The sequence below is a fragment of the Streptomyces sp. f51 genome (genome assembly GCF_037940415.1).
Classification (GTDB): domain Bacteria; phylum Actinomycetota; class Actinomycetes; order Streptomycetales; family Streptomycetaceae; genus Streptomyces.
This window is the reverse complement of the sequence record NZ_CP149798.1, coordinates 1,027,307-1,142,057: the sequence shown is the minus strand read 5'-3', so window position 1 is coordinate 1,142,057 and position 114,751 is coordinate 1,027,307. Positions and strand designations below refer to the sequence as shown.

General features: G+C 71.6%; 103 protein-coding genes, 7 tRNA genes and 2 pseudogenes (2 of these 112 cut by a window edge). 81 read left to right on the top strand and 31 right to left on the bottom strand.

The genetic code is table 11. From position 1 onward, the window contains the following. The 3 genes in view from argB to WJM95_RS05115 are tightly spaced (at most 23 nt apart) and all read left to right on the top strand, a layout consistent with a single transcriptional unit that may run on beyond the window. A protein-coding gene (argB, locus tag WJM95_RS05125; protein WP_339128253.1) for an acetylglutamate kinase crosses the window boundary here: on the top strand, positions 1–755 show its 3' portion. Its footprint begins 160 nt before the window's first position; 755 of the gene's 915 nt are visible here — the last part of the coding sequence; its start codon lies beyond the left edge, outside the window; it ends in the stop codon at positions 753–755. Further along, positions 752–1,948: an acetylornithine transaminase gene (locus WJM95_RS05120; RefSeq protein WP_339128252.1), complete on the top strand. Its 1,197-nt coding sequence runs from the start codon at positions 752–754 to the stop codon at positions 1,946–1,948. Before argB ends, WJM95_RS05120 begins: the two co-directional genes overlap by 4 nt. Before the next feature lie 23 nt (positions 1,949–1,971). Then, a complete protein-coding gene (locus tag WJM95_RS05115) occupies positions 1,972–2,508 on the top strand; it encodes an arginine repressor (protein ID WP_328454389.1) in 537 nt (178 codons plus the stop codon). A gap of 79 nt (positions 2,509–2,587) precedes the next feature. On the opposite strand, the gene WJM95_RS05110 is transcribed toward WJM95_RS05115, so the two are convergent. From WJM95_RS05110 to WJM95_RS05090, 5 genes are all read right to left on the bottom strand, one after another. After that, positions 2,588–3,325 (bottom strand): FAD:protein FMN transferase, encoded by a 738-nt coding sequence (locus WJM95_RS05110; protein WP_339135363.1) that lies wholly within the window; start codon positions 3,323–3,325, stop codon positions 2,588–2,590. Between the two features lie 46 nt (positions 3,326–3,371). Continuing rightward, positions 3,372–4,202 (bottom strand): FMN-binding protein, encoded by an 831-nt coding sequence (locus WJM95_RS05105; RefSeq protein ID WP_339128251.1) that lies wholly within the window; start codon positions 4,200–4,202, stop codon positions 3,372–3,374. Positions 4,203–4,221: 19 nt separating this feature from the next. Further along, on the bottom strand, positions 4,222–5,559 hold the full coding sequence (locus WJM95_RS05100; RefSeq protein WP_339135361.1) for a ferredoxin reductase family protein: 1,338 nt from the start codon (positions 5,557–5,559) through the stop codon (positions 4,222–4,224). A gap of 125 nt (positions 5,560–5,684) precedes the next feature. After that, a complete protein-coding gene (locus WJM95_RS05095) occupies positions 5,685–6,206 on the bottom strand; it encodes an FMN-binding protein (protein ID WP_339128250.1) in 522 nt (173 codons plus the stop codon). Positions 6,207–6,213: 7 nt separating this feature from the next. Next, the gene (locus tag WJM95_RS05090) at positions 6,214–7,572 is read right to left on the bottom strand and encodes a ferredoxin reductase family protein (RefSeq protein ID WP_339128249.1); all 1,359 of its coding nucleotides are present in this window, start codon (positions 7,570–7,572) and stop codon (positions 6,214–6,216) included. Positions 7,573–7,781: 209 nt separating this feature from the next. Between WJM95_RS05090 and WJM95_RS05085 the strand changes: the two genes are divergently transcribed. After that, positions 7,782–8,660 (top strand): response regulator transcription factor, encoded by an 879-nt coding sequence (locus tag WJM95_RS05085; protein WP_339128248.1) that lies wholly within the window; start codon positions 7,782–7,784, stop codon positions 8,658–8,660. A gap of 86 nt (positions 8,661–8,746) precedes the next feature. Further along, positions 8,747–10,174, top strand: a complete 1,428-nt coding sequence (locus tag WJM95_RS05080; protein WP_339135359.1) for a HAMP domain-containing sensor histidine kinase — start codon at positions 8,747–8,749, stop codon at positions 10,172–10,174. Between the two features lie 13 nt (positions 10,175–10,187). On the opposite strand, the gene WJM95_RS05075 is transcribed toward WJM95_RS05080, so the two are convergent. The 3 genes from WJM95_RS05075 to WJM95_RS05065 all read right to left on the bottom strand — a co-directional run bounded on the left by WJM95_RS05075 (position 10,188) and on the right by WJM95_RS05065 (position 12,453). Beyond that, complete coding sequence (locus WJM95_RS05075; RefSeq protein WP_339128247.1) at positions 10,188–10,886, bottom strand: L,D-transpeptidase family protein; 699 nt, start codon at positions 10,884–10,886, stop codon at positions 10,188–10,190. Between the two features lie 3 nt (positions 10,887–10,889). Beyond that, the gene (locus WJM95_RS05070) at positions 10,890–11,477 is read right to left on the bottom strand and encodes a pyridoxamine 5'-phosphate oxidase family protein (RefSeq protein WP_339128246.1); all 588 of its coding nucleotides are present in this window, start codon (positions 11,475–11,477) and stop codon (positions 10,890–10,892) included. Positions 11,478–11,610: 133 nt separating this feature from the next. Next, positions 11,611–12,453: a hypothetical protein gene (locus tag WJM95_RS05065; protein WP_339128245.1), complete on the bottom strand. Its 843-nt coding sequence runs from the start codon at positions 12,451–12,453 to the stop codon at positions 11,611–11,613. Between the two features lie 249 nt (positions 12,454–12,702). On the opposite strand from WJM95_RS05065, the gene WJM95_RS05060 reads away from it, so the two are divergent. The 5 genes from WJM95_RS05060 (at position 12,703) to WJM95_RS05040 (ending at position 18,835) form a co-directional block, all read left to right on the top strand. Further along, entirely contained in the window at positions 12,703–13,896 is a 1,194-nt protein-coding gene (locus WJM95_RS05060) for an argininosuccinate synthase (protein ID WP_339128244.1), read from the top strand. A 130-nt stretch (positions 13,897–14,026) separates the two neighbouring features. Beyond that, positions 14,027–15,460 carry an argininosuccinate lyase gene (argH, locus tag WJM95_RS05055; RefSeq protein ID WP_339128243.1) on the top strand — a complete coding sequence of 478 codons (1,434 nt, stop codon included), beginning with the start codon at positions 14,027–14,029 and terminating at the stop codon, positions 15,458–15,460. Positions 15,461–15,655: 195 nt separating this feature from the next. After that, positions 15,656–16,627, top strand: a complete 972-nt coding sequence (locus WJM95_RS05050; protein WP_339128242.1) for an aldo/keto reductase — start codon at positions 15,656–15,658, stop codon at positions 16,625–16,627. Between the two features lie 142 nt (positions 16,628–16,769). Continuing rightward, positions 16,770–17,321, top strand: coding sequence for a helix-turn-helix domain-containing protein (locus tag WJM95_RS05045; protein ID WP_339128241.1), 552 nt, complete (start codon positions 16,770–16,772; stop codon positions 17,319–17,321). Continuing rightward, the gene (locus tag WJM95_RS05040) at positions 17,318–18,835 is read left to right on the top strand and encodes an MFS transporter (protein WP_339128240.1); all 1,518 of its coding nucleotides are present in this window, start codon (positions 17,318–17,320) and stop codon (positions 18,833–18,835) included. Before WJM95_RS05045 ends, WJM95_RS05040 begins: the two co-directional genes overlap by 4 nt. Positions 18,836–19,082: 247 nt before the next feature. On the opposite strand, the gene WJM95_RS05035 is transcribed toward WJM95_RS05040, so the two are convergent. Then, a complete protein-coding gene (locus tag WJM95_RS05035) occupies positions 19,083–19,772 on the bottom strand; it encodes a lysophospholipid acyltransferase family protein (RefSeq protein WP_339128239.1) in 690 nt (229 codons plus the stop codon). A 390-nt stretch (positions 19,773–20,162) separates the two neighbouring features. On the opposite strand from WJM95_RS05035, the gene WJM95_RS05030 reads away from it, so the two are divergent. The 3 genes from WJM95_RS05030 to WJM95_RS05020 all read left to right on the top strand — a co-directional run bounded on the left by WJM95_RS05030 (position 20,163) and on the right by WJM95_RS05020 (position 22,529). Beyond that, a complete protein-coding gene (locus WJM95_RS05030; RefSeq protein WP_339128238.1) occupies positions 20,163–21,326 on the top strand; it encodes a glycerophosphodiester phosphodiesterase in 1,164 nt (387 codons plus the stop codon). 147 nt (positions 21,327–21,473) lie between these two features. Beyond that, entirely contained in the window at positions 21,474–21,968 is a 495-nt protein-coding gene (locus WJM95_RS05025; protein ID WP_339128237.1) for a sigma-70 family RNA polymerase sigma factor, read from the top strand. A 57-nt stretch (positions 21,969–22,025) separates the two neighbouring features. Beyond that, positions 22,026–22,529 carry a GNAT family N-acetyltransferase gene (locus tag WJM95_RS05020; RefSeq protein ID WP_339128236.1) on the top strand — a complete coding sequence of 168 codons (504 nt, stop codon included), beginning with the start codon at positions 22,026–22,028 and terminating at the stop codon, positions 22,527–22,529. Positions 22,530–22,553: 24 nt separating this feature from the next. On the opposite strand, the gene WJM95_RS05015 is transcribed toward WJM95_RS05020, so the two are convergent. Then, positions 22,554–23,033 carry a hypothetical protein gene (locus WJM95_RS05015; RefSeq protein WP_339128235.1) on the bottom strand — a complete coding sequence of 160 codons (480 nt, stop codon included), beginning with the start codon at positions 23,031–23,033 and terminating at the stop codon, positions 22,554–22,556. Between the two features lies 1 nt (position 23,034). Then, positions 23,035–23,394 carry a hypothetical protein gene (locus WJM95_RS05010; protein ID WP_339128234.1) on the bottom strand — a complete coding sequence of 120 codons (360 nt, stop codon included), beginning with the start codon at positions 23,392–23,394 and terminating at the stop codon, positions 23,035–23,037. Between the two features lie 91 nt (positions 23,395–23,485). Between WJM95_RS05010 and WJM95_RS05005 the strand changes: the two are divergent. The 9 genes and pseudogenes from WJM95_RS05005 to WJM95_RS04965 all read left to right on the top strand — a co-directional run. After that, a pseudogene (locus WJM95_RS05005) lies at positions 23,486–23,640 on the top strand (HAD family hydrolase); the annotation flags it as partial. A 384-nt stretch (positions 23,641–24,024) separates the two neighbouring features. Continuing rightward, positions 24,025–25,059 carry an ATP-binding cassette domain-containing protein gene (locus WJM95_RS05000; protein WP_339128233.1) on the top strand — a complete coding sequence of 345 codons (1,035 nt, stop codon included), beginning with the start codon at positions 24,025–24,027 and terminating at the stop codon, positions 25,057–25,059. Further along, positions 25,056–25,808 (top strand): methionine ABC transporter permease, encoded by a 753-nt coding sequence (locus WJM95_RS04995; RefSeq protein ID WP_339128232.1) that lies wholly within the window; start codon positions 25,056–25,058, stop codon positions 25,806–25,808. The genes WJM95_RS05000 and WJM95_RS04995 overlap by 4 nt, the downstream gene beginning before the upstream one ends. Before the next feature lie 51 nt (positions 25,809–25,859). Continuing rightward, positions 25,860–26,690 carry a MetQ/NlpA family ABC transporter substrate-binding protein gene (locus WJM95_RS04990; RefSeq protein ID WP_339128231.1) on the top strand — a complete coding sequence of 277 codons (831 nt, stop codon included), beginning with the start codon at positions 25,860–25,862 and terminating at the stop codon, positions 26,688–26,690. A 208-nt stretch (positions 26,691–26,898) separates the two neighbouring features. Then, positions 26,899–27,537, top strand: a complete 639-nt coding sequence (locus WJM95_RS04985; RefSeq protein WP_339128230.1) for a GNAT family N-acetyltransferase — start codon at positions 26,899–26,901, stop codon at positions 27,535–27,537. A gap of 312 nt (positions 27,538–27,849) precedes the next feature. Next, positions 27,850–29,061, top strand: coding sequence for a precorrin-6y C5,15-methyltransferase (decarboxylating) subunit CbiE (gene cbiE, locus WJM95_RS04980; RefSeq protein WP_339128229.1), 1,212 nt, complete (start codon positions 27,850–27,852; stop codon positions 29,059–29,061). Positions 29,062–29,406: 345 nt separating this feature from the next. Next, positions 29,407–33,135, top strand: coding sequence for a nicotinate-nucleotide--dimethylbenzimidazole phosphoribosyltransferase (gene cobT / locus WJM95_RS04975; RefSeq protein WP_339128228.1), 3,729 nt, complete (start codon positions 29,407–29,409; stop codon positions 33,133–33,135). A 156-nt stretch (positions 33,136–33,291) separates the two neighbouring features. Further along, entirely contained in the window at positions 33,292–34,524 is a 1,233-nt protein-coding gene (gene cobA, locus WJM95_RS04970) for a uroporphyrinogen-III C-methyltransferase (protein ID WP_339128227.1), read from the top strand. A 64-nt stretch (positions 34,525–34,588) separates the two neighbouring features. Next, entirely contained in the window at positions 34,589–35,407 is an 819-nt protein-coding gene (locus WJM95_RS04965; RefSeq protein ID WP_339128226.1) for an RNA methyltransferase, read from the top strand. A 67-nt stretch (positions 35,408–35,474) separates the two neighbouring features. On the opposite strand, the gene WJM95_RS04960 is transcribed toward WJM95_RS04965, so the two are convergent. Continuing rightward, positions 35,475–36,737, bottom strand: coding sequence for a serine/threonine-protein kinase (locus WJM95_RS04960; RefSeq protein WP_339128225.1), 1,263 nt, complete (start codon positions 36,735–36,737; stop codon positions 35,475–35,477). Positions 36,738–36,933: 196 nt separating this feature from the next. On the opposite strand from WJM95_RS04960, the gene WJM95_RS04955 reads away from it, so the two are divergent. The 4 genes and pseudogenes from WJM95_RS04955 (at position 36,934) to WJM95_RS04940 (ending at position 39,666) form a co-directional block, all read left to right on the top strand. Then, positions 36,934–37,167, top strand: a complete 234-nt coding sequence (locus WJM95_RS04955; RefSeq protein WP_326788867.1) for a hypothetical protein — start codon at positions 36,934–36,936, stop codon at positions 37,165–37,167. Between the two features lie 241 nt (positions 37,168–37,408). Continuing rightward, positions 37,409–37,615 carry a hypothetical protein gene (locus tag WJM95_RS04950; protein ID WP_339128224.1) on the top strand — a complete coding sequence of 69 codons (207 nt, stop codon included), beginning with the start codon at positions 37,409–37,411 and terminating at the stop codon, positions 37,613–37,615. An 825-nt stretch (positions 37,616–38,440) separates the two neighbouring features. Further along, positions 38,441–39,283, top strand: a pseudogene (locus WJM95_RS04945) (aminoglycoside phosphotransferase family protein); the annotation flags it as partial. A 74-nt stretch (positions 39,284–39,357) separates the two neighbouring features. Continuing rightward, positions 39,358–39,666 (top strand): zf-TFIIB domain-containing protein, encoded by a 309-nt coding sequence (locus WJM95_RS04940; RefSeq protein ID WP_339128223.1) that lies wholly within the window; start codon positions 39,358–39,360, stop codon positions 39,664–39,666. Between the two features lie 99 nt (positions 39,667–39,765). Here WJM95_RS04940 and WJM95_RS04935 read toward each other — a convergent pair. From WJM95_RS04935 to WJM95_RS04915, 5 genes are all read right to left on the bottom strand, one after another. Beyond that, a tRNA-Val gene (locus WJM95_RS04935) sits at positions 39,766–39,840 on the bottom strand. 41 nt (positions 39,841–39,881) lie between these two features. Beyond that, positions 39,882–39,953: transfer RNA gene (locus tag WJM95_RS04930), tRNA-Val, on the bottom strand. Positions 39,954–39,987: 34 nt separating this feature from the next. Next, positions 39,988–40,059 (bottom strand) — tRNA-Val (locus WJM95_RS04925). A 1-nt stretch (position 40,060) separates the two neighbouring features. Continuing rightward, positions 40,061–40,134: transfer RNA gene (locus tag WJM95_RS04920), tRNA-Cys, on the bottom strand. Between the two features lie 38 nt (positions 40,135–40,172). Beyond that, positions 40,173–40,245, bottom strand: a tRNA-Gly gene (locus WJM95_RS04915). A 156-nt stretch (positions 40,246–40,401) separates the two neighbouring features. Here WJM95_RS04915 and WJM95_RS04910 point away from each other — a divergent pair. From WJM95_RS04910 to WJM95_RS04900, 3 genes are all read left to right on the top strand, one after another. After that, the gene (locus tag WJM95_RS04910) at positions 40,402–41,448 is read left to right on the top strand and encodes a chorismate-binding protein (RefSeq protein ID WP_339128222.1); all 1,047 of its coding nucleotides are present in this window, start codon (positions 40,402–40,404) and stop codon (positions 41,446–41,448) included. Positions 41,449–41,539: 91 nt separating this feature from the next. Next, positions 41,540–42,361 (top strand): aminodeoxychorismate lyase, encoded by an 822-nt coding sequence (locus tag WJM95_RS04905; protein ID WP_339128221.1) that lies wholly within the window; start codon positions 41,540–41,542, stop codon positions 42,359–42,361. 187 nt (positions 42,362–42,548) lie between these two features. Next, entirely contained in the window at positions 42,549–43,373 is an 825-nt protein-coding gene (locus tag WJM95_RS04900) for a GNAT family N-acetyltransferase (RefSeq protein WP_339128220.1), read from the top strand. A 7-nt stretch (positions 43,374–43,380) separates the two neighbouring features. On the opposite strand, the gene WJM95_RS04895 is transcribed toward WJM95_RS04900, so the two are convergent. Continuing rightward, positions 43,381–43,911, bottom strand: a complete 531-nt coding sequence (locus WJM95_RS04895; RefSeq protein WP_339128219.1) for a DsbA family protein — start codon at positions 43,909–43,911, stop codon at positions 43,381–43,383. Positions 43,912–44,120: 209 nt separating this feature from the next. Here WJM95_RS04895 and WJM95_RS04890 point away from each other — a divergent pair, with 209 nt between their 5' ends. Together WJM95_RS04890 and WJM95_RS04885 are read left to right on the top strand one after the other, a co-directional pair. Continuing rightward, positions 44,121–44,567 carry a hypothetical protein gene (locus tag WJM95_RS04890; protein WP_339128218.1) on the top strand — a complete coding sequence of 149 codons (447 nt, stop codon included), beginning with the start codon at positions 44,121–44,123 and terminating at the stop codon, positions 44,565–44,567. A 177-nt stretch (positions 44,568–44,744) separates the two neighbouring features. Continuing rightward, complete coding sequence (locus tag WJM95_RS04885) at positions 44,745–44,897, top strand: hypothetical protein (RefSeq protein ID WP_167455603.1); 153 nt, start codon at positions 44,745–44,747, stop codon at positions 44,895–44,897. Positions 44,898–44,994: 97 nt separating this feature from the next. On the opposite strand, the gene WJM95_RS04880 is transcribed toward WJM95_RS04885, so the two are convergent. Continuing rightward, positions 44,995–45,552, bottom strand: coding sequence for a CGNR zinc finger domain-containing protein (locus tag WJM95_RS04880; RefSeq protein ID WP_339128217.1), 558 nt, complete (start codon positions 45,550–45,552; stop codon positions 44,995–44,997). A gap of 368 nt (positions 45,553–45,920) precedes the next feature. Beyond that, the gene (locus tag WJM95_RS04875; protein WP_003959770.1) at positions 45,921–46,334 is read right to left on the bottom strand and encodes an SsgA family sporulation/cell division regulator; all 414 of its coding nucleotides are present in this window, start codon (positions 46,332–46,334) and stop codon (positions 45,921–45,923) included. 191 nt (positions 46,335–46,525) lie between these two features. On the opposite strand from WJM95_RS04875, the gene WJM95_RS04870 reads away from it, so the two are divergent. Together WJM95_RS04870 and WJM95_RS04865 are read left to right on the top strand one after the other, a co-directional pair. Then, on the top strand, positions 46,526–46,960 hold the full coding sequence (locus WJM95_RS04870; RefSeq protein WP_339128216.1) for a TIGR02611 family protein: 435 nt from the start codon (positions 46,526–46,528) through the stop codon (positions 46,958–46,960). Between the two features lie 82 nt (positions 46,961–47,042). Further along, positions 47,043–47,114: transfer RNA gene (locus tag WJM95_RS04865), tRNA-Val, on the top strand. Positions 47,115–48,090: 976 nt separating this feature from the next. Here the strand turns inward: WJM95_RS04865 and WJM95_RS04860 are convergent. Beyond that, positions 48,091–50,526, bottom strand: a complete 2,436-nt coding sequence (locus tag WJM95_RS04860) for a hypothetical protein (RefSeq protein WP_339128215.1) — start codon at positions 50,524–50,526, stop codon at positions 48,091–48,093. Positions 50,527–50,613: 87 nt separating this feature from the next. Between WJM95_RS04860 and WJM95_RS04855 the strand changes: the two genes are divergently transcribed. Then, entirely contained in the window at positions 50,614–51,060 is a 447-nt protein-coding gene (locus WJM95_RS04855; protein WP_339135357.1) for an SRPBCC family protein, read from the top strand. Between the two features lie 39 nt (positions 51,061–51,099). Beyond that, positions 51,100–51,171 (top strand) — tRNA-Val (locus tag WJM95_RS04850). A gap of 66 nt (positions 51,172–51,237) precedes the next feature. Here the strand turns inward: WJM95_RS04850 and WJM95_RS04845 are convergent. Beyond that, positions 51,238–51,963 (bottom strand): 3'-5' exonuclease, encoded by a 726-nt coding sequence (locus WJM95_RS04845; RefSeq protein ID WP_339128214.1) that lies wholly within the window; start codon positions 51,961–51,963, stop codon positions 51,238–51,240. A 170-nt stretch (positions 51,964–52,133) separates the two neighbouring features. Here WJM95_RS04845 and WJM95_RS04840 point away from each other — a divergent pair, with 170 nt between their 5' ends. The 3 genes from WJM95_RS04840 to thrS all read left to right on the top strand — a co-directional run bounded on the left by WJM95_RS04840 (position 52,134) and on the right by thrS (position 56,069). Then, positions 52,134–52,700, top strand: a complete 567-nt coding sequence (locus tag WJM95_RS04840; protein ID WP_037621207.1) for a DUF4365 domain-containing protein — start codon at positions 52,134–52,136, stop codon at positions 52,698–52,700. Beyond that, entirely contained in the window at positions 52,697–53,914 is a 1,218-nt protein-coding gene (locus WJM95_RS04835) for a hypothetical protein (protein WP_339128213.1), read from the top strand. The genes WJM95_RS04840 and WJM95_RS04835 overlap by 4 nt, the downstream gene beginning before the upstream one ends. Before the next feature lie 178 nt (positions 53,915–54,092). Further along, positions 54,093–56,069 carry a threonine--tRNA ligase gene (gene thrS / locus WJM95_RS04830; protein ID WP_339128212.1) on the top strand — a complete coding sequence of 659 codons (1,977 nt, stop codon included), beginning with the start codon at positions 54,093–54,095 and terminating at the stop codon, positions 56,067–56,069. A 70-nt stretch (positions 56,070–56,139) separates the two neighbouring features. Here the strand turns inward: thrS and WJM95_RS04825 are convergent, their stop codons facing one another. Further along, a complete protein-coding gene (locus tag WJM95_RS04825; RefSeq protein ID WP_339128211.1) occupies positions 56,140–56,796 on the bottom strand; it encodes an ion channel in 657 nt (218 codons plus the stop codon). 67 nt (positions 56,797–56,863) lie between these two features. On the opposite strand from WJM95_RS04825, the gene WJM95_RS04820 reads away from it, so the two are divergent. Continuing rightward, complete coding sequence (locus tag WJM95_RS04820) at positions 56,864–57,424, top strand: HIT domain-containing protein (RefSeq protein WP_103547824.1); 561 nt, start codon at positions 56,864–56,866, stop codon at positions 57,422–57,424. Between the two features lie 51 nt (positions 57,425–57,475). Here WJM95_RS04820 and WJM95_RS04815 read toward each other — a convergent pair whose 3' ends face one another. Then, entirely contained in the window at positions 57,476–59,143 is a 1,668-nt protein-coding gene (locus WJM95_RS04815) for a hypothetical protein (RefSeq protein WP_339128210.1), read from the bottom strand. Positions 59,144–59,319: 176 nt separating this feature from the next. Then, positions 59,320–61,515 (bottom strand): elongation factor G-like protein EF-G2, encoded by a 2,196-nt coding sequence (locus WJM95_RS04810; RefSeq protein WP_339128209.1) that lies wholly within the window; start codon positions 61,513–61,515, stop codon positions 59,320–59,322. A gap of 218 nt (positions 61,516–61,733) precedes the next feature. Here WJM95_RS04810 and WJM95_RS04805 point away from each other — a divergent pair, with 218 nt between their 5' ends. From WJM95_RS04805 to WJM95_RS04735, 15 genes are all read left to right on the top strand, one after another. Then, positions 61,734–62,456 carry a CDP-alcohol phosphatidyltransferase family protein gene (locus tag WJM95_RS04805; protein ID WP_339135355.1) on the top strand — a complete coding sequence of 241 codons (723 nt, stop codon included), beginning with the start codon at positions 61,734–61,736 and terminating at the stop codon, positions 62,454–62,456. Further along, a complete protein-coding gene (locus WJM95_RS04800; protein WP_339128208.1) occupies positions 62,453–63,403 on the top strand; it encodes a phosphatidylinositol mannoside acyltransferase in 951 nt (316 codons plus the stop codon). Before WJM95_RS04805 ends, WJM95_RS04800 begins: the two co-directional genes overlap by 4 nt. Continuing rightward, on the top strand, positions 63,400–64,560 hold the full coding sequence (locus WJM95_RS04795) for a glycosyltransferase family 4 protein (RefSeq protein ID WP_339128207.1): 1,161 nt from the start codon (positions 63,400–63,402) through the stop codon (positions 64,558–64,560). The genes WJM95_RS04800 and WJM95_RS04795 overlap by 4 nt, the downstream gene beginning before the upstream one ends. A 676-nt stretch (positions 64,561–65,236) precedes the next feature. Beyond that, on the top strand, positions 65,237–65,782 hold the full coding sequence (locus tag WJM95_RS04790) for a hypothetical protein (RefSeq protein ID WP_339128206.1): 546 nt from the start codon (positions 65,237–65,239) through the stop codon (positions 65,780–65,782). A gap of 122 nt (positions 65,783–65,904) precedes the next feature. Beyond that, complete coding sequence (gene pdxS, locus WJM95_RS04785) at positions 65,905–66,819, top strand: pyridoxal 5'-phosphate synthase lyase subunit PdxS (RefSeq protein WP_339128205.1); 915 nt, start codon at positions 65,905–65,907, stop codon at positions 66,817–66,819. Between the two features lie 4 nt (positions 66,820–66,823). Next, positions 66,824–67,429 carry a pyridoxal 5'-phosphate synthase glutaminase subunit PdxT gene (gene pdxT / locus WJM95_RS04780; RefSeq protein WP_339128204.1) on the top strand — a complete coding sequence of 202 codons (606 nt, stop codon included), beginning with the start codon at positions 66,824–66,826 and terminating at the stop codon, positions 67,427–67,429. A 76-nt stretch (positions 67,430–67,505) separates the two neighbouring features. Beyond that, on the top strand, positions 67,506–68,258 hold the full coding sequence (locus WJM95_RS04775; protein ID WP_339128203.1) for a YebC/PmpR family DNA-binding transcriptional regulator: 753 nt from the start codon (positions 67,506–67,508) through the stop codon (positions 68,256–68,258). Positions 68,259–68,390: 132 nt separating this feature from the next. Beyond that, complete coding sequence (gene ruvC, locus WJM95_RS04770; protein ID WP_339128202.1) at positions 68,391–68,987, top strand: crossover junction endodeoxyribonuclease RuvC; 597 nt, start codon at positions 68,391–68,393, stop codon at positions 68,985–68,987. Further along, the gene (gene ruvA / locus WJM95_RS04765) at positions 68,984–69,595 is read left to right on the top strand and encodes a Holliday junction branch migration protein RuvA (protein ID WP_339128201.1); all 612 of its coding nucleotides are present in this window, start codon (positions 68,984–68,986) and stop codon (positions 69,593–69,595) included. Before ruvC ends, ruvA begins: the two co-directional genes overlap by 4 nt. A 97-nt stretch (positions 69,596–69,692) precedes the next feature. Further along, a complete protein-coding gene (gene ruvB, locus WJM95_RS04760) occupies positions 69,693–70,787 on the top strand; it encodes a Holliday junction branch migration DNA helicase RuvB (protein ID WP_339128200.1) in 1,095 nt (364 codons plus the stop codon). 167 nt (positions 70,788–70,954) lie between these two features. After that, positions 70,955–71,473, top strand: a complete 519-nt coding sequence (gene yajC, locus WJM95_RS04755; RefSeq protein ID WP_339128199.1) for a preprotein translocase subunit YajC — start codon at positions 70,955–70,957, stop codon at positions 71,471–71,473. Between the two features lie 138 nt (positions 71,474–71,611). After that, on the top strand, positions 71,612–73,369 hold the full coding sequence (secD, locus tag WJM95_RS04750; protein WP_339128198.1) for a protein translocase subunit SecD: 1,758 nt from the start codon (positions 71,612–71,614) through the stop codon (positions 73,367–73,369). Between the two features lies 1 nt (position 73,370). After that, complete coding sequence (gene secF, locus WJM95_RS04745; RefSeq protein WP_339128197.1) at positions 73,371–74,486, top strand: protein translocase subunit SecF; 1,116 nt, start codon at positions 73,371–73,373, stop codon at positions 74,484–74,486. After that, complete coding sequence (locus WJM95_RS04740) at positions 74,483–75,022, top strand: adenine phosphoribosyltransferase (RefSeq protein ID WP_339128196.1); 540 nt, start codon at positions 74,483–74,485, stop codon at positions 75,020–75,022. The genes secF and WJM95_RS04740 overlap by 4 nt, the downstream gene beginning before the upstream one ends. Positions 75,023–75,294: 272 nt before the next feature. Next, on the top strand, positions 75,295–77,817 hold the full coding sequence (locus WJM95_RS04735) for a RelA/SpoT family protein (RefSeq protein ID WP_339135353.1): 2,523 nt from the start codon (positions 75,295–75,297) through the stop codon (positions 77,815–77,817). Positions 77,818–77,885: 68 nt separating this feature from the next. Here the strand turns inward: WJM95_RS04735 and WJM95_RS04730 are convergent, their stop codons facing one another. Together WJM95_RS04730 and WJM95_RS04725 are read right to left on the bottom strand one after the other, a co-directional pair. Next, a complete protein-coding gene (locus WJM95_RS04730; protein WP_339128195.1) occupies positions 77,886–79,115 on the bottom strand; it encodes a DUF349 domain-containing protein in 1,230 nt (409 codons plus the stop codon). A gap of 135 nt (positions 79,116–79,250) precedes the next feature. Next, complete coding sequence (locus tag WJM95_RS04725; protein WP_339128194.1) at positions 79,251–80,084, bottom strand: peptidylprolyl isomerase; 834 nt, start codon at positions 80,082–80,084, stop codon at positions 79,251–79,253. Positions 80,085–80,263: 179 nt separating this feature from the next. Here WJM95_RS04725 and WJM95_RS04720 point away from each other — a divergent pair, with 179 nt between their 5' ends. Next, positions 80,264–80,977: an MBL fold metallo-hydrolase gene (locus WJM95_RS04720; RefSeq protein WP_339128193.1), complete on the top strand. Its 714-nt coding sequence runs from the start codon at positions 80,264–80,266 to the stop codon at positions 80,975–80,977. Between the two features lie 10 nt (positions 80,978–80,987). Next, positions 80,988–82,250, top strand: coding sequence for a histidine--tRNA ligase (gene hisS / locus WJM95_RS04715; RefSeq protein WP_339128192.1), 1,263 nt, complete (start codon positions 80,988–80,990; stop codon positions 82,248–82,250). A gap of 162 nt (positions 82,251–82,412) precedes the next feature. Here the strand turns inward: hisS and WJM95_RS04710 are convergent, their stop codons facing one another. Together WJM95_RS04710 and WJM95_RS04705 are read right to left on the bottom strand one after the other, a co-directional pair. Continuing rightward, a complete protein-coding gene (locus WJM95_RS04710; RefSeq protein WP_339128191.1) occupies positions 82,413–83,258 on the bottom strand; it encodes an ABC transporter permease in 846 nt (281 codons plus the stop codon). After that, positions 83,255–84,121, bottom strand: coding sequence for an ABC transporter ATP-binding protein (locus WJM95_RS04705; protein ID WP_339128190.1), 867 nt, complete (start codon positions 84,119–84,121; stop codon positions 83,255–83,257). The genes WJM95_RS04710 and WJM95_RS04705 overlap by 4 nt, the downstream gene beginning before the upstream one ends. A gap of 139 nt (positions 84,122–84,260) precedes the next feature. Here WJM95_RS04705 and WJM95_RS04700 point away from each other — a divergent pair, with 139 nt between their 5' ends. The 3 genes from WJM95_RS04700 to rpsD all read left to right on the top strand — a co-directional run bounded on the left by WJM95_RS04700 (position 84,261) and on the right by rpsD (position 87,295). Beyond that, the gene (locus WJM95_RS04700) at positions 84,261–84,899 is read left to right on the top strand and encodes a vitamin K epoxide reductase family protein (RefSeq protein ID WP_339128189.1); all 639 of its coding nucleotides are present in this window, start codon (positions 84,261–84,263) and stop codon (positions 84,897–84,899) included. A 104-nt stretch (positions 84,900–85,003) separates the two neighbouring features. Continuing rightward, positions 85,004–86,359: a replication-associated recombination protein A gene (locus WJM95_RS04695; RefSeq protein WP_339128188.1), complete on the top strand. Its 1,356-nt coding sequence runs from the start codon at positions 85,004–85,006 to the stop codon at positions 86,357–86,359. Between the two features lie 321 nt (positions 86,360–86,680). Further along, positions 86,681–87,295 (top strand): 30S ribosomal protein S4, encoded by a 615-nt coding sequence (gene rpsD, locus WJM95_RS04690; protein ID WP_037621164.1) that lies wholly within the window; start codon positions 86,681–86,683, stop codon positions 87,293–87,295. Positions 87,296–87,334: 39 nt separating this feature from the next. On the opposite strand, the gene WJM95_RS04685 is transcribed toward rpsD, so the two are convergent. Further along, entirely contained in the window at positions 87,335–89,503 is a 2,169-nt protein-coding gene (locus WJM95_RS04685; RefSeq protein ID WP_339128187.1) for an AAA family ATPase, read from the bottom strand. 161 nt (positions 89,504–89,664) lie between these two features. On the opposite strand from WJM95_RS04685, the gene WJM95_RS04680 reads away from it, so the two are divergent. The 13 genes from WJM95_RS04680 to nusB all read left to right on the top strand — a co-directional run bounded on the left by WJM95_RS04680 (position 89,665) and on the right by nusB (position 103,331). After that, positions 89,665–90,099 carry a DUF948 domain-containing protein gene (locus WJM95_RS04680; protein ID WP_037621162.1) on the top strand — a complete coding sequence of 145 codons (435 nt, stop codon included), beginning with the start codon at positions 89,665–89,667 and terminating at the stop codon, positions 90,097–90,099. Positions 90,100–90,106: 7 nt separating this feature from the next. Then, a complete protein-coding gene (locus WJM95_RS04675; protein WP_339128186.1) occupies positions 90,107–90,460 on the top strand; it encodes a DUF6167 family protein in 354 nt (117 codons plus the stop codon). Next, a complete protein-coding gene (gene alaS, locus WJM95_RS04670) occupies positions 90,460–93,129 on the top strand; it encodes an alanine--tRNA ligase (RefSeq protein WP_339128185.1) in 2,670 nt (889 codons plus the stop codon). The genes WJM95_RS04675 and alaS overlap by 1 nt, the downstream gene beginning before the upstream one ends. A gap of 15 nt (positions 93,130–93,144) precedes the next feature. Continuing rightward, positions 93,145–93,609 (top strand): Holliday junction resolvase RuvX, encoded by a 465-nt coding sequence (gene ruvX, locus WJM95_RS04665; protein WP_339128184.1) that lies wholly within the window; start codon positions 93,145–93,147, stop codon positions 93,607–93,609. Between the two features lie 122 nt (positions 93,610–93,731). Further along, on the top strand, positions 93,732–95,639 hold the full coding sequence (mltG, locus tag WJM95_RS04660) for an endolytic transglycosylase MltG (protein ID WP_339128183.1): 1,908 nt from the start codon (positions 93,732–93,734) through the stop codon (positions 95,637–95,639). Then, entirely contained in the window at positions 95,620–96,459 is an 840-nt protein-coding gene (locus WJM95_RS04655; protein WP_339128182.1) for a shikimate dehydrogenase, read from the top strand. Before mltG ends, WJM95_RS04655 begins: the two co-directional genes overlap by 20 nt. A 279-nt stretch (positions 96,460–96,738) precedes the next feature. Beyond that, a complete protein-coding gene (gene aroC, locus WJM95_RS04650) occupies positions 96,739–97,923 on the top strand; it encodes a chorismate synthase (protein ID WP_339128181.1) in 1,185 nt (394 codons plus the stop codon). Positions 97,924–97,952: 29 nt separating this feature from the next. Continuing rightward, positions 97,953–98,435 carry a shikimate kinase gene (locus tag WJM95_RS04645; RefSeq protein WP_339135351.1) on the top strand — a complete coding sequence of 161 codons (483 nt, stop codon included), beginning with the start codon at positions 97,953–97,955 and terminating at the stop codon, positions 98,433–98,435. Further along, complete coding sequence (aroB, locus tag WJM95_RS04640; RefSeq protein ID WP_339128180.1) at positions 98,432–99,523, top strand: 3-dehydroquinate synthase; 1,092 nt, start codon at positions 98,432–98,434, stop codon at positions 99,521–99,523. Before WJM95_RS04645 ends, aroB begins: the two co-directional genes overlap by 4 nt. A 191-nt stretch (positions 99,524–99,714) precedes the next feature. Beyond that, the gene (locus WJM95_RS04635; protein WP_339128179.1) at positions 99,715–100,671 is read left to right on the top strand and encodes an AAA family ATPase; all 957 of its coding nucleotides are present in this window, start codon (positions 99,715–99,717) and stop codon (positions 100,669–100,671) included. Positions 100,672–101,161: 490 nt separating this feature from the next. Next, on the top strand, positions 101,162–102,268 hold the full coding sequence (locus tag WJM95_RS04630) for an aminopeptidase P family protein (RefSeq protein WP_339128178.1): 1,107 nt from the start codon (positions 101,162–101,164) through the stop codon (positions 102,266–102,268). A gap of 59 nt (positions 102,269–102,327) precedes the next feature. After that, positions 102,328–102,894 carry an elongation factor P gene (efp, locus tag WJM95_RS04625; protein ID WP_339128177.1) on the top strand — a complete coding sequence of 189 codons (567 nt, stop codon included), beginning with the start codon at positions 102,328–102,330 and terminating at the stop codon, positions 102,892–102,894. A gap of 2 nt (positions 102,895–102,896) precedes the next feature. Continuing rightward, a complete protein-coding gene (gene nusB, locus WJM95_RS04620) occupies positions 102,897–103,331 on the top strand; it encodes a transcription antitermination factor NusB (protein WP_339128176.1) in 435 nt (144 codons plus the stop codon). Positions 103,332–103,525: 194 nt separating this feature from the next. Here the strand turns inward: nusB and bldD are convergent, their stop codons facing one another. Continuing rightward, the gene (bldD, locus tag WJM95_RS04615; protein WP_037621142.1) at positions 103,526–104,026 is read right to left on the bottom strand and encodes a transcriptional regulator BldD; all 501 of its coding nucleotides are present in this window, start codon (positions 104,024–104,026) and stop codon (positions 103,526–103,528) included. 244 nt (positions 104,027–104,270) lie between these two features. Between bldD and pyrR the strand changes: the two genes are divergently transcribed. From pyrR to WJM95_RS04570, 9 genes are all read left to right on the top strand, one after another. Next, the gene (gene pyrR, locus WJM95_RS04610) at positions 104,271–104,861 is read left to right on the top strand and encodes a bifunctional pyr operon transcriptional regulator/uracil phosphoribosyltransferase PyrR (protein ID WP_339128175.1); all 591 of its coding nucleotides are present in this window, start codon (positions 104,271–104,273) and stop codon (positions 104,859–104,861) included. Positions 104,862–104,941: 80 nt separating this feature from the next. After that, positions 104,942–105,919 (top strand): aspartate carbamoyltransferase catalytic subunit, encoded by a 978-nt coding sequence (locus WJM95_RS04605; RefSeq protein WP_339128174.1) that lies wholly within the window; start codon positions 104,942–104,944, stop codon positions 105,917–105,919. A 4-nt stretch (positions 105,920–105,923) separates the two neighbouring features. Further along, a complete protein-coding gene (locus WJM95_RS04600) occupies positions 105,924–107,210 on the top strand; it encodes a dihydroorotase (protein WP_339128173.1) in 1,287 nt (428 codons plus the stop codon). Next, positions 107,207–107,773 (top strand): hypothetical protein, encoded by a 567-nt coding sequence (locus WJM95_RS04595; RefSeq protein WP_339128172.1) that lies wholly within the window; start codon positions 107,207–107,209, stop codon positions 107,771–107,773. The genes WJM95_RS04600 and WJM95_RS04595 overlap by 4 nt, the downstream gene beginning before the upstream one ends. Next, positions 107,770–108,927, top strand: a complete 1,158-nt coding sequence (carA, locus tag WJM95_RS04590) for a glutamine-hydrolyzing carbamoyl-phosphate synthase small subunit (RefSeq protein WP_339128171.1) — start codon at positions 107,770–107,772, stop codon at positions 108,925–108,927. The genes WJM95_RS04595 and carA overlap by 4 nt, the downstream gene beginning before the upstream one ends. Beyond that, positions 108,920–112,228 (top strand): carbamoyl-phosphate synthase large subunit, encoded by a 3,309-nt coding sequence (gene carB / locus WJM95_RS04585; protein WP_339128170.1) that lies wholly within the window; start codon positions 108,920–108,922, stop codon positions 112,226–112,228. Before carA ends, carB begins: the two co-directional genes overlap by 8 nt. Before the next feature lie 99 nt (positions 112,229–112,327). Then, positions 112,328–113,434: a quinone-dependent dihydroorotate dehydrogenase gene (locus WJM95_RS04580; RefSeq protein ID WP_339128169.1), complete on the top strand. Its 1,107-nt coding sequence runs from the start codon at positions 112,328–112,330 to the stop codon at positions 113,432–113,434. Beyond that, entirely contained in the window at positions 113,431–114,273 is an 843-nt protein-coding gene (gene pyrF, locus WJM95_RS04575; RefSeq protein WP_339128168.1) for an orotidine-5'-phosphate decarboxylase, read from the top strand. The genes WJM95_RS04580 and pyrF overlap by 4 nt, the downstream gene beginning before the upstream one ends. 308 nt (positions 114,274–114,581) lie before the next feature. Further along, on the top strand, positions 114,582–114,751 hold the 5' portion of the coding sequence (locus WJM95_RS04570) for an integration host factor (protein ID WP_081223334.1). 154 nt of this gene lie beyond the right edge of the window; the window shows 170 of its 324 coding nt (coding positions 1–170); the start codon lies at positions 114,582–114,584; its stop codon lies beyond the right edge, outside the window.

The following is a 114,751-nucleotide window of genomic DNA, read 5'->3' as shown; positions in this document are numbered from 1 at the left end:
TCGTCTTCCTGCACCACGCGGGCCTCAGGCCGGTCGTCGTGCACGGCGGCGGACCGCAGATCAGCGCGGCCCTCGACCGGCACGGCATCGTCAGCGAGTTCAAGGCCGGTCTGCGCGTCACCACCGAGGACGCGATGGACGTGGTCCGCATGGTGCTGGCCGGACAGGTCCAGCGCGAGCTCGTCGGACTGCTCAACGAGCACGGCCCGCTCGCCGTCGGCATCACCGGCGAGGACGCGCACACCATCACCGCCACCAAGCACCAGCCACGGATCGACGGCGAGTTGGTCGACATCGGGCGGGTGGGCGAGATCACCGCGATCGACACGGGCGCGATCGAGGCACTGCTCGCCGACGGCCGCATCCCGGTCGTCTCCTCGATCGCCCGGAGCCAGGACGACGGACATGTCTACAACGTCAATGCTGATACGGCGGCTGCGGCACTCGCTGCCGCACTGGGTGCCGAGACCCTCATGGTCCTCACGGACGTCGAGGGACTGTACGAGGACTGGCCCGACAGCGACGAGGTGATCAGCCGCCTCACCGCGTCCGAGCTGGAGAAGCTGCTTCCCGAGCTCGCCAGCGGCATGGTGCCGAAGATGGAGGGGTGCCTGCACGCCGTACGCAACGGCGTCACCACCGCCCGTGTCATCGACGGCCGGGTCCAGCACTCGATCCTGCTGGAGATCTTCACCGACGAGGGCATCGGCACGATGGTCGTGCCGGACGACGAGGAAGCGGGGCACGCGGAATGACCGGCAGCCTGACGAACGCGGAGCTCACCCGGCGGTGGCAGGGCTCGCTCATGGACAACTACGGCACCCCGCGGCTGCCGCTCGTCCGCGGAGCCGGGAGCAGGCTGTGGGACGCCGACGGCAACGAGTACCTCGACTTCGTCGGCGGCATCGCGGTCAACGCCCTCGGACACGGGCACCCGGCGATCGTCGAGGCCGTGAGCCGGCAGATCGGCTCCCTCGGCCATGTCTCCAACCTCTTCATCGCCGAACCGCCCGTCGCCCTCGCCGAACGGCTGCTCCAGCTCTTCGGCCGCGAGGGCCGGGTGTACTTCTGCAACTCGGGCGCCGAGGCAAACGAGGGCGCGTTCAAGATCGGCCGGCTGACCGGGCGGACCCACATGGTCGCCACCACCGGCGGCTTCCACGGACGGACCATGGGCGCCCTCGCGCTCACCGGTCAGTCCGGCAAGCGCGAGCCCTTCCTGCCACTGCCCGGCGACGTCACGCACGTCCCGTACGGCGACGCGCAGGCCCTCGCCGAGGCGGTCACCGAGGACACCGCACTGGTGATCATCGAGCCGATCCAGGGCGAGAACGGCGTCGTCGTCCCGCCCCCGGGTTATCTGAAGGCGGCCCGCGCCATCACCGCGGCCCACGGTGCCCTGCTCGTCCTGGACGAGGTGCAGACCGGAATCGGCCGCACCGGCCACTGGTTCGAGTACCAGGCCCACGAAGGCGTCCTGCCCGACGTCGTCACGCTCGCCAAGGGCCTCGGCGGAGGACTGCCGCTCGGCGCCACCGTCGCCTTCGGCCGCGCCGCCGCACTGCTGGAGCCGGGGCACCACGGAACCACCTTCGGCGGCAACCCGGTCGTCTGCGCCGCCGGACTCGCCGTGCTCGACACGATCGACTCCGAGGGCCTCCTGGAGAACGTCAAGCGCGCCGGCGGGAAACTGCGGGACGGGATCGAGGGATCCGGCCATCCACTGATCGGCCATGTCCGGGGTGCGGGACTGCTCCTGGGTATCGTGCTCACCGAGCCGCTCGCGCCCCAGGTGCAGAAGGCGGCTCAGGACGCCGGTCTCCTGGTGAACGCGCCCGCACCCGATGTCGTACGGCTGATGCCGCCGCTGAACCTCGGCGACGACGAGGTGGACGCGTTCCTCCGGGCCCTTCCCGGCGTCCTCGACGCAGCCAACGGGGACGGGTGATCCAGGGAAATGGGACGACGACGATGAGTCAGGCGCAGGACCACGAGCACGCAGGGCCTGCCGTGCCGCAGACCCGCACCGCACGCCACCGCCGGATCGTGGACATCCTCAACCGGCAACCAGTGCGCTCGCAGAGCCAGTTGGCGAAGCTCCTCGCCGACGACGGGCTGAACGTCACCCAGGCGACGCTCTCCCGGGACCTCGACGAGCTCAACGCGGTGAAGATCCGCAACAACGACGGCGACCTCATCTACGCGGTGCCCAGCGAGGGCGGATTCCGCACCCCGCGCGCGCCCCTGGGGGAGTCGGCGAAGGAGGAGCGGATGCGCCGGCTCTCCTCGGAGCTGCTGATCTCCGCGGAGGCCTCGGCGAACCTCGTGGTCCTGCGCACCCCGCCGGGCGCGGCGCAGTTCCTCGCCTCGGCGATCGACCAGGCGGAGCTGCACGACGTCCTCGGCACGATCGCGGGGGACGACACCCTCATGCTGATCAGCCGCGATCCGACGGGCGGTCAGGCACTGGCCGATCATCTGCTGCGACTCGCCCAGAACGACCACTGACCCGTACGACAGGGAGGCGCGCCCCGCTCCGGGGCGCGCCTCCCTGCCGTGGGCCCCGGCTCGGTGCGGGGGCCGGCGGTCAGCCCAGACGCCGGGCGAGTCCTCCCGTGCACCGGACCTCGTTGCCGGCCGTGATGAGCAGCGCCTCCACGTCCGGGAGCGACTCCAGCCAGTCGAGGCCCGTCCGCGAGCCCATCGCGAAGGCCGCGGTCGCCCAGGCGTCCACCCAGGTCAGACGGGGGCCCACCACGGTCACGGCCAGCAGGTCGGTGACCGCCGACTTCCCCGTGCGCGGGTCGACGATATGGGCGCCGCGTTCGGCGGTGCCCGAGGTGGCGACGGCCAGCTCGTCGACGCCGGCCGCGGAGATCACGGCGGCCAGCGAGCCCGGACGCAGCGGGTCGGACACGCCCACCCGCCAGGGGCGGTGCGGTCCGGGGACACCGCGCAGCTGGACGTCACCGCCGCCGTTGACACTCACTCCGCTCACGCCGGCCGCGGCGAGGTGCCGGGCCGCGCGCTCCGCCGCCCAGCCCTTGACGATCCCGGTGGGATCGATCCGCCCCTCGTAACGGGTGCTGAACCAGCCGTCGCTGACACGCTCGGCCTCGGCGCCGAGGCCCAGGACCTCGGCGACCTCCGGATCGCACTCCTCGACGGTGAGTTCCCCGCGGGCCAGCCGGGAGATCTGGCTGTCCTCGCGGTAGGTGCTGAACACCGCGTCCACGCGGTGGAGTCCGGCGATCGCCTCGCCCAACGCCGTGCGCACGGCCTCGGGTTCGCCGCCGCGCACGTCGAAGGAGAAGACGGTGCCCATCACCTCCTCGGCGTGGCGCAGTTCCTGGGGCGCGTCCTGCGCGGGCTCAGACACCGGCCTTGTCCAGGGCCGACTGGAGGGACTCCTTGTAGCCCTCGCTGGTGTAGGTGGCGCCGGAGACGCTGTCGATGTGGGCGCTGCCGGCCGCGACGGCCTCCCCGTTGAGCTTGGGCACGGCGAGAGCGGTCTTCTGGTCGCTGAGCCCGCCCTTGGGGGCCTGGACCGCCTCGGCCTTGGTGATCTTCTTGCCGGAGAGGGTGAGCCGGACCTGTACGGGTCCGTACTGGGTGTCGGACACGGTCCCGGTGACGACGCGGGCCTGAGCGGCCGGGGCCGCGGGGGCCTTGCCCGAGGACCCGGCGGACCCGGCGGACCCGGAAGAGCCGGCCGACCCGGAGGAGGCCGGCGCCCCGCCCGCCTTCTTCGCCTTGTCCAGAGCGGACTGGAGGGACTTCTTGTAACCGCCGCTGGTGTAGGTCGCTCCCGAGACGGAGTCGATGTCGGCGCTCTGCGCCGTGACGGCCTCCTGGTTGAGCTTGGGCACCGAGAGCGCGGTCTTCTGGTCGCTGGTCCCGCCCTTGGGCGCCTGGACCGCGTCCGCCTTGGTGATCTTGCCGCCGCTCATCGTCAGCCGCACCTGGACCGGCCCGTACTCGGTCTGCACCACGTCACCGAGGACGGTGGCGGCACCCGCCTGCTCGGCGGTGCCGCGCTGGGGCGCGCCCTGAGCGGCACCGCTCTGCTGGGGCACCGCGCCGGCCTGCGCCGACGCGGCGGCCGGGTCGGAGGCCGGCTTGAGCGCCAGCAGCAGCACGATCCCGGACACGGTGGCGGCGCTGGCCAGCACGAAGCGCCGTATGGGGTGATTCTTCTTCATCGTTCCTGACTCCCGTCGCTCACATCTCGAACGACTCGTGATGGATGCGGCGGGCGGGGACCCCCGCGCCGCGCAGTGCCGCGTACACCTCCTGGGCGAAGCCCGGCGGCCCGCACATGAAGACGTCGTGGCGGTCTATGTCGGGCAGCTTGCGGCGCAGGGAGTCCGCGGAGATGTCCGGCCGTTCGCCCTCGGGGCTGTTGACCGCGTACATCAGACGCGCCCCGCGCTCCTTGGAGATGGCGGCCAGTTCGTCCCACAGGGCCAGGTCCTGGGTGGTGTTGGCCCGGTAGAGCAGGGTGAGGTCGCCGGAGGCGCCGGGGAGGGTCTCGAACAGCGCCCGCATCGGGGTGATGCCGACACCGCCCGCCACCAGGAGCACCTTGCCGCGGCTGCGCTTGCCGGCGGTCAGGGCGCCGTACGGGCCCTCGGCCCAGACCCGGGTGCCCGGCTCCAGGTCGCGCAGGGCGGCGCTGTGGTCGCCGATCGCCTTCACCGTGATGCGCAGCATGTTGGGGCGCGGGGCCGCCGACAGCGAGTACGGGTGGGAGCTGAAGCGCATGCCCGGCGCCAGGAAGCGCCACCGGAAGAACTGTCCGGCCTCGGCACCCATCCGGTGCAGCTTGCGTCCGCTGATCAGCACCGACACGATGCCGGGCGTCTCCTCGATGACGGCCTGGACCCGCATCCGGTGCTTCAGGTTCAGCCGGACCGGAGAAAGGATTCGGTACCAGATGACCAGCGCGGTCACCGAACCGTAGAGCCCGTACCAGACGGTCTTGGCGACGGGCTCCACCGCGAAGTCGTTGCCGGTGGACAGCTGGTGCCAGAACGTCAGGAACACCGCGGCGTACGTCAGCAGGTGGACGTGGTACCAGGTGTCGTACGGGATCAGCCGGCGCAGCCAGCCGACGGAGATGAAGCCGATGAGCACGAGCAGGCCCGTGCCGATCGCGGCCTTGCCCATGTCGGGCAGCTGGTTGACCGAGTCGACGGTCTGCTGCACGATCCCGCCGAGCCCCTTGCCGGACTGGAGGGCGTAGCCCCACATCGTCAGGAAGAGATGGGCGAGGACCATGCAGATGGTGTAGCGGCCGGTCATCGCGTGCCAGCGCGCCACCCGGTCGGATCCCACACGGCGTTCGAGGGCGGGGACGCGGGCCATCTGGAGCACCACGAGCGCCATCAGATACCCGGCGAGCAGCCCGGTGATGCGGCCGGCGTTGAGGATCCTGCCGTTGTTGTCCGCGATGGACGGGGTGTTGTTCCACCACAGCCACAGGACGGCGGCGGCACCGGCCCAGACGGCGATCAGCAGCGGGACGGCGGGCGAGCGGCGAGGGCGGATTCGGCGCATGGTCTGGCGCCGCGCGGCGCGACCACCGGCGATCGTGGACACGGTTCCTCCGTGTTCGTCCTGGAGAGACGGGGTGAGGGGAGTGGCCCCCTGGCCCAGAGATACGGTCCGCGACGCGCGTGCGTTCAGAGGCCGGCCGAGTCGAGTGCGGACTGGAGTGACTGCTTGTATCCGTCGCTCGTGTAGGTGGCTCCGGACACCGAGTCGATCTGCGCACTCTGCGCGGCCAGTGTCTCGCGCCTGAGCTGGGGAATCGCGTAACTGTTGATCTCCTGGTCCCGGGGATTTCCCGAAGGACGGGCGACCGCCGCGGACTCGGTGATCCGGCCGTCCTTCAGCGTGATCCGCACCTGGACCGGACCCCAACGGGTCTGCACCGCATCGCCGGTGACGGTCCGGGCGGCCCCCGTGCTCTTCGAACCGCCGGACGTTCCCGAGGAGTTCCCGGACGAGCCGCCGGGTGACGAGGACGAGGACGAGGGGGCGGAGGAGGACGAGGAGGGGGAGCGCCCCACGGACGACGGGGCGCCCGCCGCGGTGGGCGCCGTGTGCGGCTTCAGCGACAGCAGCAGGACGAATCCGGTGACCGTGGCGGCGGCGGCCAGCGTCACCCGGCGCAGCGGACGGTTCTTCTTCAGGGCGTGCACGGCGGCCTCACAGTTCGAACGACTCGTGGTGGATGCGGCGGTCGGGGACACCCGCCGCGCGCAGCGCCCCGTACAGGTCCCGCGCCATCGCGGGGGGCCCGCAGAGGTAGACGTCGTGCTCGGCGAGGTCCGGGACGGCCCCGCGCAGCGAGTCGGCGGTGAACCGCGGACGGCTGCCGTCGGCGCCGTTGAGCGCGTACAGGACGCGGGCCCCGCGCCACCGCGCGATGTCCTCCAGTTCGCCGCCGAGCACCAGGTCCTCGGCCGTGCGCGCCCGGTAGAGCAGCGTGACCTGGCCGGGCAGTGTCTCGAACAGGGCGCGCAGCGGTGTGATCCCGACACCGCCCGCGACGAGCAGGGCCTTCGACGTACTGCTGCGGTCCGCGGTCAGCGAGCCGTAGGGGCCCTCCGCCCACACCCGGGTGCCGGGCCGCAGCATCCCCACGGCCGCGCTGTGGTCGCCGAGCGCCTTCACCGTGATCCGCATCAGGTCCGGCCGGGGCGGCGCCGACAGGGAGTACGGCGTCGACGTCCACCGCATGCCGTCCGCGAGGAACCGCCAGCGGAAGAACTGGCCCGCCCGCGCGTTCAGTTCGTCCAGGCGCTCCCCGCGGATCACCACGGAGAAGACCCCGGGGGACTCCCGGTGCACGGAGTCCACGCGCAGCCGGTGGCGCCGGTTGAGCCGCACCGGGGCGAGCAGCCGGAACCACACCACGAGCGCGGCCGTGCCGAGGTACAGGGTGTACCAGGCCGCGCGCGCCGCCGGGTCGCCGACGAAGTCGGAGCCGAGGGCGAGCTGGTGGAAGAAGGCCAGGAAGACCGCCACGTACGTCAGCAGATGCACGTGGTACCAGAACTCGTGGCTGATCCGGCGGCGGGCCAGGCGGGCCGAGGTGATCCCGACGGCGAACAGGATGACCGTGCCGGTCGTCGCCTTGAGCATGTCCGGGTAGTCGAGCACCACGCTCAGCGTCTCGTGCACGACGCCCGTGCCGTCCTGGGCGGCGTAGCCGAAGAGGATCAGCGTGACGTGCGCGACCAGCAGGCAGACCGTGTAGCGGCCGGCCATCGCGTGCCAGCGGGCCACCCGGTCGCTTCCGACCCGCCGCTCCAGGAGCGGCACCCGGGCCATGAGCGCCACCAGGACGGCGCAGCTGTAGCCGCACAGCAGCCCGGCGATCCGTCCGGCGTCCGTCAGCCAGCCGGCCGTGCCCACCACCGAAGGGGTGTCCGTCCACCACAGGGCGAGGACACCGGCCGCTCCGGCCCACAGCAGGGCGAGCAGCGGTCCCGCGGGGGAGGGCCGGGGCCGCCCGCGTCCTCGTGCCGTGCGCGGGTCGGCCCGCTCGTACACCGTGGTCATCTGTCCGTCCTTCTTCCTGCGTCCGGAGGGAAACTCTGCGTCGTGAACCTCTGAGGACGCTCTGAACGAGCCCGTTCCGGGCGGACTCACAGCGAACTGAGAGCGTCGCGGGAGACCGGGGGAGACGCGGGGAGCGGGATTCTCGGGGGAGAGGGGACTCAGAGGAAACTCAGAGGCCGTGAGGCGGGGAGCGGCCCCCGTCAGGAGCGATGCTGGAAGACGACATGAACACTCCCACCCCAGACCCCGAGGTCACGCCGGCCCGACCCGCGGGCGCGGACGGCACCCCGGACCCCGCCGCCCCGGAGCCCCCCGCCACCGACGCCCCCGGGAACGGCGCCGTCCGCTCGCGCGGGGCAGGCAGGGCGCCGACGCTCACCCGGCCCGACGGCACGCCCGTGCGGGTCCTCGTCGTCGACGACGACCCGGATCTGGCCGAGGTCCTCTCCGGCGCGCTGCGCTACGAGGGCTGGGAGGTCCGTACCGCCTGCGACGGCGTCTCGGCCGCCGCGGGGGCGCGCGAGCTGCTGCCCGACGCCGTCGTCCTGGACGTGATGCTCCCCGACACCGACGGCTTCGCCGTGCTGCGCGACCTGCACACCGTGCTGCCGGGCGTCTGCGTCCTGTTCCTCACCGCCCGGGACGCGGTGGAGGACCGTATCGCCGGCATCACCGCGGGCGGCGACGACTACGTCACCAAGCCGTTCAGCCTGGAGGAGGTCGTCGCCCGGCTGCGCGGACTGCTCCGCCGCGCCGGCATGGCCCGCCGCGTGGACGAGGGCCCGCGGCTCGTCGTCGGGGACCTGGCGATGGACGAGGAGGCCCGGGAGGTGACCCGGGGCGGCGACCTGATCGAGCTGTCGCCGACCGAGTTCGAGCTGCTGCGCTTCCTGATGCGCAATCCGCGCCGGGTGCTCAGCAAGGCACAGATCCTCGACCGCGTCTGGTCCTACGACTTCGGAGGCCAGGCCCATGTCGTGGAGCTCTACATCTCGTATCTGCGCAAGAAGGTCGACGCGGGCCGGGATCCGATGATCCACACGGTCCGGGGCGCCGGGTACGTCATCAAGCCGGCGGCGGGCCGGTGAAGCCGGGCACGCCGAGGACGGCCGGATCCGGACGCCGGTGGAAGCGGCCGTCGGCGGTCCTGCGCGCGCTGCCGCGCCCCCGCACGATGCGGGCCCGCCTCACCGCCGGACTCCTGGTCCTCCTCACCGTCAGCTGCGCGGCCGTCGGCCTGGCCGCTGTCTACGAACTGGACGGCTTCCTGACCGGCCGCCTCGACCAGCAGCTCCAGGAGGCCGGACCCCGGTTCCCCGCGAGCCTGGAGCACAGCACGACCAAACCGTCCGACCACGACGGCGACGAGCACGGCGACACCCGGCGCCAGAGCACCGGCACCTTCGGGGCACGGCTGGTCGGCGGCGAGGTCACCAACGCCGCCGTCGTGCCGCCGGGCTCCGGCACCGCAGTCCGGAACGTGGAGCCGACCGCCCGCGACGAGAGCGTCCTGGCCGCGGTCCCGGCGGACGGCCACGCCCACACCGTCTGTCTGTCGGGTCTGGGCGACTACCGCGTCCTGGCGGCGCCCGGCAAGGACGGCGACGTCCTGATCACCGGACTGCCGACCGAACCGGTCGACGCGGCCGTCCACCGGCTGGAACTCGTCGCCTCCCTGGTCTTCGGCGTGGCCCTCGTGGTCGCAGGGGTCGCCGGCGCCCTGTGGGTCCGCTTCTCGCTCCGGCCGCTGAACCGGGTCGCCGCGACCGCCACCCGGGTCAGCGAACTCCCACTCGCCAGCGGCGAGGTGGCACTGCCTCCACGGGCGCCCGAGTCGGACCCGCGCAGCGAGGTGGGCCGGGTCGCCGCCGCCTTCAACCGCATGCTCGGCCATGTCGAGGACGCGCTCACCAAGCGGCACGCGAGCGAGGAGCGGCTGCGCACCTTCGCCGCCGACGCCAGCCACGAGCTGCGCACCCCGGTCGCCTCCGTCCGCGGCCACGCCGAGCTCGCGCTGCTGCACCCCGGCCCGGTGCCCCCGAAGGTGACGCGCGCCCTGGAACGGATCGCCGCCGAGTCGGCGCGCATGGGCGAGATGGTCGACGACCTGCTCCTGCTCGCCCGCCTCGACGCCGGCCGTCCGCTGGAGCGCCTTCCCGTCGACCTCACCCTCCTCGTCCTCGACGCCGTCACCGACGCCCGTGCGGCGGGCCCCGGCCACCGCTGGGTCCTGGAACTGGCGGAGGAGCCGGTGACGGTGACGGGCGACGCCCACCGGCTCCAGCAGGTGTCGGCCAACCTGCTGGCCAACGCCCGGGTCCACACGCCGGTGGGCACCCGGGTGACGGTGTCCCTGGAGCAGTCGGGGAAGGAGGCCGTGCTGACGGTCCGCGACGACGGACCAGGGATCCCCGAGGACGTCAGGCCCGGTGTCTTCGAGCGCTTCACCCGGGCCGACCGGCGCCGCGCCGACGGCTCCGGCAGCGGGGCGGGGCTCGGCCTGTCGATCGTGGCGGCCGTGGTCGAGGCCCACGACGGCACGGTCACCCTGGAGAGCCGTCCGGGAGCGACGGTCTTCACGGTCAGGCTCCCCGCGGCCTGACCGGGATCACCCGTCAGTACCGGGTGAGGGCCGTCTCCCCGCCCGTCGTGCCGATGACGATGTGCGGTCCGCGCGCCGGATCGGCCCACGCGAGGATCCTCCGCATCGCGTCCTCGGGCACGGACACGCACCCGGCCGTGGGCCCGCTCCCGTCGACGTGAAGGAAGATCCCCGCGCCGCGCCCCCGCACCGGCCGCTCGTAGTTGAAGCCGACGACGAGGGCGTACGCGTACTGCCCGGCGTAGCCGATCAGGTGCTCGGACTCCGCGGCCCGGCAGTCCGCCGGGCGCGGCTCGGTCCACCGGTTGTACGACCGGGAGGCGTTGTCCTGGCACCACCAGGAGTCCTGGTGCACCCGGCGGTAGGGCATCGCGGTCCTCTCCGGTGCCGCCCGGATCCCGAACGCGTACGGCAGTTCGTACAGCCCGGTGGGTGTCGTGTTCGTGCCCTGGCGCCGGGCCCCGCCCTCGACGAGTCCGCGCGCCCCGAACCGCGCGGGCGCGGAGCCGGCCCGCACCCAGCGTCCGCCCCGCAGGTCCCACCAGGACAGGGTCCCCGAGGTCGCGTCCGCGCGCGGCGCCTCGGCGGTGACGAGCTGGGACCCGCCGCCGGTGTCGGCCAGCCGCGCGGGCAGGACGGCGACCGGCGGCGGCCCGCTCGGGGCCAGGGCGAACAGGGACGCGGACGCGAGGACGGCGGCTCCGAGGCGCATGGCTCAGACCGTACTGGGGGGCAATGGCAGCGGCAGCCCGGGAAGTCCGTCCAGGCTGGTCGCGATGTGCTCCTTCTTGGTGAAGTACGCGCTCAGTGAGGCGTCGTCCTCGCGCGCGAACCGCTTGCCGTGCAGGTCGCGATCCTCCTCGTAGGACATGAAGGGCACCGCGTAGCCGCAGCTGTCGCGGACGAGTTCGGCGGTCACGACGATGATCGCGCGCAGCCCGTGCAGGGCCGGGTCGATGTCGCCGAAGTGGGTGAGGAGCTCCTTGAAGCGCGGGTCGTCGCGGAAGACGGGCTCGCCGCGGCCGTGCACCCGGACGATGTTGGGCGGGCCCTGGAAGGCGCACCACATCAGGGTGATCCGGCCGTTCTCGCGGAGATGGGCGATCGTCTCCGCGGTGCTCCCGGCGAAGTCCAGATAGGCCACGGTCAGTTCGTCGAGAACGGCGAACGAACCCGTGAGCCCTTTGGGTGAGAGGTTGACCGTGCCGTCCCCGGACAGCGGTGCGGTCGCGGTGAAGAACAGGGGCTGCGCCTCGATGAAGGTGCGGAGGCGGCCGTCGATGCGCTCATAGGTCTTTCCCATGTCTAACGATTATCGGGGAAAGTCCTTCGTCTGTCTAAGGGATTGCGGGTTCCGGCGGCGCCGTTCAGGGACACCGCCGGAACCCGTGGCCCGCCCCGGCCGGCGTTGACGGGGCGGGCGCTTCGCCGTCAGGTCACTTGGTGAGCGTGCAGGCGGCCAGGGTGTCCAGGCCGGTGGGCTTGGCGGCGGTGCGGCCGATGGAGATGGCGATGCGGTCGATGGTGGAGACCCGCTTGTCCTTGAGGGGGCCGAGGATCGCGTTCTGGACGAAGTTGGGGCCGCCCTGTCCGACGGTGTCGACCAGTCGCTTGTTCGCCTCGGCGATCTGGGTGTTCAGCAGGGCGAGGTTCCGGTCGACCTCGGCCTTCGCGGAGGCCGGGACGGCGGGCAGCTGCGAGGCGACGTCCGGGCAGGTGATGGTGCCCGCTGCGGTGGCCGCACCCGATCCGGAGGCGGCTCCGCCCGCCTGCGCGGTGGCCGGCGCGCTCGGCGCGGCGGAGGCGGCACCCGTGCCGCCGGCGGCCGCGCCGCCCGCGCCGTTGAGCGTGCAGGGGGCGAGCGCGTCCAGCCCCTGCGGCTTGGCGGCGGTGCGCCCGATGGCCGTCGCGATCCGGTTGACGGTGGCGACCCGCTTGTCCTTCAGGGGGCCGAGGATCGCGTTCTGGACGAAGTTGGGCCCGCCCTGTCCGACGGTGTCGACCAGTCGCTTGTTCGCCTCGGCGATCTGGGTGTTCAGCAGGGCGAGGTTCCGGTCGACCTCGGCCTTCGCGGAGGCCGGGATCGCGGGCAGGCTCGGGGCGACGGCCGGGCAGTTCACCGTGTTCGCGGCGGCCTTCGTCGTGGCGTTCTGCGCGGTGTTGTGCGTCTCGCCCGCCAGGGCGCTGCCGGTGATCACCGCCGCGGACAGCACCACGGCGGAGGCTCCGCCGATCATCACGACGCGCCGCTTGTTGTACTTCGCAAGAGCCCTGGACATGCGGAATCCTCACTCGGGTCGGGGGTGGACGACCACCCGGCGTTCGGCCGGTCGGCCAATGTCCGTGTGTCTGCCGTGCGTGAACGCGGCGCCTGCGTTCAGCGGGAGATACGCGGAAACGATTACGAGCGTTCAGTCCTCGGTGAGGATTCCCCGGCCGGGCGTGCCGGGGGCGGGTCGCGATTGACGAACCATGCAGAGTGCTGCATACTCATGCATGTCAGCGAATGCACTGTTGAGGAGAATCCCGTGACCGAGCGCGTCGTACTCGCCTACTCAGGCGGTCTGGACACCTCCGTCGCCATCGGCTGGATCGCCGAGGAGACGGGCGCCGAGGTCATCGCCGTCGCGGTCGATGTCGGCCAGGGCGGCGAGGACCTGGACGTCATCCGTAAGCGCGCTCTCGCGTGCGGCGCCGTCGAGGCCGAGGTCGCGGACGCGAAGGACGAGTTCGCCGACGAGTACTGCCTCCCGGCGATCAAGGCCAACGCCCTCTACATGGACCGCTACCCGCTGGTCTCCGCCCTCTCGCGGCCGACGATCGTCAAGCACCTCGTCGCCGCCGCGCAGAAGCACGGCGCCACCACGGTCGCCCACGGCTGCACCGGCAAGGGCAACGACCAGGTGCGCTTTGAGGCCGGCATCGTCGCCCTCGCCCCCGACCTCAAGTGCATCGCACCGGTCCGCGACTACGCGATGACCCGGGACAAGGCGATCGCCTTCTGCGAGGAGAAGCAGCTCCCGATCGCCACCACCAAGAAGTCCCCGTACTCCATCGACCAGAACGTCTTCGGGCGCGCGGTCGAGACGGGCTTCCTGGAGGACATCTGGAACGCGCCGATCGAGGACATCTACGAGTACACCTCGAACCCCGCCGAGGCCCGCGAGGCCGACGAGGTGATCATCACCTTCAAGCAGGGCGTCCCCGTGGCCGTCGACGGCAAGCCCGTCAGTGTCCTCCAGGCCATCCAGCAGCTCAACGAGCGTGCCGGGGCCCAGGGCATCGGCCGGATCGACATGGTCGAGGACCGGCTCGTGGGCATCAAGTCCCGTGAGGTGTACGAGGCTCCGGGCGCCATCGCGCTGATCACCGCGCACCAGGAGCTGGAGAACGTCACCGTCGAGCGTGAACTCGCCCGCTACAAGCGGCAGGTCGAGCAGCGCTGGGGCGAACTGGTCTACGACGGCCAGTGGTTCTCCCCGCTCAAGCGCGCCCTGGACGGCTTCATCGACGAGGCCAACCAGCACGTCAACGGCGACATCCGGATGACCCTGCACGGCGGCCGCGCGGTCGTCACGGGCCGGCGCTCCGACACCTCGCTCTACGACTTCGACCTCGCCACGTACGACACCGGCGACACCTTCGACCAGGCCGCGGCCAAGGGCTTCATCGACATCTACAGCCTGTCGTCCAAGATCGCCGCCAAGCGGGATCTGGCGTAACCGGTACGGGACTTGGCGCGGGCCGTGTCGTGTCCGCCACCGGGTCTCCCGAGCACTAGCCTGGCCACCGCCTCCTCACGCACGCGTGGGGAGGCGGTGGCACATCCACACCTTTCGAGGAGTAACGCAAGTGAGCAGCAACAGCGGTGACGTCCGGCTCTGGGGCGGACGGTTCGCCGACGGTCCCGCCGAGGCCCTGGCCAAGCTGTCCGCGTCGGTCCACTTCGACTGGCGCCTCGCGCCCTACGACATCGCCGGTTCGCGTGCCCACGCGCGCGTGCTGCACGGTGCGGGCCTGCTCACCGAGGACGAGCTCACGCGCATGATCGACGGCCTGGACCGGCTGGAGGCGGACGTCGCCGACGGCTCCTTCGTGGGCACGATCGCCGACGAGGACGTCCACACCGCGCTGGAGCGCGGCCTCCTGGAGCGCCTCGGCCCCGACCTCGGCGGCAAGCTCCGGGCCGGCCGCTCCCGCAACGACCAGGTGGCCACGCTCTTCCGGATGTACCTGCGCGACCACGCCCGGATCATCGGCGGTCTGATCGCCGACCTCCAGGAGGCGCTGATCGGCCTGGCCGAGGCGCACCCGGACGTGGCGATGCCCGGGCGCACCCATCTTCAGCACGCCCAGCCCGTGCTGTTCGCCCATCACGTCCTGGCCCACGTCCAGTCCCTGTCCCGGGACGCGGAGCGGCTGCGCCAGTGGGACGAGCGGACGGCTGTCTCGCCGTACGGCTCCGGCGCGCTGGCCGGCTCCTCCCTCGGCCTCGACCCTCAGGCGGTGGCGAAGGACCTCGGGTTCGAGCACGGCAGCGTGGCCAACTCCATCGACGGCACGGCCTCCCGCGACTTCGTGGCGGAGTTCGCGTTCATCACCGCGATGATCGGCGTGAACCTCTCCCGGATCGCCGAGGAGGTCATCATCTGGAACACGAAGGAGTTCTCCTTCGTCACCCTCCACGACGCGTTCTCCACCGGCTCCTCGATCATGCCGCAGAAGAAGAACCCGGACATCGCCGAGCTGGCGCGCGGCAAGTCGGGCCGGCTGATCGGCAACCTGACCGGGCTGATGGCCACGCTCAAGGCGCTGCCCCTCGCGTACAACCGCGATCTCCAGGAGGACAAGGAGCCGGTCTTCGACTCCTGCGACCAGCTGGAGGTCCTGCTCCCCGCCTTCACCGGCATGATGGCCACGCTGACCGTCCACCGCGAGCGCATGGAGGAACTGGCCCCGGCCGGCTTCTCGCTCGCCACGGACATCGCCGAGTGGCTGGTCAAGCAGGGTGTGCCGTTCCGGGTCGCGCACGAGGTCGCGGGCGAGTGCGTGAAGGTCGCCGAGGCGGACGGCAAGGAGCTGGACGGGCTGACCGACGAGCAGTTCGCGAAGATCTCCGCGCATCTGACGCCCGAGGTGCGGACGGTCCTCAATGTTCCCGGCGCCCTGGCCTCCCGTGACGGCCGCGGCGGTACGGCCCCGAGCGCGGTGGCCGTCCAGCTCGCCGAGATCAGGACGGACGTCGCCGGCCAGCAGACGTGGGCGGCGGCCAAGCGCGAGAAGTAGGACGACGGCGTCCCCCGGTCTCCCGCACTCCGGTCCGTCCGCACTCCGGTCCGTCCGCGCCGTGGTCCGTCCGCGGGGCGGACACGGGTGCCGGGCGGACACGGGTGCGCGGGCCGCGGCGGGTGCCGCACGCTGGAGGGTGTCGCGGGTTACGTTGGCCGGGAGCCGTAAAGGAGCCGACCGAACGGAGCCGCGATGCCCTTCGCACGTCTCGCCTCAGCCACGACTCCCACCGCCCACCTCGGCCTGGGACTCGCCGCGGTGGGCCGCCCCGGCTACATCAACCTGGGGCGCGAGGAGGACCTCCCGGCCGACCGCAGTGTCGACGCCCTGCGCGAGCGCACCCATGAACTCCTCGAAGCCGCCTGCGCCCAGGGCGTGCGCTACTTCGACGTGGCCCGCTCCTACGGCCGGTCCGAGGAGTTCCTCGCGGACTGGCTGAGGAGCCGCCCGGACGTCGACGACGTCGTCGTCGGCAGCAAGTGGGGCTACGTCTACACCGCCGACTGGCGCACCGACGCCGAGGCGCACGAGGTCAAGGACCACAGCCTCGCGCTGTACGAGCGGCAGCGCGCCGAGACGGCGGAACTGCTCGGCGACCGGCTCGACCTCTACCAGATCCACTCGGTGACCCCGGACAGCCCGGCCCTGACCGACAAGGAGCTGCACGCGGCCCTCGCGGAAGCGGCCGCCGGCGGTCTGTCGGTCGGCTTCTCCACGAGCGGGCCCGCCCAGGCGGAGACGATCCGTGCGGCACTCGCCGTCACGGTCGACGGCGAGCCGCTCTTCCGTACCGTCCAGTCCACGTACAACGTCCTGGAGACCGCCGCCGCCCCCGCGCTGGCCGAGGCGCACGACGCCGGGCTGACGGTGATCGTCAAGGAGGGCATGGCCAACGGCCGGCTCGCCGGGCCGCACGCGCCCGAGGCGCTGCGCGCCGTGGCTACGGAGACCTCGCTCGGCTGCGACGCGGTCGCGCTCGCGCTGATCCTGCGGCAGCCCTGGGCCGGTGTCGTCCTGTCGGGGGCGGCCACCGCCAACCAGCTCGCCTCGAACCTGCACGCGGCGGTCGTCGACCTCGACGACGACCAGCTGTCCCGGCTCGCCGCGCTGGTGGAGGAACCGGGCGCGTACTGGGAGCGGCGCGGGCAGCTGCCCTGGCACTGAGCGTCTCCCGAGTGGCACGGCCTTGGGATGACACGGCCGTGAGAGGAAACAGCCATGAGATGACACGGCCGTGAAGGGTAAGCAGTGAGACATGCGCGCTCCATGTGAGACATCCATGTCTCACATGCGGTACGCTTGTCTCATGGCTGTCGACCGTGATCACGTGCTGCGCAGCGCAGCCGCCCTGCTCACCCGCAAGTCCACCGCGACGATGGACGAGGTGGCCAAGGCCGCCGGGATCAGCCGGGCCACGCTGCACCGTCAGTTCGCAGGTCGCGACGCGCTCGTCCGCGCGCTGGAGGCGCTCGGCATCGAGGAGTGCGAGGCCGCGCTGGACGCGGCCCGGCTCGACGAGGGCACCGCCCAGGAGGCCGTGCGCCGGCTGGTCGCGGAGCTGGAGCGGGCGGCAGGACTGCTCGCCTTCCTCTACACGGAGAACCAGCTCTTCGAGGGCGAAGGACAGCACGAGGGCTGGTCCCGGCTCGACGCCCGGATGGCGGCACTGTTCCGGCGCGGCCAGGAGGACGGCGAGTTCCGCATCGACCTCAGCCCCGCCTGGCTCACGGAGGCCCTCTACGGACTGATGGCCTCGGCGGCCTGGGCCGTCACCGAGGGCCGGGTCGCGGCCAAGGACTACCACCACATGATCGTCGAGCTGCTGCTCGGCGGCGCGCTCAGGAGAGAGGAACCATGACCAGCACCCTGCGGCCGGCGGTCGCGACGGAGACGCCCAAGCGCCCGGGCCGGTGGCTCGCGCTCTGCGTCCTCGTCCTCGCCGTGCTGCTGGTGGCCGTGGACGCGACCGTCCTCGGCCTCGCGACCCCGTACATCAGTGAGGACCTGGAGCCCACCGGCACCCAGCTGCTGTGGATCGGTGACGTCTACTCGTTCGTCATCGCGGGACTGCTCGTCTCCATGGGCAGCCTCGGCGACCGCATCGGCCGCAAGCGGCTGCTGCTCACCGGCGCCACCGCCTTCGGCCTCATATCCGTGCTCAACGCGTATGCCACGACACCCGAGTTGATGATCCTGGCGCGGGCGCTGCTCGGGGTCGCCGGCGCGACCCTGATGCCCGCCACCCTCGCCCTCATCCGCAACATCTTCCACGATCCGCGCGAACGCAGCCTCGCCATCGGCATCTGGGGCGCCACCGCCTCCGCGGGCACGGCGGTGGGTCCCGTCGTCGGCGGCTTCCTCCTCGAACACTTCTGGTGGGGCTCGGTCTTCCTCATCAACCTGCCGGTGATGGTGGTCCTCGTCCTCGTCGGGCGCAGGCTGCTCCCCGAGTCGAAGAGCCCCGACCCCGGCCCCTGGGACCTGATCAGCGTCACGCTGTCGCTCGTCGGCGTCATCGGCGTGGTGTACGCGGTGAAGGAGCTCGCCGCGCACGGTCCGAGCGGGCAGGCGTTCGCCGCGGGCCTGCTGGGCGCGGGCGCCCTGCTCTGGTTCGTCCGCCGCCAACTGACGCTTCCCGCACCGCTGCTGGACGTCCGGCTGTTCCGCAACCGGGGGTTCTCCGGCGCGGTGCTCGCCGACCTGTTCACCGTGCTCGGCATGTCCGGGCTCGTGTTCTTCCTCTCGCAGTATCTGCAACTCGTCCAGGGGCGCGGGCCGTTCGAGGCGGGGCTCGCCGAAGTGCCGGCCGCCGTGGGCGCGGTGGCGGCGGGTCTGGTCGCGGGACGGGTCGCGCGGCGCTTCTCCGTGCGGACCGTCGTGTCCGGCGGACTGGCCGCGGTGGGACTCGCGCTCGGCGCCCTCACCGTGCTGGACCGCTCCACGGGCTATCCGCTGCTCGGCGCCGCCCTGCTCGTCGTCGGAGTCGGCGCGGGCTTCTCGTTCACCGTCACCGCCGACGTCATCCTCTCCGCCGTGCCCAAGGAGCAGGCGGGAGCCGCGTCCGCGGTCTCCGAGACGGCGTACGAGCTCGGCGCGGCCCTGGGCATCGCCCTGCTCGGCTCCGTGGTGACCGGTGTCTACGCCGGCTTCACCGGCCCCGCGGGCACACCGGCCGCTGCGCACGAGTCCCTGGGCGGAGCGGTGGAGGCCGCCGGACATCTGCCCGGGCACACCGCCGACGAGCTGCTGACCGCGGCCAGGGAGTCCTTCGTGGGCGGACTGGCCCTCGCCTCGGGCGCGGGTGCGGCGGTCCTGCTCGCCACCGCGGCGGCGGCCTGGTTCCTGCTCCGCGGCCAGAGGCTGGAGTCGTAGCCGCACGGGACCGGCGACCGGCGCGACGCGCCGGGCCCGCCGGAGCGGGACTCCGGCGCCGGACCTGCGGCCGTGCCCGAACGGGGCCGCCCCGGCCGATGCGTCGGGGCCGCCGGAACGAGGCCCGGCGGGAGGCGCGTGGCCGTGCCGGAGCGGGTGCCCCGGTGGGAGACGCGGGCGCAAAAGGGTGGGCTCCGACCGGGAACTTCCGGTCGGAGCCCACCCTCTTGGCTGGTGTGCGGCGCCGCTAGGCGGCCTTCGCCTTGGTGGCGTACATGTCGACGTACTCCTGGCCGGAGAGCCGCATGACCTCGGTCATCACGGAGTCGGTCACGGCCCGGAGCACGTACCGGTCGCGGTCCATGCCCTCGTAGCGGGAGAACTCCATGGCCGGTCCGAAGCGGACCGTGACCTTGCCCGGACGGGGCATGCCTGCACCGCCCGGCTGGAGCTTGTCCGTGCCGATCATGGCGAACGGGACGACAGGGGAGCCGGTCATCAGGGTGAGCCGGGCGATACCGGTGCGGCCGCGGTACAGGCGGCCGTCGGGGGAGCGGGTGCCCTCGGGGTAGATCCCGAAGACCTTGCCCTCCTCCAGGACACGGCGGCCGGTCATCAGCGCGGCCACGCCACCGTTGGCGCCGTCCCGGTCCACCGGGATCATGCCGACGCCGGTGAAGAACCACGCCATGAGCCGGCCCTTGAGTCCCTTGCCCGTGACGTACTCGTCCTTGCCGATGAAGTACACCTGCCGGTCGCAGACCAGCGGAAGGATCATCGAGTCGATGAACGTGAGGTGGTTGCCGGCGAGGATCACCGGTCCGTCGCCCGGAATGTTCTCCACGCCTTCCACCCGTAGGCGGAACATCAGGCGCATGATCGTTCCGAGCACTGCCTTGATGAGCGCGAAGCGGGACAACGGGCCCTCCGGTGTCAAGGGATCGGTATGGAGTCTGTGCAGGTGAGGACGATACTCGCGGTTCCCGGTCGATTGCACATCGGGTTCATCGACCGGATACGCACTGTTGACCTACGTTTACCTGCGGTTGCGTGCCCGTGAGCGGTGAGAACCGGGGCGGTCCGGTGTGACGGACATCGCGCGCGCGTACCGGCGAACGGGTGAGCGCCCGGTGTGGAGCCCTCCGCCCGCCTTCCCCGGACGCCTACCCCCGGCAGCCCGGCCGAAGCCGACGGACCGTCATGTTCCGTGACGCGCCGGGCCGGCGAGGTCACCCACTGTTCCGCCGCGGGCCTCCCTCCCGTCACACGGGGACACCTACGATCGACCCGCTTCGACAGGCAGGCACCTACGGCGGGAGGAGCCCTCATGGGGGCACGGAAGTCGAACGGTCAGGAGCCGGGCACGGCGCGGCGGACGCTGCTGGGAGCCGCGGTGCTCGGGGCGGGCGGGGCGGCGCTCGGACTGCCCGGCACCGCGAGCGCGGACGAGCGCCACCGGGGAGGCGGCTACCGGAGCCTGCCCAGACCGGCCGTCATCGGTCACCGGGGGGCCAGCGGCTACCGCCCCGAGCACACCTTCGGCTCCTACGAGCTCGCCCTGGACCTCGGCGCCGACGTCGTCGAGGCCGGTGACCTGGTGCCCACCAAGGACGGCCATCTCGTGTGCCGTCACGAACCGGAGATCGGCGGGACCACGGACGTGGCCGCGCATCCCGAGTTCGCCGGCCGCAGGACCACCAAGACGCTCGACGGAGTCCCCACCACCGGCTGGTTCACCGAGGACTTCACGCTCGCCGAACTGAAGACCCTGCGCGCCGTGGAGCGCATCCCCGCCAACCGCCCGCACAACACCCTCTACGACGGACGGTGGGAGATCCCCACCTTCGAGGAGGTGCTGCACTGGCAGGACGAGCAGACCCGCAAGCGCGGCAAGCAGGTCTGGATCTACCCCGAGACCAAGCACCCCACCTACTTCCGTGCGCTCGGCCTCGGCCTGGAGGAGCGGGTCGCCAGGCTGCTGCGCAAGTACGGCAAGGACAGGAAGGACTCGCCGGTCATCCTCCAGTCCTTCGAACCGAGCAGCATCCAGCGGCTGGACAAGCTGGTCGGCAACCCGCTCGTCGTCCTGCTGTCGGCGGCGAACACCCGCCCCTGGGACTTCGTCACGGCGGGCGACCCGCGCACCGTCGCCGACCTCGTCACGCCCGAGGGCCTGAAGTGGATCGCCTCCTACGCGCAGGGCATCGGCCCCACGCTCGACCTGGTCATCCCCAAGGACGCGGACGGCAACCTCACCACCGCGACCACGCTCGTCGCCGACGCCCACCGGGCGGGCCTGATCCTGCACCCGTACACCATGCGCAACGAGAACCCCTTCCTGCCCACGGCCTTCCGCAAGGGCACCGCCGTGGACGCCTACGGGGACCCCTTCGGCGCGTTCAAGGTCTACTTCGAGACGGGCATCGACGGCGTCTTCTCCGACAACGCGGACACCGCGGTCCTGGCCCGCGCGGACTTCCTCGGGCGATGAGACCGCGGTCCCGCCAGGCCGCCGCACCGGCGCCACGGAACGGGACCGGCGCCCGCCCCTCGTCAACGCGTCACGCCCGCACCCCGGATGGGGTGAGATACGGCCGCCCCGGCAACCTGTCGCCGTGGCGGCCGTGTCGTTGCGGTCATGACCGATGAGCTGGTGACCACCCTCAGTCCGCTGCTCGCCGCCGAGGCGTCCGCGGAGGCCCACGCCTGCGGCGACGAGCCCGGCGACCTGGAACAGGCCGTCTGGCTGCGGCTGCTGGAACGCCTCGACACGGCGGGGCCGCCCGCCGACCCGCAGCGCTGGGTGCGCCGCGCCGTCCGCTCGGAGGCCCGCCGCAGCCGCCGCAGGACCCGCGTCGAGCGGCCCTACGCCACCGAGCCCGCGGACGACGCCGGCGCGGACCCGGAGCAGCGGGCCATGGACGCCGCAGGGCGTCACGAACTGCACGCGGCGGTGCGCCGCCTGCCCGGCCGCTGCCCGGGCCTGATGGCCGCCCTGCTCGCCCCGCAGGACCTCACCTACCGGGAGATCGCGGGTGAGTTGGGTATCTCACAGGGCAGTCTTGGTCCGGAACGTTCCCGATGTCTCGGATGTCTTCGGCGATTGCTGGCCGCGGAGGTTGCGGCCCGCTGACGACGGGGATAGGAGTGGGGGACGACCGGTGGACAGGTGAGCGGGAGGCATGCACACATGGGCATGAGCGTGACCATCTCGGCGGCGACCGAGCAGGATGCGGAATCGATCCTGAAGTTGCAGTACCTCTGCTATCAGAGCGAGGCCGAGCTGTACGGCGACTACGGCATCGAGCCGCTCACCCAGCCGCTCGACTCCCTCAGGGAAGAACTGGCGGGCGGCACCGTCCTGGTGGCCCGGCTCGGCGACGAGGTGGTGGCCTCCGTACGCGGCGCCGTCGACGCCGACGGCACGGCCCGTATCAACAAGCTCATCGTGCACCCGCGCATGCAGCGGCACGGCCTGGGCGGACGCCTGCTCGACGCCATCGAGGCCCGCCTCGGCACCGAGGGCGCGGCCAAGTCCTTCCAGCTGTTCACCGGCCACCGCAGCGAGCGCAACCTGCGCCTTTACCGCAAGCACGGCTACGCGCCCGTCTCCCAGGAGCGGGTGGGCGAGCGCATGACGCTGGTGACCCTGGCCAAGGGCGCCGACACCGGGGCGTACGCCACCAGCGCCTGAGCCGGGCGCGTTCCGGCCCGGTCGTCAGACGGCGGCCGTACGCGCCTTGCGCAGCCAGTACATCGCCGACAGCGGCAGCAGGACCGGGATGAAGAGATAGCCCATGCCGTAGTCCGACCACACCGTGGCGTCGGGGAACGCGGACGGCTCGACCAGCGTCCAGGTCCCGACGACCAGCACGCCCGCGAGCTCGGCGGCGCAGCACACCAGCGCCGCCCTGCGCGCCTTCTCGCCGCCGCGCACGAGCGAGTACGTGATGAACCCGTAGACGAGACCGGCCACCGCGGACAGCGAGTAGGCGAGCGGCGCCTTGTCGAACTGCGTAGAGATCTGTACGGTCGACCGCGAGACCGCGCCGACCACCATCACCCCGTACAGCCACACCAGCAGGATGCCGGGCCCGCCGATCAGCCGCGCGCGCTTCGCGCCGGCGGCCGGCCCGGCTGTGTCCCGCCCGTCCCGTTCGTCACCGGGCACGGTCGTGTTCTCCTCCGTGGCCGTCATCTCAGCCTCCCCAGATGTCGTAGAGCCGGACCTCGAGCACGGCGAGGACGACCCCGCCGGCCGCCACCGTGACCGAACCCCAGCGGGTGCGCTCCACCAGCGACATGAATCCCGCGGCGGGAATGCAGGCGAAGGCGCCGATCAGATACGCCACGAAGATCGTCGTGCCCTGTTCCGGCTTCTCGCCGCGCGCCAGCTGGACGACACCGATCACCAGCTGGACCAGGGCGAGCACGCTCACCACGGCCATGCCGATGAAATGCCAGTCCTTCGTGGGCTGATCGCGGTGGGCGGCCCAGCCGCACCAGGCGGCGAGCGCGAGCGCGGCGACGGCCGTCGCGACCGTCAGGGCATCAAACATGCCGTGACCCTATTACGGGCCAAAAGACCTGATGCGCTCGCCCCCGGGCTCCTCCGGGGCCGGCGTATCGAACAGCCGGCGGGCGAGACGCCCCGAGGGGTTCCGGGCGGTCCGGGCCGCGGGCACGACCGCCGTGGCGTTGGCCACAACGCACCGCGCGGACGAACTCGACGCGGACCTCGTCGTCGAGGGCCCTCCGCCTTGTCCGTACTGGTGACGGACAAGGAACGGGAGATCTCCGTCCGGGGCCGCCAGGACCTCCTCCACCGTCCACCACTGTCCGCTATTCGGACAGCGATGGCGGTCCCCGGCCCTTGGTCTGCTTTACTTCCTTCCATGACCACGACGAGCTGCCGCATCCTTGCGACCGAGGCGACCACGACGCCCGGTGCTCGTTGTATGTGTCGAATGTGTGCCTGCTAGAGGGCCCTCGCACCACCGCTTGATCCCGCGCCCCGAAGCGGGACCGCCGCGCCCTGTGTCCGTACCGCGTACGTGACCGGGCTGCCCCGCGCACACGTTCTCCTTCCGGTTCCATCGCCAACGCGAGAACCGTGCCGCGTTCCGACCGAATGCACCCGTGCCCGGCGCACACCCACGCCCCGCACTCGACAGTGACGGAATCCCCCAGTGATCACGACAACGGGCCTGACCAAGGTCTACCGCTCGCGCGGCCGTGAAGTGACCGCCCTCGACGGCGTCGATCTGCATGTCCGCGAAGGCGAGGTGTACGGCGTCATCGGCCAGTCAGGCGCCGGCAAGTCCTCGCTCATCCGCTGCGTCAACCTCCTGGAGCGTCCCACCTCGGGCACGGTCACCGTCGACGGGCGGGACCTCACCGCCCTCGCCGGACGCGGCCCGCGCGCCGGCCGGGAACTCCGCCAGGCGCGGACCCGGATCGGCATGGTCTTCCAGCACTTCAACCTGCTGTCCTCGCGCACCGTCCAGGAGAACGTCGAGCTGCCGCTCGACATCCTCGGACTCTCCCGCAGGGAGCGCGGCCACAAGGCCCTCCAACTCCTGGACCTGGTCGGCCTGTCCGACAAGGCCAAGTCCTACCCGGCCCAGCTGTCCGGCGGCCAGAAGCAGCGCGTCGGCATCGCCCGCGCGCTGGCCGGCGACCCGAAGGTGCTGCTCTCCGACGAGGCGACCAGCGCCCTCGACCCGGAGACCACCCGCTCCATCCTCCAGCTGCTGCGCGACCTGAACCGCCAGCTGGGGCTGACCGTCCTGCTCATCACCCACGAGATGGACGTCGTCAAGACCGTCTGCGACTCGGCGGCGCTGATGGAGAACGGCCGCATCGTCGAGTCCGGGACCGTCAGCGAACTCCTCGCGACCCCCGGCTCCGAACTGGCCTCGGCGCTCTTCCCGGTCAGCGGCACCGCCTCGGGCGACGACCGCACCGTCATCGACGTCACCTTCCACGGCGAGTCGGCCACCCAGCCGGTCATCTCGCAGCTCTCGCGCACCTACAACATCGACATCTCGATCCTCGGCGCCGCGATGGACACCGTCGCGGGCCGGCAGGTCGGCCGGATGCGCATCGAACTTCCCGGCCGCTACGAGGAGAACGTCGTGCCGATCGGATTCCTGCGCGAGCAGGGCCTCCAGATCGACATCCAGGGGCAGCAGCCCGTCCTGGTGAAGGAAGGTGCCAAGTGACCTGGTCCGAGATGCAGCCACTGCTGTCCCAGGCGTGTTGGGACACGCTCTACATGGTCGGCTGGTCCACGCTGATAGCCGTGCTCGGCGGACTTCCGCTGGGCGTCCTGCTGGTCCTCACGGACCGCGGCGGCCTGCTCCAGAACACCGTGGTGAACAAGGTCATCGGCCAGGTCGTGAACATCGTCCGCTCGATGCCCTTCATCATCCTGATGGTCGCCCTGATGACCTTCACCCGCTGGATCGTCGGTACGACCATCGGCCGGGAGGCCGCCATCGTGCCCCTCGCGGTGGGAGCCATCCCGTTCTTCGCGCGGCTCGTGGAGACCTCCGTGCGCGAGGTCGACGGCGGCCTGGTCGAGGCCGTGCAGGCGATGGGCGGCAACACCTGGACCGTCGTGCGCAAGGTGCTCGTGCCCGAGTCCCTGCCGTCGCTGATCTCGGCCACCACGACGACCGTCGTCGCCATCATCGGCTACTCCGCGATGGCCGGCACCGTCGGCGCGGGCGGCCTCGGCGACCTCGCGATCCGCTACGGCTACCAGCGGTTCGAGTCCCAGATGATGTGGCTCATCGTGGCGGTCCTCGCCGTCGCCATCGCCGTCGTCCAGTTCGCGGGCGACTCGGGCGCCCGGGTCCTGCACCGCCGCACCGGCAAGGGCGGCGAGCCGCTCCGCTTCCGCGTCCTGGCCGGATTCCTGCCCGGCGGCCCGGCCGGCGCCGCCCCCGCCAAGCCCGCCGATTCCTGACTCCCCGCCTCACCCGGCGGGTTGCACCACCCATGGAGAAAGGCACTTTTCGTGCGTAACACCACCAAGATCACCGCAGCTGTCCTCGCCACCGGCGCCCTCACCCTGGGCCTGACGGCCTGCGGCTCCGGCTCGTCCGACGACAAGGCCAAGGCGACCGACACCCTCGTCGTCGCGGCCACCCCCGTCCCGCACGCCGAGATCCTGAACTACATCAAGGACCACCTGGCGAAGAAGGCCGGACTCAAGCTGGAGGTCAAGGAGTTCACCGACTACGTCCAGCCGAACACGGCCACCGAGGACGGGTCCGTGGACGCCAACTACTTCCAGACCCAGCCGTACCTGGAGGACTTCAACAAGAAGAACTCCACGCACCTCGCCTCGGTCGCCACCGTCCACCTGGAGCCGCTCGGCCTCTACTCCGAGAAGGCCAAGAAGGTGGACGAGCTGAAGAAGGGCGGCACCGTCGCCGTCCCGAACGACGCCGACAACGAGGCGCGAGCCCTGCGCTTCCTCGCCTCCACCGGGCTCATCACGCTCAAGAGCGGCTCGGAGGGCACCGCGACCCCGCAGGACATCGAGAAGAACCCGAAGGACCTCCAGTTCAAGGAGATCGAGGCGGCCCAGACCCCGCGCTCCCTCCAGGACGTCGACGCCGCGGTCATCAACGGCAACTACGCGATCGGCGCCGGCCTCTCGCCCGCCAAGGACGCCCTCGCCCTGGAGTCCACCAAGAACAACGCGTACAACAACGTCCTCGCCGTGAAGCAGGGCAACGAGAACGACCCGCGCGTGAAGAAGCTCGCGAAGCTGCTCACCTCGCCCGAGGTCAAGAAGTTCATCGAGGACAAGTACAAGGGCTCCGTCCTCCCGTCCTTCTGAGCCTCTCCTTCCGGCTCGCGTCGTTCCGAACGGGCCGGGCCCGGACCGATTTGCGGTCCGCGGCCCGACTCGTCACCGCACGGGGTCCACTCCATTACCCGGAGTGGACCCCGTTGTGCCGTTCGGTGGTTTCATGCTGCATGCTGGGCAGTTCAGCGGACCCGACGGTACATCAGGTCCGAAGTCCCCGACGGTTACGGAGCGTCGCATGACGAGCACCTTCCCCGACATCTCCATCAGCACGGAGCGGTTGGTCCTGCGTGCGCTCGACGAGGACGACGTGCCCGCGCTGACCGAGATGATGAACGACGAGATGGTGGCGGCCTGGACGTCCATCCCGCAGCCGTTCACCGAGGACGGCGCCCGCGACTGGATCACCGACTACGCGCCCACCGAACGCGCCGCGGGACGCGGACTCGACCTCGCCGTCAACGAGTTCCTGACCCAGCGCCTGGTGGGTGTCATCCAGCTCGGCAAGACCAACTGGCGGGTCAGGTCGACCGAGTTGTCGTACATCGTCGCCCCCTGGGCGCGCGGCGAGGGCTACGCCTCCGAGGCCGCGCTCGCCACCGCCCGATGGCTGTTCCGCGACCAGAAGTTCGAGCGCGTCGAACTGCGCACCGCCGCCGGCAACACCGCCTCGCAGCAGGTGGCCCAGAAGATCGGCTGCATCAGCGAGGGCGTGCTGCGCAACGCCTGCATAGCGCGCACCCGGACCGAGGAAGGCACCTGGGTCGACCTGCGCACCGACTTCATCGTGTGGAGCCTGCTGCCCGAGGACCTCGACGGCATGGACGGGCACCTCGGCGGTACGGGCGGCTTCGCCTCCTTCAACGACTGGAACTGACCCGACCGGCGCCGAGACGGCCGGGACACGGCACTCCGGCACGGCGTCCGCTCCGCAGGCGAGAACCGTCATGACGACGTCATGTACGGTCACGGCGAGTCGTATACGGTCGCGTCCGGTCACATGCGTGTACGGGAGTCACCGCACCGGATCCCGGTTCGTCGCCCGGGGCCGGCGCCGGGGCACGGCGGGTCCGCCCGCTCTCACGCCACGCCGACCGGCACACGCTCGCCGGGCCGCACCGGGGTACCCTCACCAAGCCCGCTCGGGCCGCACCTGAGACCTGCGAAGACCTTCTGGAGACTGACGACGATGGCCGACCGGGTCACGGTGATCGGCTGGGACGGCTCGCCGCTGTCCGTTGCGGCGCGCTCCGCCCTCGGTGCCGCCACGCTCGTGGCCGGCGCGGCCCACCATCTCGAACTCCCCGAAGTGCCCGACGGCGCCGAACGCGTCCGGCTGGGCAGCGTCGGTCTCGCGGCCCGCCGTATCGCGGGCCACCGGGGCACCGCCGTCGTCCTCGCCGACGGGGACCCCGGATTCTTCGGCATCGTACGGACGCTGCGCGCGCCCGAGTTCGGCCTGGAGGTCGAGGTCGTGCCCGCCGTCTCCGCCGTGGCCGCCGCCTTCGCCCGCGCCGGCATGCCCTGGGATGACGCACAAGTAGTAGTCGCACACAGCCGAACGCTGCGACGCGCGGTGAATGTATGCCGGGCCCACACCAAAGTCGCCGTCCTCACCTCACCCGGCGCCGGCCCGGCCGAACTCGGGCTGCTGCTCGAAGGAGTGCACCGCACCTTCGTCATCTGCGAGGAACTCGGCACCGCACGGGAGCAGGTCACGATCCTCACCTCCGACAAGGCGGCCGACCACACCTGGCGCGACCCGAACGTCGTCATCGTCATCGGCGGCTTCGTGGCCGCGGCCGAGGGCGGCGGCTGGATCGCCGGCCGGGAGCCCGCCGCCGGACCCCGCGGCTGGGCGCTGCCCGCCGGCGCGTACGGGGGCGCGCTCCGCGAGGGGGAGAGCGATCTGCTGCGCGCGGCCCAACTCGCCCGTCTCGGCCCGCGCGTCGGCGACCTCGTCTGGGACATCGGCTCCGGCAGCGGCGCCTTCGCCGTCGAGGCCGCCCGCACCGGCGCCGCCGTCATCGCCGTCGACCGCAGTCCCGGCTCGTGCGCCCGCACCGAGCACTCGGCCCGCCGCTACGGCGTGCAGATGCAGATCGTGCACGGCAGCGCCCCGCACGTCCTGGAGGACCTGCCCGAACCCGATGTCGTCCGGGTCGGGGGCGGGGGAGCGGCGGTCGTCTCCGCGGTCGCCGACCGCAGGCCGCAGCGCATCGTCGCGCACGCCTCGACCCGTGACGCCGCCGAGCTCGTCGGCCGCGATCTGAGCGAGCACGGCTACGACGTCGAGTGCGCGCTGATTCAGTCCGTCGAACTCGATACACGGGCCTGGACGGAGAAGGAGCGGAGCGTCGCGTTCCTGCTCAGCGGCCGTCTGCCTGATCGCGCCCCGTGATCCTGTTGTCGTACTGCGCGCGGTAGGCTGGCCGATCGTTGTACCGCTCCGGGGAGGTCGGCCTTTCGTAGGCCAATGTCCGGAAAACCCGCCCGTTTTGAGGCGTGTGTGGTATGGCGGAACCGGAGGACGCGCAACGTGGCGCAGTCCACAGCGGGCACTCGCGGATCACGCTGTCGCGAGGGCGGGATGACCGGGACAATGCCTGTTAATGGCTTTGTCGTCTTTGTTGGCCGGTCGTACGTGCCGCTGGGCACGCACGCTCGTTCTTCACTGTGGGGCGGTCGGTGCGCCGTTCCGGGCGAGCTGGACTTTGGAGCACTAACCGATGGGCGAGGGGTACGCATGACCGACACCGGCCAGGTCCCGGGCGAGGGATTGCCGGAGAGCGCAGGCATGGTGGAGCAGCCGGGCGTCACCACGCCGGGCGCGTACACCTACCTCGACACCTCCGAGACCTCCGTCGAGGAGGACGACCTCCTTCTGCTGCCGGGCGCACCCGGCGCCCAGGGTGCCTGGGGCAACGAGGTGCCGCCTCCTGCCCCGATGCCCTTCACCGACGAACCCGGCCCGCACGAGACGGACGGACGCGACACCGGCGCCATCGACCTCGGCGCCGTGCGCGCGCCGAGCCCGGTGTCCCAGCCGGCCGCGCAGCCGGTACCGCAGCCCGTGACGCCGCGCCGTCCGCTGCACCTCGGCCCGCCCACGCCGGACGTCTCCTCCAGCCCGGTGCGTTCGCTCGCCGACCGCGGACCCGCGGGCGCCCGCAGGACCTCCGTGGCCACCCCGGTCGCTCCGCTGCGCCAGGCCGGCCCGCCGACCGTGGGCCCCGAGTACCTGGACGTGCCCCAGACCGCCGAGGCCCTCCCGCAGAACGCCGTGCAGTGGACCACCCCGGCCGCCGGAACGCCCGTGCCGGAGACGGTGCGGCCGTCCGTGTCCGCGGTGAGCCCGGAGCCCGTACCGGTCCCCGAGGCACCGCAGGCCGCGGAGACCGGGCAGACGCCCGGGTTCGTGGCGGCGCCCTTCGCGCACGACCCGGCCACGGCGCCCGAGACCGCCCAGGCCCCCGGGCCCCAGGCCGACGAGATGTCGCTCGACCTCCACGACCAGGCGGCCGGCCCTGCGCCCGACGTGCCCGTCACGGACGGTCCGGCCCTCACGGCCGTTCCCGACGGCCCGCAGTTCCAGGACGCCCCGGACACCATCGGCGCGCCTGACCCCGTCGAGGCCGTGGGACACGTTCCCGCCGAGCCCGAGACCGAGACCGAGACGCCCGAGGCCGCACCCGCGCCGACCGCCGAGGACACCGGACACGTCGTCCTCGCGCAGCCGCACGCCCCGGCCGAGGGCCCCGCCCCCGCCGCCGAGCAGGCCCCCTCGCAGCCCGTCTCCCAGGACACCGACGGAGCCGGCCTCGCCGCGCCCGCGGTCGAGGAGGCCGGGTTCGCCGAGCCCGTCATCCAGCTGCCGGAACCGGCTGTCCTCGTCGCGGACGAGGAGCCTCTGGCCGGCGCCGTTCCCGGCGATGAGGGGCAGTCCGCCGCCCCGGTCCCGCACACCTACGAGACACCGGAGTCCGCGCTGTCGGCCCTCTCCGCGCGCTCGGCCGAAGCCGCGCAGGGCGGACAGGACGTCGCCACCGACGAGGTCCAGGCCCCGCACTTCACGGACCAGCCCGTCATCGCCGAGAACGGCGCGGCCTTCGCCGAGGCCGCCGCCTTCCCGGAGGCCGCAGGCTTCACCGAGGACGTGACGTCCGCCCAGGACGGCGCCGCCCCGGCGGCGCCCGGCTTCACCGAGATCCCGCAGGCCGTGCCGGTGGCCGTGGCCGCGCAGGCCGGGCCCGCCCACCCGGCCGAGGGCCGGTCCGACGGCGACCCGCACCACGCCGACCGGAACCAGCACCCCGACGCCGCCCTGGACACGGCGGGCGCCCCCGGATTCCCCGGCGCGCCCGAGGTGCCGCAGGCCGACCGGAGCCTCGGCGGATTCCCGCCCCTGGACGGCACGGTGCCGACGACCGCCCACCAGACCCCGACCCCGCCGCACGGCATGACCCTGATTCCGGCGCCCGTCGAGGAGGAGCTCCCGGTCCAGGAACCGGCGGCAGTCGCACCCGTACCGGCCGAGGAGACCCCCGTCGTGGAGGCCGCCCCGCTCGCGCAGCCGTCGGTGCCCGCGCCCCGGGAGGCCGAGGCCGGTCCCGAGGCCCTGCCGCAGCCGCTCGACGCGGAGCCGGAACCCATGGCCGCACAGCACGCGGAGGACCTGCACACCCAGGTCGCCGACCAGGAAGAGAGCACGGCCGTGGCGGAAGACGTACGCGAGTCCGCAGGTCCGGCGGCCCCCGGCTTCAACGACGCCGAGCGCGAGGCCGTGCTGCGCGTGATCCGCGAGCGCCGCGACATCCGCAACGGCTTCCGCGGCGACCCGATCCCGCACGACGTGCTCCTGCGCGTCCTGGAGGCCGCGCACACCGCCCCGTCCGTGGGCCACTCCCAGCCCTGGGACTTCGTCGTCATCCGCTCCGCCGAGACCCGGCGCAGCATGCACGAACTCGCCCAGCGCCAGCGCGAGGCCTACGCCAAGTCGCTCCCCAAGGGCCGGGCCAAGCAGTTCAAGGAAATGAAGATCGAGGCCATCCTCGACACCCCGGTGAACGTCGTCGTCACCGCGGACCCGACCCGCGGCGGACGCCACACCCTCGGCCGGCACACCCAGCCGCAGATGGCGCCGTACTCCGCCGCGCTCGCCGTGGAGAACTTCTGGCTCGCCGCCCGCGCCGAGGGCCTCGGCGTCGGCTGGGTCAGCTTCTTCGACGAGCGCGAGATGGTCCGCGCGCTGGGCCTGCCCGAGCACCTGGAGGTCGTCGCCTACCTGTGCGTCGGGTACGTCGACGAGTTCCCGGAGGAGCCCGAGCTGATGCAGGCCGGCTGGTCCAAGCGCCGCCCCCTGTCCTGGGTCGTGCACGAGGAGACGTACGGCCGCCGCGCGCTGCCCGGCGAGGAGCCGCACGACCTGCTCGCCGAGACGGTCTCCAACATCCGCCCGCTCGACGCCAAGGCGCTGGGCGAGGCGTGGGAGCGCCAGAAGCGGATGACCAAGCCCGCGGGCGCCCTCGGCATGCTGGAGATCATCTCCGCGCAGCTGTCGGGCCTGTCCCGGATGTGCCCGCCGCCGATCCCGGAGCCCGCCGCCGTCGCGATCTTCGCCGGTGACCACGGTGTCCACGCGCAGGGCGTCACCCCCTGGCCGCAGGAGGTCACCGGCCAGATGGTCGCCAACTTCCTCGGCGGCGGCGCGGTCTGCAACGCGTTCGCCAACCAGGTGGGCGCCGAGGTCTGCGTCGTCGACGTCGGTGTCGCCTCCGACCTGCCTGCCACCCCGGGTCTGCTGCCGCGCAAGGTCCGCGCCGGCACCGCCGACATGACCACCGGACCGGCCATGACCCGCGAAGAGGCCGTCGCCGCCCTGGAGGTGGGCATCGAGACCGCCCGTGACCTGGTGGCCGCGGGCAACAAGGCACTGCTGACCGGTGAGATGGGCATCGCCAACACGACCGCGTCGGCGGCCCTGATCTCGGTCTTCACCGGCGCCGACCCCGCCGAGGTGACGGGCCGTGGCACCGGCATCAACGACGAGACCCTGGCCCGCAAGACCGAGGTCGTCCGGCGTGCCATCGAGTTCCACCAGCCGGACCCGGCCGACCCGATCGGCGTCCTCGCGGCGATCGGCGGCCTGGAGCACGCGGCCATGGTCGGGCTGCTCCTCGGCGGGGCGTCCCTGCGGACGCCGGTGATCCTGGACGGCGTCAGCGCGGGAGCCGCCGCGCTGGTGGCCCGCGCCATCGCGCCCGAGGTCCTGGCCGCCTGCATCGCGGGCCACCGCAGCGCCGAGCCCGGCCACGTGGCCGCCCTGAACAAGCTCGGCCTGCGCCCGCTGATCGACCTCGACCTGCGCCTCGGCGAAGGCACCGGCGCCCTGCTCGCCCTGCCCATCGTGCAGAGCGCGGCGCGGGCGATGCACGAGGTCGCCACGTTCGACTCGGCCGGGGTGACCGAGAAGTAGGCCCACGGCACCGGTGGGGTGGGGCGGGCAGGCGTTCCGGCCTGTCCGCCCCACCCTCGCCGCAGTCTGGATCCCCACCGAAGAACCCCACGTCAGGGCCGCTCCAGAGCCGCAGCGCCCACCGCACCGCCCGCCCGTACGAGGAGCCGCACCTCCATGGCCGAACACCCCGCCTACCCCGTGGGCCTCCGCCTCGCCGGTCGTCGCGTCGTCGTCCTCGGCGGTGGCCAGGTGGCCCAGCGCCGGCTTCCCGCGCTCATCGCGGCGGGCGCGGACGTCCAGCTCGTCTCCCCGCAGGCCACCCCGTCCGTCGAGGCGATGGCCGACGCGGGCGAGATCACCTGGACGAGGCGCCCGTACGAGGAGGGCGACCTCGCCGACGCCTGGTACGCGCTCATCGCCACCAGCGACCCGGCCGCCAGTGCCGAGGCCTCGGCCGAGGCCGAGCGCCGGCGCGTCTGGTGCGTCCGCTCGGACGACGCCGACGCGGCGACCGCGTGGACCCCGGCCACCGGCCACAGCGAGGGCGTGACCGTCGCCGTCCTCACCACGGACGCCAAGGGCCGCGACCCCCGCCACACCGCCGCCATCCGCGACGCCGTGGTCGAGGGCCTGCGCGACGGCACGCTCGTCGCGCCGCACCACCGCACCCGTACCCCCGGCGTCGCCCTGGTCGGCGGAGGCCCCGGCGACCCCGACCTGATCACGGTCCGCGGCCGCCGGCTGCTCGCCGAGGCCGACGTGGTCATCGCCGACCGCCTCGGCCCCCGCGACCTGCTCGCCGAACTCCCGCCGCACGTCGAGGTGATCGACGCGGCGAAGATCCCGTACGGGCGGTTCATGGCCCAGGAGGCCATCAACAACGCGCTCATCGAGCACGCGAAGCAGGGCAAGTCCGTCGTCCGCCTCAAGGGCGGCGACCCGTTCGTCTTCGGGCGCGGCATGGAGGAGGCCCAGGCGCTCGCCGAGGCCGGCATCGCCTGCACGATCGTCCCCGGCATCTCCAGCTCGATCTCGGTGCCGGGCGCGGCCGGGATCCCGGTCACCCACCGGGGCGTCGCCCACGAGTTCACCGTGGTCAGCGGTCATGTGGCTCCCGACGACGAGCGCTCCCTGGTCGACTGGCCCGCGCTCGCCAAGCTGCGCGGCACCCTCGTCGTCCTCATGGGCGTCGACAAGATCGGCCGGATCGCCGAGACGCTCGTGGCGCACGGCAAGCCAGCCGACACCCCCGTCGCCCTCGTCCAGGAGGGCACGACCGCCGCACAGCGCCGCGTCGACGCCACCCTGGCCACCGTCGCCGAGACCGTCCGCGCCGAGGACGTCAGGCCCCCCGCCGTCATCGTCATCGGCGAGGTCGTGGACGTCGGCCCCGGGATTCCCGAGTAACCCCGGGTAACCCAACCCGTTCCCAGCCGTTGGCACCGCACCCAGGACAAGGCAGTATCACCCTGTGGCCGATCTCATCACCGTCGACAACCCCGACGACCCGCGTCTGCGCGACTACACGGGCCTGACCGACGTGGAACTGCGCCGCAAGCGCGAACCCGCCGAGGGCCTGTTCATCGCCGAGGGCGAGAAGGTCATCAGACGGGCCAAGGACGCCGGCTACGAGATGCGCTCGATGCTGCTGTCCGCCAAGTGGGTCGACGTCATGCGCGATGTCATCGACGAACTCCCGGCACCCGTCTACGCGGTCAGCCCGGAGCTCGCCGAGCAGGTCACCGGCTATCACGTCCACCGGGGAGCGCTCGCCTCCATGCAGCGCAAGCCGCTGCCGACGGCGGAGGAACTGCTGCGGACCGCGCGCCGGGTCGTCGTCATGGAGTCGGTCAACGACCACACGAACATCGGCGCCATCTTCCGCTCCGCCGCGGCCCTCGGCATGGACGCGGTCCTGCTCTCGCCGGACTGCGCCGACCCGCTCTACCGCCGCTCGGTCAAGGTGTCGATGGGCGCGGTCTTCTCGGTCCCCTACGCCCGCCTCGACACCTGGCCCAAGGGCCTGGAGTCGGTCCGCGACGCCGGGTTCAACCTGCTCGCCCTCACCCCGGACGAGAAGGCGAGGTCCCTCGACGAGGCCGCCCCGCACACGATGGACCGGGTCGCGCTGATGCTCGGCGCGGAGGGCGACGGGCTCTCCACCCGGGCGCTGATGGCCGCCGACGAATGGGTCCGCATCCCGATGGCCCACGGCGTCGACTCCCTGAACGTCGGCGCGGCGGCCGCGGTCGCCTTCTACGCGGTGGCGACGGGCCGCCCCGGGAGCTGAGAGCCGCGCTCTCCGGGATGCCGTGGCGGGCGCGCTCCGGCCGGACCGGAGAGCGCGCCCACAGGCCCTAGGGGAGTGCCCCGGACGCCGCCTGCTGCTGGTGCACGGGCTTGCGCGGGCTGTCGTCGAGGCCGCGGGACGGCCCCTGGCATCCCTGGGCCGCCGCGATCCCCAGCGCGACCAGCAGCGTCACCACCACGAACACGAAGAGCCGCTGGCGCAGCAGTCGCGGGTTGGCGGGCCGCCTGCCGGTGCCGGTGGTCCGCGGGCCGGTCCTTCCGGTGCCGCTGCGGGGGGCGGGCCTGTTCCCGGTGCGGCCGGTGTTGCGCGGGGGCGCCGGGCGCGAGCCCGACCGCGATCCGCCGTTCGTCCCGCCGGTGCGCGGCGGGGGAGTGGCCCCGGGCCGCCGCTGGGTGCGCTGTTCGGCGTACTGCTCGGCCAGCCGGCCCGTGGGCCGGTCCGGATCCGAACGCTGTGCGGGCGGCCGCGTGTCCACCATGCCCTGGGCCTCGCGGGCGGCGATCTCCTTGAGCCGCAGGGACAGTTGGAGGGTGCTGGGCCGCTCCTCGGGATCTTTCGCCAGGCAGGCACGGACCAGCGGCGCGAGCGCGTCGGGGACCCCGTGCAGATGGGGCTCCTCGTGGACCACGCGGTAGAGCATCACCTCGGAGCTGCCCTGGCCGAAGGGCGAGTCCTGGGTCGCCGCGTACGCGAGCGTGGCACCGAGCGCGAACACGTCCGTGGCCGGGGTGACGGCGACGCCGCGCACCTGCTCCGGAGCCAGGAAGCCCGGAGAGCCGACGGCCGTGCCGACATGGGTGAGCGTGCTCGCCCCCGTCGCCCACGCGATGCCGAAGTCGATGATCCGCGGTCCCTTCGGGGACAGCAGGATGTTGGACGGCTTGAGGTCACGGTGGACCACCCCGGCCTCGTGCACCGCGACGAGCCCCTCGGAGAGGGCGGCGCCGACGGCGGCCACGTCGGCGGCCGACAGCGGACCCTCCTCGGCGACCTTGTCGTGCAGGGACGGCCCCGGCACGTACTGCGTCGCGAACCACGGGCGGTCCGCCTCCAGGTCGGCGGCGACGAGCCGTGCCGTGCAGCCGCCCCTGATCCGCCGTGCGGCCGAGACCTCGCGGGCGAACCGGGAACGGAACTCCTGATCCTCCGCCAGATCGGGCCGGATCACCTTCAGCGCGACCCGCTGGCCGCGCCGGTCGGAGCCCAGGTAGACCACACCCATACCCCCCGCGCCGAGCCGTCGGTGAAGCCTGAACGAGCCGACGACACGCGGGTCCTCGCGCCTCAGGCGCATCATCGCCATGTCCATCCCCGCTGCCCGGTCCGTTTGACGAGCCACAGCTTACGTTTCCGCGGCCGGGTGCGCGCAGAGGCCGCGCCCTCTCGTCCCGATCGATTGTCAGTGCCGGGTGGGAAACTTGAGAGGTGGTCAGAGAGCGTGCGGGCAACAGCTCTTTGGGCCGCCTGTGATCCCAACCATCCATCGCTGAAGGGGGATTGAGCCCGTGAGGGGTGACCGCGTGGAGATAGTCGTGGACGCAGGGGACACGACGCGTACGTACGAGGTGGTGGCGAGCAGGGCGGGCCGCCGGGTGGAGACGGCGGTGCGCCGAGGTGTGGTGGAAGTGAGCGAAGTCACTCGAAACGGAACAGTGGTACGGACCGCCCGCTTCATGGCGACTCGGGTGCTGGCCCTCGTCGAGCAGCCGGTTCCCCGGGAGGACAGCTCGGAACAGTAGGGGCGGATCGGGCGTCCCCTCCGGGAAGACCCTGAGACCGGGGTCCGCGTCTCCACCCACGGTAGTACTCGGCAGGTCACGGCTCATACTCCGGGAGGCCCGGCAATCGGTACGAGGGCATGACGACCCGACGGCGTGACGCGCCTAGATTTGAGGTCAAGCGGCGGGTGCAGCACTCGTCCCCCGAGGTCAGCCACCCGCCGCTGCCAGGCACAACAGAATCTCGGTCAGGAGAGGGACCATGGCCCACACGGCACCGCGGACGGATCTCCGTACGCAGGGACGCAAGGCGTACACAGCCGCGTTCGGCACCCGCCAGGGTCGTCGCCACCCCTTGGTGGCGACCGCGATGGTCCTTCCCCTGGCGGCCCTGCTCGTAGTCGCCTTCGGCGGCTGGGACGCGGTGGTCACACAGGCGTCGTCCGTGGGCGTGATGCTGGGGCGCTGAGCGGCGCCCCAGGCCCGGAAGAGCGGTCCGGGCGGGGACATCCGGCCATGAAACCCCGTGGGGACGGGGGTGCGGCGGACGGCAGGAAGATGCCCGCGCAGCTGGGGAGCTGCGCGGGCATCTCTTTTTGCCCCGGGGGCAGAGAGTGGGGCGGGGCGGGGCGACGGGGTGTTCCGGGTTCTCGGTGGCCGAGGCGGCCATGGGTGCACGGGTGCCCAGGAGGGTGGCCACGCCCTGGGTGCGGGGGTGCCCGGGACGGCAGCGGCGCCACGGGTGCGCGGTGCCCGAGGCGCGGGGAGCCGGGGTGCCGCGGGTGGCCGGGGAGTCACGGTGCCGGGTGTCGGGGGTGGTGTCCGGCTGCGTACCCTCAGCCGGAGGTGGCCCGGGCGGCGGACTCCGTACGGGCCCGCCGGCCAGGCCCGTCGTCCAGTCCAGGGGGGATACGTGACCGTGCGCAGCCTGACGACCGTGCTCGGCGACGCGGCGCGTGCCGCGGCTCATCCGGCCGCCGCACCCGTGGCCGTACCCGGCCCCCGCGGAGCAGGCCCCCGCGGAGCCGGTCCCCATGCAGCCGGTCCCCATGAAGCCGGTCCCCACGGTGTCGGCCCCCGTGAGGCCGGCCCCCATGCAGCCGGCCCCCGCGGAGCCGGTCCCCATGGTGTCGGCCCCCGCGAGGCCGACCCCCGTGAAGCCGGCCCCCATGCAGCTGGTTCCCATGGTGTCGGCCCCTGCGGAGCCGGCCCCCGCGAAGCTGGTTCCCATGGTGTCGGCCCCCGTGAAGCCGGTTCCCGCGGAGTCTGTGCCTGCGGTGCCGAGGACACCCTTCTCGCGGACCGCGACGACGGCACCGTGGTCCGCCACGGCGAGGTCGTCGCCAAGGCCCACGCCCCGGACACGGAGCCCCGTGAGCTCGTCCTGCGCCTCCGCGCGGCCTCGCGCCTCCCCGGCATCCTCCTGCCGCCGTCGGACCCGGCCCCCGCCGACCTCCTCGGCCGCCGGGTGACCCTGTGGCCGTACGGCACCCCCGTGGACCCCGACGCTCCGCAGGCGGCTCCCTGGGAGGAGGCCGCGACGCTGCTGGCCCGGCTGCACCGGACCCCCGCTCCGGACGGGCTGCCGCCCATGCGGGGACCCGCCAAGGCCGCCCGCGCCCTGGCCAGGCTGCGCGCGGCCGGCCCGCACCCCGCCGCGGCCCCCGTCCTGCGGGCCTGGGCCGCCCTGCCCGACTGGGCGCGGTCCGAGGCCCCGATGCCGGACACCACGACCCTGTGCCACGGCGACCTGCACCTCGGCCAGCTCGTACGTCATCCCGCGCCGGACGGCCCCTGGCTCCTCATCGACGTCGACGACCTGGGCGTCGGCGAACCGGCCTGGGACCTGGCCCGCCCCGCCGCCTGGTACGCCTGCGGGCTGCTGCCGCCCGGCGACTGGCTGCGCTTCCTGGGCGCGTACCGCGACGCGGGCGGCCCGGCCGTTCCCCCCGACGGCGACCCCTGGCCCGCCCTGGACGTGGCAGCCCGCGCCCTCACCGTCCAGACCGCGGCCCTGGCGATCGCCAAGTCGGCCGCCGCGGGGCGTCCGTTGGACGAGGTGCAGCAGGCCGTCGTCGACGCCTGTGACCGAATGAGTTCCGTACCGCCCGAGTTGACCCGAGGTTTCGCGACGTAGGGTGCAACCGACCGAGGCCGGGCGATGTCTGTCCTGGCGGAAGCAGTACCGACCGGCGAGGAGTTGAGCCGAGCATGCAGTGTCCGAAATGCCATGCGCCGATGCACACGTACAACCGCAATGGCGTCCAGATCGAGCAGTGCAGCGGCTGCCGAGGGATCTTCCTCGACTACGGCGAGCTGGAGGCGCTGACCCGTGTGGAGGCGCAGTGGTCCCAGCCCGCGCCGCCGCCGCAGGCGTACCCGTCCGCGCCGGCCCCCGCGTGGGGTGCCCCGCAGCACGGCGGTCACGGCGGCCACGGTGGTCACTACGGCGGCCACGGCGGCGGTCATGGCGGTCACCACGGCCACAAGAGCTTCGGGCACATGCTGTTCTCGTCCTGAACCCCCGCGGGGGCTCCCTCCCGGGCGGAGGGAGCCCCCGCGCCGGACGACGCCCGGGAACGACGAAACCCCCGGTCGTGAGACGACCGGGGGCTTTGCTGGTGCGCGATACTGGGATTGAACCAGTGACCTCTTCCGTGTCAGGGAAGCGCTCTCCCGCTGAGCTAATCGCGCAGGTCACGCGGCCTTGAGCCACGCTTGCTGCATGTACTGCGTGCGCGATACTGGGATTGAACCAGTGACCTCTTCCGTGTCAGGGAAGCGCTCTCCCGCTGAGCTAATCGCGCGGGGATCCTTGCGGACCAAGTCCTTGCGGACCAGTGGACGATACTGGGATTGAACCAGTGACCTCTTCCGTGTCAGGGAAGCGCTCTCCCGCTGAGCTAATCGTCCTTGGAGGTGGAGACGGGATTTGAACCCGTGTAGACGGCTTTGCAGGCCGTTGCCTCGCCTCTCGGCCACTCCACCAGAAGTGCGGGTTCGGGAAGATCCCCCACTTTCCTGCGAGCGGACGACCAGGTTCGAACTGGCGACCTCAACCTTGGCAAGGTTGCGCTCTACCAACTGAGCTACGTCCGCGTGTCGTTTCCGTTCCGCTTGCGCGTCCCGGCGACGTGTTGAACTCTAGCGGATTCCCGGGCCAGCACAAAAACGCGTTTGTGCAGCGTGCTGCGGTCTGTCCCCCCGAGGACATGGTCAGGGCACTCCGAGGACACGCGCCCTAGACTCGTCTGCGTGCTCGACCTCCCTCCTCTCGCCCGTTTCGGCGGCCTCGTCGCCACCGGTCTCCTCGATGTCACCAGCGACCCCGCGGCCCTGGACTCGTCCGGCTTCTGGGCCGTCTCGGCGGACTTCGAAGGGCGTCTGACCTGCGCCCGCTTCCGGGACGTACGGGAGGAGCCGGTGCCCGCCCCGGTTCCGGGACGATGGCACGGACCGGCGGCCGGCGACTGGACGTCGTCCCTCGACCGCGCCGCGTACACGGCCGGTGTGCGCCGCATCCGGGAGCACATCGCGCGCGGCGAGGTCTATCAGGCCAATCTCTGCCGGGTGCTCTCCGCGCCGGTACCGGCCGACGCCGACGTCGACGCGCTGACCGCCCTGCTGGCCCGCGGCAACCCGGCGCCGTACGCCGGAACGATTCGGCTCCCGGACCACGGCGTCGAGATAGCCACGGCCTCCCCCGAGCTCTTCGTGCGCCGCGCGGGCCGTGCGGTCGAGTCGGGCCCGATCAAGGGCACCGGACGCACCGAGGCGGACCTCCTCGACAAGGACTACGCCGAGAACGTGATGATCGTGGACCTCGTCCGCAACGACATCGGCCAGGTCTGCGCCACCGGCACCGTGGCCGTGCCCGATCTGTGCGTCGTGGAGAAGCATCCGGGGCTCGTCCACCTCGTCTCCACCGTCAGCGGCGAACTGCGCGAGGGCGTCGGCTGGCCCGGACTCCTGGCGGCGGCCTTCCCGCCCGGCTCCGTCACCGGCGCTCCCAAGTCCAGCGCCCTGCGGATCATCGAGGCCCTGGAGACCGCGCCGCGCGGCCCCTACTGCGGAGGCATCGGCTGGGTCGACGCCGACCGCGGCACCGGTGAGCTGGCCGTGGGCATCCGTACGTTCTGGATCGACCGCGCCGACGGCGTCCTGCGGTTCGGCACCGGGGCCGGCATCACCTGGGGGTCCGACCCCGAGGGAGAGTGGCGGGAGACCGAGCTGAAGGCGTCCCGGCTGCTCGCGGTAGCGTCGGGAACGTACGACGCGGGTGACGGGACCCTCACGGACTGACCCGGTTCCGGGGACGGACGAGGCGGGGACCGGCGCCGGAACGACGTGCCCGGACGACGCGTCCGGCACACTCACATGCGAGGTAGGACCAGTGAAGCTATGGCTCGACGGCGGGCTCCAGGACATCGAGGCCGCCCGCGTCTCCGTCTTCGACCACGGACTGACCGTGGGTGACGGCATCTTCGAGACCGTCAAGGCGGTCGAAGGCCGGCCCTTCGCGCTGACCCGCCACCTCGACCGGCTGGCCCGCTCGGCCCGCGGCCTCGGTCTGCCCGAGCCCGACGCCGACGAGGTGCGCCGCGCCTGCGCCGCCGTCCTCGACGCCAACCCGATGCCGCTCGGCCGGCTCCGGATCACCTACACCGGAGGCCACGGCCCGCTCGGCTCGGACCGCGGAGAGCACGGTCCGACGCTCGTCGTCGCGCTCGGCGGATCGGCCCCGCGCCCCGACTCCACGGCCGTCGTCACCGTTCCCTGGACCCGCAACGAGCGGGGCGCGCTGACCGGCCTGAAGACCACCTCGTACGCGGAGAACGTCGTCGCCCTGGCCCGCGCACGTGAACACGGCGCGTCCGAGGCGCTGTTCGCCAACACGGTGGGCCAACTCTGCGAGGGCACCGGGTCGAACGTCTTCGTCGTCCTCGACGGCGAGATCCACACCCCGCCCGTCGCCTCCGGCTGTCTGGCCGGCATCACGCGTGCCCTCACGGTCGAATGGACCGGCGCCAAGGAGACGGACCTTCCGCTGGACGTGCTGGAGCGCGCCGACGAGATCTTCCTGACCTCCACACTGCGTGATGTGCAGGCCGTGCACCGGGTCGACACCCGTGAACTGCCGGGCACGCCGGGCCCGGTGACCGCCAAGGCGATGCGCGTCTTCGAGGAGCGGGCCGGGGACGACCTCGAACCCTGACCGGACCGGACGTTCCCCGGCTCGGAGGACCACCGGCTCGGCGGACCATCGGCTCGGAGGACCATCGGCTCGGAGACCGTGGGCCGGGCAGTTCGTCGTGGGGAGTTCACCGGCCGGAAGGCCACCGGGCCCGTATCGCCGGGTAATTCGGCTGACGACGGGCGCGTCAGTGGGTACAACACCCCTGATGACCACGACCCTGCGGCCGACCGAGCCGCTTCACCGCGCCACCGACGGGACCCTCTCGCGCCGCTTCCAGGTGTGCGTGAACAGCCGTCCCGTCGGCCGGGTCCACCTCGCCACGGAACCCGGCGCGGGGCCGCCCGCCGCCCGGATCCGCGAGCTGGGCATCGACGAGCCCGACCGGGGCCGCGGCCGCGGCACGGTCGCGGCGCTCGCGGCGGAGGAGGTCGCCCGCGGGTGGGGCTGCCGGCAGATCGAGGTGACCGTTCCCGGGGACGCCGGGCCCGCCTTGCAGCTCACCAGGGCGCTCGGTTACGTCCTGCGCAACCGCGTCATGGAGAAGGCCCTGGACGGCCCCGCGGTCGTCCTCCCTCCGGGCAGCGCCGACCGTCCCATGACGCGGGACGAGTACGAGGAATGGGACCGGGAGGGCAGGCGGCAGTACGCCGAGGACTGGATCCGGCGCGGCGTGCCGGAGGCCGAGGCGCTCGCCAAGGCGGACCGCGACTTCGGCGGCGCGCTGCCGCAGGGCCCGGACACCGCGAACATGTGGCTGACCGTCCTCGAACACGAGGGCGTCCCCGTGGGCGATCTCTGGCTGGGGCGCCGCGGCGGACACGCCTTCGTCTACGACGTCGCCGTTCGTGCCGACCGGCGCGGGCGCGGACACGGCCGGACGCTCATGCGGCTCGCCGAGGCCCGCGCGACGGCCGCCGGACTGGACCGCATCGGCCTCAACGTCTTCGCGGGGAACACCCCGGCCGAGCGGCTCTACGCGTCACTCGGGTACGAGACGACGGAGCACCACCTGTACAAGACGCTGCTGTAGCGGCTGATCACGCCGTCGCGGCGAGCAGCCGGTCGGCGATCTCCTCGATCCGCTCGCGCAGCCCCTCCTGGCTCTTGCCGCCGTCCAGGCGCTCGCCGCCGATGACGTACGTGGGGGTGCCGGTGACGCCGATCGCCTTGCCCTCGGCCTGGTCCGCGTCGACGATCAGGATGTGCCGCCCGTCGATCAGGGCCGTGTCGAACTCCTCGGCGTCCAGGCCGAGTTCCCGGGCGGCCTTGACCAGGAAGGCCTCGCCGTCGCCCTTCAGCTCCTCGACGCGACCGAGTACGGCCTCGACGTAGGGCCAGGCGGAGCCCTGCTCGGCGGCTTCCTCGGCGGCCTGTGCCGCGGCGAAGGCGTGCTTGTTCTTCTCCAGCGGGAAGTGCCGCAGGCGCAGCTCTAGGCGGTCGCCGTAGCGGGCGCGCAGCGCGTGCAGGTCGGCGAGCGCGTCACGGCAGTCGGGGCACTGGAGATCGCACCAGACGTCCAGGACGACGGAGGCCGGGCTCTGGGCGGGGGAGGCGGAGAAGTCGCTCATGGGATCCAGTCTCCCAGTCCGGCGGGGGTGCGGTGCCACCGGGACCTGCGGTGCCGCGGGGATACGGGGGTGCCGCCGGGACCTGAGGAGGACGGCGACCCCGAGATCTCCCTGAGGTCTGCCCGGACCGTGGCATACCGGGCACGAGGCGGTGCAGGATGGAGGGGAAGAGGATCCACGTCGCCCCGAGCCCTGCCTGGAGGACCGGAATGATCGCAGAGACCGTCTGCTCCGCCGTCTCCGTCGCCGGCCTCGGCATCGCCGCGGTGACGGCCTACCGCAAGCGTTACCTGTCGGCGGCCCGTATCGCCGCCTACTCCCTGGTGCCGATCGGCCTGGTCATGACCGGGGTCGTCGGCTGGCTGGCCGACACCGCCTTCAGCCCCACCGCGTGGGCCGGCTTCATCGTGCTCGGCGGCGCCTGGGCACTGTTCATGATCACCCGTGCAGTGGAGCGGCGCGGCGGCGGGACCCGGAAGGAACGCAGAGCGGCGAAGGCCGCCTCCCGGCGCGAGGCGGAGGCACCGGCGGCCTCGGCCCCGTCGCTCGGCCAGGGCTCGGGCCTCACCACCCGGCCCGCGGCGGCCCCCCGGGCCACGGGCTCAGGGGACGACTTCAGCGACATTGAGGCGATCCTGAAGAAGCACGGCATCTGACCTGAACAAGCAGGGCACCTGACCGGCAGAAGCGACACAAGATCACATGCGTGACACAGGGAACGCGTGGAACCGTTCACGTTCGAGCGCGCCCGTCACATCTTCCAGCGAACTCCCGTATATTCCGGGCGTGTTGATCGCGGAGCGCGTGCCCTCTGCGTCATCATCGCCCGCGAGATGCTGGACACAACAACGAGCGACACCGCTGCTCCGCCCGAGGAGCGGCGCGGTTGTCTCTTCGCGCTCTCCCAGCCGCCGCTGATGATCTTCCTTGCGGTGATCGGCTGTCTGCTGCTCATGGCTTCGCTGCACGACCTGCTGCTGCTCTGAGCTGTACACGGAGCCCCTGGCGTCACCCGCCGAGGGCTCCGTCAGCCCGGCCGTGACCGCACGGCCCGCCGGGGCTCGTCCGGCGTCTCCTCACGAGCTAGCCCGCGGCTTCCTTGCGGCGGGCCCGGTAGGCGGCCACGTGCAGCCGGTTCCCGCAGGTGCGGCTGTCGCAGTAGCGGCGGGAGCGGTTGCGGGAGAGATCCACGAAGGCGCGCCGGCAGTCCGGGGCCTCGCAGCGCCGCAGCCGGTCCTGCTCCCCGGCGACCACGAAGAAGGCCAGCGCCATCCCGCAGTCGGCCGCGAGATGGTCGGCGACCGAGGCGCCCGGAGCGAAGTAGTGGACGTGCCAGTCGTAGCCGTCGTGGTCCGTCAGCCGGGGGGTCGTTCCGGCGGCCGCGACCAGTTCGTTGATCAGTGAGGCCGCGACACGCGGTTCCTCCGCGGCGAAGATCCCCGCGAACAGGCCGCGGACGTTCCGTACGGCCGCGAGATCGCGCTCCGACAGCACCCCGACATCGCTGATGTCGTGCTTTCGTACGAAGTCTGCGAGGGACGGCACATCGGCGAGCCCGTCCGCCGTCCCGTCCTCCGGCGCGGTGTTCACCAGATCCACCACGGCGTCGAGTGCGCACCGGGTGTCGTGGGTGATCAGCACGTTTCGCTCCCTGGCCTGGGGGTCGGGCGAGGGCGCCCGCCCGATGCTGGCCGATGGTAGTGGCTTCCCGGCGCGGCGGAGACGGGCGCGGGGTCGCCGGAGCCCGAGCCGGCACCGGGAGTGGCTCCGGGGGCGGGCGGGGCGGGCGCGGGGTCGAGCGGGAGGGGGCGGTGCGCGGTGGGCTGCGGAGCGTGGTGATCGACGCGACGGGCGCGGTCGAGGCGGAGGGCCTGGTGGGCATGGTCGGCGCGCGTCGGCGCCGGCATCGCGAACCTCCGCGACACCGGCGCCGACGCTTCCCTATGCGGTTGTCTGAGCCCGAGCCGTCTCCCCGAGTGGACGGCGCCGGGCGGCTCTGTCGTGACGCGTCAGCTCTCGGCCAGGATGTGTGAGAGCTCCGTGTCGAGATCGAAGTGCCGGTGTTCCGTGCCGGGTGGCACGGCTGCGTCCGTTCGCTTCAGGAATGACTCCAGGGCCCTCGCAGGGGCTTCGAGCAGGGCTTCACCCTCCGGAGAGCTCAGGGCGATGCAGACGACGCCCTGGCCGTGGCTTCGGGACGGCCAGACTCGGACGTCGCCGGTACCGGTGGGCCGGTGCAGGCCCTCGGCGAGGAGGTCGCGGGCGAACACCCACTCGACGGTTTCCTCGGCTCCGGTGTGGAAGGTGGCGTGCACGGCATAGGGATCGGCCGTGTCATACCGCAGTCCTGCGGGTACAGGCAGTGAGGACTCGCTCGACACAACGAGGCGCAGGTGCAGCTCGCAGCTGACCGTGGTGTTCATAAGCGCCAGGGCCTTTCGCTCAGTGTGCGCTCGGGGATTCGCACGTCGGCGAAATCGACATGCCACCTACGGTGCCGTTGTAAACCCCTCTGAGGGTTTTGCATGTCTTTATGTAACTCATCCGGCCGAGGGGATGATCTCCGGATAGGGCCATTCCGGTGACTGGTTTCTCTCGGGTAGGGTTTGGTCGTATGAATACGGGGAGTGACGAGGCGGGCGAGGTCGCCACGGCGGGCGACGGGGCGAACAATGAGCGAGCGCTCGGTTCGCGTGCGCCCCAATTCGTCAAGGCGCGCCGTGCGCTGCACGTGAGCTGGCAGGTGGGCGTTTTCGTCGTGGGGCTCGCCGTGGTCGTCGCGGGAGTGATCATGCTTCCGCTGCCGGGGCCCGGCTGGCTGGTGATCTTCGGCGGCATGGCGATCTGGGCGACCGAGTTCGTCTGGGCCCAGTTGGTGCTCCGCTGGACGAAGCGCAAGGTCACGGAGGCGACGCAGCGGGCGCTCGATCCGAAGGTCCGGCGCCGCAACATCGCGCTGACGACGGCCGGGCTCGTGATCGTGGCCGTTCTGGTGGGGGTGTATCTCTGGAAGTTCGGCTTCGTGATGCCGTGGAACATCTCGCAGTGAGGTGGTCCCCGCGGGGCCCGTCCGGGCTGTCCGGGGTGGTCGAGGTCATCCCCTGACATGGGGTAATGTTCTTCCTGCGCCCGGGCGATTAGCTCAGCGGGAGAGCGCTTCGTTCACACCGAAGAGGTCACTGGTTCGAACCCAGTATCGCCCACACGTAGGAAAGACGGCTCCGGCCCACGTCATCGTGGACCGGAGCCGTTTTCGCTGCTCCGGTACCTGCGAGCGCGGGCGACTCCCGATCCGTCCGGCCCGGGGCGACCGATGCACCGGCCCGGCCCCTCGCGCCGTATCCCGGCCGCGGGTGTGATTTTCAGCCCCTTGGGCGTTCGAGGTGCGGGGTCCGGGCGGAGCCCCAGGGGCGGGAAGGGCAGGGGCGGAGGGGGCGAAAGAAGGCTGTGACGGGAGCGGGGCTCCGGGGCAGGTCCCGTCCCCGGGGGCGTCCCCCACCCGGTGCCGGCGCCCATCCCTTACGCTCTGTTTCCCCCGGCCGGGCCGACGCCCCGTCAGCCCCCTTGCGGCAGTACATTTTCGGCCGTCCCGGCGGGCGGTTTCCGGCGTCCCGGGGGTGGGAGCGGTGCCGGGAACGGACGGTGGCGATCCGTTACGCCGAAGATCGGCGCGGGGCCGGACTTCCGGGATTATGGGTGCGGGCGGAAATCCCCCGGACGTATTCGAGAACGCCGTCGGATTTCTGCGGAAGTACGACAAGCGAGGTGCCGGTCGACCGTAAGTCCCGGATAGGCCCCGGAAATACGCATCCGAAAATCACCCGCGCAGGACTCGGGAACGTCGGCCGGGTCGGCGGAAAGCGGTTCGGAATTTCCGTCACCGGATCCGACACCATGTCACATACCGTCGGCGAGAAGGTGTTCGAGGAGACGGGCGGCGGGGCCGTGGCGGGGCCGGATCCGGGAGGAGTGCCTCACCGTACTCAACAGGCAGAACGGCGGAACCGCAAGGCATTCCTCCCGAAGGGCGGACTCGGTTTCGTCGAGGCCGATCTGACGGAGTGGCGGAGCCGAGGGCCGTACGGAATAGGAGCGGGGACTCCTTCGCGGGCCGCCGTTTATGCGGCGGGTGCGACATCGGCTTCGGCACCCTCCCGCTCTCCCGGAGCCATTCGCCCCTCAGTCCATCCGCCCCAGGACCTCCCGTACCCGTCGTGCGTCGCGGATCCGCTGCTCATAGGTGGCGCCCAGCGCGAGCAGCAGCAGACCGGCGAGCGCGGGAGGCGTCCAGCGGGGGAGCGCGTCGACGATCTGCACGATGTACGGGGCGAGTTCGTGCAGGGCGACCAGGACGAGCGTGGCGCCGCCCAGGACCAGCGGAGCCTGGAGCCGGTGCCTGGCGCCCAGCAGGGTGACGGCGAGCGCCGCCGCTCCCAGCAGCAGCGGACGCTGCCACTGTCCTTCGCCCCATGCCACCGACAGGCTCGGCACGAGGGTCACGGACAGGCCGGGTGCGTACGCCGTCCACGACGACACCGTGGTGTCCGAACGGCGCCTGTACGCGCCCAGGACGAGTGCCGCAACGGTCACCGGCAGCGTGTACGCCTCGGGGGAGCCGACGCCCCAGGAGGCCAGCCGCACCCAGGAGGCCAGGACGAACAGGGCGACGGCCGCGTACTGGACGGGGCGCCGGTCCTCCCGTACCGCCGTGGCCGCGGCGATCAGTCCGCACAGGGCCAGGACCGTGGCCAGCAGGGGCGGTTCGGACACGGTGAGCGCGATGGCGAGCAGCCCGGCGAGGGCGCCGGTGATCTCGATGGACAGGGTCGTCGCCCGGCCCTCGGCGCGTGCCGCGAGCAGCGCGGCCGTGACGGGCACCACCAGCACGAGCAGCGCGGTGTGCTGCGGCTGGAGACCGAGGGAGGCGCCCACGGCGCAGGCGAGGGCCGTCGCGTATCCGAGTGCCGCGGGTGCCGCGAGGGGGCCGGTGCCGGGGCGCGCGGCGACCGCGGCGAACAGGGCGGTCAGTGCGGCGAGGACGGTCAGGGTCGCGCCCTCGGAGGCCAGCGCGAGGAACGCGAGGCTGAGGGAGGTGAGCAGGGCCAGTACGTGGGAGGGGAGTGGGGAGGCGGTGCGGCGGGCGTGGCCGAGCAGGGCCGCCGTGGTGAGTCCCTGGACGGACAGCGCGGCCGCGTAGGGGAGTTCGAGGGTCGCCGGGAGGACGAACACCGTCGCCCACGCCAGGGTCAGCGCTCCGGCCAGGGCGTGCGGACGCCAGGCCGCGGGGCGGACGGCCACCACCAGGGCCGCGGCGACGAGGGCGAGCACGAGCGGTGCCGTGACCGCGTCCACGGGCCAGGGCAGGGAGCCGGTCACCGCGTCCCGCGCGTTCGACGGAGCGCCGGACCAGACGGAACCCAGCCGGCCCGCCGGACCCAGCAGGGAGATCACCACCACGGGCAGGGCCCATGCCAGGGCAAGGGCCCCGACGCAGCCCGCGGCCAGGGCCAGCCCGCTACGCACCCGAGCCGGAACGCGCGTTCCGGCGACGGCCAGGAGCGCGATACCGCACGCCAGTTGACCGGGAACCGTCCACTCGGCCGGCAGGGACACGCGCAGCACCCCGCCGATCGCCCCGACGCCGACGAGTCCCCCGGCGGTCGCGAGACCCGTCGCGGTGGCCGTCGTGAGGCCCGGCTTCGGAGCACTCCACGCCGCCGTCAGCGCGATCGACGCGGCCAGGAGGAGGAGCGCCGCCGCACGGGCGGCCGAGCCCGGGCCGGTGGACGCCCAGGACAGACAGCCGGCGGCGAAGGTGCCCCACGCGCCCAGGCCGTAGGCCCCGACGGCCGCGACGGTACGGACGGACCGGCCGCGCGGGAGCAGCGCGAGCGCCAGGTCCAGCGCCGCCGTGAGCAGCAGGGCGACCGTGACGGCGTACGCGCCCGCGGAGGCCGCCACCGCCCACAGGACCAGCGGCGGCTGCGCGGCGGCCACGGCGGCGGGCAGGGGCAGCCGCAGCGAGGGACGCGCACCGGGGCCCGCCGTCCGGAGCGGCGTGCCCAGCGCGAGTCCGTACGCCGCCCAGATCGCGGCCAGCGCCGTCGAGGCGAGCGCCGCGTAGCCGGCGCCGTCCGTGCGGGGGAGCGCGACCGCGTAGAGCGCGTACGCGTCCAGGACCGTCAGCACCAGGCCCGTCCCCGCCAGCGCCTCGGCCGTCGAGCGCAGCCCGCGGCGCAGCAGGGGCACGGGTGCGCCGAGCGCGGCCAGAGTCACCGCGCCCAGCACCAGCGACCGGCCCGTGATCCCCAGCTGCCCCCAGCCGACCAGCGTGAACGCGACGGCGGCGACGGCCAGCAGGATGCCGCCGAGGAGCAGGAGCACGTTCTGCACGCCGGGGGCGGTGGTCTCGGGGCGCCGGTTCCCGGGCATCGGGGGCGCCGTCCGTACCGTCACGGGCTGGAGCGCGTGGAGGAGCCAGGCGCGGCGGGTCAGCAATACGGCCCGGCGCGCGTCGAGTTGCCGCAACTCGGTGTCCAGGAGCCGCAACTCCTCGGCCGGGGATGGGATCTGGGTCATGCCTCGGAGTGTGGTCCGGGTCACGGCCCCGGACATGAGCGCACGTACTCACGCCGTACTCAGATCGGCGCACGCGCGCGGCCGGTACTTCCGCTCCCCCGCCTCCGTGGGCACACTCGGCCCATGGACTGGACCCATTACCGCTTCCGTGCCGTGTGGGAGCTGCCCGCGCCGCCGGCGGACGTCTACGCGGCCCTGGAGCGGGCGGAGACCTATCCGAGCTGGTGGCCCCAGGTGCGCGAGGTGACCCCCGTCGACGAACGCACCGCCGTCATCCGGATCCGTTCCGTCCTGCCGTACGACATCTCCATCACCGCCCACGAGGCGCGCCGTGACCCCGGGGCCGGTGTCCTGGAGATGCGGATGTCAGGCGATCTCGACGGCTGGGCACGCTGGACCCTCACCGCGGCCGGCCCCGGAACCCGCGCCCGCTACGACCAGGAAGTGCACGTCACCACGCCCCTGCTGCGGCGGCTGGCGGTGCCGGGGCGCCCCTTCTTCCGCGCCAACCACGCCCTGATGATGCGCGCGGGACGGCGCGGACTGAGGGCCAGGCTCCAAGCGGTTTGAACCCCACCCGCCGGGACCTGTATTGTTCAGTCCGTTCCCGGGCGATTAGCTCAGTGGGAGAGCGCTTCGTTCACACCGAAGAGGTCACTGGTTCGAACCCAGTATCGCCCACCCGGAGAAGACCGGTCCGTCACCGACGGACCGGTTTTTCGTTGTTCTCACCGGCATCGCGCCCGGTCAGGCCGCCGCCGACAGCTCCGGGCGCAGCGGCCACGCCGGATCCACCGCCTCCGGGGTACCGCTGCGCGCGAACCAGGCCTGGAGCCCGCGCGCCTGTGCCGCGTGCCACACCGCCTGGAGCGTGTGCAGCTCGGACGGCGACAGACGCTCCAGACGGGCCGAGAAACGGCGCCCCACCGCACGGACGACCTCCATCGAGGCCAGCGCGTCGGCCGCCGCGTCGTGCGCGCCCTCCAGCGCCACCTCGTAGTGCGCGCACAGATCGGTCAGCGTGCGGCGGCCCTTGCGGTAGCGGTCCAGATGCTTGTCGAGGACGCGCGGATCGAGCACCCGCAGCGACGCCGACTCGAACCACCGGTCGAGCGACGAGGCGCGATGCCTGCGCAACTCCCGGTCCAGCAGCGTCAGATCGAACGGGGCGTTCATCACCACCAGCGGCCGCCCCGCCGCCGCCTGCTCGCTCAGCTCCCGGGCTATCTCCTCCATCACGGGCGACGGCCAGCGGCCGTTGCGCTGAAGATGTTCGTCCGTGAGCCCGTGCACCGCCGTCGCCCCCGCGGGCACCGGCACTCCCGGGTTCACCAGCCACCGGGTCACCCGCGGACGGGCACCCGGTGCATCCTGGACCACGACGGCGGCCGAGACGATCCTGTCGGTCTCGACGTCCACGCCCGTGGTCTCCGTGTCGAACGCGGCCAAAGGGCCCTCGTACCAGCACGTCATACGTACACAACTCCTCGTTCACCCGCGGCAGCTGACGCACCGTCTTCTGCCTGTTTGGTGATACCCGGGCTGTTTGCGCCGTACGCCGGAAGGAGACAACAGAGGTACGGGTCTTTGCAGTTCAGCGACCCGTCGCGGGGATACATCAAGCCTGGAAGGCTGTTGGACTCATGGCACTCGCGCAGCCCGAACGGGGCGGGCTGCTGCCCCAGCGGACGGCACCCCATCGCGGCTCACTCGCCACCACCGCCTGCATGGAGACCTTGCAGGTGGGCTACTTGCACGCCGTCGCGGCGGCCGCGGGCTGTTCGCTGTCCCAGCCGTTTCCCGACAACGGCATCGACTGGCACGTCAGCCACAGCGCCCCCGGGCACACGGTCGACGACGAAGTCACCATCAAGGTGCAGCTCAAGTGCACGTACCAGATCCCGCCCAACCCCCCGGGGCCCGCCTTCTCCTTCACGCTCGACAACGAGCACCTGGCGAAGCTCGCGCGTACCCCGGTCTCGGTGCACAAGATTCTGGTCGTGATGCTCGTGCCCAGATCCCAGGACGACTGGCTGCGCGCCAGCCACGACCGGCTCGACCTGCGGCACTGCTGCTACTGGATCAATCTCGCCGGACACGCCATCACGGGCCGGCGCCGGACCACCGTCCGCATCCCGACGGCCCGGATCTTCGACGACCGCGCCCTGTGCGAGATCATGACGCGGGTCGGGACGGGAGGCAGGCCATGACACACCGCCCCATCGACGAGGTACTCCGGCCGGTCAGGCCGCACCCCGCCGAAGCCTTCTGGAACGATCCGCCGGCCCCCGACCAGGTGGACCCGGCCGTCCTCGGCGCGCTGCTGCGGCGGCACGGCTGGCAGCGCCGCGGGGGAGCGGCCGGACGGTACGGCCGCTGGACCCCACCCGGGCCCGGGGGCGGCGGCACCAGCCTGCTGGTGCCGGAGAACCGGGCCTTCCCCGACAGCGACGACCTCCTCGGCGAGGCGCTCGTCGCGCTCTCCCGCAGCGCGTCACCGTCCGCGCGTGACGTCCTCGTCGCCCTCGCCGTGCCCAGCGACGAGATCCGCTGGTGGCGGGACGTACCGACCGGACCCGTGGGCGCGGCGCCCTGGACCGTCGAGGAGCAGACGCGCGGGGCCGCCCGCCAGATGCTGCTCGCCGGCGCGCTCGCGGCACGCGCGCGTGCCGGCTACTACGGCGCCCGGCACCGCAGGGCGGCCGCCGCCTCCCTGGAGAACGTCCTGGTGGGCGCCGAACCGGGAGGCCGCTGCCTGACCGCGTTCGTGCCCGTCACCAGCGGCCGGCCGCTCGCCGTACGTCTGCACGAGGCGCTGTGCGCCGCCCGCGAGGCCATCGACTACCAGCGGGCCACCGGCGGCATGGACGCCTTCGACGCGGCCGTGGAGGCGGGCGTCAGCCATGAACTCATGGAAGCCCTGGTGGCCCTCGTCCGCGGCACCGAGGGTGCCCGGATCACCGTCGAGTGGTCGCCCGCCGCGGGAGTGCCCGAGGGCGGCGCGAACCCCGCTGAGCCCGTCGAGTTCTCGCCCGGGGACCTGGCCGTGCTGCGCGAGGCCGGGGCCCGCTATCTGCGCGAGGAGCCGTCCGTGCCGGTGCGGCTCACGGGCGCCGTGGTCCGGATGCGCCGGTCGGGGCCGCGCGGGGCGGGCACGGTACGGCTGCGGGTCATCGCGGGCGCCGAGGTCCCGCACGTGCGGATGACCCTGGACGAGGAGGCGTACCGGATAGCGGGCCAGGCCCATCTGGTCGGGCTGCCGGTGCGGGTGCACGGCCGTCTGGAGAGCCGCGGAGGCTTCCGCAGGCTCACGGACGCCACCGGGGTCGTGCCCGTCCAGGTGGACGAGGCCGAACGGGACCGGCTGATGAAGTCGCTCCAGGAGAATCTGGACTTCTTCGAGGAGGCGTGCAGCGAGGACTGAACCGCGCGGGAGCGGGGGTCCGGCCCGCGCGGGGAACACGGCCGCGGGCGCGTGCCACGGGGCCCGAGGCGCTCTGTCCACAACCGTTTCGCGGAGGGGACCCCTGGCTCGGTAGGATTCGGGGCATTGCCACGCCATGCCGTATGTGGTGTGGGACCCCTTCAGTCAGGAGAGACCGGTGTCAGACGTCCGTGTGATCATCCAACGCGATTCCGAGCGGGACGAGCGCGTGGTGACGACGGGCACTACGGCCGCCGACCTGTTCACCGGCGAGCGCACCGTCATCGCGGCCCGCGTGGCCGGCGAGCTGAAGGACCTCGCGTACGAGGTGAAGGACGGCGAGGAGGTCGAGCCCGTCGAGATCTCCTCCGAGGACGGCCTGAACATCCTGCGCCACTCCACCGCGCACGTGATGGCCCAGGCTGTGCAGGAGCTCTTCCCCGAGGCCAAGCTGGGCATCGGCCCGCCGGTCAAGGACGGCTTCTACTACGACTTCGACGTCGAGAGGCCCTTCACGCCCGAGGACCTCAAGGCCGTCGAGAAGAAGATGCAGGAGATCCAGAAGCGCGGCCAGCGCTTCTCCCGCCGCGTCGTCACCGACGAGGACGCCCGCGAGGAGCTCGCGGCCGAGCCGTACAAGCTGGAGCTCATCGGCATCAAGGGCTCCGCGTCCTCGGACGACGGCGCGGACGTCGAGGTGGGCGGCGGCGAGCTGACCATCTACGACAACCTCGACGCCAAGACCGGCGAGCTGTGCTGGAAGGACCTCTGCCGCGGTCCCCACCTGCCCACCACCCGCAACATCCCGGCCTTCAAGCTGATGCGCAACGCCGCCGCGTACTGGCGCGGCAGCGAGAAGAACCCGATGCTCCAGCGCATCTACGGCACCGCCTGGCCCTCCAAGGAGGAGCTGAAGGCGCACCTGGACTTCCTCGCCGAGGCCGAGAAGCGCGACCACCGCAAGCTGGGCAACGAGCTGGACCTGTTCTCCATCCCGGACCAGATCGGCTCCGGCCTCGCCGTCTTCCACCCCAAGGGCGGCATCATCCGCCGGGTCATGGAGGACTACTCGCGCCGCCGGCACGAGGAGGAGGGCTACGAGTTCGTCTACACCCCGCACGCCACCAAGGGGAAGCTCTTCGAGACCTCGGGCCACCTGGACTGGTACGCCGACGGCATGTACCCGCCCATGCAGCTCGACGAGGGCGTGGACTACTACCTCAAGCCCATGAACTGCCCGATGCACAACCTGATCTTCGACGCGCGCGGCCGCTCGTACCGCGAACTGCCGCTGCGCCTCTTCGAGTTCGGCACCGTGTACCGGTACGAGAAGTCGGGCGTCGTGCACGGTCTCACCCGTGCCCGGGGCTTCACCCAGGACGACGCGCACATCTACTGCACCAAGGAGCAGATGGCGGACGAGCTCGACAAGACGCTCACCTTCGTCCTGAACCTGCTGCGCGACTACGGCCTCACCGACTTCTATCTGGAGCTGTCCACCAAGGACCCGGAGAAGTTCGTCGGCTCGGACGAGATCTGGGAGGAGGCCACCGAGACGCTGCGGCAGGTCGCCGAGAAGCAGGGCCTCCCGCTGGTCCCGGACCCGGGCGGCGCCGCCTTCTACGGCCCGAAGATCTCCGTGCAGGCCAAGGACGCCATCGGCCGCACCTGGCAGATGTCGACCGTGCAGCTCGACTTCAACCTGCCCGAGCGCTTCGACCTGGAGTACACCGGCCCCGACGGCTCCAAGCAGCGCCCGGTCATGATCCACCGCGCGCTCTTCGGTTCCATCGAGCGCTTCTTCGCCGTGCTCCTGGAGCACTACGCGGGCGCGTTCCCGGCGTGGCTCGCGCCCGTCCAGGCGATCGGCATCCCGATCGGCGACGCGCACGTGGAGTACCTCCAGAAGTTCGCCGCCGAGGCCAGGAAGAGGGGCCTGCGCGTCGAGGTCGACGCCTCCTCGGACCGGATGCAGAAGAAGATCCGCAACGCGCAGAAGCAGAAGGTGCCCTTCATGGTCATCGCGGGCGACGAGGACATGACGGCCGGCGCCGTCTCCTTCCGTTACCGCGACGGCTCGCAGGAGAACGGCATCCCCCTCGACGAGGCCATCGCCAAGATCGCGAAGGTCGTCGAGGAGCGCGCCCAGGTCTGACCCGGTCCGCGCGGCTCACCGCGCGGCCCGGTGCGCAGTGGCGGCCGACGGCCCGAAGCCCCCGGGAAGCTCAGCTTCCCGGGGGCTTCTCGTCGCCCTCGCGCGAGAACACCTGGAGCAGCCACGAGGAGAAGGACCCCGTCACGGCGCCCAGCAGCCCCAGACCGCACGCCATCATGGCGACCGCGATCGTCCGCCCCCTCGGCGTCACCGGAGTCACGTCCCCGTACCCGACCGTGGCCAGGGTGGAGGCGGCCCACCACACGGAGTCGCCGAAGGTGACGATCGTCGCGTGCGGCGCCCGGTACTCGGCCTGGTAGACGGCGAGGGCACCCGAGAAGCCGAGCAGCAGGACCGACAGGCTCGCGTAGAAGATCACGCGCGCGTACAGCGGGAGACGGGGCTCCCCGCGGCGGTACTGCACGGCGTCGTAGAGCTTGACGACCCTCAGCGGCCGCATGAGCGGCAGGATGAGGACCACGGTGTCCAGCAGATGACGCCGGACGAACCGCGGGCCCTGTCCGCTCAGCCGCCAGCGCACCAGATAGTCGGTGAGGAACGCCGCCCAGGTGGCCGCGATCACGGAGAGACAGACGTCGCGACCCTCCTGGGGCAGCTGGTGTGCCAGGACGTGGACCGCGTACGCGGCGAGGAAGAGCAGCGACCCGACCGCCAGAGGTACCTCGGTGCGGTGCTCCCAGCGGGTCAGCGGGCTGTCGTCGTCCATGGCCTCAGCTTGGCCGCAGGCTCCTTCGTGCGGCACCCGGCGACACGCCGCGAACGGGCGAAGCAATATGCTGCAACACATGACGAGTGAGCCGGAGCAGCAGATCGGAGTGGGGACGCAGGACGCGTTCCAGCGCCTGTGGACGCCCCACCGGATGGCTTACATCCAGGGCGAGAACAAGCCCACCGGCCCGGGGGCCGACGACGGTTGTCCGTTCTGCTCGATACCGGCCAAGTCCGACGAGGACGGGCTGATCGTCAGGCGCGGGGAGCACGTGTACGCGGTGCTCAACCTCTACCCGTACAACGGCGGGCATCTGATGGTCGTGCCCTACCGGCACGTCGCCGACTACACGGACCTCACCGGGCCAGAGACCGCCGAACTCGGTGAGCTGACCAAGCAGGCCATGACCGCCCTGCGCACTGCCTCGGGCGCCCATGGCTTCAACATCGGCATGAACCAGGGAACGGTCGCGGGCGCCGGCATCGCCGCCCATCTGCACCAGCACATCGTGCCCCGCTGGGGCGGCGACACCAACTTCATGCCGGTGGTCGGCCACACCAAGGTCCTGCCGCAGCTGCTCGCGGACACCCGCAAGATGCTGGCGGAGGCCTGGCCCACCGCGTAGCCGGGCCGGGGGCGCCCCGCCGGGCGCCCCGTCCGGTCCCCCGCCGTGCGGTCAGGCGTCGTACACGTCGGCCTTGCGCGGCGAGGGATCCTGCACCGCCGTGCTGAGGAACGCCGAGCGGTTGCCGAACTTCTCCGTGTCGACGCCGTTCTCCTCGAGGACCTTGATCGCGGCGGAGTGCACCACGCGCAGCACGGGCGTCGCGGCCCGCAGCGCGTCGTCCGCCATGAAGCGGTGCCGCCAGGGCTGATCGGCCCAGGCGTGCCGCAGTCCGAAGGGCTCGGGCAGCCCCAGGCTCCCGCCGACCCAGTTCAGCAGCGGCGGATACCAGGTCAGGGGCGCCCGCGCCGCGAGCCGTACGACCTCGTCCGCGGTGACCAGCGGCAGGCTCACCTTGCGGGTCTCCCAGAACTTGACGGTCTTCGCGACCTCCTTGGTGGGAGCCTCCGGCTTGCTGGTGAACAGCGGGTTCACCGGACCCAGCGCGTGCCCGGTCACCTCGATGCGCAGCGTCTGGTGCAGCACGGTCACCGTGATCATCATGGTGATGATCAACTGGCCGTCCCACAGCGTCCACTGGACCCCGAGGTAGTGCCGGTCCCCGCTGCCGAACTGCTGCTTGTTGCAGATGTCCTGCACCGCGTGCGACTTGATCGTGTAGGCGTCCACATCCGTGCCGCCCGGCCGGGACACCGCCGTCGCCTTCTCGCCGATCGGCGTGACGATCCAGTGCTTTATCGAAGGCGCGGGAAAACCACCGGTGTTGAGCGGACCGCGCTCCAGCATGCGCAGCTGGTCGTGGATGTTGCGGATCACGTCCCAGCTGCGGAACGGGTGGATCTCCTTCTTCGCGTCCAGCGGCACCAGGTCCTCGGCGAGCTGCCAGCTGCCCCAGCGCGTTCCCATGCCCAGTATGCCCTTGGGGCCCGCGTAGAAGACCGAGTTGGACTGCTGCTCCGCGGTGAGCCGGGCGAGCGACTGGCGCAGCTGTTCCGCCGCCGTCTCACCGGGGCTGCCGGGGACCGCCTCGGGAATCTTGGCGCCGATGCCGCCGCCCGACAGCAGGTTGTCCCAGCGCGCGCGCAGATCCTTGGCGGTGCGCTCGCAGATCTGCTTGGCCCACAGCCAGCCGACGACGGGCAGGACCACCGCGGCACGCGCGTACCAGGCCCAGAAGCCCGTGAACGGCATGCGGATCAGGAACAGGACGGCCAGCGCGCCGACGGCGAACAGCAGGGTGGTGCCGAGCGCGGAGCCCCGCTTGTCCGTCCGCTTGGAGATCTGCGTACGGATCTGGAAGACCATCAGCCACACCAGCAGTCCGGGCAGGAACAGCAGCCCGCACAGCACCATGACGGCCGACAGCCAATTGTCGCGCTCCCGGCGGATGTTGGTCGCCGCGAGACAGTGCTCCACGACGACCTGCGGCTCGGTGCCGAAGGACTGGATGAGCGGGGCGCGGCCCGCGCCCAGCATGCGGGCGTTGACCGCGCCCGCGAAGGCCTCGCCGAGATTCGGCGCGAACAGCTTGATCCGCCCGGCCTTCACCGTGGACTGGTGCCATTCGTTGTCGGCCTTGAGGATCTCCGTCATCGGACTGTCGCGGTACGCCGCCGAGGCGAGGGCGAACGTCGCCGCCGTCTGCCCCGCGGAACCCGTGAGCGGCACCTGCGCCCCGGGAGTGAAATCGAAACCGTCGAACGCCACTTCCGCCCCCATCGCCGCCGCACCCGCTCCTGCGGCTTTCCCGACTTCGGTGTCCCGCACACCTGTTGATCAGGTCTTCGTCTTGATCAGTACTCAGAGTATCGGCCGCGGCCGACATTCGTCGGCGGACGGCCGAAGCCGCCCACCGACGGATGAATCCCGCCCGAACCGCCCGGCGCGGCCGGCCCTCAGGTACCCGGGTCCTGCTCGCGGAGCCGGTCGGCGATGTGCTGCGGCATCGGTTCGTGCCGTGCGTAGCGCCGGTCGAAGCGCGCGGTGCCGTGCGAGACGGACCGCAGGTCGACGGCGTACCGGCCGATCTCGATCTCCGGTACCTCGGCGCGTACCAGCGTGCGCCCGCCGGGTGCCTGCTCGGTGCCGACCACCCGGCCGCGTCGTCCCGACAGGTCGCTCATCACCGGACCCACGTAGTCGTCACCGACGAGGACCGTCACCTCCGCCACCGGCTCCAGGAGATGGATGGTGGCCTCGCGGGCCGCCTCGCGCAGCGCGAGCGCGCCCGCCGTCTGGAAGGCGGCGTCGGAGGAGTCGACCGAGTGCGCCTTGCCGTCCGTCAGCGTCACCCGTACGTCGATGAGCGGATAGCCGGCGACGACGCCCTTGGCCGCCTGGGCCCGCACGCCCTTCTCGACCGAGGGGATGAACTGCCGGGGTACGGCCCCGCCGACGACCTTGTCCACGAACTCGACGCCCGAGCCGTTCGGCAGCGGTTCGACCTCGATCTCGCAGATCGCGAACTGGCCGTGTCCGCCGGACTGTTTGACATGGCGGCCGCGTCCGGTCGCGGGGCCGGCGAACGTCTCGCGCAGGGAGACCTTGTGCGGGACCACGTCCACCTGCACGCCGTACCGGCTGCGCAGCCGTTCCAGGGCGACGTCCGCGTGCGCCTCGCCCAGGCACCACAGGACGACCTGATGGGTGTTCTGATTCTGCTCCAGACGCATCGTGGGGTCCTCGGCCACGAGCCGGCCGAGCCCCTGGGAGAGCTTGTCCTCGTCCGCCTTGCTGTGGGCCTCGATGGCGAGGGGGAGCAGCGGGTCGGGCATCTGCCACGGCTCCATGAGCAGCGGGTCGTCCTTGGCCGAAAGGGTGTCTCCCGTCTCGGCGCGGTTCAGTTTCGCCACGCTGGCGAGGTCGCCCGCGATGCAGTGCGTGAGGGGGCGCTGCTGCTTGCCGAACGGCGCGGACAGGGCGCCGATCCGCTCGTCGACGTCGTGGTCCTCGTGTCCGCGGTCGGTCAGTCCGTGCCCGGAGACGTGCACGGTCGCGTCGGGGCGCAGGGTCCCGGAGAAGACCCGGACCAGGGAGACCCGGCCCACGTACGGGTCGGACGCGGTCTTCACGACCTCCGCGACCAGCGGCCCGTCGGGGTCGCAGGTCTTCACCTCGCGCGGTGCGCCGTCCGGTGTGGTCACGCTGGGCGCCGGGCGCTCCAGCGGGGTCGGGAAGCCGCCGGCGATCAGTTCGAGGAGCTCGACCGTGCCGAGCCCCTGCCGGGCGCCCTCGGCGGCGGGCGCGGCGGCCAGCACCGGGAAGAAGCTCCCGCGGGCCACGGCCCGTTCGAGGTCCTGCACGAGTGTCTTGAGGTCGATCTCCTCACCGCCGAGATAGCGGTCCATGAGGGTCTCGTCCTCGCTCTCGGCGATGATCCCCTCGATCAGCCGGTTGCGGGCCGTCTCGATGAGCCGTTCCTGCTCGGGCCCCGGTTCCGCCTCCTTGCGCTCGCCGGAGGAGTAGTCGAACAGCTGCCGGGTGAGCAGTCCGATCAGGCCGGTCACGGGCGTGTGCCCGTCGGGCGCCGCGGCGCCGTGCAGCGGCAGGTAGAGGGGCAGTACGGCGTCGGGGTCGTCCCCGCCGAACGCCTCCGCGCAGAGCGCGGTCATCCCCTCGAAGTCCGACCGGGCCGATTCGAGGTGGGTGACCACGATCGCCCGGGGCATGCCGACGGCCGCGCACTCCTCCCACAGCATCCGGGTCGAGCCGTCCACCCCGTCCGCGGCCGAGACGACGAAGAGGGCCGCGTCCGCCGCTCGCAGACCGGCCCTCAGTTCACCGACGAAGTCGGCGTATCCGGGGGTGTCGAGAAGGTTGATCTTCAGCCCGTCCCAGTCGACGGGCGCCAGGGAGAGCTGCACCGAGCGCTGCTGCCGGTGCTCGATCTCGTCGTAGTCCGAGACGGTGCCGCCGTCCTCCACGCGGCCCGCCCGGTTCACCGCTCCCGCCGTCAGCGCGAGAGCCTCCACCAACGTCGTCTTGCCCGATCCGCTGTGGCCGACCAGCACCACATTCCGTACGGACGCGGGGTGGTCGGCCGCCGTAGCCCTGCCGGCGGCTCCGGGGTGTGTGTTCGCCTTGTCGCCCATGGCCTTGCCTCCCGTGCACGGTGAGGTCTCTGTGGGCGCGGGACATGCCGAGGCCGCGTTCGGTGGCGGCACCGGTGACGCCCGCGGTTCTTCGAGCTTTGCACTCGCGTCACTGTGCGTCCATACAGGGGACGCGATCGCGCCGTGACGCCGGCGGCACCCTGTCGTGACACGGGGTGCGGGTGCCCGGCCATCGCACAAGCGCACGCGTGGCTACGATGGGCCAGCCGACGGCCAGCAGGGGCCGCCCGGCGACACCGACCCTCGGGAAGGCCATGCTGAACAAGTACGCGCGTGCATTCTTCACGCGTGTCCTCACACCGTTCGCCGCGTTTCTCGTCCGCCGGGGGGTGAGCCCCGACACGGTCACCCTCCTGGGCACGGCCGGAGTCATGGCGGGGGCGCTGGTCTTCTTCCCCCGGGGAGAGTTCTTCTGGGGAACGATCGTCATCACGCTGTTCGTGTTCTCCGACCTGGTCGACGGGAACATGGCGCGCCAGCTCGGCCGCTCCAGCCGCTGGGGTGCCTTCCTCGACTCCACGCTCGACCGGGTCGCCGACGGCGCGATCTTCGGCGGCTTCGCACTCTGGTACGCGGGCAACGGCGACGACAACGTCCTGTGCGCCGTCTCGATCTTCTGTCTGGCCAGCGGCCAGGTGGTGTCGTACACCAAGGCCCGGGGCGAGTCGATCGGTCTGCCGGTCGCGGTCAACGGTCTCGTCGAGCGCGCCGAGCGGCTGGTGATCTCGCTGGTCGCGGCCGGTCTGGCGGGTCTGCACACGTTCGGGGTGCCCGGTATCCAGGTGCTGCTGCCCATCGCGTTGTGGATCGTCGCCGTCGGCAGTCTCGTCACGCTGATCCAGCGCGTCGTCACCGTCCGCCGGGAGGCCGCCGAGGCGGACGCCGCGGTCGCGGCCCAGAGCAGCGAGGCCACCTCGTGACCAGCCTGCGGGACAGGCTGGCCGACGGTTCGTACGCCCTGGGCTGGAGCGTGGTCAAGAAGCTGCCCGAGCCGGTCGCCGTGCGCCTGGGCCGCACGATCGCCGACATCGCCTGGAAGCGGCGCGGCAAGGGGGTCCTGCGTCTGGAGAGCAACTACGCGCGCGTGGTGCCGGACGCGACACCGGAGCGGCTCGCGGAACTCTCCCGCGCCGGCATGCGCTCGTACCTGCGCTACTGGATGGAGTCGTTCCGGCTTCCCGCGTGGAGCGAGGAGCGCGTGGCGGGCGGCTTCGAGGTCGAGGACGTGCACCGCCTCACCGACGGCATCGCCTCCGACCGGGGCGTCATCCTGGCGCTTCCCCACATGGCGAACTGGGACCTGGCGGGCGCCTGGGTCACCACCGGACTGAAGACGCCGTTCACGACGGTCGCCGAGCGCCTGCGGCCCGAGTCGCTGTACGACCGTTTCGTCGCCTATCGCGAGGGCCTCGGCATGGAGGTCCTGCCGCACAGCGGCGGTGCCGCGTTCGGCACGCTGGCCCGGCGCCTGCGCGACGGCGGGCTGATCTGCCTGGTCGCGGAACGGGACCTGTCCGCCTCGGGCGTCGAGGTGGAGTTCTTCGGCGAGACGACCCGGATGCCCGCGGGCCCGGCGCTGCTCGCCCAGCAGACCGGCGCCCTCCTCCTGCCCGTGACGCTCTGGTACGACGACTCGCCCGTGATGCGCGGCCGGGTGCATCCGCCCGTCGAGGTCCCCGGGTCGGGCAGTCGGGCCGAGAAGACGTCTGTCATGACACAGGCGCTGGCCGACGCCTTCGCCCACGGCATCGCCGAGCACCCGGAGGACTGGCACATGTTGCAGCGTTTGTGGCTCAAGGACCTCGACGCCGGGAAGGCTCCCCCCGAGGGGTCCGGCACACAGGACCCCGAGAAGAGGGCCTCGTGAGGATCGGCATCGTCTGCCCGTACTCCTGGGACGTTCCCGGCGGCGTCCAGTTCCACATCCGCGACCTGGCCGAACACCTCATCGGCCTGGGGCACGAGGTCTCCGTCCTCGCCCCCGCGGACGACGACACGCCCCTGCCGCCGTACGTCGTCTCGGCGGGCCGCGCGGTCCCGGTCCCGTACAACGGCTCGGTGGCGCGGCTCAACTTCGGTTTCCTGTCGGCCGCCCGGGTGCGGCGCTGGCTGCACGACGGCACCTTCGACGTGGTCCACATCCACGAACCGTCCTCGCCGTCGCTCGGCCTGCTGACGTGCTGGGCGGCCCAGGGCCCGATCGTCGCGACCTTCCACACCTCGAACCCGCGTTCCCGGGCGATGGTCGCCGCGTACTCCATCCTCCAGGCCGCCCTGGAGAAGATCAGCGCGCGGATCGCGGTGAGCGAGTACGCCCGGCGCACCCTGGTCGAGCACCTCGGCGGCGACGCGGTCGTCATCCCGAACGGCGTCGACGTCGACTTCTTCGCCCGCGCCAAGCCCAAGCCCGAGTGGCAGGGCGACACCATCGGCTTCATCGGCCGCATCGACGAGCCCCGCAAGGGCCTGCCGGTGCTCATGAAGGCGCTGCCCGCGATCCTGGCCGAGCGCCCGCAGACGCGGCTGCTGGTCGCCGGGCGCGGCGACGAGAAGGAGGCTGTGGAGTCGCTGCCCGCCGAGATGCGCTCGCGCGTCGAGTTCCTCGGGATGGTCAGCGACGAGGACAAGGCCCGTCTGCTGCGCAGCGTCGACCTGTACGTCGCGCCCAACACCGGCGGCGAGAGCTTCGGGATCATCCTCGTCGAGGCGATGTCCGCCGGGGCGCCCGTGCTCGCCGCGGATCTCGACGCGTTCGCCCAGGTCCTCGACCAGGGCTCCGCGGGTGAGCTGTTCGCCAACGAGGACGCGGCCGACCTGGCCGCCGCCGCGCTGCGCCTGCTCGCCGACCCGGAGCGCCGGGCCGCGCTGCGGGTGCGGGGCAGCGAGCACGTGCGGCGCTTCGACTGGTCGACGGTCGGCGCGGACATCCTGTCCGTGTACGAGACGGTGACGGACGGCGCCGCCGCGGTGGCCACCGACGAACGCACGGGCCTCAGGGCCCGCTTCGGCCTGGCTCGAGACTGACCCTCCGGGGCTCCACCGGCGACCGACCCGCCCGGGGTCCACGGGTGACGGGCCCGCTCGTGGTGGGCGCCACCGGGTCCCGCGGTGACGGGCGTCCCGGGGGTCCTCCGGCGACCGACGCCTCCGGAGTCCTCCGGCGACGGCGTCCCCGGGGGCCGAGACACCCGGGTCCGCCCCCGCTGGGGAGCCCGAGGGGCGGCGACCCTGGCCCGGCAGAGCCTGAGCGGATCCGGGCACGGGCCGATCGATCCCGTACGGGCGGTTCCGCGGACCCCACGGCAGGGGCGTCCGGCCCGCCCTCGCGCACGGACGGGGCGCCGCGAGACCGCCTTCCCCGTCGGCCGCGCGTGCGGCCCCGCAGCGGGACCGTCGCCCCGCGCGAAGACGCGGTGGGCCGTGCCGGCCGGACACCCCGCGCCCGACGCCGTGGGCCCTCCTGGCCGGACACCCGGCGCCCGGCGGACGGAGAACGGCCGGAACACGACGGTCCGGTGGCGGCTCCGTGTGCGGCCGGGGCCCCGTGGGGCCGGCGGACCCGCTGCCCGGGCCATGGCGGGCCGGCGGACCCACAGTGCCCGGGCCGCGGCGGGCCGGTGGCGCGCGTGCGGGTCCCGGCGGGCCGGTGGCGTGTGCGGCCCCGGCGGGCCCGTGATCCGCACCGGTAGCCTTGCCGCCCGTGACCGCAACCCTCATCTGGATCCTCGTCGGCCTCGTCGCGATCGGCCTCTACCTGAGCTGGACCGCCGGACGCCTCGACCGGCTGCACTCCCGCATCGACGCCGCCCGCGCCGCCCTCGACGCGCAGCTGCTGCGCCGGGCCTCCGTCGCGCAGGAACTGGCCACCTCCGGGGTGCTCGACCCGGCCGCCTCGATCGTCCTCTACGAAGCGGCGCACGCGGCCCGGCAGGCCGAGGAGGAGCAGCGCGAGGTGGCCGAGAGCGAGCTGAGCCAGGCCCTGCGGGCGGTGTTCGGGGAGACCCAGCAGGTCGAGGCGGTCCGTGAGGCGCCCGGCGGCGAGGAAGCGGCCGGTGAACTGGCCCAGGCCGTGCGCCGGGTGCCCATGGCGCGGCGCTTCCACAACGACGCCGTACGCGCCGCCCGCGCCCTGCGCCGCCACCGCAAGGTCCGCTGGTTCCGCCTCGCGGGCCACGCCCCGTTCCCCATGGCCTTCGAGATGGACGACGAGCCCCCCGTGGCCCTGGCCGACCGCCCGACGAACTGACGCGCGGCGGTGGACCGGAACGAAAACGAGCCACCGCCTCCCCATTGGCCCTTGCAGTGGACTGGTCACCTCGCGTTTCCTCGGAGCTGCACAAATCCTCTTCCCCCGAGCGAGGTCAACCCGTGTCCAGCACCCTCTCCAACTCCGCCGAGAACACCGCGATCGGTACCGCCCGCGTCAAGCGCGGCATGGCCGAGCAGCTCAAGGGCGGCGTGATCATGGACGTGGTCAACGCCGAGCAGGCGAAGATCGCCGAGGACGCCGGCGCCGTTGCCGTCATGGCCCTGGAGCGGGTCCCCGCCGACATCCGCAAGGACGGCGGCGTCGCCCGGATGTCGGACCCGAACATGATCGAGGAGATCATCGAGGCGGTCTCCATCCCGGTGATGGCCAAGTCCCGCATCGGCCACTTCGTCGAGGCCCAGGTCCTCCAGTCCCTCGGCGTCGACTACATCGACGAGTCCGAGGTCCTCACCCCGGCCGACGAGGTCAACCACTCGGACAAGTTCGCGTTCACGACCCCCTTCGTCTGCGGCGCCACCAACCTGGGCGAGGCCCTGCGCCGCATCGCCGAGGGCGCGGCCATGATCCGCTCCAAGGGCGAGGCCGGCACCGGCAACGTCGTCGAGGCCGTCCGCCACCTGCGCCAGATCAAGAACGAGATCGCCCGCCTGCGCGGCTTCGACAACAACGAGCTGTACGCCGCCGCGAAGGACCTGCGTGCCCCGTACGAGCTCGTCAAGGAGGTCGCCGAGCTCGGCAAGCTGCCGGTCGTGCTGTTCTCCGCCGGTGGTGTCGCCACCCCCGCCGACGCCGCGCTCATGCGCCAGCTCGGTGCCGAGGGCGTCTTCGTCGGCTCCGGCATCTTCAAGTCGGGCGACCCGGCCAAGCGTGCCGCCGCCATCGTGAAGGCCACCACCTTCTACGACGACCCGAAGATCATCGCGGACGCGTCCCGCAACCTCGGCGAGGCCATGGTCGGCATCAACTGCGACACCCTCCCCGAGACCGAGCGCTACGCCAACCGCGGCTGGTAGTCACATGAGCACTCCTGTCATTGGCGTCCTGGCCCTCCAGGGCGACGTACGGGAACACCTCATCGCCCTGGCCGCGGCGGACGCCGTGGCCAGGCCGGTGCGGCGGCCCGAGGAGCTCGCCGAGATCGACGGCCTGGTCATACCCGGCGGCGAGTCCACCACCATCTCGAAGCTGGCGGTCCTCTTCGGAGTGATGGAGCCGCTGCGCGCGCGGGTCCGTTCGGGCCTGCCCGTCTACGGCACCTGCGCCGGCATGATCATGCTCGCCGACAAGATCCTCGACCCGCGCTCGGGCCAGGAGACCATCGGCGGCATCGACATGATCGTGCGCCGCAACGCCTTCGGACGGCAGAACGAGTCCTTCGAGGCGGCGGTCGACGTACGGGGTGTCGAGGGCGATCCTGTAGAGGGCGTCTTCATCCGCGCCCCCTGGGTCGAGTCCGTGGGTGCCGAGGCCGAGGTGCTCGCCGAGCACGGCGGCCACATCGTCGCGGTCCGCCAGGGAAACGCGCTCGCCACGTCGTTCCACCCGGAGCTGACGGGCGACCACCGCGTGCACGGTCTGTTCGTCGACATGGTGCGCGCGAACCGGACACCGGCGTCCTTGTAGGATCTGTGGGGTCTCCCCAGGCTCTCGACGCCTGGGGGAGTCCGTACAGGTTGGGTTACGCGAAGGAGACAGGCAGATGTCCGGCCACTCTAAATGGGCTACGACGAAGCACAAGAAGGCCGTGATCGACGCCAAGCGCGGCAAGCTCTTCGCGAAGATGATCAAGAACATCGAGGTCGCGGCCCGCACCGGTGGCGCCGACGTGTCCGGCAACCCGACGCTGTTCGACGCCATCCAGAAGGCGAAGAAGAGCTCGGTCCCGAACAAGAACATCGACTCCGCGGTCAAGCGCGGCGCCGGTCTCGAAGCCGGTGGCGCCGACTACGAGACGATCATGTACGAGGGCTACGGCCCGAACGGTGTCGCCGTGCTCATCGAGTGCCTCACCGACAACCGCAACCGCGCGGCCTCCGACGTGCGCGTCGCCATGACCCGCAACGGCGGCAGCATGGCCGACCCCGGCTCGGTGTCGTACCTGTTCAACCGCAAGGGCGTCATCGTCGTCCCCAAGGGTGAGCTGACCGAGGACGACGTCCTGGGCGCCGTGCTCGACGCGGGCGCCGAGGAGGTCAACGACCTCGGCGAGAGCTTCGAGGTCCTCTCCGAGGCCACCGACCTGGTCGCGGTGCGCACCGCGCTCCAGGGCGCCGGCATCGACTACGACTCCGCCGACGCCAACTTCGTCCCGACCATGCAGGTCGAGCTCGACGAGGACGGCGCCCGGAAGATCTTCAAGCTGATCGACGCCCTGGAGGACAGCGACGACGTGCAGAACGTCTTCGCCAACTTCGACGTCAGCGACGAGGTCATGGAGAAGGTCGACGCCTGATCCGAGGGCTTGCCCGGAGCGACGGGCCGACGGGACACACCCGTCGGCCCGTCGCTCTGTCAGTGGCACCCGATAGCCTGCACGAACTGGGGAGACCCCCGGCTGTGAGCGGCGAGATCGAAGGAGGCCCGGGTGCGGGTGCTGGGTGTCGACCCCGGGCTGACCCGGTGCGGTGTCGGGGTGGTCGAAGGAGTCGCCGGGCGGCCTCTGACCATGCGGGGAGTCGGAGTCGTACGCACCCCCGCGGACGCCGAACTGGGCCTGCGCCTGGTCGCCGTCGAGCAGGGCATCGAGCAGTGGCTCGACGAGTACGAACCGGAGTACGTCGCCGTCGAGCGGGTGTTCAGCCAGCACAACGTCCGGACCGTGATGGGCACCGCACAGGCCAGCGCCGTCGCCATGCTCTGCGCGGCCCGGCGCGGCATCCCCGTCGCCCTGCACACCCCCAGCGAGGTCAAGGCCGCCGTCACCGGCAACGGACGCGCGGACAAGGCCCAGGTCGGCGCGATGGTCACCCGGCTCCTCCGGCTCGCCGAGCCGCCGAAGCCCGCCGACGCGGCGGACGCCCTCGCGCTCGCCATCTGCCACATCTGGCGCGCCCCCGCCCAGAACAGACTCCAGCAGACCGCCGCGCGGATCGGGCCCGACCGGGCCGTCGCCCAGAACAGACTCCAGCAGGCCGCGGCGGCGCACGCCGCGCGCCCGGCATCGAAAGGCCGTACCGCATGATCGCCTTCGTCAGCGGCCCGGTCGCCGCCCTCGCCCCCGACTCCGCGGTCGTCGAGGTCGGCGGCATCGGCATCGCCGTCCAGTGCACCCCGGGCACCCTCGCCGGGCTCCGCACCGGACAGCAGGCCAAGCTCGCCACCTCCCTCGTCGTCCGCGAGGACTCGCTCACCCTCTACGGCTTCGCCGACGACGACGAGCGCCAGGTCTTCGAGCTCCTCCAGACCGCGAGCGGGGTCGGCCCGCGCCTCGCCCAGGCGATGCTCGCCGTGCACAGCCCCGACGCCCTGCGCCGTGCCGTGTCCACCGGTGACGAGAAGGCCCTCGTCGCCGTGCCCGGCATCGGCAAGAAGGGTGCCCAGAAGCTCCTGCTCGAACTCAAGGACCGGCTCGGCGCGCCGCTCGGCCCCGGCGGCCCGGCCATCGGCACGGCGGTCACCACGGGCTGGCGCGACCAGCTGCACGCGGCCCTCGTCGGCCTCGGGTACGCGACCCGGGAGGCCGACGAGGCGGTCGCCGCCGTGGCCCCGCAGGCCGAGGCGGCCGAGGGAACCCCGCAGGTCGGCCAGCTCCTCAGAGCGGCCCTCCAGACCCTGAACCGAGCACGCTGAAGGACCCCGGCCCCCGGGCCGGGGCCGTGCCCCGGCGCGGCCGGCGCCCGTCGAACCGCCGGCCGCCCCACCACCACGAGACCGCGAGGCACCACCGATGAACTGGGACGACACGACAGACGAAGCCGCGGACGAGCGGCTCGTCGGCCCCGCGGCCGAACGGCTGGTGGGACCGGTCGCCGACGGCGAGGACCAGGCCGTCGAGGCCGCGCTGCGCCCCAAGGACCTGGACGAGTTCATCGGCCAGGAGAAGGTCCGCGAACAGCTCGACCTGGTCCTGCGCGCCGCACGCGCGCGCGGGGCCACCGCCGACCACGTGCTGCTCTCCGGCGCCCCCGGCCTCGGCAAGACCACCCTCTCCATGATCATCGCGGCCGAGATGGGCGCCCCCATCCGCATCACCAGCGGCCCCGCCATCCAGCACGCCGGAGACCTCGCCGCGATCCTCTCCTCCCTCCAGGAGGGCGAGGTCCTCTTCCTCGACGAGATCCACCGCATGTCCCGGCCCGCCGAGGAGATGCTGTACATGGCGATGGAGGACTTCCGCGTCGACGTCATCGTCGGCAAGGGCCCCGGCGCCACCGCCATCCCGCTGGAGCTGCCCCCGTTCACCCTGGTCGGCGCCACCACCCGCGCGGGCCTGCTGCCCCCGCCGCTGCGCGACCGCTTCGGCTTCACCGCCCACATGGAGTTCTACGAGCCCGCGGAGCTGGAGCGCGTCGTCCACCGCTCCGCCGGCCTCCTGGACGTCGAGATCGGCACCGAGGGCGCCGCGGAGATCGCCGGCCGCTCCCGCGGCACGCCCCGCATCGCCAACCGCCTGCTGCGCCGCGTACGCGACTACGCGCAGGTCAGGGCGGACGGGATCATCACCCGGGAGATCGCAGGGGCGGCGCTGAAGGTCTACGAGGTCGACGCGCGCGGACTCGACCGTCTCGACCGCGGAGTCCTGGAAGCCCTGCTCAAGCTCTTCGGCGGCGGTCCTGTCGGATTGTCCACACTTGCTGTCGCTGTGGGGGAGGAGCGTGAGACGGTGGAGGAGGTGGCCGAGCCCTTCCTCGTGAGGGAGGGGCTTCTCGCCCGCACTCCCCGTGGCCGGGTGGCGACACCCGCGGCATGGGCGCATCTCGGCCTCACGCCGCCCCGCCGGTCAACCGGCGGAAACGGACAAGAGGACCTGTTCGGGGCGTGACGGCGTGCGTACGCACCGGGGCAGGAACCCCGGTGCCATGCTGAGCGTTGTTCCCTGAGTGCGGACTCGCTTAGACTCCGCCGATGCCGCCCATGTCGACGGCATACATACCCCCATCCAGCAGGCCGCTCACCACTACGTGCGGTCGAAGAAGGAAGTCCCGACCCGTGAGTCCAGTGACCCTCCTCCCGTTCATCGTGCTCATCGGGGCCATGTTCCTGATGACCCGGTCGGCCAAGAAGAAGCAGCAGCAGGCCGCTTCCATGCGCAATGAGTTGCAGCCCGGCTCCGGCGTGCGCACGATCGGCGGTATGTACGCCACCGTCAAGGAGGTCAACGAGGACACGGTCCTCCTCGACGCCGCTCCCGGTGTCGACCTGCTCTTCGCGAAGAACGCGATCGGCGCCGTCCTGACGGACGACGAGTACAACCGCATCGTCCACGGCATCGAGCACGACCTGAAGGCCGACGGCTCGGTCGTGCCGGACGACGCCTCCTCCCTCACCGAGACCGACGAGCCCGCCGCCGACGCCTCTTCCGACGCCTCCGACGACAAGCCCCTCGACCTCGGCAAGAAGGACGCGGCGGACAAGCCGGCCGACGAGGTCGTCGAGGCGAAGGCCGACGAGGCCGACGTCGACGAGGCGGAGCCGAAGAAGACCGACGGCGGGGCCGAAGCGAAGTAGTCACGATCCGGGAGCTCGGCGCGATCCCCGCGCCTCGCCGCTCCCGGGACGTGCTGTTCTCGCACGAGGTCCCGACACCATGGCATGGCCGTTCCGCGCTCACCCGGCGCAGGGCGGCCCGAGAGGGAGTACGAGAAGGTGGCAGCACCGAAGAAGGGCCGGAGCGCGAGCGCCCAGAGCAGGCCGGGGCGCTCGCTGGCCCTGATCCTGATCGCCATCGCGGCGCTCACCGGAGGCATGTTCGCGACCGGGCACCCCACGCCGCGTCTCGGCATCGACCTCGCCGGCGGCACGAGCATCACGCTCACGGCGAAGAACGAGCCGGGCCAGCCCAACGCGATCAACAAGACCAACATGGACACCGCGGTCGACATCATGAACCGCCGTGTCAACGGTCTCGGTGTCTCCGAGGCCGAGGTTCAGACCCAGGGATCCGACAACATCATTGTCAACATCCCCAAGGGCACGAACTCGGAGCAGGCCCGCAAGCAGGTCGGCACCACCGCCAAGCTCTACTTCCGCCCCGTGCTGGCCACCGAGGCCTCCGGCGGCACCGCGAAGGCCACGCCGTCGTCGAGCGCCTCCGGAAGCGCGTCCAAGGACAAGGCGACCTCGTCCTCCTCGCCGTCCCCGACGCCGTCGGCCTCCGCCACCACCCAGGGCCGCCCGGTCAGTGACGCCCTGAAGGCGGGCTCCTCGCCCTCCGCGAGCGGCACCCCCAGCTCCCCGGCCTCGCCCTCCTCCAGCGCCTCGCCGTCCGCGAGCGCCAGCGTGGACCCCGCGACCGCCAAGCTCCAGGCCCAGTACGCCGCGCTCGACTGCTCCGACAGGGCGGTCCGTGCCACGGCCGGTTCCGACGCCAGGCCGACCGAGCCCACCGTCGCCTGCGGCCAGTCCAAGGACTCCACGGGCCAGTACCAGAAGTACGTGCTCGGCGCGGCCGAGGTGTCCGGTACGGACATCAAGAAGTCCGGCGCGGTCTTCGACACGCAGACCGGCGCGGGCTGGAAGGTCACCATGGAGTTCACCTCCGGTGGCTCCAAGAAGTTCGCGGCCATCACCGGCAAGCTCGCCCAGAACCAGCCGCCGCAGAACCAGTTCGCGATCGTCCTCGACGGTCAGGTCGTCTCCGACCCGCGCGTGACGGAGTCGCTGAGCGGCACCGCCGAGATCTCCGGCAGCTTCACCCAGACCGAGGCGCAGGACCTGGCCAACATGCTGAACTACGGCGCGCTGCCGCTCAGCTTCAAGGAGTCCAGCGTCACCACGGTGACCGCGGCCCTCGGTGGCGAGCAGCTGCACGCCGGCCTGATCGCGGGCGCCATCGGCCTCGCGCTGGTCGTCCTCTACCTGGTGATCTACTACCGGGGCCTGTCGGTCATCGCCATCGCCTCCCTCGGCGTCTCGGCGATCCTCACCTACGTGCTCATGGCGCTGCTCGGCCCGGCCATCGGCTTCGCGCTGAACCTGCCGGCCGTCTGCGGCGCGATCGTCGCCATCGGTATCACCGCGGACTCGTTCATCGTCTTCTTCGAACGCATCCGTGACGAGATCCGTGAGGGCCGCAGCCTGCGACCCGCCGTCGAGCGTGCCTGGCCGCGCGCCCGGCGCACGATCCTGGTCTCCGACTTCGTGTCGTTCCTCGCCGCCGCGGTGCTCTTCATCGTCACCGTCGGCAAGGTCCAGGGCTTCGCGTTCACCCTCGGTCTGACCACCGTGCTCGACGTCGTCGTCGTGTTCCTCTTCACCAAGCCGCTGATGACCCTCCTCGCCCGCAGGAAGTTCTTCGCCGAGGGACACAAGTGGTCCGGCCTCGACCCGAAGCGACTGGGCGCCAAGCCGCCGCTGCGCCGCACCCGTCGCGCGTCCGCCCCCGTCGACACGAAGGAGGCGTGAGATGTCGAAACTCGGCACCCTCGGCGCCCGGCTCCACCGCGGCGAGATCGGCTACGACTTCGTCGGCAAGCGCAAGATCTGGTACGGCATCTCGATCCTGATCACCATCACGGCCATCCTCGGCCTGACGGTGCGGGGCCTGAACATGGGCATCGAGTTCCAGGGCGGCGCCGTCTTCACCACCGGCAAGTCCAGCGTCTCGGTGAGCCAGGCGGAGACGTACGCGCACGAGGCCTCCGGCCACGAAGCGGTCGTCCAGAAGCTCGGCAACGGCAGCCTGCGCATCCAGATCGCCGGCATCGACACCGACAAGTCCGACGCGATCAAGACCAAGCTCGCCACGGACCTGAACGTGAAGGCCGACGACATCAACGCCGACCTGGTCGGCCCCAGCTGGGGTGACCAGATCGCCAACAAGGCCTGGGAGGGCCTGGCGATCTTCATGGTCCTGGTCGTGATCTACCTGGCCATCGCCTTCGAATGGCGCATGGCCATCGCGGCCCTGGTCGCGCTGATCCACGACATCACCATCACGGTCGGCATCTACGCCCTGGTCGGCTTCGAGGTCACCCCGGGCACCGTGATCGGTCTGCTCACGATCCTCGGTTACTCGCTCTACGACACGGTCGTCGTCTTCGACAGCCTCAAGGAGCAGACGAAGGACATCACGAAGCAGACCCGCTGGACCTACAGCGACGTCGCCGACCGCTCGATCAACAGCACCCTGGTGCGTTCCATCAACACCACGGTGGTCGCGCTGCTGCCGGTCGCCGGCCTGCTGTTCATCGGTGGTGGCGTGCTCGGCGCCGGTGTGCTCAACGACATCTCGCTGTCGCTGTTCGTCGGCCTCGCGGCCGGCGCGTACTCCTCGATCTTCATCGCCACGCCGCTCGTCGCCGACCTCAAGGAGCGCGAGCCGCAGATGAAGGCCCTGCGCAAGCGGGTCCTCGCCAAGCGTGCCCAGGCGGCCGCCACGGGCGAGTCCCTGGAGCCGCGCGCCGCCGAGCCGTCGTACGAGGACGACGAGGACGACGTCACCCCGGCGGTCGTCGGTCCCCGCAACCAGCCCGCGTCCCGCGCCCGCGGCCGCGGCCGTCCCTCGGGGAAGCGCCGATGACCGGCATCGAGGAGCTGCTGACCAGCCGCATCCGTGACGTGGCCGACTACCCGGAGCCGGGCGTGATGTTCAAGGACATCACCCCGCTCCTGGCCGACCCGGCCGCGTTCGGCGCCCTGACCGGCGCCCTCGCGGGCATCGCCGTGGCCAACGGAGCCACCAAGATCGTCGGCCTGGAGGCCCGCGGCTTCATCCTCGGAGCCCCGGTCGCCGTCCACGCCGGGATCGGCTTCATCCCCGTGCGCAAGGCGGGCAAGCTCCCCGGAGCGACCCTGTCGCAGGCGTACGACCTGGAGTACGGCTCCGCCGAGATCGAGGTGCACGCCGAGGACCTGAGCGCGGCCGACCGCGTCCTGGTCGTCGACGACGTCCTCGCCACCGGCGGCACCGCCGAGGCCTCGCTCCAGCTCATCCGCAGGGCGGGCGCCGAGGTCGCGGGCGTCGCCGTGCTGATGGAGCTCGGCTTCCTGGGCGGCCGCGGCCGTCTGGAGCCGGCGCTGGCGGGGGCTCCCCTGGAGGCGCTCCTGACGGTCTGAGGACCGCGCGCACGCCACCCGGGAGTCCGCTCCCGGACAGGCCCCCGAAAGGCCTGAGGCACCCGTAGGACACCGTGGAGGCGGGCCCGGAGGAATCCGGCGCCCGCCTCCGGCGTTCCTTCTGTACGAGACCGCCGACGGCGGCCGACAGCGAGTCCGGCGCGAAGGATCGCTACCATGGGGTTTCCGGAGCCTGACCGGGGGACCCGGATCGCGCACGAGGAGCCCTCTTGCCAGACGAGGCCCAGCCACTCGCCCCCAGCGCGGAACGCCTGGAGCGAACCGCCTCCACCCAGCCCGAGCCCGCCTCGGGTGCCGCGGAGAAGCCCGCACGGAAGGCAGCGAGCGGGCCGGTCGAGCACGCCCAGGCCGCGCCCGACGGCACGGCTGCCGAGGGATCGCGTCCCAAGCCGGCCCCGCCCGAGCGCCCCGCGCACACCCCACCGGTCCGCCCCGCGGCCTCCCAGCCCACACGCTCCGGCGGCTCCTCGAACCGCGTCCGGGCCCGCCTGGCCCGTCTCGGCGTCCAGCGCTCGAACCCGTACAACCCGGTCCTGGAGCCCCTGCTGCGGATAGTGCGCAGCAACGACCCCAAGATCGAGACGTCGACGCTCCGGCAGATCGAGAAGGCCTACCAGGTCGCCGAGCGCTGGCACCGCGGCCAGAAGCGCAAGAGCGGCGACCCGTACATCACGCACCCGCTCGCCGTCACCACCATCCTCGCCGAGCTGGGCATGGACCCGGCGACGCTCATGGCCGGTCTGCTGCACGACACGGTCGAGGACACCGAGTACGGCCTCGACCAGCTGCGCCGTGACTTCGGCGACTCCGTCGCCCTGCTGGTCGACGGCGTCACCAAGCTGGACAAGGTCAAGTTCGGCGAGGCCGCCCAGGCCGAGACCGTGCGCAAGATGGTCGTCGCGATGGCCAAGGACCCCCGCGTCCTGGTCATCAAGCTCGCCGACCGCCTGCACAACATGCGCACCATGCGCTATCTCAAGCGCGAGAAGCAGGAGAAGAAGGCGCGCGAGACCCTGGAGATCTACGCGCCGCTCGCCCACCGCCTGGGCATGAACACCATCAAGTGGGAGCTGGAGGACCTCGCCTTCGCGATCCTCTACCCCAAGATGTACGACGAGATCGTGCGCCTGGTCGCCGAGCGCGCCCCCAAGCGCGACGAGTACCTCGCCATAGTGACCGACGAGGTCCAGTCCGACCTGCGCGCGGCCCGCATCAAGGCGACCGTCACCGGCCGCCCGAAGCACTACTACAGCGTCTACCAGAAGATGATCGTCCGCGGCCGTGACTTCGCGGAGATCTACGACCTGGTGGGCATCCGCGTCCTCGTGGACACCGTCCGCGACTGCTACGCGGCGCTCGGCACCGTGCACGCGCGATGGAACCCGGTCCCCGGCCGGTTCAAGGACTACATCGCGATGCCGAAGTTCAACATGTACCAGTCGCTGCACACGACGGTCATCGGCCCCAACGGCAAGCCCGTCGAACTCCAGATCCGTACGTTCGACATGCACCGCCGCGCCGAGTACGGCATCGCCGCGCACTGGAAGTACAAGCAGGAGACCGTCGCCGGCTCCTCCAAGATCCGCACCGACGTGCCCCGGGCGGCCAAGGGCAGCGCGGGCCAGGACACCGTCAACGACATGGCGTGGCTGCGGCAGCTCCTGGACTGGCAGAAGGAGACCGAGGACCCCAGCGAGTTCCTGGAGTCCCTGCGCTTCGACCTCTCGCGCAACGAGGTCTTCGTCTTCACGCCCAAGGGTGACGTCATAGCGCTGCCGGCCGGTGCGACACCGGTGGACTTCGCCTACGCGGTCCACACGGAGGTCGGCCACCGGACGATAGGAGCACGGGTCAACGGACGCCTGGTGCCGCTGGAGTCCACCCTGGACAACGGCGACCTGGTCGAGGTCTTCACCTCCAAGGCGGCCGGCGCGGGCCCCTCCCGCGACTGGCTCGGCTTCGTGAAGTCGCCGCGCGCCCGCAACAAGATCCGCGCCTGGTTCTCCAAGGAACGCCGCGACGAGGCGATCGAGCACGGCAAGGACGCCATCGCGCGCGCGATGCGCAAGCAGAACCTGCCGATCCAGCGGATCCTCACCGGGGACTCGCTCGTCACCCTCGCGCACGAGATGCGCTACCCCGACATCTCGTCCCTGTACGCGGCGATCGGCGAGGGCCACGTCACCGCCCAGAGCGTCGTGCAGAAGCTCGTGCAGGCGCTCGGCGGCGAGGAGGCGGCCACCGAGGAGATCGACGAGTCCGTACCCCCGGCGCGGGGCCGCGGCCGCAAGCGGCGCAGCAACAACGACCCCGGTGTGGTCGTCAAGGGCGTCGACGACGTGTGGGTCAAGCTCGCCCGCTGCTGCACGCCGGTGCCGGGCGACCCGATCATCGGATTCGTCACCCGCGGCAGCGGCGTCTCGGTCCACCGCAGCGACTGCGTCAACGTCGACTCGCTCTCGCGCGAGCCCGAACGCATCCTCGAGGTCGAGTGGGCCCCCACCCAGTCCTCGGTCTTCCTGGTCGCCATACAGGTCGAGGCGCTCGACCGGTCACGGCTGCTGTCGGACGTCACCCGTGTCCTGTCCGACCAGCACGTGAACATCCTGTCCGCGGCCGTCCAGACCTCCCGGGACCGGGTCGCCACCTCCCGGTTCACCTTCGAGATGGGCGACCCCAAGCACCTGGGACACGTCCTGAAGGCCGTCCGGGGCGTCGAGGGCGTCTACGACGTGTACCGCGTGACCTCGGCCCGCAGACCCTCCGAGGCCTGACGCCGGAGACACGCGAAGGGGCCCCCGTACGCACCGTACGGGGGCCCCTCGCGCAGGTCCGGACGAACTCAGCCGCCGAACTCCTGAAGACCCTTCAGCGCCTGGTCCAGCAGCGCCTGACGGCCGTCCAGCTCCTTCTGGAGCTTGTCGGCCTTCGAGGTGTTGCCCGCCGACCGCGCGGCCTCGATCTGGCCCTTGAGCTTGTCGACGGCGGCCTGGAGCTGACCGGTCAGACCCTCGGCACGCGCGCGTGCCTCCGGGTTCGTCCGGCGCCACTCGGTCTCCTCCGACTCCTGGAGAGCCCGCTCCACCGCGTGCATCCGGCCCTCGACCTTCGGGCGGGCGTCGCGCGGCACGTGGCCGATGGCCTCCCAGCGCTCGTTGATGGAACGGAAGGCCGCGCGGGCCGCCTTCAGATCGCCCACCGGGACGAGCTTCTCGGCCTCCTCGGCCAGCTCCTCCTTGAGCTTCAGGTTCTCCGTCTGCTCCGCGTCGCGCTCGGCGAAGACCCCGCTGCGCGCCGCGAAGAACACGTCCTGGGCGCCGCGGAAGCGGTTCCACAGATCGTCCTCGTGCTCGCGCTGGGCGCGGCCCGCGGCCTTCCAGTCCGCCATCAGCTCGCGGTAGCGGGCCGCCGTCGGACCCCAGTCCGAGGAGCCGGACAGCGCCTCGGCCTCGGCGACCAGCTTCTCCTTGGTCTTGCGGGCCTCCTCGCGCTGCGCGTCCAGCGAGGCGAAGTGCGCCTTGCGCCGCTTGGAGAACGCCGAGCGGGCATGCGAGAAGCGGTGCCACAGCTCGTCGTCCGACTTGCGGTCGAGTCGCGGCAGCCCCTTCCACGTGTCCACCAGCGCGCGCAGCCGCTCGCCGGCCGCCCGCCACTGGTCGCTCTGCGCCAGCTCCTCGGCCTCGACGACCAGCGCCTCCTTGGCGTGCCGTGCCTCGTCGGACTGCTTGGCCCGCTGGACCTTGCGTTCCTCGCGGCGCGCGTCGACGGTCTCCACGAGCTTGTCCAGCCGCACCTTCAACGCGTCCAGATCACCGACCGCGTGGTGGGCGACCACCTGATCGCGGATGTGATCGATGGCGGTCTGGGCGTCCTTCGCCGACAGGTCGGTGGTCTTCACTCGCTTTTCGAGGAGGCCGATCTCGACAACCAGGCCTTCGTACTTGCGCTCGAAGTAGGCCAACGCCTCATCAGGCGTGCCGGCCTGCCAGGATCCGACGACCTGCTCGCCGTCGGCCGTACGCACGTACACGGTCCCCGTCTCGTCGACGCGGCCCCACGGGTCGCTGCTCACAGCGCCTCCTCCACATGATGCCTGCGGGGGGCTTCAGCGCCCCCTGGCATCGTCCACAGTTTCGTCACGGCCAACATAGGCGACCGGCGGGGCGGCTGTCCGCATCCCGCGCGACCGAAATTCAGCAGCTGACGGTCAGGATTTCGTCACGGTCAGCTTGTTGATCACGACAGTCGCGTTCGGCGCGCCGTCGCCCTGACCCGTGCTCTCACCGGCGGCCGCGATCTTCTTGAGGACCGTCAGACCGGACTTGGAAATAGTTCCGAACGGTGTGTAGCTGGGCGGAAGCTGACTGTCCGCGAACACCAGGAAGAACTGGCTGCCGCCGGTGTGCTTCTGGCCGGTGTTGGCCATGGCGATCGTGCCCGCCGGGTACGTGTTGTTCTTGAGCGACGCGTCCTTCAGGTTCTCGTCCGGGATGGTGTAGCCCGGACCGCCGCTGCCCTGGGCCGTCGGGTCGCCGCACTGGAGGACGTAGATGCCCTTGGTGGTGAGCCGGTGGCACTTGGTGTGGTCGAAGAAACCCTTGCCGGCGAGGAAGTCGAACGAGTTCACCGTGTGCGGGGCGGCCGACGCCTTCAGGGCGATGTCGATGTCACCGCAGGTCGTCGCCATCTTCATGGTGTAGGCGGCCGACTTGTCGATGGTGAGGGCCGGCTCCTTCTTCCACGTGAGCGACTTCACCGTACCCGGCGCGGGCTTCTCGCACGGATCGGGAGCTTTGCTCGTCGGCGCCGCGCTCGGCGTCGCGCTGGGCGTCACCTCGGCGCCCGCGTTGGACTTCTTGTCGTCGCTCTTGAAGAGCCCGGTCGCGTAAGCCGTCGCACCGCCCGCGACGAGCACGCCGACGACCGCCGCGATCACCGCGTTGCGGGTTTGGGTCCTTCGTCGAGCGGATGTGCGGCGCTGCTGCTGTCGCAAGAACTTCTCCCGGGCGAGCTGACGCCGCCGCTGTTCCTGGCTGACCACCGGGTTTCTCCTCGTGCGTCTCGTACGGCGAGTGGGACGCGGGGGTCGCGTGAGCCGACCGCCTGCGTGTGCCCCGTACCGTATATGGGTTCGCTGAGGAATCGGCAGCGCCGGTAGGCTCTGATCCACAGCCAACCGCCCGTACGACACCAGCGCGTACGCCACCACGAAGGACGATCGTGCTCATTGCCGGGTTCCCCGCCGGGGCCTGGGGGACCAACTGTTACCTGGTCGCCCCCGCCGCGGGTGAGGAGTGCGTCATCATCGACCCGGGCCATCAGGCCGCTCAGGGAGTCGAGGACGCGCTCAAGAAGCATCGGCTCAAGCCCGTCGCGGTCATCCTGACCCATGGCCACATCGACCATGTCGCCTCGGTCGTCCCGGTGTGCGGAGCCAACGACGTGCCGGCCTGGATCCACCCGGCGGACCGCTACATGATGAGCGACCCCGAGAAGGCGCTCGGCCGGTCCATCGGAATGCCGCTGATGGGCGAGCTGACCGTGGGGGAGCCCGACGACGTGCGGACCCTGACCGACGGCGCGGAACTGAAGCTGGCGGGCCTCGACCTCTCCGTCGCGCACGCCCCGGGCCATACGAAGGGGTCGGTGACGTTCCGGATGCCCGAGAACGCGGACGTCCCGTCCGTCTTCTTCTCCGGGGATCTGCTGTTCGCCGGCTCCATCGGACGCACCGATCTGCCGGGCGGCGACATGGACGAGATGCTCGACTCGCTGGGCCGTGTGTGCCTGCCGCTCGACGACTCGACCGTGGTGCTGTCCGGCCACGGCCCCCAGACGACCATCGGCCAGGAGCGCGCCACCAACCCGTACCTTCGGCAGGTGGCCGCCGGGCTGGGAGCGGACCCGACCTCCGCTCCTCGACGAGGAATGTGACAAGACTTCCGTGAGCACCTTCAGGGCCCCCAAGGGCACGTACGACCTCATCCCGCCGGACAGCGCCAAGTACCTCGCGGTCCGCGAGGCCATCGCGGCCCCGCTGCGCAACTCCGGCTACGGCTACATCGAGACACCCGGCTTCGAGAACGTCGAGCTGTTCGCGCGCGGGGTCGGCGAGTCCACCGACATCGTGACCAAGGAGATGTACGCCTTCGAGACCAAGGGCGGCGACAGGCTCGCCCTGCGCCCCGAGGGAACCGCCTCCGTCCTGCGCGCGGCGCTCGAGGCCAACCTGCACAAGGCGGGCAACCTCCCCGTCAAGCTCTGGTACTCGGGCTCGTACTACCGCTACGAGCGCCCCCAGAAGGGCCGTTACCGCCACTTCTCCCAGGTGGGCGCCGAGGCGATCGGAGCCGAGGACCCGGCGCTCGACGCCGAGCTGATCATCCTGGCCGACCAGGCGTACCGCTCGCTCGGCCTGCGGAACTTCCGCATCCTGCTGAACAGCCTGGGCGACAAAGAGTGCCGTCCCGTCTACCGGGCCGCGCTCCAGGACTTCCTGCGCGGCCTGGACCTCGACGAGGAGACGCTGCGCCGCGCGGAGATCAACCCACTGCGCGTGCTCGACGACAAGCGCGAGGACGTCCAGAAGCAGCTGGGCGGGGCGCCGTTGCTGCGCGACTACCTCTGCGACGCGTGCAAGGCGTACCACGAGGAGGTCCGCGACCTGATCACGGCGGCGGGCGTCTCCTTCGAGGACGACCCCAAGCTGGTGCGCGGTCTGGACTACTACACGCGCACGACCTTCGAGTTCGTGCACGACGGGCTCGGCTCGCAGTCCGCGGTGGGCGGCGGCGGCCGTTACGACGGGCTGTCCGAGATGATCGGCGGCCCCGCGCTGCCGTCCGTCGGCTGGGCGCTGGGCGTCGACCGTACGGTGCTCGCGCTGGAGGCGGAGGGCGTGGAGCTCGAACTCCCCGCGGCCACCAGCGTGTTCGCGGTGCCGCTGGGCGAGGAGGCCCGCCGGCTGCTGTTCGGTGTGGTCACCGAGCTGCGCAGGGCCGGTGTCGCCGCCGACTTCTCGTACGGCGCCAAGGGCCTCAAGGGCGCGATGAAGAACGCGAACCGCAGCGGGGCCCGCTTCACGGTCGTCGCCGGTGAGCGTGATCTCGCCGAGGGCGTCGTGCAGCTCAAGGACATGGAGTCCGGGGAGCAGGCGGCGGTCGCGACCGGCGAGATCGTGGCCGAACTGCGCTCGCGCCTGGGCTGACGCGCTCGACCCCGTCCCGGTGGCCGACTCCCACCGGGGCGGGCCCCGTCCGGCGCCGGACCTGTCCTGGTCCGGCACCGTGACGGCGCGCGGTGGACCTGTCCGGTACCGGAGGGGGCGCCGCGGCCGTCCGGTACCGGAGCGGGCGCCCGGCCGGAGTGGTCAGCCGTCGCGCCGGTTCTTCCACCGGAACGTCAGCAGGCACAGCAGCAGCCCTCCGAGGCACCACGCCCCGAGCACCAGCGCGACCCGCCCGAACTCCCAGTCGCCCGTCTGCTCCAGGACCTTCGCGGAGTCGGGCAGGAACACCCCGCGCAGCCCCTGGCACATCCACTTGAGCGGGAACAGCGCGCCGATGTTGAGCATCCAGTCCGGGATGGTGTCGACGGAGATGTACACCCCGGAGATGAACTGAAGGACGAGGAAGGGCAGGACGACCACCGAGGTGGCGCTCTTGCCGGACTTCGGGACCGAGCTGACCGCGATGCCGAGCAGGGCGCAGGCCGTGAGCCCGAGGACGAAGATCCATCCGAAGTCGGCCCACCTGGCGGGGTCCGAGGGCAGGTCGACGCCGTAGAGCGTGGTGCCCGCGGTGAGCAGGATCGCCGTCTCCAGGGCGCCGGTCACCAGGACCAGCCATATCTTGCCGAAGAAGTACGCGGCCGGTGGCATCGGAGTGCCGCGCAGCCGGCGCAGCACCTTCTCGTCCCGTTCGATCGCGATCGAGATGCCGAGGGACTGGAAGCTGGTCGACATGATGCCCGCGGCCATCATCGCCGGGACGTACAGCTGCGAGGCGGTGATGCCCGCGCCCTTCACGTCGTTGCTGAAGATCGACGCGAACAGGAACAGGAAGACGACCGGGAAGGCGAACGTGAACACCACCTGGTCGCGCTGTCGGAAGAACTGCCTGATCTCCAGGCCGCCGCGGCCCAGTCCGAGGCCCCAGGCGCCGGGGAGCCGTCCGGAGGCGTTGCCCGTCTCCTGGCGTACACCGGTCGTGGTCATCGCGCGTCCTCCTGGCCGGTCAGTCGCAGATAGACGTCCTCCAGGGTGGGGCGGCTCACCCGCAGTCCCGGGATCTCCCCGTCGAAGCGGCGGATGAGTTCGGCCACCGTTCTGGTGGGGGTGTCCGTGCGTTCGCCGCGCGGGCTGCCGTCCGCCTCCGTCCACTCCACCGTGGCCTCGGTGCCGAACCGTTCGCGCAGCGCGGCGGGTTCGCCCTCGGCCACGACCCGGCCCCGCGCGACGACCGCGAGCCGGTCCGCGAGGGCCTCGGCCTCCTCCAGGTAGTGCGTGGTCAGGAGGATGGTCGTGCCCTCGTCGGCCAGCTTGCGGATCAGCTCCCAGAACTGCCGTCGTGCCGCCGGGTCGAAGCCCGTGGTCGGCTCGTCCAGGAGCAGCAGCTCGGGTCCGCCGATCACTCCGAGCGCCACGTCGAGCCGCCGGCGCTGGCCGCCCGAGAGCGACTTGATCCTGCTGCCCTCCTTCTCCTCGAGGCCGACCAGGCCGATGACTTCCCCCGGGTCGCGGGGATTCGGGTAATAACGGGAGAAATGCCTCACCGTCTCGCCCACCGTCAACTCGGCGGGCGCGGATTCGTCCTGCCAGACGATTCCCACCCGCGCGCGCCACGCGCGCGTGCCCGTCGCCGGGTCCGAGCCGAGGACCGAGACCTCGCCCGCGTCCCGCCGGCGATTGCCCTGGAGGATCTCCACGGTGGTGCTCTTGCCCGCGCCGTTCGGCCCGAGCAGGCCGAACACCTCGCCCCGCCTGATGCCCAGATCGATACCGTCGACCGCGGTCACGTCCCCGTACTGCTTGCGCAGTCCCCGTACGTCCACCGCGAGTTGATCCGCTTGTGTCGTCATGCGCACGAGCCTCTCCCCGAACCGAGCGTTCCGGGGCCTCCGTGCGTACCTTCTTATGTCCACCGAACGGTGGGAGGCCGGGCGGGTACGGCACAATGAGCCTGCCCGCAGGCCCCTTCGAAGCTACGGAAACGGCGTGATGAACAAGACGACAGTCAAGGACGTCCCGACCGATCAGGAACGCCCCGCCGCCGTCGCGCGGACCGTCGGCGCCGGCCGCGCTCTCGCCGTGCTGCTGGTGATCACGGGGGCGGCCGGTCTCCTTGCCGCGTGGGTCATCACGATCGACAAGTTCAAGCTGCTGGAGAACCCGAACTTCGTCCCGGGGTGCAGCCTGAACCCGGTGGTCTCCTGCGGCAACATCATGAAGAGCGCCCAGGCCTCGGCCTTCGGCTTCCCGAACCCGATGATGGGCCTGGTCGCCTACGGCATCGTGATCTGCGTCGGTGTGAGCCTGCTCGCGCGGGCCACCTTCCCGCGCTGGTACTGGCTGACCTTCAACGCGGGCACGCTCTTCGGGGTCGCGTTCTGCACCTGGCTCCAGTTCCAGTCGCTGTACCGGATCAACTCGCTGTGCCTGTGGTGCAGCCTCGCCTGGGTCGCCACGATCACCATGTTCTGGTATGTGACCTCCTTCAACGTCCGGGCCGGCTTCCTGCCCGCCCCGCGCTGGACGAGGAGCTTCTTCGGCGAGTTCACCTGGGTCCTGCCGACCCTGCACATCGGCATCATCGGCATGCTGATCCTGACCCGCTGGTGGGACTTCTGGACCAGCTGACGGGCTCCGCGCGAGCACGACAGCGGCCATGACCGCGGGCGGGACCGCGACCGCGGTCCACGGCCCGGGAGGGATTGTCGGTGGCGTGACATAGGGTTTCGAGCGTGGAGCCCGACCTGTTCACCGCCGCCGCGGAAGAACGCCAGGAGAAGGACCCGTCCGGCAGCCCCCTGGCCGTACGGATGCGCCCGCGCACCCTCGACGAGGTCGTGGGGCAGCAGCATCTGCTGAAGCCGGGCTCTCCCCTGCGCAGACTCGTGGCCGAGGGAAGCGGAGGCCCGGCCGGACCGTCCTCGGTGATCCTCTGGGGACCGCCGGGCACCGGCAAGACGACCCTCGCGTACGTCGTCTCCAAGGCCACCGACAAGCGCTTCGTGGAACTCTCCGCGATCACCGCGGGCGTCAAGGAGGTGCGTGCGGTCATCGAGGGTGCCCGCCGCGCCGCCGGCGGCTACGGCAAGGAGACCGTCCTCTTCCTGGACGAGATCCACCGTTTCAGCAAGGCCCAGCAGGACTCCCTGCTCCCGGCGGTCGAGAACCGCTGGGTGACCCTGATCGCCGCGACCACCGAGAACCCGTACTTCTCGGTGATCTCGCCGCTGCTCTCCCGCTCCCTCCTGCTCACCCTCGAACCGCTCACCGACGACGACCTGCGCGGACTGCTGCGCCGGGCCCTGGACGCCGAGCGCGGTCTCAAGGGGTCCGTCGCCCTGCCCGGGGACGCCGAGAAGCATCTGCTGCGCATCGCGGGCGGCGACGCCCGCCGCGCCCTGACCGCCCTGGAGGCGGCGGCCGGCGCCGCCCTCGACAAGGGCGAGCCGGAGATCACGCTCCAGACGCTGGAGGAGACGGTCGACCGCGCCGCCGTGAAGTACGACCGCGACGGCGACCAGCACTACGACGTGGCGAGCGCCCTCATCAAGTCCATCCGCGGCTCCGACGTGGACGCCGCCCTGCACTACCTGGCCCGGATGATCGAGGCGGGGGAGGACCCCCGTTTCATCGCGCGCCGCCTGATGATCTCCGCGAGCGAGGACATCGGCCTCGCCGACCCGAACGCGCTGCCCACGGCCGTGGCCGCCGCCCAGGCCGTCGCGATGATCGGCTTCCCCGAGGCCGCGCTCATCCTCAGCCACGCCACCATCGCCCTCGCGCTGGCCCCCAAGTCCAACGCCGCGACCACGGCCATCGGCGCCGCCATGGAGGACGTGCGCAAGGGGCACACGGGCCCGGTGCCCGCCCATCTGCGCGACGGGCACTACAAGGGCGCGGCCAAGCTCGGGCACGCCCAGGGGTATGTGTATCCGCACGACCTGCCCGAGGGCATCGCGGCCCAGCAGTACGCGCCCGAGACGCTCAAGGACCGGGAGTACTACGCGCCGACCCGGCACGGCGCCGAGGCGCGGTACGCCGACGCGGTGGAGTGGACCAGGAAACACCTCGGTAGAGGACGCGCCTGACCACCCTGTAGCATGGCTCGAAGCGCTGCGTCCCGTGTCCGGCTCCGGTCGGCATCACCCAACGGGACATCCAGCCGGAACCCCGCACCGTATGCGTACGGCGAGGGGATCCAGGAGCGTCGCGCACCGTCGAAGGTGTCGCGGGCTGCCCACCACCACCCGGTCTCCGGGAACGGTCGGTGGGCTACTCGTGTGCTGCACGTTGTGCCCAGACCAGGGAGCGGCTGCCCGGCAGGTCCGTCAGGACCCGCGGGGTTTCCCCGGCTGCGGATGCGACCTCCTTTAACCGGGTGAGCCGGAAACAGGAAAGAGATACAGACAGTGGCGAATCAGTCCCGCCCCAAGGTCAAGAAGTCGCGTGCGCTCGGTATCGCGCTGACCCCGAAGGCCGTCAAGTACTTCGAGGCCCGCCCCTACCCGCCGGGCGAGCACGGCCGTGGCCGCAAGCAGAACTCGGACTACAAGGTCCGTCTGCTCGAGAAGCAGCGTCTGCGCGCGCAGTACGACGTGTCCGAGCGCCAGCTCGTCCGCGCCTACGAGCGTGCCTCCAAGGTCCAGGGCAAGACCGGTGAGGCCCTGATCATCGAGCTGGAGCGTCGTCTCGACGCGCTGGTCCTTCGTTCGGGCATCGCCCGCACGATCTACCAGGCCCGCCAGATGGTCGTGCACGGTCACATCGAGGTCAACGGCCAGAAGGTCGACAAGCCCTCGTTCCGCGTCCGTCCCGACGACGTCGTGATGGTCCGCGAGCGCAGCCGCAGCAAGACGCTGTTCGAGGTTTCCCGCGCCGGTGGCTTCGCCCCCGACGGTGAGACCCCGCGCTACCTCCAGGTGAACCTCGCCGCCCTGGCCTTCCGCCTGGACCGCGAGCCGAACCGCAAGGAGATCCCGGTGATCTGCGACGAGCAGCTCGTCGTCGAGTACTACGCCCGCTGATCTTCCGACAGCGGACGCGGTACCACCTGCGCGTCAACGTCAGCCCGTCGTCTCCCCGCCCTTCGAGGTGGGCGAGACGGCGGGCTCTCGCACGTCCGGGGGCAGTCGTCGCTGCGACGGCACCGCCCCGAGCGCCGGCACCCCGGCCCCGCCGAGCGCCCGCGCGACGGCCGCGTCCTGCCCGAGCAGCTCTCCCGCGCGTACGCACTCCTCGTACCGCTCGTCGCCCAGCTGCTGCCGGGAAAGGGCCGCGCACCGCTCGTGCGGCGCGTTGTAGTACGCCGAACCGAACAGCGGTAGGCCCACCGACGGCCACATCCGCGACGCCGCCCCCTGGAGCAGTGCGGCCTCGGCGGCGTCCCCCTCCACCACCGTGACCAGGGCGAGCAGCTCGACCGCGAGAACGGCACCGAGCAGATCGTGGAAACCGTTCGCGATCCCGAGCCCCTGCTCCAGCAGACCGCGGGCCCTCGCGTGATCGCCCTCGGAGTGGGCCTGGTAGGCGAGGACGTACAGCGCGTACGCGAGCGCCCAGCGCTCCCCGTGGTCCTCGCACACCCCGCGGACGTCCTCGCACAGTTTCACCGCGGCCGGCATGTCGCCCTGGAAGGCCAGGGCCATCGCCAGTTCGACCTGGCCCATCAGCACGTTGCTGTTGAGCTCCCCGATCTCGTGATAGCGGTCCAGCGCCGAGCGCAGCAGCACCTCGGCGCGCGCCATGTCGTCCGAGACCAGGGCAAGACAGCCGGTGCGGTGTTCCGCGTACGCCACCGCGACCGCGTTCTCGCAGCGCTCCGCCTCCTCACGGCACTCCTGGAGCGCGGACAGCGCGGGCACCGAGTCCCCCTGGAGGACCGCCACATAGCCGAGCACCCACAGGGCCTTCAGCCGTGACTGGTCGCGGTCGCCGTCGAGCTCGACGCTGCGCTCCAGCCAGTGCCGCCCCTCCGACAGCCGCCCGCAGCCGACCCAGTAGAACCACAGCGCGCCCGCCAGATACTGGCCCAGATGCGCCTCGCCGGGTTCGGTCAGCGAGTACTCGAGCGCGCGGCGGACATTGGGCAGTTCCGTCTCCACGCGCTGTGCCACCTCGCCCTGCCGCGGCGAGAACCAGTCCAGCTCGCACCAGGTGACCAGGCCCATGTACCAGTCGCGGTGGCGCCGGCGCAGCCGCTCCGCGTCGCCCGTCGCCTCCAGCCAGTTGGCTCCGTAGGCCCGGACCGTGTCCAGCATCCGGTAGCGCACGCCCGCCGTGGTCTCCTCGCGTGACAGCACCGACTGCGCGAGCAGCTCGCCGAGCACGTCCAGGACGTCGTCAGCGGGCAGTCCTTCCCCGCTGCACACGTACTCGGCGGCCTCCAGGTCGAACTGCCCGGCGAACACCGAAAGGCGTGCCCACAGCAGCCGCTCCGCAGGTGTGCACAACTCGTGGCTCCAGCCGATCGCCGTCCGCAGCGTCCGGTGCCGCGGCGGCGCGTCGCGCACACCGCCGGTCAGCAGCCGGAACCGGTCCTCGAGCCGGGCGAGCAGCTGCCCGGGGGAGAGGGCGCCGACGCGCCCCGCCGCCAGCTCCAGCGCCAGCGGGATCCCGTCCAGACGCCGGCACAGCTCCAGGACGTCGGACCTGGTCCCCTCGTCCAGCGCGAACCCGGGCACCCGGGCCGCCGCCCGGTCCGCGAACAGCTCGACCGCCTCCGCCGCGGCCAGCGAGGCCAGCGGGAACACCCGCTCGCCCGCGATGTCCAGCGGTCTGCGCCCCACCGCCAGCACCCGCAGCCCCGGCGCCCGCCGCAGCAACTCGCCCACCAGTGAGGCGCTGACGTCCACCAGATGCTCGAAGCCGTCCAGGACCAGCAGGAGCCGGCGCCGGGCGACGTGATCGAGCAGCACCTGGCGCTGCGGCTTCGCCGTGTGGTCCGTCAGACCGAGCGCCTCGGCCACCGCGTACTCGACGAGTTCCGGATCGTGCACCGCGGACAGGTCCACGCGCCACACCCCGTCCCGCGGGTCCGTCGCCGCGGCCGCGCGCACGGCCAGGCGCGTCTTTCCGACGCCTCCCATGCCGGTCACGGTGACCAGCCGGACCGACTCCAGCGCCTCGGCCAGCCGGGCGAGCTCCTCGGAGCGCCCCACGAACGCGTCGAGTTCCAGGGGCAGATTGCCCGGTGCGGCGGGACCGGAGCGCCGGGCGGGGTGAGAACGGTGCATGAGATACGGAGCGTACTGACCCGTTAGCGCTCCGTACAATCGGTTCGCGCAACTCCACACTCCCGAGCGGATAAATGCGGTACGGAGCCACGGCCCCGGCGCGATAGGCTCGGGTGACGACTTTTCGATGTTCAGGCACACAGTCAGGGAGCGGGTGCACAGTGTCCGGTGGTGAGGTGGCCGGGATCCTGGTGGCCGTCTTCTGGGCGATCCTGGTCTCCTTCCTCGCCGTCGCGCTGGTGAGGCTGGCCCAGACGCTCAGGGCGACCACCAAGCTCGTGGCGGACGTGACCGAGCAGGCCGTTCCGCTCCTGGCCGACGCCTCGGCAGCCGTGCGCTCCGCGCAGACACAGATCGACCGGGTCGACGCCATCGCGTCGGACGTCCAGGAGGTCACGTCGAACGCCTCGGCGCTGTCGACGACCGTCGCCTCCACGTTCGGCGGCCCGCTGGTCAAGGTCGCGGCGTTCGGCTACGGCGTGCGCCGGGCCATCGGAGGCCGTCGTGAGAATGTGCCCGACAAAGCGTCCCGGCGTACCGTGATCGTGGGCCGCACCGTCCCGTCCGCGCGGCGGGGAAAGCGGAAGAAGGACTGACGCAGCGATGTTCCGCCGTACGTTCTGGTTCACCGCGGGCGCAGCCGCGGGTGTATGGGCCACCACCAAGGTAAACCGCAAGCTCAGGCAGCTGACCCCCGAGAGCCTCGCGGCACAGGCCGCCAACAAGGCGATCGACGCGGGCCACCGGCTCAAGGAGTTCGCGCTCGACGTCCGCGACGGGATGGCCCAGCGAGAGGCCGAACTCGGCGAGGTGCTCGGGCTGAACGGGCAGCCGGACCCCGAACTGCCCACGCAGCGCCGCCTCCGCGCGCTCGGCGGCGGGCAGTCCGGCGACAGCAAGCAGATCAAGTACATCGACAACACGACGTACTCGTACAACCGGAATGAGGACCACTGATGGAGTCGGCTGAAATCCGCCGCCGCTGGTTGAGCTTCTACGAGGAGCGCGGTCACACCGTCGTCCCTTCGGCGTCGCTCATCGCGGACGACCCGACTCTGCTCCTGGTCCCCGCCGGCATGGTCCCCTTCAAGCCGTACTTCCTCGGCGAGGTCAAGGCCCCCTGGGCGCGCGCCACCAGCGTGCAGAAGTGCGTGCGCACGCCCGACATCGAAGAGGTCGGCAAGACCACCCGCCACGGCACGTTCTTCCAGATGTGCGGCAACTTCTCCTTCGGGGACTACTTCAAGGAAGGTGCCATCACCTACGCCTGGGAGCTGCTCACCTCGCCCCAGGACAAGGGTGGTTACGGCCTCGACCCCGAGCGTCTGTGGATCACGGTCTACCTCGACGACGACGAGGCCGAGACCATCTGGCGCGACAAGATCGGCGTCCCGTCCGAGCGCATCCAGCGCCTGGGCAAGAAGGACAACTACTGGTCCATGGGCGTCCCGGGCCCCTGTGGTCCGTGCTCCGAGATCAACTACGACCGCGGCCCCGAGTTCGGCGTCGAGGGCGGCCCGGCCGTCAACGACGAGCGGTACGTGGAGATCTGGAACCTGGTCTTCATGCAGTACGAGCGCGGCGAGGGCATCTCGAAGGACGACTTCGAGATCCTCGGCGAGCTGCCCAGCAAGAACATCGACACGGGCCTCGGCCTGGAACGCCTCGCGATGATTCTCCAGGGCGTACAGAACATGTACGAGATCGACACCTCGATGGCCGTCATCAACAAGGCCACCGAGCTGACGGGTGTCGAGTACGGCGCCGCCCACGCCTCCGACGTCTCGCTGCGTGTGGTCACCGACCACATGCGCACCTCCGTCATGCTCATCGGCGACGGTGTGAGCCCCGGCAACGAAGGCCGCGGCTACGTACTGCGCCGCATCATGCGCCGCGCCATCCGCAACATGCGGCTGCTCGGCGCCACCGGACCGGTCGTCAAGGACCTCATCGACGTCGTCATCGGCATGATGGGCCAGCAGTACCCGGAGCTGGTCACCGACCGGCAGCGGATCGAGACCGTGGCCCTCGCCGAGGAGGCCGCCTTCCTCAAGACGCTGAAGGCCGGCACGAACATCCTCGACACGGCCATCACCGACACCAAGTCGTCGGGCGGCACGGTCCTCGCCGGCGACAAGGCCTTCCTGCTCCACGACACCTGGGGCTTCCCGATCGACCTCACCCTCGAAATGGCCGCCGAACAGGGCCTGTCGGTGGACGAGGACGGCTTCCGCCGCCTGATGAAGGAGCAGCGGGACAAGGCCAAGGCCGACGCCCGCGCCAAGAAGACGGGCCACGCCGACCTCGGCGCCTACCGTCAGATCGCCGACGCCGCCGGTGAGACCGACTTCGTCGGGTACGACGGCACCGAGGCCGAGTCGACGATCGTCGGCATCCTGGTCGACGGCGTCTCCTCCCCGGCCGCCACCGAGGGCGACGAGGTCGAGATCGTCCTCGACCGCACCCCCTTCTACGCCGAGGGCGGCGGCCAGATCGGTGACACCGGCCGCATCCGGGTCGACACCGGAGCCGTCATCGAGATCCGCGACTGCCAGAAGCCCGTCCCGGGTGTGTACGTCCACAAGGGCGTCGTCCAGGTCGGCGAGGCCACCGTCGGCGCCAAGGTCCAGGCCACCATCGACGTACGCCGTCGCAAGGCCATCGCCCGCGCCCACTCGGCCACGCACCTCACGCACCAGGCGCTGCGCGACGCTCTCGGTCCGACGGCCGCCCAGGCCGGTTCCGAGAACCAGCCCGGCCGCTTCCGTTTCGACTTCGGCTCCCCGTCCGCCGTCCCGACGGCCGTGATGACGGACGTCGAGCAGCAGATCAACGAGGTGCTCGCCCGCGACCTGGACGTCCAGGCCGAGGTCATGAGCATCGACGAGGCCAAGAAGCAGGGCGCCATCGCCGAGTTCGGCGAGAAGTACGGCGAGCGCGTCCGTGTCGTGACGATCGGCGACTTCTCCAAGGAGCTGTGCGGCGGCACGCACGTGCACAACACCGCCCAGCTGGGTCTGGTGAAGCTGCTCGGCGAGTCGTCCATCGGTTCCGGCGTGCGGCGCATCGAGGCCCTCGTCGGCGTCGACGCCTACAACTTCCTGGCCCGTGAGCACACGGTCGTCGCCCAGCTCCAGGAGCTGGTCAAGGGCCGCCCGGAGGAGCTTCCGGAGAAGGTCTCCGCCATGCTCGGCAAGCTGAAGGACGCCGAGAAGGAGATCGAGCGGTTCCGCGCGGAGAAGGTCCTCCAGGCCGCCGCCGGTCTCGTCGAGTCCGCCAAGGACGTCAACGGCGTGGCCCTGGTCACCGGCCAGGTCCCGGACGGCACGGGCGCCGACGACCTGCGAAAGCTGGTCCTCGACGTGCGCGGCCGGATCCAGGGCGGACGGGCCGCGGTCGTGGCCCTGTTCACGGTCGTGGGCGGCAAGCCGCTGACGGTCATCGCCACCAACGAGGCCGCCCGCGAGCGGGGTCTGAAGGCCGGCGAACTGGTCCGCGGCGCCGCCAAGACCCTCGGTGGCGGCGGTGGCGGCAAGCCGGACGTCGCCCAGGGCGGCGGTCAGAACCCCGCCGCCGTCGGCGAGGCCATCGACGCCGTGCAGCGCCTCGTGGCCGCGGCGAAGTAAGAATCGGCCGAGAAGATGCGAAGAGGACGCCGGCTCGCGATCGACGTCGGGGACGCCCGGATCGGGGTCGCCTCGTGCGACCCCGACGGGATCCTCGCGACTCCGGTGGAGACGGTCCCGGGACGTGACATCCCGGCCGCCCACCGCCGGCTGAAGCAGCTGGTCGAGGAGTACGAGCCGATCGAGGTCGTCGTCGGACTCCCTCGCTCCCTCAAGGGGGGCGAGGGCCCCGCCGCCGTCAAGGTCCGTGCCTTCGCCCAGGAGCTCGCGGGCGGGATCGCTCCCGTCCCGGTGCGGCTCGTGGACGAGAGGATGACCACGGTCACGGCCGGCCAGGGGCTGCGCGCCGCGGGCGTGAAGTCGAAGAAGGGCCGGTCGGTGATCGACCAGGCCGCCGCCGTCATCATCCTTCAGCAGGCACTGGAATCCGAACGGGTGTCAGGCACATCTCCCGGCGAGGGCGTCGAAGTGGTCATGTGATCGCGATACGGTAACGTTCCGCCCGATGCGGTGGGTTCGAACAGCCGTCGCACAGTAAAGAGGCGGACGGACGCCGGGCCACGAGAGCCGGCAGCTTCCGGCTCGCGGCTCGTAGGGGATCGATGACTGAGTATGGCCGGGGCTCTGGCTCCGAACCGTGGCATCCGGAGGACCCGTTGTACGGGGACGGCGGATGGGGCGGACAGGCCGCCGACGGCCAGTCCGCCTACGACGGCGGCCAGCCGCAGCACTATCCGCAGCAGCAGGGCGACTGGGGCCAGGGCCAGCAGTACCAGGGCCAGCAGCAGTACGAGCCGCAGGGCCGGCACGGGCAGTACCCCGGCCGGCAGCAGTATCAGGACCAGCAGTTCCAGGGCGGTCAGCAGTATCCCGACCAGGGGCAGCAGCCGTACCAGGGGCAAGGGCAGCAGCAGTACCCGGGTCAGGGGCAGCAGCAGTACCCCGGTCAGGGGCAGCAGCCGTACCAGGGGCAAGGGCAGCAGCAGTACCCGGGCCAGGGGCAGCAGCAGTACCCCGGCCAGGGCCAGCAGGCGTACCCGGGGCAGGGGCAGCAGCAGTACCCCGGTCAGGGGCAGCAGCAGTATCCGGATCAGGGCCGGCAGCAGTACGCCGACAACGGCACCGGCTCGCAGTCCCAGGTGCCGTACGCGGGCGACCCCGCCGACCCCTACGGCGGCCAGTACACGGGTGAACAGCCCGACCACTACAACACCCCCGACGCCTATCCGCCGCCCGAGCCGCCGGCCCGGCGTCGCGAGCCCGAACCCGAGCCCGAGACGGACTGGGACCCGGGACCCGACCAGGGCGAGCACGCCTTCTTCTCCGGCGCCGACGACGATGACGACGACTTCGACGAGGACGACGACCCGAAGAAGGGCCGTGGCCGCAAGGAGCGGGGCGGCGGCAAGGAACGCGCCGGCGGCAAGGGCAAGAAGCGCCGCAGCGGCTGCGCCTGCCTGCTGGTCGTCGTGGTCTTCGGCGGTGGTCTCGCCGGGGCCGGGCTCTACGGCTACCACTACTACCAGAATCGTTTCGGCGCGGCCCCCGATTTCGCCGGCGAGGGTACGGGACAGGTTCCCGTCGAGATCGGCAAGGGCGAGGGCGGCTATGTGATCGGCCAGAAACTCAAGGCGGCCGGTGTCGTCAAGAGCGTGGACGCGTTCGTGTCCGCCCAGGCCGAGAATCCCAAGGGAAAGTCGATTCAGGCGGGCGCCTACATCCTGCGCAAGGGGATGTCGGCCAAGAGCGCCGTCGCGCTCATGCTCGACCCCAAGAGCCAGAACAATGTGACCGTGCCTCCGGGACGTCGCAATGCCGAGGTGTACGCGAATATCGACGAGAAGCTCGGGCTCGCCAAGGGCACCACGAGCGCCGTCGCCAAGAAGGAATACAAGTCCCTCGGACTTCCGAGCTGGGCGAACAGCAACAAGGACATAAAGGACCCCCTGGAGGGGTTCCTGTACCCGCTCACGTATCCCGCCGCCAAGGGCATGAAGCCCGAGAGCGTACTCAAGAGCATGGTCGCGGAGGCCAACAGGAGGTACGCGGCGATGGGTCTCGTGGCGAAGGCGAAGGCGCTCAAGCTGGAGAACCCGCTCCAGGTGGTCACGGTCGCGAGCCTGGTGCAGGCGGAAGGCAAGACGCACGACGACTACCGCAAGATGGCCGAGGTCGTCTACAACCGCCTCAAGAGCACCAACACCGAGACCAATCAGAAGCTCCAGTTCGACTCGACCTTCAATTACCTGAAGGGCCAGAGCAAGATTCATATCGGCGAGTCCGAGATCAACAGCAACCCGGACCCGTACAACACGTATTACCACCGGGGCCTGCCGCCGGGTCCCATCGGCAACCCGGGTGACGACGCCTTCAGGGCCGTGTTCAACCCCACGAAGGACGGCTGGATGTACTTCGTGGCGACCGACGGCCAGAACAACACGGAATTCGCCAAGACCTTGGCCCAGTTCGAGAAACTGAAGGAAAAGTTCAATGCCAGCTCGGGCAACTGATGCCCGCCGGGCCGCCGTGCTCGGTTCGCCGATCGCCCACTCCCTCTCCCCGGTCCTGCACCGCGCGGCCTACCGGGAACTGGGCCTCGGCGACTGGACGTACGACCGGTTCGAGGTCGACGAGGCGGCGCTGCCCGCTTTCGTCGAGGGCCTGGGGCCGGAGTGGGCCGGACTGTCGCTGACCATGCCGCTCAAGCGGGCCGTCATGCCGCTGCTCGACGGGATCAGTGACACGGCCGCCTCCGTCGAGGCCGTCAACACCGTCGTGTTCACCGAGGACGGGCGCCGCCTGGGGGACAACACCGACGTCCCGGGGATGGTCGCCGCCCTGCGCGAGCGGGGGATCGAGCAGGTGGACTCGGCCGCCGTCCTCGGCGCCGGCGCCACCGCCTCCTCCGCGCTGGCCGCCCTCGCGCGGATCTGCACCGGTGAGGTCGTCGCGTACGTCCGCAGCCGGGAGCGGGCCGCCGAGATGCGGCAGTGGGGCGAGCGCCTCGGCATCGAGGTGCGCACCGAGGACTGGGCCGACGCGGAGCGGGCCCTGCGGGCGCCGCTGGTGATCGCCACGACACCGGCCGGCACCACGGACGCGCTGGCCGCAGCCGTCCCCGGGCGCCCCACGACCCTCTTCGACGTGCTGTACGACCCCTGGCCGACCGAGCTCGCGGCGCGTTGGTCCGCGTACGGCGGAGCCGTGGTCGGCGGTCTCGATCTGCTGGTGCACCAGGCCGTGCTCCAGGTCGAGCAGATGACCGGACGCGCCCCGGCCCCCCTCCTCGCCATGCGCAAGGCCGGCGAACACGCCCTCGCCGAGCGCTAGGACCTGACCGACCCCCCCCGCATCCCGGGTCCGCCGAGTCCGGCGGGGAGGAACCCGTGCGGTCCGGCACGTGCCGTCCCGACGAGGCCCCGGCGGGGTGCGTGGGAGCCCGTGCCCCGGCCGCGAGCGTCCGCTTTATGGACCTGCGGCCGGTTCCCGTCCCCGGACGTGGGAGGATCGGACGTGGCGGGCCAGGGCCGCGCACCCGGTCGCGCCGTCGCTGTACGCGAGGAGACGTGTACGCAGCAGCAGTACAGGGCGCGAGGATGAGGAGCACCGTTGAGCAGTTTGCGCTGGCTGACCGCGGGGGAGTCCCACGGTCCCGCACTCGTCGCGACGCTGGAGGGCCTTCCCGCCGGCGTCCCGATCACCACGGAGATGGTGGCGGACCACCTCGCCCGGCGGCGACTGGGCTATGGACGCGGTGCCCGGATGAAGTTCGAGCGCGACGAGGTCACCTTCCTCGGCGGCGTACGGCACGGCCTCACCCTCGGCTCACCGGTCGCGGTCATGGTCGGCAACACCGAATGGCCCAAGTGGGACCAGGTCATGGCGGCCGACCCGGTCGACCCGCAGATCCTCGCCGACCTCGCCCGCAACGCCCCGCTGACCCGCCCGAGGCCCGGCCACGCCGACCTCGCCGGCATGCAGAAGTACGGCTTCGACGAGGCCCGCCCGATCCTGGAGCGCGCCTCCGCCCGCGAGACCGCGGCCCGCGTCGCGCTCGGCGCCGTCGCCCGCTCGTACCTGAAGGAGACGGCCGGGATCGAGATCGTCTCGCACGTGGTCGAGCTCTGCTCCGTGAAGGCCCCGCAGGGCAACTACCCCACCCCGGCCGACGTCGAGAAGCTCGACGCGGACCCGCTGCGCTGCCTGGACGCCGACGCCTCGAAGGCGATGGTCGCGGAGGTCGACCAGGCCCACAAGGACGGCGACACGCTCGGCGGTGTCGTCGAGGTGCTCGCGTACGGCGTACCGGTGGGCCTCGGCTCGCACGTGCACTGGGACCGCAAGCTGGACGCCCGTCTCGCCGGAGCCCTGATGGGCATTCAGGCGATCAAGGGCGTCGAGATCGGCGACGGCTTCGAGATGGCCCGGGTGCCCGGCTCCCAGGCCCACGACGAGATCGTCAACACACCCGAGGGCATCAGGCGCACGTCGGGCCGCGCCGGCGGCACCGAGGGCGGTCTGAGCACCGGCGAGCTGCTGCGCGTCCGCGCCGCGATGAAGCCGATCGCCACCGTGCCGCGCGCGCTGGCCACCGTCGACGTCTCCACCGGCGAGGCCGCCAAGGCCCACCACCAGCGCTCCGACGTCTCCGCCGTCCCGGCCGCAGGCATCGTCGCCGAGGCCATGGTCGCCCTCGTCCTCGCGGACGCGGTGGCCGAGAAGTTCGGCGGCGACTCGGTCACCGAGACCCGCCGCAACGTCCGGTCCTACCTCGAGAACCTGGTCATCCGGTGACCGTCCCACGGCTGGTCCTGGTCGGCCCCATGGGAGTCGGCAAGTCCACGGTGGGCGCGCTCGTCGCGGAGCGGCTGGGCTGCGTCTACCGGGACACGGACGACGACATCGTGGCCGCCGAGGGCCGCAGCATCGCCGACATCTTCGTCGACGAGGGCGAGCCCGCGTTCCGCGCGATCGAGAAGCGGGCGGTGCGCGAGGCGCTCGCCGGACACGACGGGGTGCTGGCCCTGGGCGGCGGCTCGGTCCTCGACGCCGACACCCGCGCGCTGCTCGCCGGGCACCAGGTCGTCTACCTCTCCATGGAGGTGGAGGAGGCGGTCCAGCGCACCGGCCTGAACGTGGCCCGGCCGCTGCTCGCCGTCAACCCCCGCAAGCAGTGGCGCGAGCTGATGGAGGCGCGCCGCCATCTGTACACCGAAGTCGCCCGCGCGGTCGTGGCGACCGACGGACGCACCCCCGATGAGGTCGCCCAAGCGGTCCTCGACGCACTGGAGTTGAAGGAAGCATGAGCGAGGCAGTGACCCGTGTCCAGGTCGGCGGCAGTGCGGGCACCGACCCCTACGAGGTCCTGATCGGCCGTCAACTCCTCGGCGAGCTCGGCGGATTGATCGGCGACAGGGCCAAGCGGGTCGCCGTGATCCACCCCGAGGCACTCGCCGACACCGGTGAGGCGCTCCGCGCCGACCTGGCGGAGCAGGGCTTCGAGACCGTCGCCATCCAGGTGCCGAACGCCGAGGAGGCCAAGACCGCCGAGGTCGCCGCCTACTGCTGGAAGGCGCTGGGCCAGTCCGGCTTCACCCGTACCGACGTGGTCGTCGGCGTCGGCGGGGGCGCCACCACGGACCTCGCCGGTTTCGTGGCGGCGACCTGGCTGCGCGGGGTCCGCTGGATCGCCGTCCCCACCACCGTGCTCGCCATGGTGGACGCTGCGGTCGGCGGCAAGACCGGCATCAACACCGCCGAGGGCAAGAACCTGGTGGGCTCCTTCCACCCGCCCGCGGGCGTGCTCTGCGACCTGGCCGCGCTCGACTCGCTGCCGGTCAACGACTACGTCTCCGGGCTCGCGGAGATCATCAAGGCCGGCTTCATCGCCGACCCGGTGATCCTGGAGCTCATCGAGTCCGACCCCGAGGCGGCCCGGACGCCGGCAGGACCGCACACCGCCGAGCTGATCGAGCGCTCCATCAAGGTCAAGGCCGAGGTCGTCTCCGGCGACCTCAAGGAGTCGGGGCTGCGCGAGATCCTCAACTACGGTCACACGCTCGCCCACGCCATCGAGAAGAACGAGCGCTACAAGTGGCGGCACGGCGCCGCCGTCTCCGTCGGCATGCACTTCGCCGCCGAACTCGGCCGTCTCGCGGGCCGGTTGGACGACGCGACCGCCGACAGGCACCGCACGATCCTGGAGTCCGTCGGTCTCCCGCTGAGCTACCGCTACGACCAGTGGCCCAAGCTCGTGGAGAACATGAAGATCGACAAGAAGTCCCGCGGCGACCTGCTGCGCTTCATCGTCCTCGACGGCCTGGCCAAGCCGACCGTCCTGGAGGGCCCGGATCCGGCCGTCCTGCTCGCGGCCTACGGCGAGGTCGGCGAGTAACGGGCCGCGCCCCGCGGGGCCTTATCGTCCGAAGGACACCTGCTCAGCCCGTTTTGCCTCTCCTTCCCGGGCACTTCGCACGGTCCCCGGCCGTTCACACAACGACGGCCGGGGAAGGTACCGTTCGGTAGCGACGGGACCGGGTCCCGTCCGCCAGCGCACATCGCCTGTACGAGACGGAGTGGCACCGGATGCAGCACGCAGTGGGGGCTCCGCTGCCGCCGCCCCACCAGCCGGGGCAAGGGCCGGCCGCCGGATGGCCGCCGGCCGGACAGTATCCGGGGCAGCAGGGCTCCGCGCCGGGCTTCGCCGGAGCGCCGGTGCCGCCCGGCGCCCCGCCCGCCCAGACACCGCAGCACCATCTGCCACCGCACCAGATGCCCCAGCAGCCTCCGCAGCACCCGCCGGTCCAGCATCCTCAGCACCCGTCGGCGCACCCGCCCCAGCATCCTCAGCACCCGTCGGCGCAGCCTCCGCCGCATCCCTCCGGGCCGCCCGCGCCGGACAGCACCGGGCATGTGCGGCTGCCCCCGGGCGTCTCGGTGGCCATGCCGAACCCGCAGGCCGCCACGGGCGCGCCCGACCCGGCGGCGACCACGCTCGCCGTCCTGCTCATCGGCCCCGCGGGCGCCGGGAAGACCAGCGTCGCCAAGTACTGGGCGGATCACCGCCGGGTGCCCACGGCCCACATCAGCCTCGACGACGTACGCGAATGGGTGCGCTCGGGCTTCGCCGACCCGCAGTCCGGATGGAACGACCATTCCGAGGCGCAGTATCGGCTCGCCCGCCGCACCTGCGGCTTCGCCGCCCGCAACTTCCTGGCCAACGGCATCTCGTGCATCCTGGACGACGCCGTCTTCCCGGACCGGCCGGTCGTCGGCCTCGGCGGCTGGAAGCGGCACGTGGGTCCCGGGCTGCTGCCGGTCGTGCTCCTGCCGGGCCTGGAGGTGGTCCTGGAGCGCAACGCGGAGCGCTCGGGCAACCGCAGGCTCAGTGACGAGGAGGTCGCGCGGATCCACGGCCGCATGGCGGGCTGGTACGGCTCCGGGCTCCCGATCATCGACAACTCCCAGCTCGACGTGGCGACCACGGCCCGCGTCCTGGACGACGTCCTGGCCCGCTCGATCGCCAGCCCACCGCAGTGGTGAGGCAGCCCGCCCCTTCGCGCCGCTGAGCCCGAGCACCCGGGCACCGAATCGAGCCGCCGGGAACGCCGCCGCACCGGCACGATGCCGTCCCCGGCGGGGCCCGTCCGCGGCCGTGTCCGGCGAGGGGCGGTCCGCCGGTGGGCGCGCGCACCCAGGGGCGGTCCGCCGAGGGCGCGCGCACCCAGGAGCGGTCCGCCGGTGGGCGCGCACCTCGGAGACCGTCCGGAGGCTCCACCCGCGCGGGAGGGGGCCGCAGGCCGCGCTCAGGAGGCTCCGCCCGTGCCTAGGCGCTGCCTCCCTGCTCGCGGGAACCCGGCCGCCCTGTAGCGGGAACCCGGCCGCGAGGAATCCCCGCGCGGGGGGAACCCGGCCGTAGGGAATCCCTGCCGGCGGGTTCGTGAAGGGCACCGCGTCCGCGCCTCCCGGCCGGGGGATACCCGTCCGGCCCTCTGGACCGGCGGCATCGGCCCCGCGCTCGTAGGCTCGGTGCATGCCAGAGGTGTACGCGACCCGCAGAGAGCGGCTCCGGGAGCGCTGTACGGCGGGCGGCAGCGCGGCAGCGCTCGTCACCCGTCCCGCCAACGTGAGGTATCTCGCCGGCGCCGCGCCGCCCGGCGCGGTGCTCCTGCTCGGGAGCGACGGGGATCTGCTGCTGTGCGGCGGCCCGCCGACCGGCGAGCCCTCGGAAGGGCGCCCCGACGAGGCGCTGGACGTCCGGGTGCTTCCCCGCGCCGGAGGCGATCCGGCCGTCGCCGCCGCCGGACTCGCGGCCGGCCAGGGAGCCGAGTCCCTCGCGGTCGAGGAACACCACCTGACCGTGACCCGCCACCGTGCCCTCGGTTCGGTCGCGCCGCACCTGCGCCTGGCCGACCTGGGCGGAGCGGTGGAACAGCTGCGCGTGATCAAGGACGAGGAGGAGATCTCCGCGCTGCGGATCGGCGCCGAGATCGCCGACCAGGCGCTCGGTGAACTCCTCGAATCGATCCTCGTCGGCCGCACGGAACGCCATCTGGCCCTGGAGCTGGAGCGCAGGCTCGTCGACCACGGCGCGGACGGACCGGCCTTCGCGACCTCGGTGGGCACAGGACCGAACTCGGGACGCCGGGGTCACCGTCCCACCGACCGGCGTGTCGAGGAGGGCGACTTCCTCTCCGTGTGCCTCGGCGCGACCTACCGCGGCTACCGGTGTGAGATCGGTCGTACCTTCGTGATCGGCACCTCGCCGGCCGACTGGCAGATCGAGCTGTACGACCTCGTCTTCGCCGCCCAGCGGGCCGGACGGGAGGCGCTGGCACCCGGCGCCGCCTACCGCGACGTGGACCGCGCGGCCCGCCAGGTACTGGACTCCGGCGGCCATACCGAAGGTCTTCCACCCCTGACGGGGCACGGTGTCGGGCTCGAAATCGACGAGGACCCGCAGCTTGCCCCCGCGGCCATGGGTAAACTGGACGCTTGCGTGCCGGTCACCGTCGAACCGGGGGTCCACCTTCCGGGCCGGGGCGGTGTCAGGATCGATGACACGCTCGTCGTACGCCCTGAGGCGGACGGCGGACCCGAGCTACTCACCATCACGACCAAGGAACTGCTCGCGCTCTAGCTTCCGGGCTGCGCGCGAGCGCCGGGGTCGTCCACGTCAGTCCAGGAGATTCCGCAACCGTGGCTTCCACGAACGACCTCAAGAACGGCCTGGTGCTCAAGCTCGACGGAGGCCAGCTCTGGTCCGTCGTCGAGTTCCAGCACGTCAAGCCCGGCAAGGGCCCGGCCTTCGTGCGCACCAAGCTGAAGAACGTGCTCTCCGGCAAGGTCGTCGACAAGACGTTCAACGCCGGCGTCAAGGTCGAGACGGCCACGATCGACAAGCGCGACATGCAGTTCTCGTACATGGACGGCGAGTACTTCGTCTTCATGGACATGGAGACCTACGACCAGCTCATGGTCGACCGCAAGGCCGTCGGCGACGCCGCCAACTTCCTGATCGAGGGCTTCACGGCCAGCGTGGCCCAGCACGAGGGCGAGGTGCTCTTCGTCGAGCTGCCGGCCGCCGTCGAGCTGGTCATCCAGGAGACCGAGCCCGGCGTCCAGGGCGACCGCTCCACCGGTGGCACCAAGCCCGCCACCCTGGAGACCGGTCACCAGATCCAGGTCCCGCTCTTCATCACCACCGGTGAGAAGATCAAGGTCGACACCCGCACCAGCGACTACCTCGGCCGGGTGAACAGCTAACCGTGGCTGCCCGCAACACGGCCCGCAAGCGCGCCTTCCAGATCCTCTTCGAGGGCGACCAGCGCGGTGTGGACGTCCTGACGGTCCTCGCGGACTGGATCCGGCACTCCCGGTCAGACACCCGGCAGCCCCCGGTCAGCGAATACACGATGGAGCTCGTCGAGGGCTACGCCGTCAAGGCGCGGCGCATCGACGACCTCATCGCGCAGTACTCCGTCGGCTGGACGCTGGACAGGATGCCGGTCGTCGACCGCAACATCCTGCGCCTCGGTGCCTACGAGCTGATCTGGGTCGACGAGACCCCGGACGCCGTGGTGCTCGACGAGGCGGTGCAGCTGGCGAAGGAGTTCTCCACGGACGAGTCGCCCTCGTTCGTGAACGGCCTGCTGGGCCGGCTGAAGGACCTGAAGCCGTCGCTCCGCCGCGACGAGGACTGACCGACAGCCAGAGCCGTACGGCCCCGAGGGGGCGTACGGAACGCCGGAGGGCCCGCAGCGTGATCGCTGCGGGCCCTCCGGCGTTCCCGTACCCGGAAGACGTCCCGGGCCCGCAGACGGCCGCCGGGGTGGCCGGAACCATCAGGTTCCGGCCACCCCGGCGGCACGTTTCTGCTGAGCTGTCCCTAGAAGATTCAGCCCTCGTCGTGGGCGACCGCGCGGCGCGCGTCCGCGTCCAGGACGCCCCAGCTGATCAGCTGCTCGGTCAGGACCGAGGGGGACTGGTCGTAGATCACGGCGAGAGTGCGCAGGTCGTCCTGGCGGATCGACAGCACCTTGCCGTTGTAGTCGCCGCGCTGGGACTGGATCGTCGCCGCGTAGCGCTGGAGCGGGCCCGCCTTCTCGGCCGGCACGTGCGCCAGCCGCTCCAGGTCGAGGACCAGCTTCGGCGGCGGCTCGGCGGCCCCGCCCGGCGTGGTGCCCGGAAGCAGTTCCTGGACCGGCACTCCGTAGAAGTCCGCCAGCTCGGCGAGACGCTGTACGGTGACGGCGCGGTCGCCGCGCTCGTACGAACCGACCACGACCGCCTTCCAGCGGCCCTGCGACTTCTCCTCCACGCCATGGAGGGAAAGGCCCTGCTGGGTGCGGATGGCGCGGAGCTTGGCCCCGAGCTGTTTGGCGTATTCGCTGGACATATAGCTCCCCGGACGCTGTATCAACGTGCGGCTCCGCCGCGCGGCTGGTGACTCACTGTGAGGTTACGCAGCGTTACTCTCCCCCGTCAAGCCGAAGGATTTTCGACCGGCCCCGGGCGGGTGTCACCGGGGGTGGCTCAAACTGATGTGATCAGCCGCGTTGCCGGGCTGGTACCGTTGATGGCGCAAATCCGACGTCCTTTAATGATCCGTCCCGTGAGGCGGAGAAGGAGGTCCGTTTCCCATGGACACCGAGCACGACAAGCAGCACGACGAGGCCGACGCGCGTCCCGTGCTGGAGGCACCCGACATCGCCCGGGTGCTGACCCGCATCGCCCACGAGATCGTCGAACGCGCCAAGGGCGCCGACGACGTGGTGCTCCTCGGCATCCCGACCCGGGGTGTCTTCCTGGCCCGCAGGCTGGCCGACAAGCTCGAAGAGATCACCGACCGCAAGATCCCGGTCGGATCCCTCGACATCACGATGTACCGCGACGACCTGCGCATGCACCCGCCGCGCGCGCTGGCCCGCACCGAGATCCCCGGTGACGGCATCGACGGCCGCCTCGTCGTCCTCGTCGACGACGTGCTCTTCTCCGGCCGCACCATCCGCGCCGCGCTCGACGCGCTGAACGACATCGGCCGGCCGCGCGCCGTGCAGCTCGCCGTCCTCGTCGACCGGGGCCACCGCGAACTGCCCATCCGCGCCGACTACGTCGGCAAGAACCTCCCCACGTCGTTGCGGGAGACGGTCAAGGTCCAGCTCGCCGAGGAGGACGGTCGCGACACCGTGCTGCTCGGTGCCAAGCGGACCTCCACGGGCGAGCCCCGCTAGCACTCCGGCCCACGCCGCAGTGCGCCGCCGCGCGCCCGCATGCCCGAATCCTCCCTGAATTCCCTTACGGAGCCTGACAGATGCAGCGTCATCTCATCTCGGCCGCCGACCTCACCCGCGACGACGCCGTCCTGATCCTCGACACCGCCGAGGAGATGGCCCGGGTCGCCGACCGGCCGATCAAGAAACTGCCGACCCTGCGCGGCCGCACCGTCGTCAACCTCTTCTTCGAGGACTCGACGCGGACCCGGATCTCCTTCGAGGCCGCCGAGAAGCGCCTCTCCGCCGACGTCATCAACTTCACCGCCAAGGGGTCGAGCGTCTCCAAGGGCGAGTCCCTCAAGGACACCGCCCAGACCCTGGAGGCGATGGGCGTCGACGCCGTCGTCATCCGGCACGGCGCCTCGGGAGCCCCCTACCGCCTCGCCACCTCCGGCTGGATCGACGCCGCCGTGATCAACGCAGGCGACGGCACCCACCAGCACCCCACGCAGGCCCTGCTCGACGCCTTCACCATGCGCCGCCGGCTCGTCGGCCGGGACGCCGGGATCGGCCAGGACCTGTCAGGCAAGCGCATCACGATCGTCGGCGACGTCCTGCACAGCCGCGTCGCCCGCTCCAACGTCGACCTGCTGCACACCCTCGGCGCCGAGGTCACCCTCGTCGCCCCGCCCACCCTGGTGCCGGTCGGTGTGGAGAGCTGGCCCTGCGAGATCTCGTACGACCTCGACAGCACCCTCTCCAAGTCCGACGCCGTGATGATGCTGCGCGTGCAGCGCGAGCGGATGAACGCGGCGTTCTTCCCGACCGAGCGCGAGTACTCGCGTCGCTACGGGCTCGACGGCGAGCGCATGGCGAGAATGCCGGAGCACGCCATCGTGATGCACCCCGGCCCGATGGTCCGCGGCATGGAGATCACCGCCGAGGTCGCCGACTCCGAGCGCTGCACCGTCGTCGAGCAGGTCGCCAACGGTGTCTCCATCCGCATGGCCGTCCTGTACCTGCTCCTGGGCGGCAACGAGCCCGCCGTCACCCACACCCGTACCGAGGAGAAGTAAGACCATGAGCAAGATCCTTATCCGTGGTGCGCGGGTGCTCGGCGGCGAGCCGCAGGACGTCCTGATCGACGGCGAGGTCATCGAGGCCGTCGGCACCGGGCTGTCCGCCGAGGGCGCCGAGGTCGTGGAGGCCGAGGGCAAGGTGCTGCTGCCGGGCCTGGTCGACCTGCACACCCATCTGCGCGAGCCGGGCCGCGAGGACTCCGAGACCGTGCTGACCGGCACCCGTGCCGCGGCGAGCGGCGGCTTCACGGCCGTGTTCGCCATGGCCAACACCTTCCCGGTCGCCGACACCGCCGGCGTGGTCGAGCAGGTCTACCGGCTCGGACAGGAGCACGGCTACTGCGACGTGCAGCCCATCGGCGCCGTCACCGTCGGCCTGGAGGGCAAGAAGCTCGCCGAGCTCGGCGCCATGCACGAGTCCGCCGCGGGCGTCACGGTCTTCTCCGACGACGGCAAGTGCGTGGACGACGCGGTGATCATGCGCCGAGCCCTCGAGTACGTGAAGGCGTTCGGCGGAGTCGTCGCCCAGCACGCCCAGGAACCCCGCCTCACCGAGGGCGCCCAGATGAACGAGGGCGTCGTCTCCGCCGAGCTCGGACTCGGCGGCTGGCCCGCGGTGGCCGAGGAGTCGATCATCGCCCGGGACGTCCTGCTCGCCGAGCACGTCGGCTCCCGCGTCCACATCTGCCACCTGTCGACCGCCGGCTCCGTCGAGATCGTCCGCTGGGCCAAGTCCCGCGGCATCGACGTCACCGCCGAGGTCACCCCGCACCACCTGCTCCTCACGGACGAACTGGTGCGCTCGTACAACCCGGTCTACAAGGTCAACCCGCCGCTGCGCACCGAGCGGGACGTCATGGCGCTGCGCGAGGCGCTGGCCGACGGCACGATCGACATCGTCGCCACCGACCACGCGCCGCACCCGCACGAGGACAAGGACTGCGAGTGGGCGGCCGCGGCGATGGGCATGGTCGGTCTGGAGACCGCGCTGTCCGTCGTCCAGCAGACGATGGTCGAGACCGGGCTCCTGGACTGGGCCGGCGTCGCCGACCGCATGTCCGTGAAGCCCGCCGCGATCGGCCGGGCCACCGGCCACGGACGTCCCGTCTCGGCAGGTGAGCCCGCCAACCTCACGCTCGTGGACACGGCATACCGTGGGACCGTGGACCCCGCCGGCTTCGCCTCGCGCAGCCGCAACACCCCCTACGAGGGCCGTGAGCTGCCGGGCCTGGTCACCCACACCTGGCTGCGGGGCAAGGCCACACTCGTCGACGGGAAGCTCGCGTGACACCTCACATCTCCATCGCCGCCGCCCAGAAGTCCGCGGAAGTGACCGACTGGTCCGCCCGGATCGGCTGGCTCGTCGGTCTCGCCCTCTTCGTGGCGCTCGTCTACTGGCTGATGCGCGAGGGCTGGAAGTGGCGGGGCACCCTCCAGGGCGACCTGCCCGAGCTCCCCACCGCGCCGGAAGACACCGGCCCGGCGAGACTGGGCATGAGCGGCCGCTACCACGGCTCCACCACCGCCGGGCAGTGGCTCGACCGGATCGTGGCGCACGGTCTGGGCACGCGCAGCCGGGTCGAGCTCACCCTGACGGACGCGGGACTCGACGTCGTACGCCCCGGAGCGGACGACTTCTTCATCCCGGCCTCGCAGCTGCGCGAGGCCCGGCTCGACAAGGGCATCGCGGGCAAGGTCCTCACCGAGGGCGGACTCCTGGTCGTCACCTGGGCGCACGGCGACAGGCTCCTCGACTCCGGATTCCGCTCCGACCGCGCGGCCGAGCACAACGAATGGGCCGACACCCTGAACGACATGATCAACAAGACGGAAACGGAAGGCGCACGATGACGACCTCCACCCAGGGGAACGCCTCGCAGAGGGAGAAGGCGCTTCCCGCCGTACTCGTCCTTGAGGACGGCCGGGTCTTCCGCGGCCGCTCCTACGGGGCCGTGGGGGAGACCTTCGGCGAAGCGGTGTTCTCCACCGGCATGACCGGCTACCAGGAGACCCTCACCGACCCGTCGTACCACCGCCAGGTCGTGGTGATGACCGCCCCGCACGTCGGCAACACCGGCGTCAACGACGAGGACCCCGAGTCGCAGCGGATCTGGGTCGCCGGATACGTGGTCCGCGACCCCGCGCGCGTGCCCTCCAACTGGCGCTCGCGGCGCTCCCTGGACGACGAACTGCGCAACCAGGGCGTCGTCGGAATCAGCGGTATCGACACCCGCGCCCTCACCCGCCACCTGCGCGAGCGCGGCGCCATGCGCGTCGGCATCTTCTCCGGCAACGCGCTGCCCGACGAGGGCACCATGCTCGCCCAGGTGCGCCAGGCGCCCGAGATGACGGGCGCGAACCTCTCCGCCGAGGTCGCCACCAAGGAGACGTACGTCGTCCCCGCCATCGGCACGAAGAAGTTCACCGTCGCCGCCGTCGACCTGGGCATCAAGGGCATGACCCCGCACCGGATGGCCGAACGCGGCATCGAGGTCCACGTGCTGCCCGCGACGGCCACCGCCGAGGACGTCTACGCCGTGAACCCGGACGGCGTCTTCTTCTCCAACGGCCCCGGTGACCCCGCCACCGCCGACGGTCCCGTCGCCGTGATGCGCGAGGTCCTCGCCCGGAGGACGCCGCTGTTCGGCATCTGCTTCGGCAACCAGATCCTCGGCCGCGCGCTCGGCTTCGGCACGTACAAGCTCAAGTACGGCCACCGCGGCATCAACCAGCCGGTGCAGGACCGTACGACCGGCAAGGTCGAGGTCACCGCGCACAACCACGGCTTCGCCGTCGACGCCCCGCTCGACGAGGTCTCCCAGACCCCCTTCGGCCGCGCCGAGGTCTCCCACGTCTGCCTCAACGACAACGTGGTGGAGGGCCTCCAGCTGCTCGACCAGCCGGCCTTCAGCGTCCAGTACCACCCCGAAGCGGCGGCAGGACCGCACGACGCCGCCTACCTGTTCGACCGCTTCGTATCCCTGATGGAGGGCCAGCGTGCCTAAGCGCACCGATATCCAGTCCGTCCTGGTCATCGGCTCCGGCCCGATCGTCATCGGCCAGGCCGCCGAGTTCGACTACTCCGGCACCCAGGCGTGCCGCGTCCTGCGCGCCGAGGGCCTGCGGGTCATCCTCGTCAACTCCAACCCGGCGACGATCATGACCGACCCGGAGATCGCCGACGCCACCTACGTCGAGCCGATCACCCCCGAGTTCGTCGAGAAGATCATCGCCAAGGAGCGCCCCGACGTCCTGCTGCCGACCCTCGGCGGCCAGACGGCCCTCAACACCGCCATCTCCATGCACGAGCAGGGTGTGCTGGAGAAGTACGGCGTCGAACTGATCGGCGCCAACGTCGAGGCGATCAACAAGGGCGAGGACCGCGACCTGTTCAAGGGCGTCGTCGAGGCCGTGCGCGAGAAGATCGGGTACGGCGAGTCCGCCCGGTCCGTGATCTGCCACTCCATGGACGACGTGATCGCGGGCGTCGACACGCTCGGCGGCTACCCCGTCGTCGTGCGCCCCTCCTTCACCATGGGCGGCGCCGGTTCCGGCTTCGCCCACGACGAGGACGAGCTGCGCCGCATCGCCGGCCAGGGCCTCACGCTCTCCCCGACCACCGAGGTGCTCCTGGAGGAGTCCATCCTCGGCTGGAAGGAGTACGAGCTGGAGCTGATGCGCGACAAGAACGACAACGTCGTGGTCGTCTGCTCCATCGAGAACTTCGACCCGATGGGCGTGCACACCGGCGACTCCATCACCGTCGCCCCGGCCATGACGCTCACCGACCGCGAGTACCAGCGGCTGCGTGACATCGGCATCGCGATCATCCGCGAGGTCGGCGTCGACACCGGTGGTTGCAACATCCAGTTCGCGATCAACCCCGACGACGGCCGCGTCATCGTCATCGAGATGAACCCGCGCGTCTCGCGGTCCTCCGCCCTCGCCTCCAAGGCGACCGGCTTCCCCATCGCCAAGATCGCGGCCAAGCTCGCCGTCGGCTACACGCTCGACGAGATCCCGAACGACATCACCGAGAAGACCCCGGCCTCCTTCGAGCCGACCCTCGACTACGTCGTCGTCAAGGCCCCGCGTTTCGCCTTCGAGAAGTTCCCCTCCGCCGACTCCACCCTGACGACCACCATGAAGTCGGTCGGCGAGGCCATGGCGATCGGCCGCAACTTCACCGAGGCGCTCCAGAAGGCGCTGCGCTCGCTGGAGAAGAAGGGCAGCCAGTTCACCTTCGTGGGCGACCCCGGTGACAAGACCGAGCTGCTGCGCGAGGCCGTCCGCCCCACCGACGGCCGCATCAACTCCGTCATGCAGGCCATCCGCGCGGGCGCCACGCCCGAGGAGGTCTTCGAGTCCACGAAGATCGACCCGTGGTTCGTCGACCAGCTCTTCCTGATCAAGGAGATCGCCGACGAGCTGGCCGCCGCCGACAAGCTCCACCCCGAGCTGCTCGCCGAGGCCAAGCGGCACGGCTTCTCCGACACCCAGATCGCCGAGATCCGCGGGCTGCGCGAGGACGTCGTCCGCGAGGTGCGGCACGCGCTCGGCGTGCGCCCGGTCTACAAGACGGTCGACACCTGCGCCGCCGAGTTCGCCGCGAAGACCCCGTACTTCTACTCCTCCTACGACGAGGAGACCGAGGTCGCGCCGCGCGAGAAGCCCGCGGTGATCATCCTGGGCTCGGGCCCCAACCGCATCGGCCAGGGCATCGAGTTCGACTACTCCTGCGTCCACGCCTCCTTCGCCCTGAGCGACGCGGGCTACGAGACCGTGATGGTCAACTGCAACCCCGAGACCGTCTCCACGGACTACGACACCTCCGACCGCCTGTACTTCGAGCCGCTGACGCTGGAAGACGTGCTGGAGATCGTGCACGCGGAGTCGCTGGCCGGCCCGATCGCCGGTGTCATCGTCCAGCTCGGCGGCCAGACCCCGCTGGGCCTCGCGCAGGCGCTCAAGGACAACGGCGTACCGGTCGTCGGCACCTCGCCCGAGGCGATCCACGCCGCCGAGGACCGCGGCGCCTTCGGACGGGTCCTCGCCGAGGCCGGTCTGCCGGCCCCCAAGCACGGCACCGCCACCACCTTCGCCGAGGCCAAGGCCATCGCCGACGAGATCGGCTACCCCGTTCTGGTGCGCCCCTCGTACGTCCTCGGCGGACGCGGCATGGAGATCGTCTACGACGAGACCCGGCTGTCCTCCTACATCGCCGAGTCGACCGAGATCAGCCCCTCCCGGCCGGTCCTGGTCGACCGCTTCCTCGACGACGCCATCGAGATCGACGTCGACGCGCTGTACGACGGCGAGGAGCTCTACCTCGGCGGCGTCATGGAGCACATCGAGGAGGCCGGCATCCACTCCGGCGACTCGGCGTGCGCCCTGCCCCCGATCACCCTCGGCGGCTTCGACATCAAGCGGCTGCGCGCCTCGACGGAGGCGATCGCCAAGGGCGTCGGCGTCCGCGGCCTCATCAACATCCAGTTCGCGATGGCCGGGGACATCCTCTACGTCCTGGAGGCCAACCCGCGCGCCTCGCGCACCGTCCCCTTCACCTCGAAGGCGACCGCGGTGCCGCTCGCGAAGGCCGCCGCCCGCATCTCGCTGGGCGCGACCGTCGCCGAGCTGCGCGCCGAGGGCCTGCTCCCCGCGAACGGCGACGGCGGCACCCTGCCGCTCGACGCGCCGATCTCCGTCAAGGAGGCCGTCATGCCGTGGTCGCGCTTCCGCGACATCCACGGCCGCGGCGTCGACACCGTGCTCGGCCCGGAGATGCGCTCCACCGGCGAGGTCATGGGCATCGACTCCGTCTTCGGCACGGCGTACGCCAAGTCGCAGGCCGGCGCGTACGGCCCGCTGCCCACCAAGGGCCGCGCGTTCATCTCGGTCGCCAACCGGGACAAGCGCTCGATGATCTTCCCGGCGCGTGAACTCGTCGCCCACGGCTTCGAGCTGATGGCCACCTCCGGCACGGCCGAGGTGCTCAAGCGCAACGGCATCCACGCCACGATCGTGCGCAAGCAGAGCGAGGGCGAGGGCCCGAACGGCGAGAAGACCATCGTGCAGCTCATCCACGACGGCGAGGTCGACCTCATCGTCAACACGCCGTACGGCACCGGCGGCCGACTCGACGGCTACGAGATCCGCACGGCGGCGGTGGCCCGCTCGGTCCCGTGCCTGACGACGGTGCAGGCGCTCGCCGCCGCCGTCCAGGGCATCGACGCGCTCAACCACGGAGACGTGGGCGTGCGCTCGCTCCAGGAACACGCCGAGCATCTGATCGCGGCGCGCGACTAGCGGCCCCGAGGGGGACACCGGGAAACGGTGTCCCCCTCTTCATGAGCCCCCTGACCCTTCCAGAGGCGTCCCTCACCCGGCTCCTCAGAGGACATGATCATGTACAAGCTCTTCTTCGGTCTCGTGTTCAAGCGGATGGACCCGGAGCAGGCCCACCACCTCGCCTTCCGCTGGATCCGCCTCGTCGCCCGCGTCCCCGTCCTGCGCACGTTCGTCGCCGCCGCCCTCGCGCCCCGGTACGAGGAACTGCGCACCGAGGCGTTCGGCCTGCGCATGCACGGGCCCTTCGGACTCGCGGCGGGCTTCGACAAGAACGCCGTGGCCATCGACGGGATGTCGATGCTCGGCTTCGACCACATCGAGATCGGCACGGTCACCGGTGAGCCTCAGCCGGGCAACCCCAAGAAGCGGCTGTTCCGCCTCGTGCCGGACCGCGCGCTGATCAACCGCATGGGCTTCAACAACGAGGGCTCCGCGGCCGTCTCCGAGCGCCTGGCGGCCCGTACGCCCGTCTTCAGGACCGTCGTCGGCGTCAACATCGGCAAGACCAAGGTCGTCCCCGAGGAGGAGGCCGTCGGCGACTACGTGAAGTCCACCGAGCGCCTCGCCCGGCACGCCGACTACCTCGTCGTGAACGTGTCGTCGCCGAACACCCCCGGCCTGCGCAACCTCCAGGCCACCGAGGCGCTGCGCCCGCTCCTCAGCGCCGTGCGCGAGGCCGCCGACCGCGCCGTCACGGACCGCCGCGTCCCGCTCCTCGTCAAGATCGCGCCCGACCTCGCCGACGAGGACGTCGACGCGGTCGCCGACCTCGCCGTCGAGCTCGGCCTGGACGGGATCATCGCCACGAACACCACCATCGCCCGCGAGGGACTCGGGCTGACGTCCGACCCCTCCGTGGTGAAGGAGACCGGCGGCCTGTCCGGCGCGCCGCTCAAGGCACGCTCCCTGGAGGTCCTGAGGCGCCTCTACGCGCGCGTGGGCGACCGGATCACCCTGGTGGGTGTCGGCGGCGTCGAGAACGCCGAGGACGCCTGGCAGCGCGTCCTGGCCGGCGCCACGCTGGTCCAGGGCTACAGCGCCTTCATCTACGAGGGTCCCTTCTGGGGCCGCGCCATCCACAAGGGACTCGCCGCCCGCCTGCGGACGAGCCCGTACGCCACCCTCGCCGACGCGGTCGGCGCCGACGTGAGGAAGCCCGCATGAGCCTGGAACCCTTCGGCGCGCGCCTGCGCCGCGCCATGGACGAGCGCGGTCCCCTGTGCGTGGGGATCGACCCGCACGCCTCCCTGCTCGCCGAGTGGGGGCTCGGCGACGACATCGCCGGTCTGGAGCGGTTCAGCCGCACGGTCGTCGAGGCGCTCGCCGAGCGGGTCGCCGTCCTGAAGCCGCAGAGCGCGTTCTTCGAGCGGTTCGGCTCGCGCGGGATCGCCGTCCTGGAGAAGTCCGTCGAACAGGCCCGGGCGGCCGGTGCGCTGGTCGTGATGGACGCCAAGCGCGGCGACATCGGCTCGACCATGGCCGCGTACGCCGAGACCTTCCTGCGCAAGGACGCGCCCCTGTTCTCGGACGCGCTGACCGTCTCGCCGTATCTGGGCTACGGCTCGCTGAAGCCCGCGGTGGAGCTGGCGCGCGAGAGCGGGGCCGGCCTCTTCGTGCTCGCGCTCACCTCCAACCCGGAGGGCGGCGAGGTGCAGCACGCCGTGCGCGCCGACGGGCGGAACGTCGGAGCGACGATGCTCGCGCACCTGGCCGCCGAGAACGCGGACGAGAGGCCCCTCGGTTCCTTCGGCGCGGTCGTCGGCGCGACCCTGGGCGACCTCTCCTCGTACGACCTGGAGATCAACGGCCCGCTCCTCGCGCCCGGCATCGGCGCCCAGGGTGCGACCGCCGCCGATCTGGCGGGGGTGTTCGGGTCCGCCGTGCGCAACGTCGTCCCGAACGTGAGCCGGGGTGTCCTTCGTCACGGTCCCGACGTCATGGCCCTGCGGGAGTCGGCCGAGGGCTTCGCGGAGGAGATCAGGGCCGCCGTGGCGGCCGCCTGAGAGCTGCGACAGCCGTTCGAGGGACCTCCGACGGGTGCCTTCCCGGAGCCGCGAGTCTGAATACATTCTCAAATCCGGGGAGGTATGTCGTAAATGTCGGGCTCCAGGGAGGCTGACCAGGACTTTTCCTCTGTTCTCGCTGACTCCGGCGCACTTGCCCGCTAGTCTCCGACGAGTGGGAGCACCTCCCGCGCTGTGAAGGCGGCGGGAATCAACGGGCGAGCGTGTAGCCCGGGCTCCCCGGTGAGGGGCGACCAGGTCCCTCACCGGTCCGTATCCGACAGTTCGACATCCGAGGTGACGTAGGCGTGGCTCTTCCGCCCCTTACCCCTGAACAGCGCGCAGCCGCGCTCGAAAAGGCCGCCGCGGCTCGCCGGGAGCGGGCCGAGGTCAAGAATCGACTCAAGCACTCCGGCGCGTCCCTTCACGAGGTCATCAAGCAGGGCCAGGAGAACGACGTCGTCGGCAAGATGAAGGT

Coding starts and splice junctions, on each gene's coding strand:
- WJM95_RS05120 (WP_339128252.1), top strand. CDS start 752: ATGACCGGCAGCCTGACGAACGCGGAGCTCACCCGGCGGTGGCAGGGC.
- WJM95_RS05115 (WP_328454389.1), top strand. CDS start 1,972: ATGAGTCAGGCGCAGGACCACGAGCACGCAGGGCCTGCCGTGCCGCAG.
- WJM95_RS05110 (WP_339135363.1), bottom strand. CDS start 3,325: ATGGGCACCGTCTTCTCCTTCGACGTGCGCGGCGGCGAACCCGAGGCC.
- WJM95_RS05105 (WP_339128251.1), bottom strand. CDS start 4,202: ATGAAGAAGAATCACCCCATACGGCGCTTCGTGCTGGCCAGCGCCGCC.
- WJM95_RS05100 (WP_339135361.1), bottom strand. CDS start 5,559: ATGCGCCGAATCCGCCCTCGCCGCTCGCCCGCCGTCCCGCTGCTGATC.
- WJM95_RS05090 (WP_339128249.1), bottom strand. CDS start 7,572: ATGACCACGGTGTACGAGCGGGCCGACCCGCGCACGGCACGAGGACGC.
- WJM95_RS05085 (WP_339128248.1), top strand. CDS start 7,782: ATGCTGGAAGACGACATGAACACTCCCACCCCAGACCCCGAGGTCACG.
- WJM95_RS05080 (WP_339135359.1), top strand. CDS start 8,747: ATGCGGGCCCGCCTCACCGCCGGACTCCTGGTCCTCCTCACCGTCAGC.
- WJM95_RS05075 (WP_339128247.1), bottom strand. CDS start 10,886: ATGCGCCTCGGAGCCGCCGTCCTCGCGTCCGCGTCCCTGTTCGCCCTG.
- WJM95_RS05070 (WP_339128246.1), bottom strand. CDS start 11,477: ATGGGAAAGACCTATGAGCGCATCGACGGCCGCCTCCGCACCTTCATC.
- WJM95_RS05065 (WP_339128245.1), bottom strand. CDS start 12,453: ATGTCCAGGGCTCTTGCGAAGTACAACAAGCGGCGCGTCGTGATGATC.
- WJM95_RS05050 (WP_339128242.1), top strand. CDS start 15,656: ATGCCCTTCGCACGTCTCGCCTCAGCCACGACTCCCACCGCCCACCTC.
- WJM95_RS05045 (WP_339128241.1), top strand. CDS start 16,770: ATGGCTGTCGACCGTGATCACGTGCTGCGCAGCGCAGCCGCCCTGCTC.
- WJM95_RS05040 (WP_339128240.1), top strand. CDS start 17,318: ATGACCAGCACCCTGCGGCCGGCGGTCGCGACGGAGACGCCCAAGCGC.
- WJM95_RS05030 (WP_339128238.1), top strand. CDS start 20,163: ATGGGGGCACGGAAGTCGAACGGTCAGGAGCCGGGCACGGCGCGGCGG.
- WJM95_RS05025 (WP_339128237.1), top strand. CDS start 21,474: ATGACCGATGAGCTGGTGACCACCCTCAGTCCGCTGCTCGCCGCCGAG.
- WJM95_RS05020 (WP_339128236.1), top strand. CDS start 22,026: ATGGGCATGAGCGTGACCATCTCGGCGGCGACCGAGCAGGATGCGGAA.
- WJM95_RS05015 (WP_339128235.1), bottom strand. CDS start 23,033: ATGACGGCCACGGAGGAGAACACGACCGTGCCCGGTGACGAACGGGAC.
- WJM95_RS05010 (WP_339128234.1), bottom strand. CDS start 23,394: ATGTTTGATGCCCTGACGGTCGCGACGGCCGTCGCCGCGCTCGCGCTC.
- WJM95_RS04985 (WP_339128230.1), top strand. CDS start 26,899: ATGACGAGCACCTTCCCCGACATCTCCATCAGCACGGAGCGGTTGGTC.
- cbiE (WP_339128229.1), top strand. CDS start 27,850: ATGGCCGACCGGGTCACGGTGATCGGCTGGGACGGCTCGCCGCTGTCC.
- cobT (WP_339128228.1), top strand. CDS start 29,407: ATGACCGACACCGGCCAGGTCCCGGGCGAGGGATTGCCGGAGAGCGCA.
- cobA (WP_339128227.1), top strand. CDS start 33,292: ATGGCCGAACACCCCGCCTACCCCGTGGGCCTCCGCCTCGCCGGTCGT.
- WJM95_RS04960 (WP_339128225.1), bottom strand. CDS start 36,737: ATGGACATGGCGATGATGCGCCTGAGGCGCGAGGACCCGCGTGTCGTC.
- WJM95_RS04950 (WP_339128224.1), top strand. CDS start 37,409: ATGGCCCACACGGCACCGCGGACGGATCTCCGTACGCAGGGACGCAAG.
- WJM95_RS04940 (WP_339128223.1), top strand. CDS start 39,358: ATGCAGTGTCCGAAATGCCATGCGCCGATGCACACGTACAACCGCAAT.
- WJM95_RS04900 (WP_339128220.1), top strand. CDS start 42,549: ATGACCACGACCCTGCGGCCGACCGAGCCGCTTCACCGCGCCACCGAC.
- WJM95_RS04895 (WP_339128219.1), bottom strand. CDS start 43,911: ATGAGCGACTTCTCCGCCTCCCCCGCCCAGAGCCCGGCCTCCGTCGTC.
- WJM95_RS04890 (WP_339128218.1), top strand. CDS start 44,121: ATGATCGCAGAGACCGTCTGCTCCGCCGTCTCCGTCGCCGGCCTCGGC.
- WJM95_RS04885 (WP_167455603.1), top strand. CDS start 44,745: ATGCTGGACACAACAACGAGCGACACCGCTGCTCCGCCCGAGGAGCGG.
- WJM95_RS04875 (WP_003959770.1), bottom strand. CDS start 46,334: ATGAACACCACGGTCAGCTGCGAGCTGCACCTGCGCCTCGTTGTGTCG.
- WJM95_RS04870 (WP_339128216.1), top strand. CDS start 46,526: ATGAATACGGGGAGTGACGAGGCGGGCGAGGTCGCCACGGCGGGCGAC.
- WJM95_RS04860 (WP_339128215.1), bottom strand. CDS start 50,526: ATGTCCGGGGCCGTGACCCGGACCACACTCCGAGGCATGACCCAGATC.
- WJM95_RS04855 (WP_339135357.1), top strand. CDS start 50,614: ATGGACTGGACCCATTACCGCTTCCGTGCCGTGTGGGAGCTGCCCGCG.
- WJM95_RS04845 (WP_339128214.1), bottom strand. CDS start 51,963: ATGACGTGCTGGTACGAGGGCCCTTTGGCCGCGTTCGACACGGAGACC.
- WJM95_RS04840 (WP_037621207.1), top strand. CDS start 52,134: ATGGCACTCGCGCAGCCCGAACGGGGCGGGCTGCTGCCCCAGCGGACG.
- WJM95_RS04835 (WP_339128213.1), top strand. CDS start 52,697: ATGACACACCGCCCCATCGACGAGGTACTCCGGCCGGTCAGGCCGCAC.
- WJM95_RS04825 (WP_339128211.1), bottom strand. CDS start 56,796: ATGGACGACGACAGCCCGCTGACCCGCTGGGAGCACCGCACCGAGGTA.
- WJM95_RS04820 (WP_103547824.1), top strand. CDS start 56,864: ATGCTGCAACACATGACGAGTGAGCCGGAGCAGCAGATCGGAGTGGGG.
- WJM95_RS04815 (WP_339128210.1), bottom strand. CDS start 59,143: ATGGGGGCGGAAGTGGCGTTCGACGGTTTCGATTTCACTCCCGGGGCG.
- WJM95_RS04810 (WP_339128209.1), bottom strand. CDS start 61,515: ATGGGCGACAAGGCGAACACACACCCCGGAGCCGCCGGCAGGGCTACG.
- WJM95_RS04805 (WP_339135355.1), top strand. CDS start 61,734: ATGGGCCAGCCGACGGCCAGCAGGGGCCGCCCGGCGACACCGACCCTC.
- pdxT (WP_339128204.1), top strand. CDS start 66,824: ATGAGCACTCCTGTCATTGGCGTCCTGGCCCTCCAGGGCGACGTACGG.
- WJM95_RS04775 (WP_339128203.1), top strand. CDS start 67,506: ATGTCCGGCCACTCTAAATGGGCTACGACGAAGCACAAGAAGGCCGTG.
- ruvA (WP_339128201.1), top strand. CDS start 68,984: ATGATCGCCTTCGTCAGCGGCCCGGTCGCCGCCCTCGCCCCCGACTCC.
- ruvB (WP_339128200.1), top strand. CDS start 69,693: ATGAACTGGGACGACACGACAGACGAAGCCGCGGACGAGCGGCTCGTC.
- secF (WP_339128197.1), top strand. CDS start 73,371: ATGTCGAAACTCGGCACCCTCGGCGCCCGGCTCCACCGCGGCGAGATC.
- WJM95_RS04740 (WP_339128196.1), top strand. CDS start 74,483: ATGACCGGCATCGAGGAGCTGCTGACCAGCCGCATCCGTGACGTGGCC.
- WJM95_RS04710 (WP_339128191.1), bottom strand. CDS start 83,258: ATGACCACGACCGGTGTACGCCAGGAGACGGGCAACGCCTCCGGACGG.
- WJM95_RS04705 (WP_339128190.1), bottom strand. CDS start 84,121: ATGACGACACAAGCGGATCAACTCGCGGTGGACGTACGGGGACTGCGC.
- WJM95_RS04700 (WP_339128189.1), top strand. CDS start 84,261: ATGAACAAGACGACAGTCAAGGACGTCCCGACCGATCAGGAACGCCCC.
- WJM95_RS04685 (WP_339128187.1), bottom strand. CDS start 89,503: ATGCACCGTTCTCACCCCGCCCGGCGCTCCGGTCCCGCCGCACCGGGC.
- WJM95_RS04675 (WP_339128186.1), top strand. CDS start 90,107: ATGTTCCGCCGTACGTTCTGGTTCACCGCGGGCGCAGCCGCGGGTGTA.
- alaS (WP_339128185.1), top strand. CDS start 90,460: ATGGAGTCGGCTGAAATCCGCCGCCGCTGGTTGAGCTTCTACGAGGAG.
- ruvX (WP_339128184.1), top strand. CDS start 93,145: ATGCGAAGAGGACGCCGGCTCGCGATCGACGTCGGGGACGCCCGGATC.
- mltG (WP_339128183.1), top strand. CDS start 93,732: ATGACTGAGTATGGCCGGGGCTCTGGCTCCGAACCGTGGCATCCGGAG.
- WJM95_RS04655 (WP_339128182.1), top strand. CDS start 95,620: ATGCCAGCTCGGGCAACTGATGCCCGCCGGGCCGCCGTGCTCGGTTCG.
- WJM95_RS04645 (WP_339135351.1), top strand. CDS start 97,953: ATGGGAGTCGGCAAGTCCACGGTGGGCGCGCTCGTCGCGGAGCGGCTG.
- aroB (WP_339128180.1), top strand. CDS start 98,432: ATGAGCGAGGCAGTGACCCGTGTCCAGGTCGGCGGCAGTGCGGGCACC.
- WJM95_RS04635 (WP_339128179.1), top strand. CDS start 99,715: ATGCAGCACGCAGTGGGGGCTCCGCTGCCGCCGCCCCACCAGCCGGGG.
- WJM95_RS04630 (WP_339128178.1), top strand. CDS start 101,162: ATGCCAGAGGTGTACGCGACCCGCAGAGAGCGGCTCCGGGAGCGCTGT.
- bldD (WP_037621142.1), bottom strand. CDS start 104,026: ATGTCCAGCGAATACGCCAAACAGCTCGGGGCCAAGCTCCGCGCCATC.
- pyrR (WP_339128175.1), top strand. CDS start 104,271: ATGGACACCGAGCACGACAAGCAGCACGACGAGGCCGACGCGCGTCCC.
- WJM95_RS04605 (WP_339128174.1), top strand. CDS start 104,942: ATGCAGCGTCATCTCATCTCGGCCGCCGACCTCACCCGCGACGACGCC.
- WJM95_RS04600 (WP_339128173.1), top strand. CDS start 105,924: ATGAGCAAGATCCTTATCCGTGGTGCGCGGGTGCTCGGCGGCGAGCCG.
- carA (WP_339128171.1), top strand. CDS start 107,770: ATGACGACCTCCACCCAGGGGAACGCCTCGCAGAGGGAGAAGGCGCTT.
- WJM95_RS04580 (WP_339128169.1), top strand. CDS start 112,328: ATGTACAAGCTCTTCTTCGGTCTCGTGTTCAAGCGGATGGACCCGGAG.
- pyrF (WP_339128168.1), top strand. CDS start 113,431: ATGAGCCTGGAACCCTTCGGCGCGCGCCTGCGCCGCGCCATGGACGAG.